A 112539-nucleotide genomic window follows, 5' to 3' on the forward strand; every position below is an offset into this window, starting at 1 on the left:
TGACGTGCACCCGCTCGACCGTCATCTCCAGCCCGCGCAGGTTGGAGTCCGGCCCGCCCAGTTCGTGGATCGCCACGATCCGGCCCTCGAGGTTGATCGGGCTCTCCAGGACCGCATCCACGTCGACCAGGTCACTCGGCGCGCGGGTGAGTCCGGCCGCACCGAACTTGTCTGGCTCGTACCGGTAGCCGCGGGCGCGTTTTGCCTCGGACATCTCGGTCGAGCCGGTGAGCAACGCGATCCGGTCGAGGGCGGCGACCATGGCCGGGTCGACCAGGTTGAGGACCGCCTCGGGCCGTTCGGTGAGGTTCTTGACCGTCTGGGAACTCGCACTCATCCCCAGCATCGCGGTGTACCCGAGCCACCACGCCGACGACATCGGACCGAGATTGGTGCTGCCGTCCGGGTTGCGGGAGCTGATCAGGACGACCGGTGTACCGAAGTACAGGACCTTGGGTTCAACAGTTCGCTTCACCTCGATGGAACGGTGCAGCGCCCGGACGTGTGAGGCTAGGGGTGACCTACTCGTAGGGATTGGCGGGGGCGGCGACCGGCTTGACCGATTCGACGGTGAGGGCGGCGACGTCACCGTCGGCGCGTTTGGTCGGCTCGGCCCATCGGCCGGTGACGGTGACCCACTGGTTCTTCGGTGGGGCGGCCTGACCGCGCGCCTCGACCATGAACGCCGTACCGTCGGCGACGCAGCAGTTCAGGCCGATCCGGGTCACGTACCAGGAGCCGTTCTTGGCCGGGGTGACGAAGCCGGTCAGCTGGAACGCCCGGCCCTTCATACTCTCCTTCTCCCAGACCGCCCAGACCGCGTAGTCCCGGACCGCCAGCGCCACCGGGGCATCACCCTGGGAGTTGCTGGCCAGCCAGGAGTTGCTCTTCGGGTCGACCGGTTTGGCCGCGACCGGCGACTGCCGTTGCGCCGCGTCCGCGCCGAGAGCGGGCGGGTCGACGACCAGCAGTGCGAAGATCGGGATCACCAGCAGCCAGGCCGCGCGCGGCAGGCCGTGGTGTCCGTGGCCGTCGTCGGCATGCTCCTTCTTGCGGGTGTCCGCGAGCACGTCGATCACCGCGAGCGCGATCAGGATCAGCCCGGCCGCGAGCAGCATCCACCGCATCCCGGGCTTCACGTACCGCAGATAGGTGTTCGAGATCGCCAGTTGCACCACCGCGGCCCCGACGAACACCACCACCAGACCGGCAACGTTGCGCCTCACAGCAACCACCATCCAACGAGGAGACTGGCCAGGATCGCGACCACGAAGGTGGCCGGTGCGAACCGTACGGCGAACTTGGGACCGAACGTGCCGGTCTGCAACGCGATCAGCTTCACGTCCACGACCGGCCCGACCACCATGAACGCGAGCCGCGCGGTCAGCGAGAACTGGGTCAGGCTGGCCGCGACGAACGCGTCCGCCTCGGAGCAGATCGCCAGCAGTACGGCGAGCAGCCCCAGGACGAGCACCGACAGCAGCAGGTTCCCGGCCACGTGGTCGAGCCAGCTGCGCGGTACGACGACATTGAGTGTGGCGGCCGCGGCCGCGCCGATGACCAGGAATCCACCGGCGTGCAGGAAATCGTGCAGCATCGAGGACCGGAAGACCTCGAACTTGCCGGTCCCGTCCGCGTGCCGGTTCTTCGGCATCCGCAGCCACGAGCCGCCCCGGCCGGTCAGCAGCCACAGCCAGCCGAGGATCATCGACACGCCCAGCGAGGTCACCGCGCGGGCGACCACCACCTTCGGCTGCCCCGGGAACGCGACCGCGGTGGACGCCAGCACCACCGGGTTGATCGCCGGCGCCGACAGCAGGAACGCGATCGCCGCGGCCGGTGTGACACCGCGGTTCATCAGCGCCGCCGACACCGGCACCGACGCACACTCGCAGCCGGGCAGTACGACGCCGGACGCGGACGCGACCGGGACCGCGAGCGCCGGGTGCTTGGGCAGTGCCTTCGCGAAGAACGAGGGTGGGATGAACGCGGTGAGTGCGGCCGACAGCAGTACGCCGAGGACCAGGAACGGCAGCGCCTGGACCGTGACCCCGACGAACATCGTCGCCCAGGTCCGGATGCCGTCGTCGGTGAACGCCCCGGCGAAGATCCGCCGCCCGAACAACGCCAGCCCGACGAGCAGGATCAGCGTCGCGGTGAACACGATCGAGGAGCCGGTGGACTCCTTCTCCGGCTCCTGCGGGGGCTCCGACGGGACGGGCGGCGCGAGGGTGGATTCTCCCGCCGTTCCGGCGGATCCCGTCTCCTCGGCGGCGTCGGCTGGCGTACTCATGGGCGGCATACTGACACAGCGGAACGCATCCGAACGAGGACTGAGCGCACGCGTCAAGGGAAATCCGCCGCCGTTCCGGCAAATACTGATGCCCTTCGCGCGACATGGCAGGGTGGAGTGCATGGATGCCGACGTGGTGCGCGCAGTCAACGACCTCACCGCCCGCTGGGCCCACAGCCTGCCCGAGGGCAACACCGTCGTGTCCGGGCTGGGCCTCTGGCCGCTGCTCGCGATCCTCGCGACGGCCGCCGACGAACCGGGCCGTTCGGAGCTCGCATCGGCCGCCGGAGTGGACGCCCCGGCGGGCTCCCGGTCGGCGCGGGAACTGATCGCGGCGATCGAGGGTTCGGCCGATCTGCACGCGGCGCTCGGCGTCTGGGTGCATGAGCAGCTCAAGCTGGCCGAGTCGTTCGACAGTGTGATCCCGGCGCCGCTCGTCGGCAAGCTCACCGGCAACTCACCGGTGGACAAGCCGAAACTCGACGCCTGGGCCGCTCAGCACACCAACGACCTGATCCGGGAGATGCCGATCGAGGTCACCCCGGACCTGATGCTGGTCCTCGCGTCGGCGTTGTCCCTGCGGACGACGTGGGTCAGCCCGTTCAAGGAGATGGTCCGGCGCTTCTACGACGGCCCGTGGTCCGGCGGCTCCTGGCACTGGCTCGAGCGCGTCGACGGTGACTTGGACGCAGTACGGCGGTACGACGAGCTGACGGTGGTCACCGTGACTGGTGACGCGGATGTCGACGTACTGCTCGGCGTCGGAGACCCCGAGGCGTCACAGGCCGACGTACTGACTGCTCTTCTGCACGCAGAGGGCGAGGGCATTCCGGGGAGTCGGCTGATCGAGCAGGGCCAACCCGGGACCGAGGTGGCGCCGGGGGTGAGGGTGGGGCAGACCACGGCGCCGAGGCCGGAGCTGAAGCTGTCGCTGCCGTCGTTCAACGTCGAAGCCGAACACGACCTGATGGAGTCGCGTGAGCTGTTCGGCCTGAGCACGGTGTCGTCGGATCCCCGCGGGCACGGTCACTTCGGCGCGATCAGCCCGATGCCGCTCGCGGTCGGGCAGGCGAAACAGAAGGTGCTGGCGCGGTTCTTCGCGACCGGGTTCGAGGCGGCCGCACTGACCGCCGTGGGAATCATGCGTACGTCGATGCCGACCCGGCAGGCCAAACGGCTCGAGGTGACGCTCGACCGGCCGTTCGGGTTCGTCGCCGTACTGCGGGAATCCCGGTTGCCGATCGTGGCCGGCTGGGTCGCGACGCCTACCGAACCGGGAGACTGAACAGCCGGTTCAGCAGCGCGGACGCCTCGTCGACCGCATCCCGGTCGCCGGTGAGGAGCAGGTCGAAGAGCAGTCCGCGGGACGCGGCGAGACCGAGCCGCGCGTACGCCGGTGCCGCCTCGGGATCGATGCCGGCCCGGATGCAGAGTTCGATCACCGGTGGAAGCCAGACGTTGACCAGGTCCGCCTTGAGGGCCGCGGTGTGCGGCCGGTCCTGCATCGCGTGCGCGGACAACTCGAAGAACAGCGGCCCGTAGATCAGCGTCGCCTCGGTGACCCGCCGCCAGAACAGGTCGGCCTGTTCCTCGAGCGGCAGATCGGTGTGCATCACCTCGGCGAGCAGGTCGCGCTGCTGCTGCTCGACCGTACGGACGACCTCGGCGAGCAGGCCCTCACGGGAGCCGAAGTGGTAGATCAGCATCCGGTGGCTGGTGCCGATCGAGGTCGCGATACTGCGCAGACTCGCGTCGCCGATGCCGTTCTTCGCGAAGTGCTCGACGGCATCGGCGAGCAGTTTGTCACGGCTCACAGACCTGCTTCAGTTTCTCGGTCTCGGTGGCGATGTAGCGGCGGGTCAGGCCGGCGTACAGGCGGCCGAACAGCCAGCCGAGCGGGCCTTCCTGGATGATCGTGGCCGTCGCCACCGTGCCTTCCGGCGTACTCACCACGCGGTGACCGCCGGTCGTCTTGAGGCCGGGAGCCTTAGACACCCACTCGAAGTACTCGCCTTCCTTCAGCTCCGTCACCTCCCAGACCGCGACCGGGAGCTTCGGCTGCCGGATCCGCGCCCGGGCGCCGACGTGGATCGGGCCCTCGTCGAGCCGCTCCACCGACTCGACCGTCGGCGTCCACTCGGGCCACCGCTCGACGTCGCTGAAGACCTGCCACACCCGCTCGGGCGGGGCCTGGATGGTGACGGAATGATCGAACCTCATGTACCAAATGGTACATCAGGTCTTCGGTACAGGTTTCCCGGCCGTCCGCTGGGCCGGTCGCAACGCCAGGTAGGGTCTGGGACCATGGCTGAGCAGAACGTCCCGCAGAACGTGGAGAACGAGCAGGACCCGGGTGCGAACACCCAGATGTTCCGCGCCTTCGTCAACGAGGGCCAGGCCGAGGCGTCCACCGAACCGAAGCTCAACGGCCGGGCCCTGGCCCTGGTCGGCGCCGGCGTCGTGCTGATCGCCGTCATCGCCGCGATCCTCGTCTTCTGACCGGCCGCGGCAACTGAGGTGACCGAGGTGCAATTCGAGGTCGTCCGGGTCTTCGCCGACCCAGCCGGCCGCTTCGGCAACCCGCTGGGCATCGTCGACGGCGCCCTCGTCCCACCCGCCGACCGTCAGTGCGTGGCCGCCCGCCTCGGCTACAGCGAGACCGTGTACGTCGACGACGCCGAGGCCGGCCTGGTCCGGATCTACTCCGCCGCCGGCGAGATGACCTTCGCCGGCCACCCCACGGTCGGGGTCGCCTGGTGGCTGCACTCCCGAGGCATCGACACCCCGGTCCTGCGGGTCCCCGCCGGTGAAATCCCCGTCACCCGCGACGGCGACCTGACCAGCGTCCGCGCCGACACCACCTGGGGCAGCACCTGGGACTGGCACCAACTCGACTCCCCGGAAGCGGTCGTGGCCGCCGACCCCACGGCGTACTCAGCCGGTCGCACCTTCATCTGGTCCTGGATCGACGAGCCCGCCGGCACGCTCCGCGCCCGAGCGTTCGCCCCCGCCATGAACGTCCCCGAAGACGTGGCCACCGGCTCCGCCGTCACCCAACTCACGGCTCAGCTCACCCGAGACCTCCTGGTCGTCCAAGGCGCCGGCTCCCACCTCCACACCACCTGGCACCCCCCGACCCACGCCACCGTCGGCGGCCGCGTCCTCCCGGCCGCCTCTCGCTCCATCACCGTTTGACAGCACAGCCGCGCGAGAAAATCCAGAGCCTCGGCCAAGATCTGTCACTTGCTGCAATTTCGTTGACCCGCCAGGTGACGGCCCGTCACACTTAGTCCGCCTTCCGCATCGCTGGGTGGCGCACCTCGGGGGTGCTCACAGTTCGTCTGTTGTCACTTCAGGGGTGGGGTATGTCTTCCAACAGGTGGTCCCTGCGCGCGCTCGTCCGCCAGGTCAGTGTTCTGTCAATCATCGCCTCGGGGCTCGTCGCGGTCCCCACGTCCGGCCTCGCGCAGCCGGCGACGCCGCCCACGCGCGCCAAGACCGTGGCCGAGGCGACCCGGCTGGCCGCGCAGTACAACACCTCCGTTGAGGTGGAGGAGAAGACCACCGAGTACTCGCGCACCCTCGCGACGCCGACCGGCACCTTGAAGGCGGAGCTCTCGAATCAGCCGGTGCGGGTCAAGAAGGATTCCGGGTGGGTGTCGATCGACACCACGCTGGCCGCTCGGGCGGACGGCATGATCGCGCCGAAGGCGTCTACCACCGATGTCGCCTTCTCGGGCGGAGGCGACGGTGTGCTGGCGCGGTTCACCCGGGACGACAGTGTCTTCGAGCTGAAGTCGCCCTGGCCGCTCGCCGCGCCAGCGATCTCCGGTCCCAGGGCGACGTACGGCGATGTGCTGCCCGGAACGGACCTGGTGGTCGAGGTCACCAAGGAAGGCTTCAGCTACAACTTGGTCGTCAAGACTCGCCAGGCGGCCATGAACCCTGCGCTGCGCAAGCTGACCTTCCCGGTGACGACACGGAACCTCGACCTGCGGACTACCCAGCCGGGGCGTCCGGCGTACGTCGACGGCACGGGACGCCAGGTGCTCACGGTGGGCGAGGCGCTGATGTGGGACTCGGCCGGCGCGAGCAGCAAGGCGAAGGCGAACGCCGCTGCTGCTGTCGACGAAGGCCCGTCCGGTCAGGCGAAGCGCGCCCTGATGCAGTTCGGTGGTGACGCGAGCGGTCTGACCGTCACGCCGGATCAGCGGATGCTCAAAGACGCGGCCACTGTCTTCCCGGTCGTGATCGACCCGACGATGGTCGGCTACGGGCCTAAGACCGGGTGGACCGCGGCCTGGGAGCTGTACCCGACCACGTCGTTCTGGAAGACCACGCACAGCCTCGGTGTCGGCTACGAGGGCTTCGAGCAGAACAAGATCGTCCGCTCGTTCTTCATGTTCGACACCAGAGCGTTCACCAGCAAGAAGATCATCGCCGCCTCACTGCGGACCTACGAGATCCACTCCGCGAGCTGTTCGGCCCGTCAGGTGACTTTGTCCCGCACCATGCCGATCTCGTCCGCCACGACGTGGAGCAACCAACCGGCGTGGCAGGCCGACGTCGCGACGTACCTCGGCGCGAACGGCTACAGCTCGTCCTGCCCGGCCGCGTCCGTTGAGTTCAACGTGACGAGCTCGATGCAGTACACGTCCACTGCCAACGGCAGTTCGACGACATTCCGGCTGCGGGCGACGAACGAGGCCGACGAGATCGCCTGGAAGCAGTTCGACAGCACGGGCATCCTGACGATCGAGTACGTCGCCTACCCGTTGCCGGCGTACGAGCTCGGCGCCGCGACCGCGACGGACCTGCCGAGCCCGTGCGCACCGTCCAGCAACCCGACCATCGTGGCGTCGCTGCGGCCGCAGGTGTCGGCCAAGGGGCGCGTCGGCGCGGGTGACACGAGTGCGCGCATCGTAGTCCAGTTCCAGATCATCAGTCAGTCGCAGCAGGTCTGGGAGTTCCAAGGCGCGACCGTGTCTCCCGGCGTATTGGTCAAGCTGACGGCACCCGCGAACCTGGCCAGCGGGCTGCTCTATACCTATCGGGCGCGAACGCTCTACGCGATCCCCGGCGGCACGCTGGTCTCGGCGTGGTCGGGAACCTGCTACTTCAAGGTGGATACGACACCTCCACCCGCGCCGACCATCACCGCCAGCTACAACGGGACCCCGCTCTCGGACTGCCTGACCAGCTCGACCCCCGACGTCTGCCCCGAGTCAGTGCCGTTCGGTGCCAAAGTGACCTACACGATCTCGTCCACCAGCACCGATGTCGTTGCCCTCAGCTACGGGTTCAACGGCCAGATGACCAGAGTCAACGGCCGCTCGATCACCGTCTCGTTGGTCACACCGGGGCAGACCCTGATGACACTGGGCGCGGTCAGCCACGACGCCGCCGCGCACACCAGTACGACGAAGTACTTCCGGATCAACGTCGGTCCAGGGCTGCCACCTGTGGCGGCGTGGAACTTCGACGAAGGCGGTGGTACGACGGCCGCCGACTCCTCCGGGAAGAACCATCCACTGACGGTGACCGGAGCGGCGTTCGACGACGCCGGCCGGGTCGGCGGCTCGCTGACCTTCGACGGTGACAACGCCAACGGCAACCGGGCGACCGTGTCCGGTGCCGCGACCGTCGTCGACACCTCGCAGAACTTCTCCATCTCGGCCTGGGTCCGCCCGACCGCCGTGAAGGACTCCGGGGTCGTCGCCATCACCGGAACTCAGGCGTACGGCGGTCTGCTGCGGTACGCCGCATCGGTGAACCGCTGGACCTTCATCCAGAACGTCAGCGACTCGAGTACCGCCGCCCAGGCCAGGGTGGATTCGCTGGCCCCGCCGGTCCTCAATGTCTGGACGCATCTGCTGGGTGTCTTCAACGCCACGGACAAGACGATCTCCCTGTACGTGAACGGCCGTCTGCAGGCGACGGCGAGCTTCACCTACACGCCGTGGAAGGCAACCGGCACGGGCGAGGTGGGCTCGTACCGGGTCGGGACGGGCATCGGCGTGCTCCCCGGCGCGGTCGACGACGTGAAGATCTACCCGCGGGTCCTGTCCGCCATCGAGGCGAACCAGGTGGCCGACCCGCGCACCGGTCCGTCCGGAAGTGACGAGCCGGTCGCCGCACTGGCCGCGCGGTATGCGTTCGACAGCGTCGCACCACGGCCCAGCGGCGTGTGGGCGACTGACGACTCCGTCTATGGTCAGGAGCTGGCAGTCACCGGTTTCGCGGGTTCGCCGGATCAGTCGTCGGCGATCGTCGAAGACCCGGAGCGCGGCAAGGTCCTGGCGGCCACCGGCTCGGCTTCGGAGTACCTCGCTGTCAACCGGCCGCTGGTCGACTCCACGGCATCCTTCTCGGTGACGATGTGGGTCAAGGTCCAGGATCCGGACAAGCGGCAGGTGTTCGTTCGGCAGCTCGGAGCCAAGAAGGACTCCTGGCGGATCGAGTACCGGCCGACGGGCAGGGACGACGAAGCCCTCTGGGTCTTCGGCAGAGCCCCTAGCGACACGGACTCCGCCGTGTACGTCGAGGCCACCCAGTCGACCAACAAGACCACCGCGGGGGAGTGGACGGCCTTGGCAGCGGAGTACAGCGCTGCCACTGACGAGATGACGTTGCTCGTCACTGATCGGTCCGGCGACGGAGGCACCGAGTCGTTCACGACTCCCATCCAGGGCAGCGCGGCGGTCGTCGCGCGGCCGCGCGAAACCGATACGACGTACGCCCCCTTCAACGGCTACCTGGACGACCTGCGGGTCTACGCAGGCGTCGTACCGCAACGCCAGCTGTGCATCGAATTCAGCGGCAACCCGACGGAGTGCTCCTGATGAACCGAAACCTGCGCACCCTACGCACCCGGGCACTCCCGGTCCTGCTCACCCTCTCCCTGACCGCAACCGTTGCGATCGTCGGGCCTACCGGCTCGGCGGAGGCCGATACGCCCGACCGGCCGAAGCCGGTCAAGACCAAGAGCGTCGAGGTCAAGGACGTTCCGCCGATCGCGCCGCCGGTCGAGTCCGCGGACTTGAAGAAGGCGGTCGCCGAGACCGCCGAGTTCGCCGGCCGGCCGGTGAACTGGCCGGCTCCTGGGCACCGAAGCGTCGTCGTCGATGCGGCGTCCGGGTCCAGCGAGCTCGTTGCCGCTCGCTCGGTGAAACGGGGTGGGACGGCAACGATCGACCTCGAGTTCCTCGACCAGGCGGCGAGCGCGCGGGCCGGTGTCAGCGGCGTACTGGTCAAGGCGAAGGCTGCGACGCGATCCGATGTCCAGCTGACGTTCGACTACTCCGGCTACGCGAATGCTTTTGGTGGTGACTGGGGTTCGCGTCTGGAGGTCGTCGCCCTGCCGGCTTGTATTCTCACAACGCCCAAGGTCCCGGCGTGCTCGACCAGTACGCCGTTGCCTACGAGCAACGACGCCGTGAAGAACACGGTCTCCGCGACGACGCCCGTCAGCGCACAGCAGTCGGTCTTCGCGATCACCGCCGGTTCGGACTCGAGCACGGGCGACTACGCGGCCACGACACTGTCCGCGGCATCGAGTTGGTCAGGTGGTGGGGCGAGTGGGGACTTCACCTGGTCCTATCCGCTCCGGATGCCGCCCGCGGCCGCTGGACCGGCGCCGACTTTGTCGTTCCAGTACTCCGCCCAGTCGGTGGACGGTCGTACGTCGGCCACGAACAACCAGGTCTCCTGGGTCGGTGAAGGCTTCGACCTGACGGAGTCCTTCATCGAGCGCAAGTACACCAGCTGTGACGAGGACGGCAACGTCGGCAAGTACGACCAGTGCTGGAAGTACGACAACGCGACGTTGACGCTGAACGGCCGGTCCAACGAGCTCATTCGGGCCTCCGGTGACACGATCGGCGCCAGTACTTGGAAGTTGAAGAACGACGACGGGTCGCGGGTCGAGAAGCTCATCGGCACCGATGACAACGGTGATGCGCGCAAGGAGTACTGGCGCGTCACGACCACCGACGGAACTCAGTACTACTTCGGCAAGCACAAGCTGAAGGCCGGCCTGACCGCCGTGACCAACTCGGTGTTCACCGCTCCGGTGTTCGGTGACGATGCAGCCGAGCCGTGCCACCAGTCGACGTTCGCCGCCTCCGGCTGCAACCTGGCCTGGCGCTGGAATCTCGACTACGTGGTCGACCTGCACGGCAACGCGATGTCGTACTGGTACACCAAGGAGACCAACAACTACGCGAAGAACGGCGTCGCCTCACCCGGTACGCCGTACGTCCGCGCCGGCTATCTCAACCGGATCGACTACGGGCTGCGCGACGCCGCACTCACCGACACGACGAAGGCCCCGCAGCAGGTCGTCTTCACCACGGCCGAGCGCTGCCTGGCGAACTGCTCGGTGCTGAGCGCAACGACCAAGGCCAACTGGCCGGATGTTCCGTTCGACCAGATCTGCGAGGGAACGACCGCCTGCACCAACAAGGTGTCGCCGACCTTCTTCACCCGCAAACGCCTGTACCAGATCCAGACCCAGGTGTGGAACGGAACGGCGTACCAGCCGGTCGACTTCTGGCAGACCAACCTGACGTTCCCATCGACCGGTGACGGCAGCGACGGCAAGCCGATGTGGCTCAACGGCATCTCGCACAGCGGCAAGGTCGGGACGGCGCTCAGCGTGCCCGACGTGACCTTCAAGCCGGTCGGCTTGGCGAACCGCGTCGACTCCGGGTCCGACGGCCTGAACGGACTGATTCGCTACCGGATCGGCGAGATCAATACCGAGACCGGCGCCAAGATCATGGTCAACTACGCCGGCAAGGAGTGCATGTCCGGGGAGCGGCCGGACAAGGACACCAATACCAAGCGTTGTTATCCGGTGAAGTGGAAGCCACCGCGCGAGGTCGAGCGGGAGGACTGGTTCCACAAGTACGTGCTGGACAACGTGGTGACATCGGACCAGACCGGCAACGGCGCGACGATGGTCACGCAGTACGTCTACTCCGGCGGTGGAGCCTGGCGCTACCAGGAATCGCCGATGTTGAAGGACGCCGACAAGACCTGGTCGGACTGGCGTGGGTACAGCCTGGTCACGACCTACACCGGCGACCCGAGCGACACCACCTCGCCGCGCAGCAGGTCGGTGACGAAGTACTTCCGCGGCATGGATGGCGACAAGCTCGAAGGGACGACCGCTCTCAGGAACGTCGACGTCATCGACACCACGGGCACGATCCGGGCCGATGCGAACGCGCTGTCGGGCAACCCGCGCGAACAGGTCACGTACCAGAACGCCACCTCGAACACCGAGGTCTCCGGCGTCATCACCGACTACATCGTCACCCAGAAGGCGTCGTACGCCGTCCCCGGCGGCACCCTCAAGTCCAACTTCGTCGGCGCCTCCGCCACCCAGAGCCGCGTCGCCCGCGACGGCGGTCGTCCGGACCTGATCAGCGCGACCGCCACCCAGTACGACCCGGACAACACGTTGCCGACCAAGGTCACCGACTACGGCGACTCCACCAAGACCGATGAAACCTGCACGATCACGAACTACCTCAAGAACACGGCAACCTGGCTGATCGCACTGCCGATCCGGAACGTCACCTCGATCGGCGCCTGCGATGCCGAGTCGGCCAACCCTCCGGAGAATCGCGTCCTCACCGACGTCCGGACGTTCTACGACGGGCAGGCGTACGGCGTTGCAACGCTGGGCGACGCGACGACGGTGCAGCGCCTGCACCACTACACCAACGGCCTGCCGGTTTATCAGACCACTGGGACGAAGGGGTACGACGCGCTCGGGCGCGTCACCTCATCCGGCGACGCCCTGGGCCGCGTCACCACCAGCACCTACACACCGGCGGCCACCGGTCCGCTGACGCAGCTGCTGGTCAAGCAGCCGACGGTCAACAACTTCAGCGGCACGCCGGTCAACTTCACCACGACGACGACGTACCGGCCCGAGTGGGGCGTCCCGGCGAAGACGACCGACCCGAACGGCAAGGTCACCGAGCTGGCGTACGACGCCCTCGGCCGGCTGACCGGAGTCTGGCTGCCGAGCCAGGCGCCGGCGTCGACGAAACTCGCCAACACCAAGTACACCTACACGATCTCGAACACGGCGCCGTCGACGATCCGAACCGATCAGCTGAACATCGAGGCGAACGGGTACATCACCTCGTACCAGCTGTTCGACTCGCTCCTGCGGAACCGCCAGAGCCAGGCGCCGGGCTCCGACACCGGCCGAGTGATCAGCGAGACCCGCTACGACTCCCGCGGTCTGGCGGTCTACTCGAACGCCGACGTCTGGAACTCCTCCGCTCCGTCAGCCACGCTCGTCGCGATCCCGAACGCCTCCGTGCCGAACCAGACCTTCAACGAGTACGACGGTGCCGGACGGAACGTGAAGTCGACCTTCATGAGCATGCTGCAGCCGAAGTGGTCGACGACCACGGTGTACGGCGGTGACACCACCACGGTCCTGCCGCCGACCGGCAGCCCGGCGACCGCGACGGTGACCGACGTCCACGGTCAGGTGATCGAGCGGCGGGAGTTCGAGGGCAACACCGCGACCGGTACGCCGGACGTCACGAGGTACACCTACGACCTGGCCGGCCGGATGACCCGGATGGACGGGGCCGGCGCCGCCTGGACGTACACGTACGACCTGCGCGGCCGCAAGATCGAGGGCACCGACCCCGATTCGGGGAAGACGACGTCGGCGTACGACGAGGCCGACCGGCTGGTGTCGACGACGGACTCGACCAATAACACGCTCGTGACGACGTACGACGCCCTGGACCGCAAGACCGGGCTGTACAAGACGAGCGTCGCGCCGGAGAACCTGCTCGCCGACTGGCGGTACGACAAGACCGGCCTGCTCGGGCAGGTGGCCGAGTCCGCGAGTTACACAGCCGGCAAGGCAGGACCGGCGTACCGGACGATGATCAACACCCGGAACGTGCTCTACAAGCCGACCCAGGTCACCCGTGTGATCCCGTCCGTCGAAGGCATCGAGATCGACGGCAGCTACTGGACCAACTACGGCTACAAGCCGGACGGCAAGACGCTGGAGATGACTTCGCTGTCCGGCGGCGGCGGGCTGGGTGCCGAGGACATCCACTTCGAGTACAACGCGATCGGTCTCCCGCTCAAGATGCACAGCGACCGGACGTATGTGAACGGCACCGAATACAACCCCTTCGGCGACGTCACGAAGCTGATGCTGGGCTCGGCGTTCGACATGGAGATCAACAACATCTACGAGGACGGCACCCGCCGTCTTGCCCGGACGACTGCAGGCAAGGCTCAGATCTTCGCCGACCACCTGTACACCTACGATCCGACCGGCAACGTGCTGAAGGACCACAATTTGGTCGACGGTGGCGACGCGCAGTGCTTCGAGTACGACGGTCAGCGCCGCCTGACCGAGGCGTGGACGCCGGCCAACGCCGACTGCACCCAGGCCCCGAGTGCGCTCGGTCTCGGCGGGGTGGCGCCGTACTGGCAGTCGTGGACATACACGCCGATCGGTCTGCGGAAGACGCAGGTCGACCACTCGACCGCCGGCGATGTCACCAGCACCTTCAACTACAACACCGACCAGCCGCACACGCTGGCCAACGTCACTCAAACCGGCGCCCCGACCAAGACCTATGACTACGACGCCCGGGGCAACACCACGGTCCGCCCCGGCCAGACCCTGAACTGGAACCCTCAAGGCAGACTGGAGAAGCTCTCCGGTCCCGCCGGAGACACCAGCTACGTGTACGACGCCGAGGGTGCGCTCCTCGTCCGTCGCAGCCCGACGCAGACCACCCTGTTCCTGGGTGAGCTGGAGCTGACCCTCGACAAGGCCACCCGCAAGGTCTTGGGCAAGCGGCAGTACGACTTCGCCGGTCAGGTCATCGGCGTCCGTTCTGCGAACGGCACCGCGATCTCGGACATGTCCTGGCTGGTCCCCGACTACCACGGCACCTCCCTGGTCGCGGTGGACGCCGACACCCTGACCGCCACCAAGCGCTACGCGAAGCCCTTCGGCGACCCGCGAGGTGCTCCACCGACCGCCTGGCCCGACAACCATGGGTTCCTGGGCAAACCCGAAGACAAGGACACCGGACTCACCACCCTCGGCGCCCGCGAGTACGACCCCACCATCGGCCGCTTCCTCAGCGTCGACCCTCTGCTGGACCCCACCGACCCCCAGCAGATGCTCGGCTACACCTACGCCAACGACAACCCTGTCTCCGGCTCCGACCCCAGCGGCCTGCTGAACTCGCACGACGGCGACGGAGGCGGCGGCTACACCGACGACGACGTCGACAAGCTGTACCCGGTTGCCGGCGCTGTCGACGACAACCCGAATCCCCACCGCGGCGACGACGGCGGCGGGACCAACAACGACGAAGGCGGCGGCCACAAGAAGAAAAAGAGCGGCATCGGCGGCTGGTTCAAGAAGCGTGTCAGCGACGTCAAGGACAAGGTCGACGAGGCCCACGACTGGGCCAAGGACCACGCCTCCGAAATCGGCAACGCGGTCGCGATCACCGTGGCCGTCGTCGGCGTAGCCGCCTTCTGCGGCGCCACCGCCGGCATCGGCTGCCTGATCGCCGCAGGCGCCGTCATGGGCGCCGCCGGCGCAAGCCTCGGCTACGGCACCCGAATAGCCCTCGACGACAAGGAGTCGTTCGACACCTCCACCTACGCCAAAGAAGTCGTCGGAGGCGCCGTCAGCGGCGCGGCAGGCAGCGCCCTCGGCATAGTCGCCGGTGCCGCCGCAGGTGCCGCGGCCTCGGGCGCCGGCAAGGCCCTCCTCGGCAAAACCGCCGGCGAAACCGCCGCCAAGACCCGCACCCTCTGGCGCGGCGACACCCGCCATCCCGACGTAATCTTCAAGTCCGGCTTCAAGGCAAAGGGAGGCAACACCAGCTACCGGGATTACTTGTACGGAAAAGGCGACGGGAACTGGGTGTCGACCTCGCGGTCCGCGGAGCGGGCCCGTCAGATGGTGCTCGGGGTGAACAAGAAGAAGCAACAGGGCTGGGTCTACGAGATCGCCGATCCGGGCAACGGCATCGACGCACGAACGGCCCTTCCGCGCCACCAGATCATCTTGCGATCGGAGAAGGAGATCAGCTTCGTCGGCGAGATCGCACCTGAGTTCATCAAGTCCGCTAGATTCACCGGTAAGTGGGGATGGCAAGGCCCCACGATCCAGAATCCGGGGTTCGCAGGACGATGAACGGCCAAATCGACTATCACGAGGTGGAACCTCTCACGGTCTGGCTCGACGGCAAGGAACAGCAGTGCTTTGTCGACGAGACCTCTACCACCGACTCACACTGGACGCTGGTCCTGACAGCGCCGGACGGCAGGACCTGGACCGGCTCCGGCCAAGGTCTCTGGACGGCGTTCGTCGACCTGCGCCGCCAAGTGGAGCCGCGCGGCTACAGACTCTGCTGCGCCGGCGCCCGCACCGACGCGTTCATGCGTCGTGGCAAATCCGAGGACGGCTACGTCGTCGACCTCTGGACCCGCCGGACCTTCTTCGGTATCAGACACCAGGCATCGTTGTTCGACTACGCCCCCGCCGGCAAGGTCACCACCGTCGATGAACAAATGGCCCGCTACGACCGCTGGATAGACACGCCCTGGTGGCGAGCCCTCCTTCCTGGTGACCCCGTCCGCTGATGTCACTTTGTGCAATTCGTGGACGCGGAGCGTGGTCGTTGGGCGGCGGGTCCCCCCGCTTCCCGGCCGCCTTTGGGGAGCACACCTCTCGGGTGTTGAGCAGTCACCCAGCTGACTGCTCAACTATCCGGGAGCTGTTGGTCGTCCAGGGCGCCGGATCGGGCTGCGTTTCCACAACCCTTCCGGACATCCGTTGACTGGTGTGGGGGAGCGGATGGAGCATGGGTGCTCGGCTAGTGGTGGGAGGGCTGATGTCGGAGGTTGTGCGGGCTGCGTTGGTGCAGACGTCGTGGACCGGGGACAAGGAGTCCATGATCAAGGCCCACGAGGAGTACGCGCGGCAGGCGGCCGCGCAGGGTGCGCGGGTGATCTGCTTCCAGGAGTTGTTCTACGGGCCGTACTTCTGCCAGTTGCAGGATGCGAAGTTCTACGAGTACGCCGAGTCCGTGCCGGGTCCGACGACCGAGCGGTTCGCCGCGCTGGCCGCTGAGCTCGGGATGGTGATGGTGCTGCCGGTGTACGAGCAGGAGCAGCCCGGCGTGCTGTACAACACGGCCGCCGTGATCGATGCTGACGGCAAGTACCTGGGCAAGTACCGGAAGAACCACATCCCGCAGGTGAAGGGGTTCTGGGAGAAGTTCTACTTCCGGCCGGGCAACCTCGGCTACCCGGTGTTCGACACCGCGGTCGGCCGGGTCGGGGTGTACATCTGCTACGACCGGCACTTCCCCGAGGGCTGGCGGGCGCTCGGCCTGGCCGGGGCCAGGATCGTGTTCAACCCGTCCGCGACGCACCGCGGCCTGTCGTCGTACCTGTGGAGGCTGGAGCAACCCGCCTCGGCGGTGGCGAACGAGTACTTCATCGGCGCGATCAACCGGGTCGGGATCGAGTCGGACTACGGCGACAACGACTTCTACGGTACGTCGTACTTCGTCGATCCCGAGGGCAAGTTCGTCGGCGACGTCGGGCACGACCACGATCCGGAACTGATCGTCCGGGACCTGGACCTCGGTCTGCTGGACACGGTCCGGGACCGCTGGCAGTTCTACCGTGACCGCCGCCCGGACGCGTACGGAGACCTGGTCAAGCCGTAAGGGGGCGCGCAGATGACGCTGCTGGTCAAGGGTGGAACCGTCGTCGGGCCGACCGGGACGCAGATCGCCGACGTCCTGGTCGAGGGCGAGAAGATCGTCGCGCTGCTGGACCCGTCGTTCAGCCCGGCGATCACACCCGACGAAGTGATCGATGCCTCCGGCAAGTACGTGATCCCGGGCGGGATCGACGCGCACACGCACATGGAGCTGCCGTTCGGCGGGACCGCGGCGAGTGACACGTTCGACACCGGGACCCGGGCCGCGGCCTGGGGCGGTACGACGACCATCATCGACTTCGCGGTCCAGCGCACCGGCGAGGTGGTCCAGGACGGGCTGGCCGCGTGGCACGCGAAGGCCGACGGCAACTGTCACATCGACTACGCGTTCCACATGATCCTGGGCGGGGTCGACGACGACTCGCTGAAGGCGATGGACCAGCTGGTCTCGGACGAGGGCGTGACGAGTTTCAAGCTGTTCATGGCCTATCCCGGTGTCTTCTACTCCGACGACGGCCAGATCCTGCGGGCGATGCAGACCGCGCGGGACAACGGCGCGATGATCATGATGCACGCGGAGAACGGCATCGCGATCGACGTGCTGGTGCAGCAGGCGCTCGCCCGCGGCGAGACCGACCCGATCTACCACGGCATCACCCGGCCGGCCGCGCTCGAGGCGGAGGCGACGAACCGGGCGATCGCGCTCGCCGAGGTCGCCCGGGACTGCCCGCTCTACATCGTCCACCTGTCCGCCAGCCAGGCGCTGGAGCACGTCGCCGAGGCTCGGGACGCCGGCCGGAACGTGTTCGCCGAGACCTGTCCGCAGTACCTGTACCTGACGCTGGAGGACCAGCTCGGCGCCCCTGGGTTCGAGGGGGCGAAGTGGGTCTGTTCGACACCGTTGCGGAGCAAGCACGAGTCGCACGCCAAGGACCTGTGGAAGGGTTTGCGGAGCAACGATCTGGCGATCGTGTCGACCGACCACTGCCCGTTCTGCATGAAGGATCAGAAGGAGCTCGGGCTCGGCGACTTCTCCAAGATCCCGAACGGGATCGGCGGTGTCGAGCACCGCGTCGACCTGATCTACCAAGGCGTGGTCGACGGGCAGCTGTCGCTCGAGCGCTGGGTGGAGACGATCGCGACCACGCCGGCCCGGATGTTCGGGCTGTACCCGCAGAAGGGGATCGTTGCCCCCGGCTCCGACGCGGACCTGGTCGTGTACGACCCGAAGGCGACGACTCGGATCAGCGTCGACATGCATCACATGAACATGGACTACTCGGCGTACGAAGGCTTTGAGATCAAGGGCGGCGTGCGTACGGTGATCTCGCGCGGCGAGGTGATCGTGGCTGACGGCAACTACCTTGGCCGGAAGGGCCGGGGCAAGTTCCTGCGGCGCGGCCTGTCGTCGTACCTGGTGTAGAGGGGGAAGACCGTGGACTTCGGAGTGGTGTTCCAGTGTGATCCGCCCGCGTCCACGGTCGTGGACCTGGCGCGGAAGTCGGAGGAGGCCGGCTTCGACTACGTCTGGACGTTCGACTCGCACCTGCTCTGGCAGGAGCCGTTCGTCATCTACAGCCAGATCCTGGCGGCCACCGAGCGGGTCATGGTCGGCCCGATGGTGACCAATCCGGGCACCCGGGACTGGACCGTGATCGCATCCCAGTTCGCGACGCTCAACGAGATGTTCGGGAACCGGACGATCTGCGGGATCGGCCGCGGCGACTCGGCGCTGCGCACGCTCGGCGCCAAGCCCGGCACCATCGACGAGCTGAAGCGGTGCGTCGAGGTGGTGCGGTCGCTGGCGCGCGGCGAGACGGTCGAGTACCGCGGTCAGCAGCTCCAGTTCGCCTGGGTCGAGAACGGCTGGCTCGACGTGTGGGTGGCGGCGTACGGGCCGAAGGCGCTGGCCGCGACCGGCCAGGTCGGCAACGGGTACATCCTGCAACTCGCCGACCCGGACATCGCCGAGTGGATGATCGCGACGGTACGGCGTTCCGCCGAGGAGGCCGGCCGGGATCCGGCGGCGATCAAGTTCTGCGTCGCGGCACCGGCGTACGTCGGGGACGACCTGGACCACCAGCGGGAGCAGACCCGGTGGTTCGGTGGGATGGTCGGCAATCACGTGGCCGACATCGTCGCCCGCTACGGCACCTCCGGGGCGGTCCCGAAGGCACTGACCGACTACATCGAGGGCCGGAAGGGGTACGACTACTCCGAGCACGGCCGGGCCGGCAACACCCACACCGCCTTCGTCCCGGACGAGGTGGTCGACCGCTTCTGCATCCTCGGCCCGGTCGACAACCACCTGTCCCGCCTGGCCGAGCTGAAGTCCCTCGGCGTCGACCAGTTCGCCGTCTACCTCCAACACGACGCAAAGGAAGACACCCTGACCGCCTACGGCAAAGACATCATCCCCGTCGCCCGCTGAGCCGGTCAGTCGGTCGGGGTCCAGTGGTAGGACTCGGGGAGGAGGTCGGTGGCGAGGACCGAGCCGACGCCGGCTGCGGTTGGCAGGATGACGCGGATGGTCGGGTGGTAGTCGACCAGGATCTGCCGGTCGCGGCCGCAGGGTGCGAAGACGCCGCGGCCTTCGTTACCGACAGCGACGATCGTGGTGAGTTCCCGGGCGCCTTCGGCCCGGGCCCGGCCGAGCGCGACCAGTTCGGCGCACGGGCCGCCGGTGAAGTGGTACAGGTTGATGCCGGCGTACATCCGCCCGTCCACGCCGCGCACCGCGGCGCCCATCGTGTACACCCCGTCGGGCCCGTCGGTGTTCTCGTCGACGGTACGGCGAGCCAACTCGATCAACTCGCGATCGTCGTCGGTCAGGGGCTGCACGGTGAGCATCCCCCCACCTTGCCATGCCGGGAAACTTCTGGGCGGAGCGGGAATGATCTGCAGACCGGTGTCGTTGTGACGGGCAGGTCGAAGTTTCAGTAGCTGTGGTTTACCCCCTGCCGCGGATCCGTCCGCGACCGGGTGCCTTATCTTCTTTGCAAGAGATGGTGTGGTGCCGCCGACGTGACGAACGGCCGGGCCGCCGCGACCGCGGACGGTCCCCCATCTCCGACAAAGGAGCAGCAACATGGCACAGGGAACTGTGAAGTGGTTCAACGCCGACAAGGGTTTCGGCTTCATCACCGTCGACGGCGGCGGCGCGGACGTGTTCGTCCACTATTCCGCCATCCAGTCCGGCGGCTTCCGTAGCCTCGAGGAGAACCAGCGGGTCGAGTTCGACATCACCCAGGGCCCGAAGGGGCAGCAGGCGGAGAACGTCAAGGTTCTCTGATTCCGGCGACGCCGTGGCCCCGCACCGATCGGTGCGGGGCCACGGTCGTTCCAGCCGTACCGGTCAGCCGGTGATGCGCTCGAGTTCGGCCTCCACGACCGCCTTGACCGCCTTGATCTCGGTGGCCGGGTCACTTCCGGTGCGGATGATCCGGTTGAGTGCGTCGGAGTACGCCGTACCGGACTTGGGCGACCACAGCAGCGGCGTCTGGGCGTGCCCGTGCTCGTTGACGAACCTCACCGCGTCGGCGGCCGGGCCGGCCTTCAGTTTCTCCGCCTCCGCGGCCAGGCTCTTGCGGGCCGGGATGTGGAAGCCGTACGACTGGGCGAAGTCGAGTTGCTTGTCGGTCTGGTCGACCCACAGCCACTTGACGAACTTCTTCGCCGCGTCGACGTTCTTCGACTTCGCGTTCACCATCGACCCGTACGCTCCGACCGGGACGCTCGGCTCGCCGGTGGTCGCGGTCAGCTTCGGCCAGGGCAGTACGCCGAAGTCGTCCGGGAACGCCTTCTCGATCGCCGGCAGCGTCCACAGGCCGGTGAACTGCATCGCGGTCAGCCCCTGGGTGAACGCGGACGGGTCGGACCAGTCGGTCGGTGCCCCGAGCAACAGGCTCTTCGAGCTGAACAGCTCCCGCAGCTTGCGTAGCGACTCCATCGCGGCCGGGTCGTCGAAGCCGAACCGGTTGTCGTCGGTGAGGTAGTCGAGCCCGGCCGACCACAGCGCCGGGCCTCCGAGGACGCCGACACCGCCGTCGTTCCCGACGAACAGGCCCTTCACCTTGTCGGTGGTCAGCTCCTTGGCGGCAGCGAGCAGGTCGTCGACGGTCTGCGGCGGCTGCACGCCGGCCGCGCTGAGCATGCTTTTGCGGTAGACCAGCAACTGCATGTCGGTGACCTGCGGGATCGCGTACAGCTTGCCCTGGTACGACACCCGGTTGATCAGCGACGGCGTGAAGTCGGCCTTGGTGGTGGCGTCGAGCAGGTCGGTCAGGTCGACCACCTGGCCGCCCTTGATCATGTCGATCGTCGGACCGTTGCTGTACTCGAACACATCCGGCCCGCTGTCGGTGAGCAGCGCAGCCGCGGTCTTCTTGTCGTAGTCACCCGGCGACCACTGCACGGTCACCGTGGCGTCCGGGTACTCCTTCGCGTACCGCTGGACCGCCTGCTGCGTGCCGGCCTCACCGTACTGGTGGTACCACTGGGACAACGCCGGCTTGTCCCCGGACGACCCGCCCGACGACTCCCGCCCGGTGTTCGACCCGCATCCGGCCACCGCCGTCGCCGCGAGTCCACCGCCCACCGCGAGGAACGTCCGCCGGCCGAACCCAGCACCCGCCATTTTCGCCGTACCTCCACAGAGTCCCGGCGCGGTCCCACAGCCCGCGCACCGACTCCCGACCCTACGACCGCGGAGGGGCGACCTCCGCGACGTGGTCGTGGCGCTGATCAGCTCTGGGCCGCGAGCACCTTCTCCATCGAGTCGAAGAAGCCGTTGTAGCCCATGATCGTGGCGTCGATCTGCTCCTGGGTGAAGTCGCCGGCGGGCTGGACCAACGTCATCTCGGTGCCGCCGGCCACTTCCGCGAAGGTGACCACGATCAGCTCGCCGGCCGGGTTCTCCGGGTCGTCGGTCATCGTGAAGGCCAGCCGCTCGGGCGGGTCGACCTCGGTGTACTCGCCGACCCAGTGGATCTGGTTGCCGTCCGGCAACTGCATCACGGCGCTCCAGGCGCCGCCGACGCGGACGTCCAGCGACAGCGTGTCGAGCGGTACGTCGACGGCGTCGGTGCCGAACCAGACGGAGAAGTGCTCCGGCTTCGTCCAGGCGTCGTACACCAGCTCGCGCGGCGCGCTGAAGGTACGGGTAACGGTCAGGGGCTCAGTCATCGTCGTTCTCCTTGGTCGTGGTGGCGCGGTCGTTATGCTGAAGCGTGTCGAGGTAGCTGCCGAGCGAGTCGAAGCTGCCGGCCCAGAACCGGGCATAGTCGCCGATCCACTCCGACGCCGCCGCCAGCGGCCGCGCGTCGAGGCGGGCCGGCCGGTACTGCGCGTCGCGCCCCCGGCTGACGAGCCCGGCGGCCTCGAGCACCCGCAGGTGCTTCGACACCGCCGCGAAGCTCATCTCGAACGGCTCTGCCAGCTGCCCGACCGTCGCCTCGCCCTCCGACAGCCGCGCAAGGATCGCGCGCCGGGTCGGATCGGCGAGTGCCGCGAAGGTGCGGCTGAGCTGGTCGGTCGGCATCTCCGCTCCTATTCAACCACATGGTTCTAAACCGTTAGGTTGAATATAGAGCATCGGAGCTCAGTGTCAAGTGAGCTTGCTCTGCCGTCAGGCGTCGGACAGCCGGGCGATGGTGGCGGAGGCGCGGCGGACGATCGGCACCGGGCCTTCGGGGAGGACGTCGCCGACGAAGCTGTAGTGGCGGAGGATCTCGGGCGGGATTCCGCCGGGGCGGTGCCGGCTGTGGTCGCGGACCCAGTCGATGATGTCGCCCCAGCCGGGCGCGGCGAGCGAGCCGCCGAAGTGCTGGACCGACAGCCCGGCGCAGAGGTTGCTGAAGGCAAGCCGGTGGGCGAGCGGCCAGCCGCGCAGGGTGCCGAGCACGAGGGACGCGAGGAACACGTCGCCCGCGCCGGTCGGGTCGTAGGAACGGACCGGCAGCGCCGGGACCTGTTCCTCCTCGCCGGTGGACGAGTCGATCGCGAGGACGCCGTCCGACCCGTTCGTCACCACTGCGAGCGGCACCCGCTCGGCGAGTTTGTGGAGCGCGGCCTTCGGCGTGTCGGTCCGGGTGTACGCCATCGCCTCGCTCGCGTTCGGCGTGAACGCGTGGAAACCCTCCAGTACGTCGAGTACGGCGGGGGACCACTGGTCGGTCGGGTCCCAGCCGACGTCGCCGAACAGCAGCGCCCCGGACCGCATCGCCTCGAATGTCCAGCCGGGAAGCTCCTCCTCGACCGGGACGATCGCGGAACGGGTCTTCAGGCCCGGGCCGACCAGTTTGCTCGGGTCGCCGGGCGCCTCGTGCGCGTGCGTCACCATCGCCCGGTCCCGGTCGAGCGACATCGACACGGTGACCGGGGAATGCCAGTGACCGATCCGGCGCGAGTGCGACAGATCCACGCCCTCCTGCTCGGCCAGGGTCCGCCAGCAGAAGTCGGCGTACACGTCGTCACCGAACACCGCGGCCAGTCCGGTCCGCAGGCCGAGCCGGCTGGCGGCGATGGCGAAGTTCGCCACACCGCCCGGGCACGATCCCATGCCCTCGGCGAAGATCTCCGTCCCGGTCGTCGGGGCGGACTCCAGTCCGGTCAGCACGATGTCGAGGAACACGGTCCCCTGCACGAACACGTCGTAACTGTCTGCGTCGTCCACGGTGACACTGCTCCTTGTCAGACTGGCTGCTCTGTCGGTGGCGGGTGGAATGCTTCCCTTCGTAACATCTTCGACCGGTCATCACCACGGAATTGGGAGGACGTGTATGCGCGCCGGGGTGTGTCCGTGATTCCCACCTGGATCTCGGTGGTCGGTGTCGTCGCGACCGTGCTCAGCCCGTTCCTCGCCCTCGGCGGCGTCGTGCTGGGGGCGTACCTGACCCGCAAGTCCGACCGCGAGCTGGATGTCTGGCGGCACCGCGAGGAAACGATGCGGATGGTCCGGTGGGCGGTCGAGCAGATTCTCGAGGGCACCGACTCCGGCACGGACGCCGGTGTCGTCACGCTCCGCTCACTGATGCGGTCGGAACTGTTACAGCCGGAGGACTACGACCTGGTCGCCGCGCTGACCGCGGCCGTCGCGATCGACCGCGTCGGCCCGGCCGCGTACGCTGATATCGCGGAAGCAGACACCGAAGTCGTCGAGGAAGACGGTGAGCATGGCTGAGAAGAAGACCGTCAAGGTCCCCCGCCAAGCCGTCGAGCTGGCACGGTTGCACGTCGAGGCCGCCCGCCGGGCCGGCCGCAAACCCGAGCCGCGTGTCGCCCGGATCGCCGACGCCCGCCCCGACAACGGCAACGGCACCGCCCCAGCTCCAGCCTGACCCCAGCGGCTCTTCGCGTACGTCGTACGCCCGTTTGAACTCGGCTACGGCGTACGCCGGGTATCGGACGCGCCTGTACGGTGCGGCACGCCTGGTCGGCGGCACGCCCGGGACCACCTAGACTGATCCGCGGCCGCTCCGGTGGCGTACGGTCTCCTGGTGGTTACCGCTGCGCCGCTCCCTGTTCCCGACCACGGCCGGATGATCCCGTGATCCGCTTCGAGAATGTGTCAAAGACGTACGAGGGCCAGTCCAAGGCCGCTCTGCTGAACGTCAACGTCGAGATCGAGAAAGGCGAGTTCGTCTTCCTGGTCGGCACCTCCGGGTCCGGCAAGTCGACGTTCCTTCGTCTGGTCCTGCGTGAACACCGGGCGTCCAAGGGTCACATCATGGTGGCCGGCAAGGACCTGAACCGGCTGGCCAGCTGGCGGATCCCGCAGATGCGGCGCCAGATCGGCACCGTCTTCCAGGACTTCCGGCTGCTGCCGAACAAGACGGTCGCCGAGAACGTGGCGTTCGCCCTGCAGGTGATCGGCAAGCCCCGCTCGCACATCCGCAAGACGGTTCCCGAGGTGCTGGAGCTGGTCGGCCTGGACGGAAAGCAGGACCGGCTGCCCGACGAGCTGTCCGGCGGTGAGCAGCAGCGGGTCGCGATCGCCCGGGCGTTCGTGAACCGGCCGATGATCCTGATCGCCGACGAGCCGACCGGAAACCTGGACCCGGGCACGTCGGTCGGCATCATGAAGCTGCTGGACCGGATCAACCGCACCGGGACCACGGTGGTGATGGCCACCCACGACGTGTCGATCGTCGACCAGATGCGCAAGCGCGTGATCGAGCTGGAGAACGGTCATGTCGTCCGCGACGAGTCGCGCGGCGTCTACGGCTACCAGCACTGAGACCAGGGACTACTGACTGATGCGCTTGAACTACATCCTCTCCGACCTCGGGATCGGCCTGAAGCGGAACCTGTCGATGACGATCGCGGTCGTCGTCACCATCTGGGTCTCGTTGTCGCTGTTCGGCAGCGCGCTGCTCGCCCGCGAGCAGGTCGAGCTGATGAAGGGCAACTGGTACGACAAGATCCAGATCTCGGTCTTCCTCTGCACCAAGGACTCCGGCGGCCGCGGCTGCTCCGGCGCCGAGGTGACCCAGGAGCAGAAGAACCGGATCCGCCAGGTGATCGAGTCGAACCCGGACACCGCCCCGGACGGCGTCTTCGGCGAGTCGAAGAAGGAAGCGTTCGAGCAGTTCAAGAAGCTGTACAAGGACTCGCCGATCGTCAGCACGGTCACCGAGGACCAGATGCAGGAGTCCTTCCGGGTCAAGCTGAAGGATCCACAGCGGTACCAGAACCTGGTCAGCGCGGTCAGCGGCCTCCCCGGAGTGGACACCGTCCAGGATCTGCGCCAGTACCTGGATCCGTTGTTCAAGGCACTCAACGGCTTGCAAGTCGGAGCGCTGGTCGCCGCGGGACTGCTGCTGGTGGCGGCGCTGATGCAGATCTCGAACACGATCCGATTGGCGGCGTACGCCCGCAGACGTGAGATAGGCATCATGCGGCTGGTCGGCGCGTCGAACTTCTATATCCAGCTGCCGTTCCTGCTCGAAGCGGTCCTGGCAGCACTCATCGGCGCGATCCTTGCCTGCGGCACCTTGTGGGTCGGGGTGTACTTCGTCGTCATGCAGCGGGCCCAGGAGACGTTCCGGGTCTGGCAGTGGGTCGGCGCCACCGAGACCTTCCGGGCCACCCTCATCATGGTCGTGGTCGGACTGGTGCTCGCCGTCGTCCCGACATTCCTGACAACGCGGAAATACCTCAAAGTCTGACCCGGGTGATCTATCGTGCGGTAACAGGAGTAACAGCAATCACTCCTGTACCGCACGACAACTTCACCCAGAGCAAGGGGTCGACCTGTGGTCCCGCACTTCCCCGGTGCGAACCCGCGTCAGCGGGGGAGCATCAAGCGAGACGACAGCACCGGCACCTCCGCCACGCCGCGCCCGCGATCACGCACGAGACCGCCGGGCCGGCAGACGGTCGTCGCCGCCTGCTGCCTTGTCCTGTCCCTGTCCGCCGGTGCCCTGGCGGTGGTCCCGTCCGCGAGTGCGGACCCACCGGATCCAGCGGCCAAGAAGAAGCAACTCGACGCGCAGATCGGCCAGTCCAAGGCCGAGCTCGCCGCCGCGGCCGATCAACTCGGCAAGTCCGTTGCCGCGTACACCGTCGCCGAGGCGAAGTACAAGGCCGTCCAGGCCCGGTACGCCGCAGCACAGGGCAAGCTCGCGGCGGCTAGGGCCGCCGATGCGGTTGCCGCGGGCAAGCTCCGCGCCGCCGAGGCCGCGTTGCGTACGGCGGTCGCCGACGTCGAGGCGGGCGAGAAGCTGATCGCCGAGAAGCGGGCCGTGGCCGGTCGCGCCGTCAGGTCGGCGTACCAGCAGCAGAACAGCCTGGTCGGGCTGTCGATCGCGCTGCGCGGCGCGTCGCCGGCGGACATCGCGACCGGCATGCAGGTCCAGCGCAACGTGTTCGGCATCCAGGGCAACGCGATCACCAGCCTGAACAACGCGCAGGCCCAGCTCGTCAGCAAGCGGGCCAAGGTCGCGGAGGCCGAGAAGGCCGCCGAGACGGCCCGGGCCGAGGCCGCCCGGACCGTGCGGCAGGTGACCGAGCTGACCAAGCAGGTCGCCGCCGACCGGGCCGAGGCCGCGGTGGTCGCGCAGGCGAAGCTGGTCGCCTACAAGGCCGCCGAGAAGGAGAAGGCTTCCGAGCAGGCGCAGTACAACGCGCTGCTCCGGGAGCGGAGCCGGGTCGAGCAGATCCTGATCGCGCGCGCCCGCGCCGAGAAGGCCGCGGCCGCCCGGCGGAAGGCGGCGCGGGAGAAGGCCGAGCGGGAGAAGGCCCGGAAGGAAGGCCGCCCGCCGCGGCCGGTGCCGGACGACCGGGAGGACAACGGCCGGCTGAGCTACCCCCTCAACACCTACATCACGTCGCCGTACGGGATGCGGTTCCACCCGGTCCTGCACTACTGGAAGCTGCACGACGGGACCGACTTCGGCGGCGCCTGCGGTACGCCGATCCGCGCGGCGGCCGGCGGCGTCGTCACCGACCGGTACTACAACGGCGGTTACGGGAACCGGCTGTTCATCTCGCACGGGGTGATCGACGGCTCCTCCATCACCACCGTCTACAACCACCTGTCCCGCTACAAGGCCAGGGTCGGCGAGCGGGTCAGCCGTGGCGAGATCATCGGGTACGTCGGCACCACCGGGTACTCCACCGGCTGCCACCTCCACTTCATGGTCTACCAGGACGGCCGGGTGGTTAATCCGATGAAGTGGTTGTGAGCGATCTGGGATACTGGCTGGATGGTGAAAGAGACCGGTCGGAAGCCGATCGCGCAGAACCGTAAGGCGCGGCACGACTACCACATCGAGGACGTGGTGGAGGCCGGACTCGTGCTGACCGGGACCGAGGTGAAGTCCCTGCGGCAGGGTCGGGCCTCCCTCGTCGACGCGTTCGCGGCGATCCGCGGCAACGAACTGTGGCTGCAGGGGATGCACATCCCCGAGTACAAGCACGGCACCTGGACCAACCACGAGCCGCGCCGCACCCGCAAGCTCCTCCTGCACAAGGACGAGATGCAGAAGCTGATCCGCGCCGTCGAGCAGCAGGGGGTCTCGCTGATCCCGCTGTCCCTCTACTTCAAGGACGGCTACGCCAAGGTCGAACTCGCCACCGGCCGGGGCAAGAAGGACTACGACAAGCGCCACGCCCTCGCCGAACGCCAGGCGAACCGCGAGGCCCAGCGAGCCCTCACGGACCGCACCCGCCGACGCTGAGCCCTGCCCTGTGGATAACTCCACGGGCGGGCCGGCGAAAACGGATACGCTCAAGCAGGAAGAACAGGGGGCGGGGCGGCGCCGAGGCACATGCCGTGTCGTACCGGAGTCGCGGCTGGGGTCCGGTCAGGGCGGGGCGGCCCCGCGGCACATGCCATGTCGTACCGGAGTCGGGGCTGGGGTCCGGTCAGGGGCGGGTCGGGGCTGCACCCGATGGGGTGAGCGGCTCGCGGCGCGCACAGTGGATGCATGTCCACTTCAGACCTGCTGGTGACGCCGGCCCAACGGGACCGCGCCGTCGAGATCCTGAAAGAAATGTACGCCGACGGCCGGCTGGACCACTTCGAGTTCGACACCCGGCTGGAGCTGGCTCTCAAGGCACGCACCCGGGCCGAGCTGAACAGCACGTTCGACGGCCTGGTCGCCCGCCCGGTCCCGACGTACGCACCGGCAGCCTTCACCCGGCCGACCCAGGTGCAGCGGTACAACGGCGACGGGCGCGGGATGGGAACGGTCGCCCACTGGCTCGGGTACCCGACCTTCTTCGTCGGCCCGGCGATCGTGGTCGCGACGGCCGGCCAGAAGAACCCGGCGGTGCGCAAGCACGCGGTCGAGGCGCTGAACTTCCAGCTGAGCGCGTTCGGGGCGTTCGCGCTGCTGGGGATCATGACCGGGGTGACCGAGGGGTTCACCGCGTTCCTCTTCCCGCTGCTCGGTCTCCTCTGGTTCGTCCTGACCGGCATCGGCGGCCTGGCCACCGCGGTCGGCTCGAACTTCCGCTACCCGTTCACTCTGCGCTTGATCAAGTAACTTTGGGTAGTTGGCCTCGGCCGCCGTACGGCGGTCTGCCGGCGGGAATCCTCGGGTTGAGCGGGTCCTTGTGGTCGACGTACTGCTCGAGCGGCGAGCCGCCGTACCGGATTCGTGGGCGGACACGGGAATCCCAGGTGCGGGTGGGTTGTTGTGCTTGATAGTGTGGATCTTCCACCGGCCCTTCGGGGATGGTGGGAGTTTGACAACTCAACAGGGGGTGAACGGTTTCGACTTTGGACGTTAGTTCCAAGGGAAGCGGGCCGAGGATCCAGGGTTATCTCGTTAACGATCTCTGGAAACCAATAACTGCCAACGCTAAGCGCAGTAGCTTCGCTCTCGCCGCCTGACGGCCTGAGCATCTAAAGAAGCGGTCAGCCCGGGGACGCTCCCGCCCCGGTTCCTGGCCTCAGCTAGGGAGCTTGCTGCACTAGCCCGGTCACGGGGCTGGTGTGGGACATTTACAGTGACTGAGCCTGTCAGCGACGTGTCTGTGAGAGCGCTGGGGCTGAGAAAAGCGACTAACAGACTGCGCCCGGAGAAGCCTTGAAGCAACGCTGAAGGACGCGGGTTCGATTCCCGCCACCTCCACCCCTCGAGAAGTGCCTGGTCAGAGCAATATCGACCAGGCACTTCGTCGTTTCACGACCCGCGTCGAACGCCTCCGCGCCTACGCCGCCACCTCACGACCACCGTGCGCTGTCACTCCGAGCAGCAGCCCGCCGCGGTCTCCGCACCCGTCCCAGAGCCCAGACGCCGCGCCGCGCCGCGCCGAATCCGCCGGGTCTTACTCCTGATTCCCTCATGGGGTACGACCCGAGCGGTCTGCACGTCAGCTGCTGCTGCCGAAGACAACCGGGGACGCCGCGGTCGCGGCGTCCCCGGTTGGGTGGGTCTTGCGTTTAGCTGGCGGTTGAAACCGCTGAGGTTACTCGCCGACCAGCTGGTCGTAGTGCGTGGTGAGCGAGACGTGGTTGACGCCGTTGAAGACGGCCGGGATCTTGCCGTATGACGTGATCGCGGTCGCGGTGCCGTTCGCCTTGCTCATCGCGTACTGGTAGCCGGCCTGGGTGTTGTGGTCGACAGCGACGACCAGGGAGCCGCCGCGGGTGCCGCAGCCCTGGACGACCAGGGACTCGTAGGCGGCCCAGCCGGTGCTGCGGATCAGCTTGACGACCGGCTTGGCGGTCGCGGTGACCGGGATCCGGATGGTGTAGAGCGCGCCGGCGTTGGTGGTCATCAGCAGCGTGTCGTAGGTCGCGGTCTCGCTGATGACGGTCATCGCCTTGAAGCCGCGGAACCCGGGGAAGTAGCCGAGCGACCGGAAGCCGCCGCTGACCTGGGCGTAGCGGTACAGGTTGCCGTTGGTGTTCAGGCCGTACAGGTACGCGTGCCGGGGCTGCGCGACGCTGTAGTTGGACGTGGCGATCGACTTGAAGCTGGTCCAGCCCGACCCGATCCGCTTGAAGGTCGGCACCGGCGGACGGTCCTCCGGGAGGTACGTCGTGTGCCGGTAGAGGTTGCCGGCCTGCAGGAACAGGCCGTAGAAGTAGAACTGGGTGGCGGTGGCATTGGTGGCCGCGTACCAGGTCGCGTTGGCGCGGGTGCCGACATACTTGAACGGCTCGTACACCTCCGCCCGCGGCGGCCTGGCCGCGGTGACGTCCGTCGACTCCAGGGTGGCCGCGGCCGTGGGCGACCCGACCGAGCTGATGCACGGCGATCCCACCGCAGTGGCGTTCATCGACTGTGGCTTGAGCGTGTCGGCGACCTTCGCCGACAAGGACGGCTTCGGGTCGGCCTGACCGGTGGCGACGGCCGGTGCGGACGCGGCGGTGGCGGCGAGCATGCCTACGCCCGCGATCGCGAGCGCGAGGCGCTGCAGTTTCATCAAGGGGTCCCCCTCCAGGGCACAAAGTGATCTCGGTCGACCCGAGACCGGCACACTCTAACGGTGATCACCGACATCTGGGTGACTTTTTCGCTCACCGCCGAAACGGAGTCGCCACACCGCTGCTGCCGCGCGCTGTCGGTGCGGTGAGTGGCGGTCCCAGCACGCTGCGCTGCCGCTGTACTTGTTGCCTACGACACCTTTCGACCAAAATCGAAAGATTTGACAGACGTCCCAACCCGCCCGCAACGCGCGCCCCGGCCCGGAACTTGTCCGACACGGCGCCGTACGTCGGCTTCTGTCGTTGGACGATCTCGTCCTCGAGAGAGGCGCTCGATGAAATCCCGTGCAGCAAGGGGCGGAGGACTTCGACGTTGCCCTCGGCAAACTCGGCGCGCCCTTCGACATCACCCTCGAGGAGGTCGCCGTCGAGACCTACCTCCCTGCGGACAGACGGACCGCCGAATCCTTCAGACGGTGAGCAGGATGCCGCTGCGGACTCACAGGTCGGGTTTCCGCGGCTGCGGGCGTTGGGGGCGGAAGGTGCGGCGGAGGTCGTCGGTCCACTCGGTGGGGAGTTCCCAGGGGATGAAGTGGCCGCCGCGGGGGTGGGCGGTGATGTTGACGTGGTTGTACCAGGGTGCGCGGTCGCTGGCGAGGAAGTGCTGGACGCGTTCCTCGGGAGTGCTGACGCCGGGCGGGTTCTCATAGCCGACGAAGGTGATGCCGGTCGGCGCCTCGATGACAGGCGTCCGGTCGTGTGACGGCGTCCACGGGTAGCGGTTGTTGTTGGCGTACGTCCGGATCGACGTGTCGATCGCATTACCCGCCCAGTAGATCGTGGCATGCGTGAGTACGTCGTCCTTGCTGAAGACGTCTCCGTCCGACCACTTCGACCACCGCTCGAGCAACCAGGCGAGCATTCCCGCCGGCGAATCGGCCAGGCCGAAGCCGAGGGTGCTCGGGTCGAGAACGTGCGTCGCGAGGTGGGAGGCGAACCGCCGGTCCAGTTCGATGATCCTGGCGTGCACGTCCGGCGGCAGGTCCGGTGGCAGCGGGTTGCCGCCGGAGAAATCCCAGGCCCGGTCGCCGTTGAAGAACGTCAGCTTCAGGCCCGAACCGATGTGGATCCCGTAGAGCTCGTCGGCGTACTTGTGCCCGAGTTGCCCGGCGACGAGCGCGCCGACGTCACAGCCGCCGACGGCGTACCGCTCGTACCCGAGAACGCCGGTCATCAACTCGTGCCAGACGTCGGCCATCTTCCAGAAGTTCATGTCCGGGTGGTTCACCAGCGGCGTGGAGAACCCGAACCCGGGCAGCGACGGCACGATCACGTCGAACGCGTCGGCCGGGTCACCGCCGTACGCCGCCGGATCGGCAAGCGGATCGATCACCTTCGACCAGTGCCAGAACGTCCACGGCCAGCCATGACTCAGGATCAACGGGATCGGATCCGGCCCGACACCGGCCTTGCGCATGAAATGCACGGGTACGCCGCCTACGTCGACCCGGTACTGCTCGTACTCGTTCATCGCCCGCTCGGCCGCGCGCCAGTCGTACCCGTCGGCCCAGTACTCCACGAGTTCCTGCAGGTCGGTACGACGTACGCCGTAGAAGCCGTCGTCGTTCCCCGCGTCGAGCGGCCACTTGGTTGCCCTCAGCCGGCGGCGCAGGTCGTCGAGCACCTCGTCGGGGACGTGGATCGGAGTCTGTTCCAGACTGTTCATAGTTGCCTCATGCCGTTTCTGTGGCGATCTCGGTCAGGCGGGTCAGGACGTGCATCGAGTTGGCCAGGACGGCGCGTTCGTCGTCGGTCAGCCGGTCCACCAGCTCGGTCAGCCTCGCGACGCGGTTCGCGTGCCGGGAACGGACGATCTCGCGGCCCTCGCGGGTGAGGGACAGCAGGATCGCGCGGCCGTCGCTCGGGTCCGGCCGGCGCTTGATCAGCCCGTCCTGCTCGAGTTTCGCGACCAGGCTGGTCAACGCGGGCTGCTTGAGTTGCTCGGTTTTGAGGAGATCGGTCAGCCGCATCGGGCCGCCGCGGTCCAGCGTGTGCAGCACCGACAGCGTCGAGAAGTTGAACCTCCGCACAGACGGCAACCGGATGAAGATCGTGTTGAAGTCCTCGATCACCGTCGTCAGTCGATCCACGTCCAGCGTCACGGCGCAACTATATCAATTTTCGATGTAACCCGGCACATGGGCGGTCGTATGTCGGTCGTCAGTTGCTGAGGGTGATGCGGGGGGAGGTGTGGCGTCGGGGGCGGTGTAGGTGGTGGCACCGGGCCGGGGTGGTTATTGCTGAGGGGATGCCGGGGAACCGTGTAGGGGGTGGTGCCGGGGGACCATGTGGGTGGTGGCGCCGGGCCGGGGTGGTTAGTTGCTGAGGGGATGCCGGGGAACCGTGTAGGGGGGTGGTGCCGGGGGCGGTGTAGGTGGTGGCGCCGGGCCGGGGTGGTTAGTTGCTGAGGGATGCCGGGAGACCGTTAGGGGGTGGTGCCGGGGGACCATGTGGGTGGTGGTGCCGGGCCGGGGCGGTCTGTTGGCTGAGGGTGATGCCGAGGGTGGTGCAGGTGTGGGTGCGGGGCCGGGGTGGTTAGTTGCTGAGGGCGATGCCGGGGACCGTGAAGGTGGTGGCTCCGGACTTCAGGGTGAGGGTCGCGGCGGTGAGGCCTTCGGGGAGGTGGCCCTTGAAGGTGATGGTGCCGCGCACGACGTCGCCCGGGCCGACCGAGCCGGGCCACTGACTGCGGAAGCCGTCGGCCGTCAAAGAGTTGCCGTCGGCACCGGTGAAGGCGCTGTCCTCGATCGAGAGGGACAGCGGCTGGTCGCCACGGTTGCTGGCGGCAACCTCGACCCTGGTGAAGTGGCTGGTGTACGTGACGTTCTCGACGGTGAGGGTCAGACCGGCGCCGGTCCTGGCGACGGGTTTGACCAAACGGTCCTCGCCTGACTCCTTGCCGGTGATGTAGCCGGCGGCATACTCGACCCCCGCGGTGAGCGCGAACCCGCCGACGCCGACGCCGACCAGTACGGCGACGATCGCAACGACGACCGGCACGTCGAGGCGGCCGCGGGCCGGCCGTTCCCCCGCGGAAACCGCGTCGAGGCGGCCGCGCGTGGGCCGTTCTTCCGCGGAGCCTGCGTGGACGCGGCCGCGGGCGGGCCGTTCTTCCGCGGAGACTGCGTCGAGGCGGCTGCCGGCGGGCCCTTCTTCCGGTGAGACGGCGTCGAGGAGGGCGACGACCATGGCCGCGATCAGCGCGATCGCCGGTGGAACCAGCCAACGCAGCGGCCCGCCGACACCGTCGGAGAGGAACGTCGCGACCAGATTGATGACCAGCCCGAGCCCGAGCACGCCGCCCCCCACAAGCAGCACCCGCCCAAGCCGCACCAACCCAACCGCATCCCCATCACCCGCACCGGCCCCCGCCAGCCCCCGCGCTCCCCGCTCAGACGCCCGCGATCCGCCTTCCGAGGCCCACGATCCGCCCTCCGGCGCCCGCCGCACCCGTCCCGCGACGCCCCCATCGGCCGAATCCACCTGCTGCGGCCCGCTCTCCGACGCCCGGGATCCGCCCTCCGACTCCCGCCGAACCCATCCGGCGGCACCCCCATCGGCCGAATCCACCTGCCGCGTCCCACGCTCCGAGGCCCGGTGGACCTGCCCCGATTCCCACGGTCTTTGCTCTGGATCCAGCAGTCCTCGCTCGGATTCCCACGGTCCCTGCCCCGGCTCCCACGGCCCATGCTCCGACTCGCGTCGTACCCGCTCTGCCGCGTGTCCGTCGGCAGCTTCCGGCTCCCACGGTCCTCGGTCCGGCTCCCACGGTGCCTGCTCCGGGTCGCGTCGTACTCGCTCTGCCGCGTGTCCGTCGGCAGCTTCCGCCTTCCACGGTCCTCGGTCCGGCTCCCACGGTGCCTGCCCCGGCTCGCGTCGTACCTGCTCTGCCGCGTGTCCGTTGGTCGAGTCGGGTTGCCACGGTGCCTGCTCCGGGTCGCGTCGTACTTGGTTTGCCGCGTCTCCGTCGGATGGGGTGGGCGCCGGCTCCGGTTCCTTCGGGCGGCGCTTCGACTTTCGTCGTACGCGGTCCGGCTTGCGGCGGGACTGCTCCGGTTGGTCGGTGGTTGGGGTGGGTGGTTGTTGCGGTTCGAAGGCGGAGTCCGGCCAGCCGGCTGACTCGGACCAGTTGGCCTGGCCGCCTTCCGGCTGCGTCAACGCGGGCCGATTCGTCTCCGACCACGGCGACCGCGCCGGCTCCGGATTGTCCGCCGACGGATAAGCAGCCCACGCCGCCCCCGCCGACTCACCCGCCGGGCGGTCGTCGTCCGACCCCACCCAACCAACCCGATCCCCATCAACCCAAGCGCCACGCCCGTCACCAGGCCCACCCGCGTCCGCCTGCCCGGCGCCGGGCTCACCCCGCCCGCCTTCCCGGAACGGGCTATCGCCCTGGAAGTCTCCCGCCCCTGCGTCACCCGCTCGCGGGTAGTCGGCGCCGGGCGCCCCTCGACCGCCTTCGCGGAATGGGCTGTCGCCCTGGAAGTCTTCTGCTCCTGTGGCTCGGCTACGGGCGTCCGGTTGGTCGGCGTCGCGCGTGCCACGGCCGCCTGGGCGGAATGGGCTGTCGCTTGGGACATCCCCGGTGCCACCAACCGACGAGACCTGAGCTCGCACGTCGGGCTCGCCGAACCCGGCCTGCATTGGCGTCCTGTGGCCGCCGATCTGGTCAGCCTGAGCCCGTGAGTCGACCGGCTCGTGCGAGCTGGCCGGAGAGTGCGCTCCTGGCGCTTCCCATGGGTCTGCGCTCTGCGGGCGGGCTTCGGGTGGCGTTCCGGGCGTACCGCCTGGTCCGAACTGGGCCGGGGGAGTAGGCGCCGGGCTCGGTGCCGCAGGTGTGGGTGACGGGCCGCCGGCCGCAAGACCTGCCGCGGCCACCGCATCCGCCGCTCGGGCCGCAGCACCAGCCTCACCCGCGGCTCTGGCTGCGGCACCAGCCTCACCCGCGGCTCTGGCTGCGGCACCAGTTCCGCCCGTGGGTCCGGCTGCGGCACCAGCCCCGCCCGTGGCTCCCGCCGCGGAACCGGGTCCGCCCGCGGCTCCGGCCGCACCTCCAGCTCCACCTGCGGCTGCGGCTGCGGCACCAGTTCCGCCCGGGGCTCCGGCTGCGGCACCAGCCCCGCCCGTGGCTCCCGCCGCGGAACCGGGCCCGCCCGCGGCTCCGGCCGCACCTCCAGCTCCACCCGCGGCTGCGGCTGCGGCACCAGGCCCACCCGGGGCTCCGGCTGCGGCGCTAGGCCCGCCCGCGGCGCGAGCTCCACCCGGGACGCCTGCGGTACCGCTGGCTGCCTGGGTGGCGGCTGTGGGATCGGGTGCGGCGGCTGAGGTGCGTTCGTGGAAGGTCAGGACTGAGCGGCCGATGTGGATGCGGTCGTTGTGGGTGAGGGGAGTGGGGGCGGTGAGGCGGCGGCCGTTGAGGGCGGTGCCGTTGCGGGACTCGTCGACCAGGGTCCACGTCGTACCCGTGCGGTTGAGCCGGGCGTGGATGCGGGAGATCTGGTCGTCCGACGGCAGCCTGATGTCGGCGTTGGAGCCGCGGCCGATGGTGATCGTGTCGCCGTCGGCAGGCAGCGTCCACCGCTGCGAACCGAGCGACAGCGCGAATTCGGTCTCCACTAACACCCCACCCGGCAGCCAACCCGTCTGCGCGATTCTGCCTGCCCGACCCGCACCTGGTCCAGAGCGCCCCGCTCCCATGAGTCTCGTCACATTTGATCAGACCGTGCGGCACCCCGTACGGCGACCTCCTGAGCGGACTTAGCCGCTGAGTTTCAGGGGCGCCGGGGGATTCCCACCACGGCTTCCAGTGCGCGTCGAGCGAGTCGCCCTCGACGTCGCCGTACAGGCGCCAGGTACGGCGAGCTCCGGAGTGGGCTCAGCCTCTGAGGTTCGGGGCGCTGGGTAGCGGGATTCCCACCACGGCTGCCCGCGGTCGTCGAGCGAGTCGCGGTCGGCGTCGCCGTACAGGCGCCACGTACGGCGACCTCGCGAGCGGGCTTAGCCGCTGAGGTTCAGGGGCGTCGGGTAGTGGGATTCCCACCAGGGCTTCCAGCGGGTGTGGAGCGAGTCGCGGTCGACGTCGACGTACGGGCGCCAGGTACGGCGACCTCGCGAGCGGGCTTAGCCGTCGAGGTTCAGGGGTGCCGTAGCGGGACTCCCGCGACGGCTTCCAGCGGGTGTCGAGCGAGTCGCGGTCGACGTCGCCGTACAGGCGCCACGTACGGCGACCTCCGGAGCGGGCTCAGCCGCTGAGGTTCAGGGGCGCTGGGTAGCGGGATTCCCACCAGGGCTCCCCGCGGGTGTCGAGCGAGTCGCGGACGACCTCGCCCTACAGGCACCCCGTACGGCGACCTCCCGAGAGGCTCAGCCGTCCAGGTTCAGGGGTGGCGGTAGTGGGATTCCCACGATGGCTTCCAGCGGGTGTCGAGCGAGTCGCGGTCCATCTCGCCGTACAGGCGCCACGTACGGCGACCTCGCGAGCGGGCTTAGCCGCTGAGGTTCAGGGCGTCGGGTAGTGGGATTCCCACCAGGGCTTCCAGCGGGTGTCGAGCGGGTCGCGGTCGACGTCGCCGTACGGGCGCCAGATACGGCGGCCTGCTGAGCGGGCTTAGCCGCTGAGGTTCAGGGGCGTCGGGTAGCGGGATTCCCACCAGGGCTTCCAGCGGGTGTCGAGCGAGTTGCGGTCGGCGTCGCCGTAGAGGGTGAGGATCGCCATCGACGCGCCTTCCGGCTTCTTGTCCGACGGCGGGACGTGGCTGAGGATGAGCAGCCCGTTGCCCCAGGCTTCGACGGTGAGACCGACCTGATGCTCGGACGTGAACCACACCTGCCCTTTGACCGGCTCACCGATCAGCTCCAGCGCGTACGGCGTGCCGGCAGGCTGCACCTGGATGCCCAGCTCCGCGATCGGCGACCGATCGCCGGTGCCCGAGTAGAACAGCGTTCGCCGCGGCTCGCCCGGGTGGTTCTCCACCGCGAACCGCAGTTGATGCAGGAAGGTGATCCAACCCTCGGTGACGTCGTCGTAGTACGCGTCCCACTCGGGGTTGTCGCCGTACGCCGCCCTGGTCAGCGTGATCCGGGTTCCGCCCTCGACCGGCTCGACGACGAACCGGTCGCCGTCCCCGAGGACGAGCGTCCCGCTCTCGGCGTCGGCATCGACCTGGGTGAAGTAGATCAGGTCGATCTCCTCGTCCAGCCCGCCCTCGGCGCCCTCGTACTCCCAGCCGTGCCAGTGCCGGATCTTCTCCTTGTCGCGCAGGGCGTCCCACACCGCCTCGACCGGCGCGGCCACGGTCACCACGATCCGCGGTCTGTCCTGACTCATGCCTTTCCTCCCCTGTCTTCGGTACGGCGTTCCGCGTCTTCGGTACGGCGGGACGCCGGGTGACCGCCCGCGATCAGCCGGTACGGACGGCCGCCGTCGGTGTCGAACTCCTCGACCGTCCGCCGGATCGCCTCGGTCAGCGCGTCGGTGAAGCGATGGACGTCGCCCGGCTCGGCGAACCGCACCTCCGCCTCGACCGTGAAGGTGAGCAGTCGCTTGCCCGCGGCATCGGCCTTGGCCTGCATCCGGGCCACGTCCCGAACGGTGCCGGCGGCAACTTCCACCAGGTGCTCGGCGGCGTACTGGTCCTGGATCGAGGCGAACGCGCTGCCCATCACCGCCGGGTCGACCACCAGGGTCGCCGCGGAGGCGCGCAGGATCCGCTCGGTGAACCCGCGTCGCTGCCGTTCCTCGACCAGCTCGACGAGTCCGGCCTTCTCCAGTTCGCGCAGGTGGTAGTTCACCCGCTGCCTGGGCAGCTCGAGCGCGGCCGCGAGCTGGGTAGCCGACGACGGCTCCCGGAGCAGGTCGAGCAACTGCCGCCGGATCGGCGACAACGCCAACCGGACCTTCTCGGGCTCCTCTACGTATCCCAGCACGCCACCAGACTCTACTTGACAGAAAAATTTGTCAATAGGCAGGATCGGCAGCAGAGGCGGGACGGCGCCGGGCAGGCTCGGCCCGTGCCGGCCGGTGCGATTGTGACGGGCCGGGCGACCGCCACCCCGGCGGACCCCAGTGGTGAAACCATGGGCGCCATGTCCGTCCGAGGGCCGCAGTTGCCGGTGGGAACCCAGGTGGTGATCCGCGTCGCCGCGCCCGACCACCACGGCGGTACGGCGCAACGCGGAGCGACCGGCCGGGTCGCCGGCGTGACCCCGGACGGCCGCTACACGGTCCGGCTCGGAGACGGCCGGGAGACGACGGCCCGGCGCGACCAGCTCAGCCTGCGTACGGCGTACCAGGACGAAGCGATCGAGTTGGACCAACCCGACGCCGACCGCCTCGTCCTCGAGCACACCATCTACGCCGCGGTGGTCGGGTCGAGGGCGTTCGGCCTCGACACCGACGCCTCGGACACCGATACGCGCGGCGTTTATGTCGCGCCGACCGAGTCCTTCTGGTCGCTGGCCAAGCCGCCGGCCCATGTTGACGGTCCGGAGCCGGAGTGGTTCTCGTGGGAGGTCGAGCGATTCTGCGAACTCGCGCTGAAGGCCAATCCGAACCTTCTCGAGGTGCTCCACTCGCCGCTCGTGGTCCGGCAGACCCCGCTCGGGGAGGAACTGGTCGGACTGCGCGAAGCCTTCCTCTCCCAGCTGGCCTACCAGACGTACTCCGGCTACGTCCTCAGCCAGTTCAAGAAGCTGGAGACGGACTTCCGGCGCGACGGCGCGCCGAAGTGGAAGCACGTCATGCACCTCATCCGGCTGTTGCTCGGGGCCCGCAGTCTGTTGCTGGAGGCAAAGCTCGTCGTTGACGTCGGCCCCCATCGGGACCGGCTGCTCGCGGTCAAGCGGGGTGAGCTGGCGTGGGACGAGGTGGAGCGCTGGCGGCTCGGTCTGCACGAGGAGCTCGACATCGCCTTGCAGAGAACGGTTCTCCCGGCGACACCGGATGTCGCCCGGGTGGACGCGTGGCTCAGGTCGGTTCGGAAGAGGAGCATCGGTGATGCGTGACATGCGGCAGCTCGACTACGCCGAGCTGCGCGACATCATGGGTGAGCAGCCGTACCGCTTGCTCTTCGCAACAGTCTCGGGCGCCCACCTGTACGGCTTCCCGTCGCGCGACTCCGACGTGGATCTGCGCGGTGTGCACGTCCTTCCCGCGGCCGAGGTGGTCGGCCTGCGGACCGGACCGGAGACGCTCGACCGGACGTGGTTCGAGAACGACGCCGAGGTTGATCTGGTCACCCACGATTTGGCCAAGTTCGTCCGGCTGATGCTCCGCCGGAACGGCTACGTGCTGGAGCAGGTGCTCTCGCCGCTTGTTGTCGTCAGTACGCCGGAGCACGAAGAGCTGGTCGCGTTGGCCGCGGACTGCGTCACCAGGTGGCACGCCCACCACTACCGCGGCTTCGCGAACACACAGTGGGACTTCTTCGTGAAGAACCAGCAGTTGAAGCCGCTGCTCTACACGTTACGGGTCCTGCTCACCGGCATCCACCTGATGCGCACGGGCGTGGTCCAGGCGGATCTGCGTGAGCTCGTCCAGGAGCATGCCGAGGCGCCGGCCTACCTGCCAGAGCTGATGGCGGCGAAGGCCGAGGCCGAGCATGGGGCGCTGGTCGGACCGTCGGGGGAGCGGATCGCCGAGGACGTCGACCGGCTGCGCGCCGCTCTCGACGAGGCGGAGGCGGTCACCGACCTTCCCGAGCGGCCGGTCGCCGAGCCGGCGCTGAACGACCTTCTGATCCGGGTCCGCCTCGACGGCTGAGCCCCGGAGAGCGGTTGCAGGGGTGCTGTGCCGGACGCTGCCCACGCTTAGGCTACTTACTTAACTTCGTGAAGCATTGACAACTGGCCTGACGAGGTAAATAGTTCCGTCCTGAAATCAATCAGAAAGCAGAGTGAATCAACAGTGTCGAACATCGAGGTGCTGCAGCTCCGGGCCGCCGGGGTCAGTCTGGTGCTGGACTGCTCTGGTCCCGCCCTTCCGTCCGTCCTGCACTGGGGCCAGGACCTGGGCGAGCTGACCGGGAAAGCTCTGCTGGAACTGAGGCGTGGTGCCGGCGCGGTCCAGGCCGGCAACGGTCTCGACGACAACCAGCCGGTCGCGATCGTGCCGGAGTACGCGACCGGCTGGTTCGGGCTGCCGGGCCTGAGCGGCCACCGTGACGGCAGGGACTTCTCCGCGAGCTTCCGGTTGAGCAGCGTCGCCCAGACCGGCAACACCGTGCAGGTCGACGCCGAGGACAGCTACGCGGCTCTGAAGCTCCGCCTCGTCATCGAGCTGACCGACACCGGCCTGGTCCGGGCCAAGGCGGACCTGACCAACACCGGCGAGACGCCGTACACGGTGGACGGCTTGGTGCTCGCGCTGCCGGTCCCGACCGAGGCGACCGAGTTGCTCGACATGACCGGACGGCACATCGGTGAGCGGCACCCGCAGCGGCACGCGTTCACGCAGGGCGCGCACATCCGCGACAACCGCCGCGGCCGCACCGGCGCCGACGCCACTCTGCTGCTGATCGCCGGCACGCCGGGCTTCGGCTTCGGCACCGGCGAGGTCTGGGGCGTGCACACCGCCTGGAGCGGCAACCACCGGTCGTACGCCGAGCGCGGGATGAGCGGGTACGGCGTCATCGGCGGCGGCGAACTCCTCCTGCCCGGCGAGGGTCGCCTCGAGTCCGAGGGCGCCTACAGCACGCCGTGGATCTACGGCTCGTACGGCGTCGGCCTCGACCAGCTGTCGGCCCGTTTCCACGAGTACCTCCGGGCCCGGGACAACCACCCGAAGACCGAGCGTCCCGTCGTACTGAACACCTGGGAAGCGGTGTACTTCGACCTCGACCTGGACAAGCTGAAGGCGCTCGCGGACGCGGCCGCCGAGGTCGGGGCCGAGCGGTTCGTGCTGGACGACGGCTGGTTCCGCGGCCGGCGTGACGATCACGCGGGGCTCGGCGACTGGTACGTCGACGAGGGCATCTGGCCGAAGGGCCTGCACCCGCTGGTCGACCACGTGAAGGGCCTCGGCCTGCAGTTCGGGCTCTGGGTGGAGCCGGAGATGGTGAACCCGGACTCCGACCTGGCCCGGGAGCACCCCGACTGGATCCTTGCCGCCGGCAACCGGATGCCGCCGACCGCGCGGCATCAGCAGGGCCTCAACCTCGGCGTCCCGGCGGCGTACGACTACATCCTCGAGCGGCTCGACGCGCTGCTGAACGAGTACGACATCTCGTACCTGAAGTGGGACCACAACCGGGACTTCGTCGACGGCGGCAACCAGCTGACCGGGACGGCGGGCATCCACGCGCAGACGCTGGCCGTGTACCGGCTGATCGACGAGCTCAAGCGGCGGCACCCCGGCCTGGAGATCGAGTCCTGCTCGTCCGGCGGCGCCCGGGTCGACCTGGGCATCCTGGAGCGCACGGACCGGGTCTGGGGCAGCGACAGCAACGACGCATTGGAGCGGCAGAAGATTCAGCGCTACACCCAGCTGCTGCTGCCGCCGGAACTCATCGGCAGCCACGTCGGCCCGCCGCGGGCGCACACCACCGGCCGCACCCAGACGTTGTCGTTCCGCGCGATCACCGCGCTGTTCGGCCACTTCGGCATCGAGTGGGACATCGCCTCGGCCTCGCCTGAGGAGCGCAAGGAACTGGCCGGCTGGGTCGCCCTGCACAAGGAGCTGCGGCCGCTGCTGCACACCGGCCGGGTGGTCCGCGCCGACCGCGGCCCGGACGACTTCCTGCTGCACGGCGTGGTCGCGCAGGACGGTTCGCGCGCCGTGTACGCGGCTGTCCAGCTCACCCAGTCGATCACCTCGGCCGTCGGCCGGGTCCGGCTGGCCGGTCTCGACCCGGCCCGCACCTACCGGGTGAACAAGACGGCGACACCCGCTCCGGAGTCGCGTGCCGCGTCCTGGTGGACCGATGGTGGTCCGGTGGAGTTGAACGGTGCGACCCTCGCCGCGGTCGGGGTGCAGATCCCCGTGCAGTGGCCCGAGAGCGCGATGTTGCTGGATGTGATCGCGATCGACTAGCCCGAGTCGATCGCCGACAGACAAGGAGATCCCCCGTGACCGCGACCACCAACGCACCACCCGACACCAGACGAGATCGCGGGGACGTGGCTTCGCCGCCGGCCAGGCGGCGAAGCCTCGGGGACCTGAAGGTGGCGATGATCTTCCTGGCCCCGGCCACCCTCGGCTTCGTGGTGTTCTACATCTGGCCGACCCTGCGCGGTGCCTACCTGAGCTTCACCGAGTACAGCCTGCTGTCCGCGCCCGACTTCAACGGCCTGGCCAACTACGAGCGGATGGTGCAGGACAGCTTCTTCTGGAACGCGCTGGTGGTCACGGTCGAGTACGTCGTGATCAACATCGGCGTGCAGACGATCCTGGCGGTCGGCATCGCGATGCTGATGTACCGGCTGACCCAGTCGATCACGGTCCGGGCGGTGGTGCTGCTGCCGTACCTGGTCGCGAACGTCGTCGTGGCGCTGGTCTGGTACTGGATGCTCGACTTCCAGGTCGGCATCGTGAACCAGGGGCTCACCTTCCTGGGGATCGACCCGGTCGCCTTCTTCGGCGAGTCCCAGTGGGCGATCCCGACCATCGCCGGGATCAACGTCTGGCGGCACATGGGCTACACCGCGCTGCTGGTGTTCGCCGGGCTGCAGATGATCCCGAGGTACGTGTACGAGGCCGCCGAGGTGGACGGCTCCACCGAGTGGAAGACGTTCTGGCGGATCACGCTGCCGCTGCTGCGGCCCGTTCTGGTGATGGTCCTGGTGGTCACCATGATCGGGTCGTTCCAGATCTTCGACACCGTCGCGGTCACCACCCAGGGCGGGCCGATCAACGCCTCCCGGGTGATCTACTTCTACATCTACGAGCGGGCGTTCACCCGGTTCGACTTCGGCTACGCGTCCGCGATGGCGATGGTGCTGTTCGCCATCCTCGCGCTGGTCTCGCTGCTGCAGCTGCGGCTGCTCCGGGCCAAGGAGAGTGATCTGGCATGACCGGGCGAATCAACGTCGGCCGCACCATCGCGTGGGCGTGCCTGATCGTGCTGATGCTGGTCACCCTGTTCCCGTTCTACTGGATGCTGCGTACGGCGCTGGCCGACAACACCCAGTTGGCCGGCCACCCGAACTCGTTGCTCCCGGTGGAGACCACGCTCGGCGCGTTCAAGCGGGTGCTCGGGCTGTCCACGATCGAGGAGGCCCAGGCCCAGGGCGGTTCCGGTGCCTCGGTGAACTTCTGGCTGTACCTGCGCAACTCGCTGGTCGTGGCAACGGTCACGACGGTGTGCCAGGTGTTCTTCAGCGCGATGGCGGCGTACGCGTTCGCCCGGCTGCGCTGGCCCGGCCGGGACAAGGTGTTCGCGCTGTTCCTGGCCGCGCTGATGGTGCCGCCGATCTTCACCACCCTGCCGAACTTCGTGCTGATCAAGAACCTCGGGCTGCTGAACAGCTTCGCCGGCATCATCCTGCCCGGGGCGTTCATGACGCCGTTCGCGATCTTCTTCCTGCGCCAGTTCTTCCTCGGCATCAACCGGGAACTCGAGGAGGCGGCGATGATCGACGGTGCCGGGCACCGGAAGATCTTCTTCGGCCTGATCATCCCGATGAGCGCCGCACCGATCACCACGCTGGCGATCCTGACCTACATCAACTCCTGGAACGACTACTTCTGGCCGTTGCTGGTCGGCCAGCAGGAGAACGTCCGGGTGCTGACCGTCGCCCTCGGTGTGTTCCGCTCGCAGACCCCGCAGGGCGGACCGGACTGGGCCGGGCTGATGGCGGCCACCCTGGTCGCGGCACTGCCGATGATCATCCTGTTCGTCGCCTTCGCCAAGAAGATCACCAACTCCATCGGTTTCTCCGGGATCAAGTGAGGTGCCCCCGATGACGATGACGAGACGCACCCTGCTCAAGGCAGGCCTGGCCGGACTCGCGGCCTCCGCGGTGGCCGGCTGCAACAACGGCGCGGCCTCCCGCGCCGACGGCGAGGTCATCTACTGGCTGTGGGACTCCGCCCAGCTGCCGATGTACACCGAGTGCGCCAAGGTGTTCCACGAGCAGAACCCGCAGTACAGCGTGAAGATCGAGCAGTACGGCTGGAACGACTACTGGAACAAGCTGGTCACCGGATTCATCTCCGACACCGCGCCGGACGTGTTCACCTCGCACTCGGCGAAGTACCCGCTGTTCGCGGACAAGGGACAGGTGCTGGCGATCGACGAGTACGTCGCCAAGGACAACGTCGACCTGAGCATCTACCAGAAGGGCCTGGCCGACCGCTGGATCGGTGCCGACGGCAAGCGGTACGGCCTGCCGAAGGACTGGGACACCGAGGTGTACTTCTACAACAGCGCCCTCACCGAGGCGGCCGGGATCAGCACCGAGCAGATGAACTCGATGACCTGGAACCCGCGCGACGGCGGCACGTTCGAGCAGATCGTCCGCCGGCTGACGGTCGACGCGAAGGGCCGGCGCGGCGACCAGCCCGGCTTCGACAAGGACAACGTGAAGGTCTACGGCCTCGGGTACGGCGACGCCGGTGGAGCCGACGGGCAGACCAGCTGGAGCTGGTACGCCGCGATCAACGGCTGGAAGTACTCCGAGGGTGAACCGTGGGGGACGAAGTTCTTCTACGGTGATCCGAAGTTCACCGAGACCATCGCCTGGTGGCGCGGCCTCATCACCAAGGGGTACATGCCGACGTACGCACAGGCGAAGTCCGGTGTCGACGTCACCACCAGCTTCGGTGCGGGCAAGTACGGGATCACCCCGAACGGCTCCTGGATGCTCGGCACGTACGCCGGGCTGAAGCAGGTGAAGACCAAGCTGGCCCGGCTGCCGATCGGCCCGATCGGGAAGCGGATGTCGATGATGAACGGGCTCGCGGACACGATCTGGGCGGGCACCACCCGCCGGGAGGCGTCCTGGGCCTGGGTGAAGTTCCTCGGCTCGAAGACCGCGCAGGACATCGTCGCCAAGGCGGGCGTGGTGTTCCCGGCGGTGACCGCGAGCATGCCGGCCGCGAAGGCGGCGTTCGCGGCCGACGGCTGGGACGTCACGCCGTTCCTGGAACCGGTCGAGGCGGGTGACGTCTTCCCGTACCCGGCCAACCCGAACGCGGCGGACGTGTCCGCGGTGATGGTGCCGGCGATGGACGCGGTGATGTCGTTCGAGGCCGAACCGACTTCGCTGGCGGAGGCCAACGACGAGGTGAACAAGATTCTCTCGGCGAACGCCTGAGGGTTTCCCCGGGGTCCGTCTACGCCCGGGGGAGTACGTCGTACTGCGTCCGAGGGCGCAGCGTGCTCCTCCGGGGGTAGGTGAGGTGTCGCCGCCGAGGCGACGCGGTGAGAGTGCTTCGAACGACAACCTTGGTGCAGCCGTAGGAACCGCGAGCACCGAGGAGTGTCAGTCATGAACGAGGAGAGGCCGGGCGGACCCATCCGCATCGGCGACAAGGAACGCGAGGACGCGGTCAAGCGTCTGGGCGAGCACTACGAAGCCGGCCGGCTCACCGCCGAGGAGCACACCGAGCGGATCGGCCGCGCACTGGAGGCGAAGACCGACGCCGACCTGGCCGCGCTGTTCTCCGACCTTCCGGGCGGACACCAAGCCGGCGCCGAGACCGATGAGGCCTGGGGCGGTCCGTGGGGCTGGACCAAGCCGCCGTGGACCGCGCCGGAGAGCGCGGCGCGAAGCGGTGGCGGTCCGGGCGGTGGGCGGGGACCGGCGGGATCCGGGCGGCCGGAGTGGACCACGCGGGGCCCGTTGGGGAACATCCCGTTCCCGCTGCTGGTCGCACTGGCTGCGATCGCGCTGATCGCGTCGATCGGCTGCGTGGTGGGCGGCGGTCACCCGCCGATCCTGCCGCTGCTGCTGATCGCGGCCGCGGTGGCCGTCACGCGGAAGCGCCGGCAGGAGCGTCGGGCATGAGAACTGTGTACCGGGTCCTCAGCCTCGCGATCGCGATCGCGGTCGCCCTCCAGGTCGCGTCGATCGCGCTCGCCGGGTTCACCGTGTCGAAGGACGCCAACGACGGAGCCGCGATCGGCGCCGACTACAGCAACTTCGGCCAGAGCTACCACAGCATCGCCGGTACGGCGATCGCGCTGGTCGCGCTGCTCCTGCTGATCGTGTCGTTCCTGACCGACGTTCCGCGCGGGCGCGCGCTGGCCGGCATCGTCGCCGGTCTGGTCGTCGTGCAGATCGTCCTCGCGGTGGTGTCGTTCGGCATCCCGGCATTGGGCGTCCTGCACGGCCTCAACGGCCTCGCCATCGCCGCGGTCGCCGGAACAGCGGCCCGGCGCTCGACCGAAGTACCGGCACAGTCGACGGCCGATGTCTGACCAGAGGAAACGGCTGCGCGGGCGGCTGATCGCTCTGGGGGTGACCCTGGCGGTGCTGGCACCGCTGGGGTACCTCTGGGCGACCAGCCTGGTGCCCGGCGACTACTCGGCCGCCGACATGGGGTACGCCGACTACGGCGGCGGACCCGCGTCCAGCGGGCACGACCACCATCACGGCGGGACGAGCGTCGCCGATCTCACCGGCCCGAAGACCGGCACGCCGGATGTCGACGTCACGCTGACCGCGCGGAAGACGAACTACCAACTCGCCAGCGGCGAGACGGTCGACGGCTACACGGTCAACGGGACGTCACCGGGTCCGCTCATCCGGGCGAAGGTCGGCGACCTGGTCCAGGTGACGCTGGTGAACGAGAACGTCCCGGACGGCGCCACCCTGCACTGGCACGGGATCGACGTACCGAACGCGGAGGACGGTGTCGCCGGCGTGACGCAGGACGCCGTACCGATCGGCGGAAGGCACGTCTACCGCTTCACGGCCGACCAGGCGGGGACGTACTGGTACCACTCGCATCAGGTGTCGAGTGAGGAGGTCAGGGGCGGCCTGTTCGGGACCATCGTGATCGGGCCCGAGCAGCCCGGTGAGGTCATCGCCGCGATCCACACGTACGACGGGAAGCGGACGATCAACGGCCGGACTGGCACCCAGCAGGTGGACTTGGCCGCCGGTACGACGGCTCGCGTGCGGGTGATCAACACGGACAACGCGATCCTGCGGGTCGGACTGATCGGTACGCCGTACAAGGTGGTCGCGGTCGACGGGCGGGACGTGCACGGGCCGACTCCGGTGACCGCGGCGTTCCCGTTGGCGGCCGGGGCGCGGGCGGATCTCGAGGCCGTGGTGCCTGCTTCCGGCCTGCGACTGGTGGCCGGTTCGGCGGCGTTGTCGCTGGGGATCGGACCGGGGACCGCTCCCACCGGTGAGCTGCCGGGGGAGACGGTGGACATGCTGACTTACGGGACGGCGGCTCCACTGGGGCTCGACCCGGCCAAGGCGGACCGGAGCTTCGAGTACCGGATCGGCCGGCGGCCGGGGTTCCTCGACGGCATGCCGGGGCTGTGGTGGACGATCAACGGGCACAAGTTCCCCGACGTACCGATGTACATGGTGGCCGAGGGGGACGTCGTACGGATGACGATCACGAACACCAGCGGCCAGGCGCACCCGATGCACCTGCACGGTCATCACGCGGTCGTGCTGTCCCGCAACGGCGTCGCCGCGACCGGGTCACCGTGGTGGGTCGACACACTCGAGGTCGGCAACGACGAGAGCTACGAGATCGCCTTCCTGGCCGACAACCCCGGCCTGTGGATGGACCACTGCCACAACCTGCCCCACGCCTCCGAAGGCCTGATGACCCACCTCATGTACGAGGGCATCACCACCCCCTACGTCATCGGCGGCCCCTCCCACAACGAGCCGGAGTAGCCGTCAGGACGCCTGCTCGTCGAGGCGGGTGGTGCGGGTCAGGTGGAGGGCCGCGATGCGGGCGCAGGCTGCGTCGATCGCGGCTCGTTGGGAGTCGTACGAACCGCACCAGAACGGGTTGTCGGGTTGCGGGTCGAGTTCGTCGTCGACGTCGGCGTACCACTCGTTCGCCGTACGGAAGATCCGTGCGTGCAGATGCACCTCAGTGCCCAGCTCGTTCACCGTGCCACTCCCGGAGTGAGACCGTGTGTCTCCAGGATGGAACGCCGTCCCCGCGGATCCGGCGAACGACACGCGGGGGATCAGGTGACCAGGACGGTGATCCGCTGGGCGGTGTTGTTGGCGAAGCCGCCGCGGTTCCACTCCGCCTCGATCGGTTGCTCGCGGCCGCCGGCGTCGATGGCGCGGACGGTGAGCACGTGCTCGCCCGGCGTCGCCTCCCAGTCATGGCTGAAGGCCCGCCAGGCGAGCTCGTCGTTGCCCGGGGCATCCAGTTTGGCGGTCTGCCAGCTGACCCCGGCGTCCACGCTGATCTCGACCCGGTCGATCGGCGCCCAGCCCGACCAGGCCCGGCCCTGCAGCGTAACGGTGCCGGCGGCAACGAAACGGTGGCGGCTCATGAAGTCGGGGAAGCCGGGCGGGATCAGCAGCGCCCGGGGCTGGATCCGGGTGACCGGCTCGCCGGGCTCGCCGGCCTCCCTGCGGATCCGGTACGCGACGGCGTTCTGATACCCGTCGAACTCGTGGTCGATCAACTCGATCGAGCGCAACCACTTCACACTCGCCATCCCGTACCACCCGGGTACGACGAGGCGCAGCGGATACCCGTGTTGCGGCGGCAGCGGCGCACCGTTCATCTCCCAGGCGACGATCGCGCCCGACTCGATCGCCTCGGTCACCGACAACCCGCGCTGGTAGTCCTGCTCGACCCCGCGCTCCACCCCGTGGTCCGCCCCGGTGAACACCACGTCCACGGCGTGCTCGCGAATCCCGGCCGCGCGCAGCAGGTCGGACAGCAGCACACCGGTCCACTCCGCCGTACCGACTGCTTCGCTGAGCCACGGCTGGCTGATCGGCCGCGGCTGCAACGCGGCCCGTCCGTTGCCCGCGCACTCCAGTGTCACCCGGACGGTACGACGTCCCATCGCCCGCAACTCGGTCAGCCCGAAGGTCAACGGTTGCTCGACGCATCCGTCGATCGTGAGCGACCAGGTGGCCGCGTTCGTCGCGGGGATGTCGTAGTGCACCAAGACGTAGTGCAGCCCGGGCGGCGTCACGTCGTACCGCAGCGCTTCCAGTGGCATACCGTGATTGCGTGCCGCCAGTTGCAACTCGTCGGTGGTGATCCCCTCACCGGTGTCCGCCAACCGCCCCCGCACGCTGAACTGCTCGATCGACATCGTGATCCCTCCCCTCGTCCCACCCTATGCCGGGCGGAAGGTTCAGAGCCAGCCGTTGTCGACCGCGATGCGGGCGGCTTCGGCCCGGGTCCGGGCACCGGTCTTGCCGATGGCTGCCGAAAGGTGGTTGCGCACGGTCCCTTCGGAGAGGTGGAGTTCCCTCGCGATGTCGGCGACGGTGCCGCCTCCTCGGGCCGCCCGCAGTACGTCGGATTCCCGGCCGGTGAGCGGGCTCGTCCCCGCGACCAGGGTCTCGGCGGCGAGTGACGGGTCGACCACGCGCAGACCCTGGTGCACCCGCCGTACGGCGTCCGCCAACTGCGCCGCGGGCGTGTCCTTCACGACGAACCCGGCCGCACCCGCCTCCATCGCCCGCCGCAGGTACCCGGGCCGGCCGAAGGTGGTGACCATCAGGATCCGCACCCCGGGTACGGCGTTCCGTAGCGCCGCGGCCGCCTCGATCCCGTCCAGCCCGGGCATCTCGACGTCCAGCAGAGCGACGTCGGGCTTGGCGGTCTGAGCGGCCGCGACCACCTCGTCACCGCGACCGACCTCGGAGACCACCTCGAGATCGGGCTCCAGATCCAGCAACGCGGCCAGCGCGCCGCGCACGAGCGCCTGATCGTCGGCAATCAGCAGTCGGATGGTCACTGGCCCACCTTGACAGCCAGGCTGAATCCGCCGCCCGGCGCCTGGCCGACCTGGACACTCGCACCGGCCTGGTTCGCACGCTCCCGCAATCCGATCAATCCGTGACCGGATGCACCGTCGCCCGGCCTCGGTCCCTTCCCGTCGTCGATCACCTCGATCTGGGTCGCGCTGATCCGGATCGTGCAGCGTTTCGCACCCGAATGCCGTACGACGTTCGTCACGCCTTCTCGCACCACCCAGGCGAACAGCTCACGGTTCTCCTCCGGCACCTCGTCGACCGTGGTCGGCAGGTCAGCCTTGATCTCCGCTGCCCTCAATGCCGCCCGAGCGGAGACCAGCTCACCCGCGAGGCTCAGTTCGCGGTACCCCGCCACAGCGGCCCGTACGTCGGCCAGTGCCGCGCGGGCCAGGCTCTCCACCTCGGCCACCTCCGCACTCGCCCGTTCGGGGTTGGCCGCGATCAGCCGGCCGGCCAGCTCCGCCTTGACCGTGATGACGGTCAGGGAGTGCCCGAGGATGTCGTGAAGGTCCCGCGCGAACCGGTTCCGTTCCTCCTGGACGGCCAGTTCGGCCATGTCCTCACGAGTCTTCGCGAGCTCGATACTGCGCTGGATCGACCGCCGGATCCCGAACACGGCCAGCGCGCCGAGGAAGATCGCGAATCCGTAGCTGTTGTCCGTGGTCCACCCCGGCACGATCCGCATCGACAGCTCGACGCCCACGAGCAGGACCAGGACGACGGCCACACCGGCTCGCACGTCCAGCGCCATCATCGACACCGCCGCGATGTACACGAAGCAGGTCAGCGCCGTCTGGCCCGCGGCCGGGACGAGTGCCAGGGCGAGAACCAGCATCACGCCCAGGTAACCGAGCCGCTGCCACGTCGCCAGCCCGCCGGCGAGCCCGGTCCGGCGTACCCAACCGAAGAAGCCGAGATACGAGAACGCGAACAGGCCCAGCGCGACGAGACCGAACACCCTGGTGGCGCCCCGCTGGTCCAGCACTGCGTTGAAGGGGCTGGACAGGTAGAACAGCCAGACCGCGGCCGCCAGCCAGCCCCAACGACCCGGCCCGCCGTTTCCACGCTGGCCGATGGCATCCAGCAGCGTCGGAGACCTCGTCACGTCGGCCACGCTAGTGCACGCACCTCAGGCGCGGGCGGTGTCAGCCCGGAACCGCCGCAGGCCGGCGATCCCGAGTACGACGGTCCACCCGAGCACCACCAGCAGCGCGTGGGTGTTCAGGCCACTCTCGGTCAGTGCACTGCGAGAGGTCAGGCCGGTCCAGTACGCCGGCGTCAACTGGGCGATGTGTTTCATCAGCGACGGCATCTGGTCGACCGGCAGCCACAGTCCGCCGAAGGCTGCGATCAGCAGGGTCGCGAGTCCCGTGATCGGCTGGACGCTGTCCGGCTTGGCGACGTACCCGATGACAATGCCCAGCGCGGCGAACGGCAGGGCGCCCAGCCACGACACGAGTGCGACCGAGACCCACTGACCGGCGCTCAGGTGCACGTGTCCGAAGATCAGCCCGGAGGCGAACACCACGATCAGCGGCGGCAGCGCCAGCAGCAGCGACAGGATCACCTTCGTGGTGACGTACGCCTGGGGTTTCAGCGGAGTGAGTCGCAGCGTGCGGTTCCAGCCGCCGTCGCGTTCGGCCGCGATCACGCCGCCGCTGCTCATCGCCGCGGACATCGAGCCGAACATCGCCATACTCACCATCACGTACGCGACCGCGGAGATGCCGCCCTCGCCGGCGTCCTGCGGCAGCGTCACCCCGAAGATGACGAACAACACCAACGGCATCAGGATCGAGAAGATCAGCACCCGGCGGTTCCGCAGAGTGCGGCGGAGGTCGAAGAGCAGGTAATCGCGGTTCATGCCAGGGTCTCCTGTTCCGCACCGATCGCGAGGACTGCGTCCTCCAGGTCGGCCGAGGTCACCTCGATGTCGTGGGCCCGCGTGCTGGCGAGCAGGTACCGCAGGGTGTCGTCGGAGTCCGCGCACTGCAGCAGCACCACGTCGCCGCGCGTCTCGACCTTGCGTACTCCGGGCAGCGACGCGAGTGTCGGCAAGTCGGCACCCGGGACGGTCGCGCGGATCGTGCGGCCGGAAACGCTCGCCTTGATCTGCGCAGCGGTGCCGTCGGCAACGATCTTGCCGTTGCGCATCAGCACGATGCGATCGGCGTACGCGTCCGCCTCCTCCAGATAGTGGGTGGCGAACAGGACCGTCCGGCCGCGCGCGGTCTCGGCGCGCATCGACGCCCAGAAGTCCCGGCGGGACTCCACGTCCATGCCGGTGGTCGGCTCGTCCAGGACGATCAGGTCGGGCTGCGGGATGATCGCCATCGCGAACCGCACCCGCTGCTTCTGCCCACCGGACAGCCCTTTCATCGTCCGGCCCGCCAGATCGGCGATGCCGGACCGGTCGAGCGCCTCGCCGACCGGCATCGGGTCCTTGTGCAGGCCCGCCACCAGGTTCACGAGTTCGCCGACCTTGGCGTCCTCGATGATGCCGCCGCTCTGCAGCATCACCCCGACCCGGCCCTGTGCTATCGCGTCGACCGGCGTACCGCCGTACACCTGGACCGTGCCCTGGTCCGGCAGGACCAGACCGAGCAGCATCTCGAGCGTGGTCGACTTGCCGGCCCCGTTCGGACCCAGCAACGCCACCACCTCGCCGGTCGGGATGCTCAGATCCACCCCGGCGACCGCCTGCACCGCCCCGTACTTCTTGGTCACACCACTCAGGCTGACCGCAGTCTGTGTCGTCATACCGAAGAGGTTCGCCCGGTACGGCGCCGGCGCCCTGGATCGAGCGTCACGACGTACCCATGACATCCGTCAGCCGGATTCCCGGAGTGGCTCAGGGTTGCGCGCCGGGTGCGGTGGGAACGGCGAGGGTATGGGTGCGTTGCGGGTGATGACGTGGAACGTGTGGTGGCGGTTCGGCCCGGTGTGGGTGGCGCGGCACGAGCTGATCGTGCAGACACTCCGCGCTGTGGACGCCGATGTCGTTGCGTTGCAGGAGGTTTGGGGGACCAGGGCAACGAATCAGGTGTCGGCGCTCGGCGCGGAGCTGGGGCTGCACGCGGCGTACGCCGGTCCCTCGTACCCGCCGGCGACGGATGTGGCCCGGGATCCGCGGGACGCCGGGGTCGAGGTGGGCATCGGCTTGCTCAGCCGGTGGGAGATCACCGGGTGGCGGGCGGTGCGGATGCCCGCCCGGCATCGGGTCTTCGATCCGGTGGCCGTCGTGGCGACGGTTGCGCATCCTGCCGCGCCGTTGCATGTGGTGGTGGGGTGTCTCGAGTACGACCCGGCGTACAACGACGATCGGCTGGCGCAGGCCACGTTACTGGCCGAACTTGCGACGGATCCGGCGCTGGACGGTCCACTGCCGGTTGTCGTCGCGGGTGATCTGAACGCGCCGCCGGGCAGCCCGTTGCTGCGGCCGCTGTCCGACGTACTGACCGATGCGTGGGTTGCGGGGGACGGTGATCCGGCCGTGGTGACCGCACCGCCCCAGGCCGGCCCGGAGTTGCTGGGCCGGCGGATCGATCACGTGTACTTCCGTCCCGGGATGTTCAACCGCCCGGTCACAGTCACCGAGACCTCGACGGCGGGCGACCCCGTCAACGGCATCCCACCGTCGGACCACCGCGCCGTCATCTGCTCACTCCAGTTCTGACGCTGCCGGGAGGCGGCTAGGAACTGCGCAGGGTGTGGAGGCCTTGCCAGAGGAGGTCCTGGAGGGTTCTGGCGACTTTCTGGGGGGTGGGTGGCGTGGGCGTACGGCTGCGCCAGATGGCGAGGCGTTCGGTGGCGCCGGAGATGCTCTGGGCGATGATCTGGACTTCGTCCTCGTCGACGGTGCGGCCGGGCGGCAGGTTCATCCGGACCATCGCGGCGATCAGTTCGACGAACGCGGCGCGGACCTCCTCGGTCGCGGCGGCGGCCGGGCCGGCGGCTGGTCCCGCGGCAAGCATGCCCTCGTCGATCAGCACCGACCACGCCTGCGGGTGGTCGTCGAGGAACTCGAACCACGCGACGAACCCGGCGTACAGCGCGTCCTCGGCATCCGGCGCCGCCATCACCGCGTCGGACACGGTGTCGAGCAGTTGTGTCCGAAGCCGCGCGAGACAGGCGAGAAACAGCCCGTCCTTGGAGCCGTAGTACTGGTAGATCAGCGGCTTGGACACGCCCACTTCGGCCGCCACGTCGTCCATCGACGTCCCCTGATATCCCCGCTCCCCGAAGATCCGCTCGGCCGCCTCCAGAATTTCCCGCTCCCGCGCTGCCCGATCCCGGCGCCGCCGAACCGGCCCGTCGGCACCCGCCCGCAGGCCGGGTGCCGCCTGCTCGGCCTGTGTCCGGTGCGTGGGGGAGGTCACTTGCGCAGTCTAACTGACTCCGAGTAACTTACTGCGAGTAAGTTCTTCTCGGACAGGGTGGAGGACACCGATGGGGAGCACTCACCACCGGATCGTCGTGGTCGGGACCGGGTTCGCCGGGATCGGGATGGCGGTCCGGCTCAAACAGGCCGGGTACGACGACTTCGTCGTACTGGAGCGGGCTCAGGAGGTCGGTGGGACGTGGCGGGACAACACGTACCCGGGCTGCCGGTGTGACGTGCCCTCGCACCTGTACTCGTTCTCCTTCGCGCCGAACCCCGAGTGGTCGTCGACGTTCTCCCCGCAGCCCGAGATCGAGGACTACCTCCGCAACGTCACCGACCGGTTCGGCATCCGCCCGCACATCCGGTTCGGCCACGCCGTCGAGTCGGCGCACTGGGAGGACGGTCAATGGCGGATCCGGACCAGCCAGGGTGACTTCACTGCCCAGGTGCTGCTGTCCGGGATGGGCCCGCTCGCCGAGCCGTCGTACCCGAACCTGCCCGGGATCGAGTCGTTCGAGGGCGAGGTCTTCCACTCCGCGCAGTGGAACCACGACCTCGACCTGAGCGGCCGCAAGGTCGCCGTCATCGGGACCGGCGCGTCGGCGATCCAGTTCGTGCCGGCGATCCAGCCGGAGGTCGAGGAACTGCACCTGTTCCAGCGCACCCCGCCGTGGGTGATGCCGCGGCCGGACCGGAAGATCACCGAGGTGGAGAAGGCGGTCTACCGCCGGTTCCCGCTGGTCCAGAAGGCGGTCCGGGCCGGGATCTACTGGGGCCGCGAGTCGATGGTGCTCGGTTTCGCCAAGCTGCCGGCGATCATGAAGCAGGCGCAGAAGGTGGCCGAGAAGCACCTCGAGCGGCAGATCCGCGACCCGCTGCTGCGGGCGAAGCTGACGCCGGACTTCACCCTCGGCTGTAAGCGCGTGCTGATCTCCGACGACTACTACCCGGCGATCGCCCAGCCCAACGTCGAGGTGGTCACCGAGCGGATCGCCGAGGTGACCCCGACCGGGATCGTCACCGACGACGGTGTGAAGCACGAGGTCGACACGATCATCTACGGCACCGGGTTCCGGGTGACCGACCTGCCGGTGATGGACATGGTCCACGGCCGCAACGGCGTGTCGCTGCGCGAGGCCTGGTCGAACGGGATGGAGGCCCACCTCGGTACGGCGATTTCGGGGTTCCCGAACTTCTTCCTGCTGATCGGCCCGAACACCGGGCTCGGGCACAGTTCGATGGTGTTCATGATCGAGTCCCAGATCGCCTACATCCTGGACGCCCTGAGGACGATGGACGCGGAAGGGCTGCGGGAGGTCGAGGTCCGGCCGGAGGTGCAGCGCGCGTTCGTGGACGGCGTCCGGTCGTCGATGCGGAACACGGTCTGGACCCGCGGCGGCTGCACGAGTTGGTACCTCGACTCCGAGGGTCGCAACACCACGCTCTGGCCGTCCTTCACTTTCCGGTTCCGGCAGCTGACCAGGCGTTTCGACCGCTCGGAGTATCGAACTCTCGCTATGTGACATCATGCGTGTTACATTCGATCGGTCAGATACCCGACCCGGGTTCTCCGGTACGCCGGATCCGGGTCGCCCCTGCTGATCGGAGGCGGTGCCGTGGTGGAGCTGCTGATTCCACTGCACGGGATCGGTGGCCGCGGCGACCTGCCGGTGCCGCTGTGGCTGGCGATCTACTCCGCCGGCGCCGCCGTGGCCGTCTCGTTCTTCGCGCTGGCCGCGTTCTGGTCGCGGCCGCGGTTCGAGGCCGCCGGCGGAAAGCCACTCGACACGCTCACGCGGATCGTCGACCATCGGGTGGCCCGCTCGTTGACCAAAGTCGCCGGGCTCGCGGCGCTCGCGTTGATGCTCGGCGCCGCCTGGTTCGGCAGCAGCTCGCCGGCGCTCAACCCGGCACCGACCTGGCTGTACGTGTGGATCTGGGTCGGCATCATCCCGCTCTCACTCGTCTGCGGCCCAATCTGGCGACTCGCCAACCCGTTCCGCACGATCGCGGGGGTGGCACGGCGTACGTCGTACCGGAAACTGCCCGACGGGATCGCCTACTGGCCCGCGGTCGCCGGGCTGGCCGTCTTCCTCTGGCTCGAGCTCGCGTACCCGGACGGCTCCGATCCGCTCGCCGTCGCGGTCTTCGTCACCGGTTACGCGATCGCGAATGTTGCCGCAGGCATCGTCTACGGCCCGGCCTGGTTCCGGATCGGTGACACTTTCGAGGTGTACGCCGAGGTGCTGGCGCGGCTGAGTCCACTCGGCCGCGGGCCTGACGGCCGGCTGGTCCTGCGGAACCCGCTGGCCGGCCTGGCGACGATGCCCCAGCAGCCCGGCATCGTCGGCCTGCTGTGTTTGTTGCTCGGGTCAACGGCTTTCGACGGCATCTCGCGCTGGTCGGCGTGGACGCAGTTGACCGGTGAGCTGAGCCGGACGCAGCTCATCGTCGTCCACAGCCTCGGGTTGATCACAGCGGTGGCGATCGTCTCCGTGCTGTTCGTGCTCGCGGCCCGGACGACCGGCGCGGCGCGCGTACGGCCCGGTGCGGTCGGGCGGGCCGGATTGCCCGGCGCGTTCGTGCACTCGCTCGTGCCGATTGCGATCGGGTACGCCGTCGCGCACTACTTCTCGTTCGCGATGTTCCAGGGCCAGCAGGGGGTGTTGCTCGCGACCGATCCGTTCGGCCGCGGGTGGGATCTGCTCGGGACCAGCGGAACGCGGATCGACTACGCGTTCCTCGGCACCGGGGTGATCGCGGGGGTCCAGATCGGCGCGATCGTGCTCGGACACGTACTTGGGGTCGTGTCCGCGCACGATCGTGCTGCCGGCCTGTTCCGGCGCCGCCAGTTGCGGCGGGCGCAGTACCCGATGCTGGCCGCGATGGTCGCGTTCACCGCCGGCGGGATCGCGTTGGTGACGGCCTCGTGATCGCGCTGCACATGGGTGGGATTCCGGAGACCGCGATGGTCCTCGGCCCGATCGTGCTGATCGTGGCCTTTGTCCGCATCGCGCGTCGCCACGAGGCGACGCTCCCCGACGACGAGTACGACGACTGGGACGCCGACCTCGGCGATCTCCCGGCCCGCGACCCGAAACCCGGACAACGCGCCGAGATCTGACCGGGCCGTACGACGACCCGGCGCGGAACCGGATGATCCGGTTCGACACCTCGCGCAGCGGAACGATCAGTACGGCGACTGCACTCAAGCGGAAGCAGGTCGCGCTGAAGGGCACTCGCGGGCTGAAGATCCTCGGCACGTCGACCGTGACGATGAAGTCGACCAGTGGCCAGGGCCGGCTGACGGTCAGCACCATCGTGTACACCTACCGCAGTGGCAACACCACCCGCTGGGTCGCCACCCGGTACGTCGGCATGTGGGACCAGAAGACCGCCCACGTCGAGATCACCGTCGGCGGCACCACCAAGGACCGCAAACACCTGAGCGCCGTCCTCAACCGCGCCACCCACTCCATCTACCTGGCCGGCTGACACACTGCCGTGCGGTTTCTCGGGGACCGGCTGGGCGGAATCAGAACGGCAGCGGCCGGCCTGACGGAGTCCGAAGGTCGAGCGTCTTCGTAGTACGGCGCATACGCGGTGGTCTGCGGCGAAGCTGGATCTGTCGGCTCATCGTTCCGGTCCTGCCTGTGGGAGTCGGGCTGGGTTTCCTGGCTCCAACATCCCAACTCCGGCGCCCGAGCACATGCGGAGAATTACCGATCCGCTACCTACGCACCCCTTAGTTGGCACTGAGGTCGGGTCCTTGCGTTCTCGGGGTAGGGCAGGATGCCGGGGTGGACGAGTTGCTGAGGGCGTGGGGGATTCGGGGGGACGGGATCCGGCCGGTGGGGGAGGGGACCAACAACACGAGTTACTTCGTGGGGGACGAGTTCGTACTGCGGATTCACCGGAACACGACCGCGTCCGACTACGAACACGCGGTCCTGCGGTCGCTCCACGGACTGTCGTTCGGGGTGCCGGTGCCGCTGGTTGCCGAGGACGGCTCAACGGTGGTGCGGGCAGAGGTCGGGGGAGAGCTGGTCACGGCGAGTTTGAGTCGCCGCATCCGGGGTGAGCATCCGCGGCGGGGAGACCTCGAGGCGGCCGCGGCGTGCGGGGAGGCGCTGGCGGAGCTGGATGCGGCGCTCGCTCGACTCGAGGGGCGGGCGTTGCCGCCGCGGAACCCGTGGGACGGCGACCTGACCACGGTGCATCCGCGCGTCACCGCTCTCGACGGTCTGCTCGAGACTCTCACCGATCACCGTGAGGAGGTTGCGCGGATCTTCTCCGCCGTACAGCCGCCCCGCGACCTGCCGCGGAGCATCATCCACGCCGACATCGGGCCGACGAACGTGTTGATGGACGGCGACCGCGTCACCGGCATTCTCGACTTCGAGGCCGCAGGTCCCGGTTATCGCGCGATGGATCTCGCCATCGGCCTGTGGTCCTTCGGCCGCACCGACACGCAAGCAGCCGCCGTGTTCCGGCGCGGCTACCTGGCCCGCCTCGACCTGACCGACGCCGAGCTGAACGCCGTACCAGACTTGCAGCTGTTGCGTGAAGCAACAAGCCTGGTGCACTGGTACGGACGCCACCTCGAAGGCCTCACCACCCCCGCCGACATCACCGCCCGAGCGACTCGCCTCCTGAACCTCGCGCACGAACTAGGGTGACAGCTCCCGGACACGCAATAGACCGTTTGTTCGGTGGAGTGCGGGGGCACTGGGCTGTCATGAGAGGCAAAGGTTTCTCGTTGCTCGGTGCTGTGCTGCTCGGGATCGTGCTCCTGGTGCTGCCGGTGAGTGCGTCCGCGGCTCAGCCTCTCGCGGATCCGACGCCGAGCCCGACACTCGGCTCGACCGAGTCGCCGAACCCGAACCCGCCCGGCGCCCAGGACTCCGACCCGGACGACTACACCGGCGCACCGTGGGTTGTGATCGGCGTGGCGGTCGTCGTCGTACTCGTCGCCGGCGGAACCCTGCTCGTCATGCGCAGCCGCCGCGGCACCCCGGTCGAGTAAGCAGCGACGCCAAGGCCGCTCGGCGCTTGGGTAGAGACGTGCTATCGGAGCTGTGTCGGCGTTCCGGCGTACGTCCACCACCCATGAAAGCCCGGATGGGACGATCGTGGGTATGTCGTACGACGTGCAGGTCTTCGGTCGACGGCGGATCGAGGTGCTGTCCGGGCTCGTTGCCGGGAGCGCGGGACTGGAGTTCGGCAGCGACGGTCACGTACGCCGCCGGGGTTCGTACTCCTTCACCGTTGACGGACCGCTCGAGGTCGAGGCCGAGGACATACCCGAGGACGTGACCGCCCATGTTCTCGAGCCGCGGTGGCTGTGGACGATCCTTGTCGAGGGCAGCTCGGAGGCGGAGATCCCGCATGCGGTGAAATTTGCCAAGCGCCTGGCCAAGGCTGCCGAGGGCGCCGCGCTGGATCTGCAGACCGGCGAGCTCCTGGCGAAGGTCGGCAGCCGGATCACCACCCCGCCGCCGAAGGACACCCGGATCGGCCTGTTCGAACTGCACTGGTACGCCTTTGCCGAGGGGGTGCCCACCGACCCGGTCGACGACTGGATCGAGCTGTGCAGGCGGTACCTCCCCGAAGCCCTGCCGCGGCGGTACGGCGAGTTCGAGCCGCTCCAGCACCGCCTCGACCGGGACAGGCCGGAGCTCCTCCGCGAGCTGGTTCTAACGGAGGCGCATCCGTCTTTCGTCGGGACCAAACCGTGCCTCGACGGTGGTTTCTTCAGGAACGAAGACATCCTCACCGTGCGTCTCTCGATGCACGAGGCGGTGGCACGGGACCTCGCCTGGCAGGCTGCCGTCCGGAAGTTGTTCGTCGCGTACGCTGTACGTCGGGCCGCGTTCCTGGCAACCGGCGAGATCGTCGGCCGGGTGCTGTGGGACGGTCGGTCGATCTCGTACGACGGCCGCGAGGAGAACACCTTCAGCCTGAGCCGGAGTCGCGAGCGGTGGGTCGGGTTGACCCCGTACCCGGTCTGGTGGAGCTGGTACGGCGAGATTTACCGGCCGCTCGTGGAACCCCATCTCGACTCCACTGAGGTCACCGCTCACCCCACCGGCCTGTTCCACCAGGCCGGTCCCGAACCGCGTCGGCGCAAGCGGCTGGCGGACCCGTTACCCGCCGGCCTGCGCGCTGTCGGGCACGGCCGCTACAAGCTCACGCACGCCCACACGAAACCCGCGCCACTAGCCGGTGGAGGGGAGGGTTTTGGGGTTGAGGCCTAGTTCTTCGTAGGCGACGGCTTCTATTTCGCGGGCCATGGCTTCGCGGAAGGCGGCGACGAGGGCCTGGCCGGCGAGGGGGATGATGTTTTCCAGGGTGCGCTGGATCTCCGGCCAGCCTTCGGCGGGGAGGCCGGCGTCGGCGAACTCCCGCCAGACGGTGGTGCGGAAGAGTTCGACGTACGTCTTGGCGACCGCGTCGGCCTGGGCGAAGAGTTTGGGGAGCATCTCTAAGATCGCCTGCATCGGGACGCCGAGTTTGATCACCTCGAGGCCGGTGCGGAGCAGGTCGGGGTTGGGGATCCGCAGCAGGCCGTCGTCCTGGCGTTCGGCGATACCGAGCTCGACCAGCTTGTCGATCACCGCCGGGTCGTGCGGGACGCCGGCCCGCGCGGCGAGCTGGTACTCGTCCAGTACCTCGGGCTCGGACTGGGTCCACGGGTTCACCAGCGTCTCGAACACACCGAGCGCCAGCGCGCCGTCCGGGAGTTCGCTCATCATCCGCTCGACCGCGGCCAGCGTGTAGCCCCGGCCGAGCAACTCGCGGACCAGCGTCAGCCGCGCCACGTGGTCGGCGCCGTAGTACCCGGTCCGGCCGACCAGGCGGGGCGGCGGGATCAGTCCGCGTCCGGCGTACGCCCGCACGTTGCGGACCGTCATACCCACCTTGGCGGCGAGCTGGTCGACGGTGAGCTCTTCGTCCTGTGCGTCCACCCTTGACAGTCTTCCAGACTCCACGTTACATAAATGATGTAACATCAGTCATGGCGCATGCGTGATGTCCCGATAAAGGAGCAGCCGATGGCGGTCCCGCTGGCAACCACCGGTACGGCGACGTTCGACCAGATCGCCATCGTCACCGGACTCGTCTCACTCCTGTACGTCGCACTCGCCGTACTCCTGTGGCGGGAACGCACCGGCCGGGTCACGCTGGTAGGACGGCTTGCGGACACCATCGGGAGACTGGACGGAGTCCCCCGATGGGCTGCGCTGACGCCGTACCTGCACGCGCTCTCGCTGCTCGCCTGCGCCTTCGGCGTCTGGTGGGACATCGCGGTGCACATCGCCCGCGGCCGCGACACCGGCCCGTTCGGGACGCCGGCGCACTACCCGATCTTCTTCGGCATCCTCGGGGTGATCGTGTCCGGCGTGCTGCCGATCGCGCTGGCGCGCAAACCGCTGCCGGCCCGGACGCTCAAGCTGACGAAGGGCTGGCGGATCCCGTGCAGCGCGGCCCTGGTGACCCTCTGCGGGACCTTCGCGCTGGTCGGCTTCCCGATGGACGACGTGTGGCACCGGATGTTCGGCGAGGACGTCACGCTGTGGGGCCCGACCCACCTGCTGATGATCGCCGGCGTCGTCCTGTCGATCTTCGCCCGCCTGCTCGCGCTGGCCGAGGTCGAGCAACTGATCGGCCTGAACAAGCGCCGCATGGTCCAGGAACTCGTTGCCGTCGGCGCCCTGCTGATCGCCTGGGACCTGTTCAGCACCGAGTTCAACTACGGCGTCCCGCAGTTCCCGCTGATTCTGCAGCCGATCCTGATCGCGTTCGGGGCCGCGCTGGCCTTCACGGTCCTGCGGGCCAGGCGCGGCCCGGGTACGGCGTTCGGCGCGCTGGCCGTCTACCTGGTCATCCGCGGCGCGATCGCCTGGGCGGTGGACCAGCCGCTGGGCGGGATCCTCGGTCACTTCCCGCTGCTGATCGTCGAGGCGGTCCTGGTCGAGGCGGTGGCGTTTGCCCTCGGCAACAAGAACCGGTTCCGCCTCGGGATCGTCGCCGGGGCCCTGATCGGCACCGTCGGCGTGGTCGCCGAGTACGCCTGGAGTCACGTCTGGATGCCGATCCCGTGGCCGTCGTCGATGCTTCCTTCGGCCCTCGGGTACGGCGTGCTGACCGGCATCGGAGCCGGGATGGTCGGTGCCTGGCTCGCCACCCGGTTGGCCGAGGTGGCCGGTGAGGAACGGGCGACGGGGATCCGCCATGCGCGCCCGCCGGCCGTCCGTCGTACCCACCAACTCGGTGCCATCGGATTGGCCGTCGTTCTCGGGACGCTGTTCTTCTGCGTGCCGCGGTCGGCCGACCCGGGTGTGTCCGCGACGGTGTCGTTGGAGCGGGTGGCCACGGGGGCCGAGCCAACGGCGTACGTGACGGTCGCACTGCAGCCGGCCGATGCGGCCGAGGGTGCCCGGTGGTTCGAGGCGATGGCGTGGCAGGGCGGCGGGTTCGTCACCCACGGGATGGTGAAGGTTGCCGACGGCACCTACCGCTCGGCCGACCCGTTGCCGATGTACGGCAAGTGGAAGTCGATGATCCGGCTGCACCAGGGCCAGCGCGACCTGGTCTCGATGTGGGTCTACGCGCCGGAGGACCGGGAGATCGCGAAGCCGGCCATCCAGGTGTCGGACGGGCAGACGGCCGAGTTCATCGACGAGCAGCAGGTACTGCGGCGCGAGGAACGGACCGACGTGCCGCGATGGATGTGGAACGGCGGCTACGCTCTGCTCGGTGTCGTCGGGCTGCTGGAGATCGCCGCGATCGCCTGGCTGGTCGGGCGCGGCGCCCGCGGCGGGCGGTTGCGCGCCGCCCATCTGGAGGCCGGCGAGCGGGAACGGGAGACTGCGTGACGATCCAGGCGGAACGGTCCGAGGTACGGACGACCGACGGTGTCAAGCTGAACGTCGAGACGACCGGGCCGGAGGACGCGCCGGTGACGGTGCTGCTCGTCCACGGCTGGACCTGCTCGACCGGTTCCTGGCACCACCAGGTCGAAGGATTGCCGCGGATCCTCGGGCCGGACGCCGTACGCATCGTCACCTACGACCACCGCGGTCACGGCCGGTCGGACCCGGCGCCGGCCGGATCGATGCGGATCGAGCAGTTGGCGGACGACCTGGTCACCGTGCTCGACACGGTGGCCGGTGACGGCCCGATCGTGTACGCCGGTCATTCGATGGGCGGGATGACGCTGATGGCGCTCGCGGACGAGCGGCCGGACCTGTTCGGTCCGCGGATCGCGGCCGCGGCCCTGATCAGTACGACGTCCGGCCAGGCGGGATCCGGCGCCTTCGGCATTCCCCAGCGCTTCGACGCCGCGGCGGCCGTCGTGGCGCCGCGGGCGATGAGCCTGGTTGGAGCGCGTATCGAGCGCAAGGCGCAGCGCCGTGCGCTCGAGGAGGCACGCCGGGTCGCCCGGGCCCGGAGGGCGCTCGAGGTGGCGTCGGCACGGCTGCAACGTCCCGCGCTGCGCCGGCTGGTGTTCGGCAAGAAGGTGGATCCGGCCGAGGTCGATCTGTTCCTTGCCGACCTCGCGGTGGTCCCAGGTCCGTCGTACAGCGGATTCTTCGAGTCGATCCTGCAGCACGACCGCGGGCACGCGCTGAAGGTGCTCGACCAGCTCCCGATCGAGATCATGCACGGCACCCGCGACCGTCTGCTGCCCCCTCGCCACGCCAACCGGATGGCAGCCGAACTGCCGAGCGCCCGGCTCTGGATGTATCCGGGCGCCGGCCACATGCTCATGCAGGAACGCCCGCGAGACGTCTCCCACCGCCTCGCGTCGCTGGCGCGTAGGGTCCGCGCTACTTGAGCTGACCCCGGATCGCGCCGGCCGGGAAGGCGGCGTTGTGGACGTTGACGTAGTAGTTCCTCGGGTTGGCGCTGATCGCGGCGGCCAGTTCGGCGGAGATGGTCCGGCAGCCGGACGTCTCGGGCCCAGGGACTCCGTCGACGTTGAGGTCGATGACGATGTTGCCGGCGACCGCGACGTGGCGAGCGCCGACGTGGACGTGGGCGGCCGTCGGTGTGTCGATGTCCTGCCAGCTGAGGGTCCAGCAGAACGTCGTACCGTCGATGGTGTACGTGAAGAACCCGTGGCCGTCCGGGTCGGCGGCCTGCGTCTCCTGGCCGCCGCTCAGCGGGATCGCGGGTGCCGCGGACGCGGTCGGCAGGCCGAACGCAGCGGCCGCGAGAACGGTGGCTGCTGCGGCGATGCTGGTACGTACTGACATGGTTCCCCTCCTGGTCTGAGGCCCCTTGGCGGTCTCGGGGTTCTTCCTCATTCCCCTACACGTCCGGAGGCCCTGATCGGTTCAATCGACGGGGCGCTCGATGAGAAGCGGGTCACGGCCCGATCCTCGGGACTCGCCTAGGGTGGCGGGATGCAGAATCTGCTGTCGGACGTGGTCGTCGTCGATCTGACCCGGGCGTTGGCCGGGCCGCATGCCGCGATGATGCTGGGGGATCTCGGGGCGCGTGTGATCAAGGTGGAGTCGCCCGGGGGCGGCGACGACAGCCGCGGCTGGGGACCGCCGTTCGTCGAGGGCGAGTCGACGTACTACCTGTCGGCGAACCGGAACAAGGAGTCGGTCACCGCCGATCTCAAGTCCGCCGACGGCAAGGAGTTCCTGACCAGGCTGGTACGGCGGGCCGACGTGTTGATCGAGAACTTCCGGCCCGGCGTGCTCGACCGGCTCGGGTTCTCCACGGACCGGCTGCACGAGCTCAACCCGGGTCTGGTCGTCCTCTCCATCACCGGGTTCGGGCACGACGGGCCGGACGGCGGGCGGGCCGGGTACGACCAGATCGCCCAGGGCGAGGGCGGTCTGATGAGCATCACCGGCGCGGTCGAGCCGACCAAGGTCGGCGTACCGATCGCGGACCTGCTGGCCGGGATGTACGGCGCCTACGGTGCGCTGGCCGCGTTGCACGAGCGTTCGATCACCGGCAAGGGGCGCGTCGTCCGGACCAGCCTGCTGGCCTCGGTGGTCGGCGTCCACGCGTTCCACGGGACGAAGTGGACGGTCGCGGGTCAGTTGCCCGAGCGCGTCGGCAACCACCATGCCCAGATCGCGCCGTACGGGTTGTTCCGGACCAAGGACGACATCGTCCAGGTCGCCGTCGGGAGTGAAGGCCAGTGGCGGACGTTCGCGCCGGTCGTCGGCCTGGACCCGGGGGACGAGCGCTTCGCGGTCAACTCGGCGAGAGTGGCCCATCGCGACGAGCTGACCGCCGCGATCGAGGCCGCGTTCGCGGCAGAGCCCGCCGATGTCTGGCTGGAAAGGCTTGCGGACAAGGGGATTCCGGCCGGGAAGGTCCGCGACTTCCAGCAGGTGTACGAGTGGGAGCAGACGTTGTCGCAGGGATTGCTGATCGACGTCGAGCACCCGACGCTGGGCACGATCCAGCTGCCCGGTCCGCCGCTGCGGTTCGACGATCTGCCGTACGCCGGTGCCCGCGAGACCAACCTTCCGCCGCCCCGGCTCGGCGAGCACAACGAGTCGGTCAGAGCCTGGCTGGAGTCGGACTAGACGATGCACGGACGACGAGTTCCGGCCGGATCAGCGTCTTCCGCGGCCGTTCGGAGCCGTTGCTCCGGAGTCGTTGGAGGAGCAGGTCGACGGCCGTCGTACCGACCTCCGCTGCCGGCAGCCGGACGGTGGTGAGGGGCGTTTGCAGGTAGGCCGCGTAGGGGTGGTCGCCGTACCCGGTGATCGCCACGTCATCGGGAACGGCGAGACCGCGCTCGGCGAGCAGCCGCAGCAGGCCGAGTGCGAAGTAGTCGTTCCCGGTCACGATGGCATCCGGATGACCGTCGCTCAGCAGGGTCTGGGCGAAGCGGTAGGCCTCTTCCGGCTGCCACGGCAACGCGAGCGAGTCGTAGCGTTTCGTCGGTACGGCGCGGATCGCGTCGTCCGGGACCGGCAGGCCCGCGTCGGACATCGCGCGCCGGAAGCCCGCCACCCGGTCGGCGGTCGTGGTGATCGGCAGGTCCTCCTCCAGCACGAGCAGACGGCGGGCGCCGCCGCCGATCAGGTGACTGGTCGCCTCGTAGCTGCCGCGTTCGTTGTCGACACCGACCATGTCGCAGTCGAGCTCGGGCACGTCACGGTTGACGAAGACCAGCGGGATTCCGGTGTCGCGGACCCGGCGCCAGTGGTCCCACTCGGCTTGCACCGGTACGACCACGGCGCCGTCGACCGCGGACCGCAGCAACGCCTCGGTGGCGCGCTGCTCGTTCTCCGCGCTCTCGTCGGTGACGAGCAGCAGCAGCGAGTACCCCTGGGCGCGGACCCGGAGTTCGATGCTGCTGATCAGCTGCGCGTAGAACGGGTTGGAGGGGTTCGTGATGACCAGGCCCAGCGTCATCGCGGAGCCGAGCACCAAGGACCGGGCCAGCGTGTTCGGCACGTAGCCGATGCGGGCCGCCTCGGCCTGCACCGCCGCGCGCGTCTTCGCGCTCACGCTGTCCTTGTCGCCGAGCGCCCGCGAGACGGTGTTCACCGACAGCCCGAGAGCTGTCGCGATGTCCCGCAACGTCGGGCGCCGCGCCTCTGTCATCAGTAACCCCTTGGCTAAGCCTTCACGGCAAGGTGGATCCGCACCTGGACGGAGCCCTCGACACTAGCGCGCAGCCGGAGCCAATGGCCGAATCCGCTGACCGGCCAGCTGATCAGCTTGCCGGGCTCGACCACGTGCTCGGTGCCGTCGAGGTCGCACCAGGTGATGCCGTCCGGCGAGACCTGGGTGACATAGGTCGCCGTACCGTCGCCGCCGACGTGCTGGACGAACCAGCGGGCCTCACCGGCCCAGGCGACCTCGTACGGTTCGGTGGCGAAGCGGGTGTCGAAGGAGGTGTCGCGTTCCAGCACCGCCGTCATGGACTGTCGCATGGGCCCTACCAATCAACCGAGATGAGGACGGAGTCGAGGAAGAGGAAGTTCCGGACCTGGGAGTGGGTGCGGACGGAGAAGTAGAAGTTCAGCAGGTTCTCCAGCGTCTCGTAGCGCTCCTCGTACGGCGGAACCGGGACGTCGCGCATGTCCATCACCCGGTCGTTGACCTGCAGCTCCACGTTGCGGCGCTGGTCGGTGTCGATCAGCCAGCGCAGGTAGTGCCAGTTCACTTTGGTCGGGACCTCGTTGTAGCAGAGCTCCTGCGGCTCGCCGAACGGCTTCCAGTCCTCCGGGTTCGGCGCGGTGAAGTCGGCGGCGTACTCGAGCTTCACCTTGCCCTCGAAGTGCTCACGCGGCGTCGGCTCGGGGACCGTCGGAGCCATCCACTGCCGGGTGAAACGGTTGTCCATGTCGGTGTTCTGGTACCGCGCGACCGTGTGGTACCGCAGGCCGCCGTCACCGCACAGGTCGGTGGCGACGGTGAACGCGCCGAACTGCGCCTCCGACGGGTGGGTGTTGCCGTCCCACTGCACGTCGCCGAAGCTGTCCAGCTCCGGACCGCCGCCGAGTGTCGCCTCGGACTTGAACGCGAAGTACGTCTCCAGTTGCACCAGGCCGCGGCCGCTCATGGTGAGCCGGCGGATCGCCACCGCGGTGTGGCCCTTGTACGGCCGGGTGGCGAGCTTGAGCGCATAGGTCCCGCTGAGGGCACCGTGGGTGCCGATGTCGAAGAAGTTGCAGGCCGACAGCTGTGGCGGCCGGAAGTCGCGCATGTGGTCGTCGACCGTGCTGAGGTCGCCGCGGCCGTTGTAGTTGCCGAGCAACTCGCACCAGCCGTGCGTCCCGCTGTCGAACTCGTCGAACGCCAGGATGCGCGGCAGCGGCGAGAACTTGGACAGACGCGGATCGGCGGCCAGCAGCGCGGCGCGCACATCGGATGTCGTCACGCATGCCTCCAAAGGCGGATCAGGTGGATTGTCTGTGACGTTAACGTTCACGGGAATCGACCGTCAATCGGCTGTTCCGCCTACAGCAACGCCGATCTATTGACACTTAACTAACACGTTTCTACGGTGCATTAACGCTACCGTTAACGTTCACGGTAGCTTGCTCTCCTGTTTCCGCCTGAAACGAGGTCACCAGACATGCAGTCGCTGAGCCGTGCCCTCACCGTGCTGGCCGAGCTGAACCGCGAGGACCGGCCGTACGGGGTGACCGAGCTGGCCGTCACCGTCGGCCTGCACAAGAGCACCGTGCATCGCATCCTCGCCACCTTCTGTGCGCACGGCCTGGCCGACCGGGTCGACGACCACCGCTACACCGCCACCGACGGGCTGGCAGCGCTACGCCGTACGGCGCAACGCCGAGCCGGGCCGGAGCGGACGCTGGCCGACCTCGGTGACCGGCTCGGCCGGATGGTCGTGCTCGCCAAGCCGCTGCCCAAGACCGCCGGAACCGTCCTGCAGATCGCCGCGGTGGCCGGCGCGGCGCCGACGGCCGGTCCGGCCGCCGCCGGACCCGTCGAGCCGGGTCACGCCGTCTCGCTGCGCCGCAGCGCTCTCGGCCGCGCGTACCTGTCCGCTCTTCCCGCTCACCAGGTCACCGGCCCACCCGACCTGCTCGACACGTTGCAGAGGGTCCGGGCGAGCGGCTTCGCGCACAACTCGCGGCCGGTCGCGTCGCTGCCGCGGATGGTCGCGGTTCCGGTGCGGGCGAGTGACGGGACCTGCGCCGGGGCGCTGGGAGCGGAGCTGATCCAGGCCGGTTCGATCGAGGAGGTACGGCGCGTGGTGTCGGTACTGCGGAGCGGCGTCTGATGGGGGCGTACGTCGTCCGGCGGCTGTTCTTCTCGCTGTTCGTGTTGTGGGGCGCCGTCACGATCATCTTCGTCGTGCTGCGGCTGGTCCCCGGCGATCCGGCGTACATCATGCTCGGGCCCGACGCGGACCAGGCCCAGGTCGACGCACTCCGCGCGCAACTCGGGCTCGACCAGTCGCTGATCAAGCAGTACGCGACGTACCTGGCGAACGTCGTCAATCTGGACTTCGGGCAGTCGTTCCGGCTGAACGCGGACTCGATGAGCCTTGTCCTGCAACGCGTTCCGGCCACGATCCAACTGGCCTCGACCGCGTTGCTGCTGTCGCTGGTGATCGGTCTTCCGCTCGGGGTGATCGCGGCGTTGCGGGCGAACAGCTGGGTGGACCGGACCATCTCCGTGTTCTCGCTGATGGGCCAGTCGACACCGTCGTTCTGGCTCGGGATCGTGCTGATCCTGGTGTTCGCGCGCGGTCTGCAGGTCCTGCCGAGCGCCGGCTCGGGGACCTGGTCGCATCTGGTGCTGCCGACGATCACGCTCGCGTTGCCGTTCCTGGCGATTCTCGTCCGGCTGACCCGCAGCGGCCTGCTCGAGGTGGTGCACGAGGGGTACGTGCAGACGGCCCGGGCGAAGGGGCTGGGCGAGGGGATCGTGATCCTCGTCCACGCGCTGCGGAACGCGCTGATCCCGATCGTCACCGTGGTCGGCCTGCAGTTCGGCGCGCTGCTCGGCGGCACCGTGATCGTCGAGACCGTGTTCGCCTGGCCGGGCGTCGGCCGGCTGCTGATCGACTCGATCGGCCGCCGCGACTACGGCGTCGTCCAGGCGTCGATCTTGCTGGTGGCAACCATTTTCGTGGTGATCAACCTGCTCGTGGACCTGCTCTACGGCTTCCTGGACCCGCGGGTCCGTCTGGCTGGTGACTGACATGACGACAACCGAGATGGACGTGTCGCTGGCCGCGCCGGTGACCCGCACCCGGCGTACGCGGGCCGGTTCGGCCCGGATCAGGTTCGGTTTCGCCGTCATCGCCGTGTACGTCGTGGCCGCGATCGCCGGACCCTGGCTGGTCCGGTACAACCCGGTCGACACCCGGACCGCGGACCGGCTCAAGCCGCCGTTAAGCCGGCTGTCCGACGGCTCGTTCGCGATCTTCGGCACCGACCAGGTCGGCCAGGACCTGCTCGCCCAGATGTTGCAGGGAGCGAGGATCTCGATCGCGGTCGGCCTGGCGACACTGGTGCTGGCCGGAAGCATCGGGGTGACGATCGGGCTGGCGGCCGGCTACTTCGGCGGCTGGCTGGACGGCGTCCTGATGCGGCTCGCCGACATCCAGCTGGCGTTCCCCTCGATCCTGCTGGCGATCTTCATCGCCGCACTGCTCGGTCCCTCGGTGGTGAACGTGGTGATCGTGCTGGCGGTGTCGAACTGGGTCACCTTCGCCCGGGTCGCACGCGGTCAGGCGCTGGCAACGCGGCGCCGCGAGTTCGTCGACGCGTCGCGAACGCTCGGGGCCGGGACCTGGCGACTGATCTCGCGGTGCGTGTTGCCGGCGTGCATCGCACCGGTGCTGGTGGTGGCGACGGTCGAGATCGGGCACGTCATCCTGGCCGAGGCCTCGCTGAGCTTTCTCGGTCTGGGGACGCCGGCCAGTACGCCGAGCTGGGGCGTGACGATCGCGAACGGGCGCAACTACCTCGCCGACGCCTGGTGGATCTCGACCATCCCCGGGATCGCACTCGCCTTCCTGGTGGTCTCACTCGGCGTCCTCGGCGACGCGCTGCGCGACCGCTACGACCCGCGGCTGAGGAGTCTGTGAATGAGTGCCCCAGAGAGTGTCCAAGAGAGTGCCCAAGAGAGTGCGGTGCTGAGTGTCCGGGACCTGCGCGTCGAGTTCGCCACGTCCGCCGGGACGGTGACGGCGGTCGACGGAGCCTCCTTCGACGTCGCGCCGGGTGAGACCGTCGCGCTGCTGGGCGAGTCGGGCAGCGGGAAGAGCGTCACCGCCCAGGCCGTGATGGGCATCGTGCCCAAGCCGGCCGGCCGGATCACCGGTGGAAGCATCTTGTACGACGGTCGCGACCTGCTGGCACCCGGTACGGCGAAGGGCCTCCGCGGCCGCGAGGTCGCCATGGTGTTCCAGGACCCGCTGAGCTCGTTGAACCCGGTGTTCCGGGTCGGGGCCCAGATCGGCGAGATGTTCCGGCGGCATCGGGGCGCGTCGCGGAAGCAGGCCCGGGCCGCCGCGCTGGACCTGATGAAGCGGGTCGGGATTCCGGCCGCCTCGAAGCGGCTGGACGACTACCCGCACCAGTTCTCCGGCGGGATGCGACAGCGGGTGATGATCGCGATGGCCCTGGCGCTGTCGCCGCGACTGCTGATCGCGGACGAGCCGACGACGGCGCTCGACGTCACCGTGCAGGCGCAGATCATGGACCTGCTCGCCCGGCTGCAGGCCGAGGAAGGCATGTCGCTGGTGCTGATCACCCACGACCTCGGTGTGGTCGCGGACGTCGCCGACCGCGTCGTCCTGATGTACGACGGACGGGTCGTCGAGACCGGGCCGATCCGCGAGGTCTACGAGCACAGCGGCCACCCGTACACCGCGGGGCTGATGGGATCGGTCCCGGTGATCGACGGTCCGCGGGAACGACTGACACCGATCCAAGGCGCTCCACCGGATCTGCTCGACCTCCCGTCCGGGTGCTCGTTCCGTCCTCGCTGCCGGTATGCCGACGCGGTGTGCGCCGAACAGGAGCCGGCGTTGCTGGCCCTGTCCGGTCGTCCCGGCAACCATCGCTCGGCCTGTCACCACGCGGAAGGAGTCCTGACAGATGCCCACTGAGACACCACTCCTGTCCGTCCGCGATCTCCACACGTCCTTCCCGATGCGGTCGAATGTGCTGCGGCGTACGGTCGGGCACATCCAGGCGGTGGCCGGGGTCTCCTTCGACATTCCGGCCGGTGGCACCCTCGGGTTGGTGGGGGAGTCCGGGTCGGGGAAGTCGACCGTGGCGCGGACCGTCATCGGGCTGGAGAAGGCGCGGTCCGGCAGCATCCGGTTCGACGGCGAGGAACTGACCTCGTTGCCCCGGGCATCAATGCGGCGGGTGCGCCGGCAGTTGCAGATGATCTTCCAGGACCCGTACGCCTCGCTGAACCCGCGCGCGACCGTCGAGCAGATCATCAGCGAGGCGTGGGAGATCCACCCGGACGTCGTGCCGCGCAACCGCTTCCGCGTGGAGGTACGTGAACTGCTCGAACGGGTCGGGCTGAACCCGGACCACGCCCAGCGGTACCCGCACCAGTTCTCCGGCGGGCAGCGGCAGCGGATCGGGATCGCCCGGGCGCTCGCCCTGCGGCCGAAGCTGGTGATCTGCGACGAGGCGGTGTCGGCGCTCGACGTGTCCGTGCAGGCACAGGTGCTCAACCTGCTGGCCGATCTTCGCCGTGATCTCGGGCTGGCGTACTTGTTCATCGCGCACGACCTGTCCGTCGTCCGCCACATCTCCGACCAGGTCGCGGTGATGTACCTCGGCCGGGTGGTGGAGACGGCCACCCAGGACGAGTTGTTCACCCGGCCGTTGCACCCGTACACGCAGGCGTTGCTGTCCGCCGTACCGGATCCGAAACCGTGGGACAAGCCGGCGCGTGAGCCGATCATCATCGGCGGCGATGTGCCGTCGCCGGCGGATCCGCCGTCCGGTTGCCGCTTCCGCACCCGGTGCTGGAAGGCCGAGGACATCTGCGCAAGCGAGGAGCCGGCCCTGGAGACACGGCTGGACCTGCATCCGGCGGCCTGTCACTTCGCGGCCGAGCTGGCGGGAGCGGGCCGATGACAGAGCTGGTTCTGCTCCGGCACGGCGAGTCCCTGTGGAACGCCGAGGACCGGTACCAAGGTCAGCAGGGCACAGGCCTGAGCCCGCTCGGCCACCACCAGGCGAAACTGGCGGCCGAGTACCTGCTCGGCACCGGTCCGTTCGATCAGATCGTCGCGAGCGATCTTCAACGGGTCAGCGAGACGCTCCAGCCGTACCTCGACGGTGCCGGACGCTCCGACGTCCGCATCGACCCACGGTGGCGGGAGATCGACGTCGGCACCTGGGGCGGCCGGACCTTCGCCGAGGTCTACGCCGAGGAGCCGGAGGTCGTCGAGGCTTTCGCGCGGGGCGAGGACGTCGCGCGCGGTGGCGGCGAGACCTTCGCGCAGTTGAGAGAACGCGTGTGGGACGCGATCCGCGACATCGCCGGGTCCGGGCCGGGCCGGGTCTTGGTCGTGACGCACGGCGGGCCGATCCGGGTCGCGACCGCGTCGACGCTACGCCTGCCGCCCGGTGGCGAGGTGCTGCTCGATCCACCCGTGAACTGTTCGCTGACCACGGTGCAGGTCGACGACCTGCTCGCGGTGACGACGCTGACGGCGTACAACGTCCCGACTTCCGGGACCGCACCGGCCGAGGAGCAACCGGCATGACATTTGCCTTGAGCAACTTCAGTTTCGTGGCGATGACGTACAACCTGTGGGCCGAGTTCCACCTCGATCAGCGGCGGGACGCGCTGACCGCGCTGTTCACGACGCGCCCGCCGGACCTGCTCGCCGTCCAGGAACTCCGGCCGAGCACGCGCAAGCTGCTGGACGACGTACTGCCGGACCACGATCGGGTCGACGGTACGGCGGGCTGGGAGACGCAGAGCAACCTGTGGTGGCGGCGAGACCTGTTCGCGCCGGTCGAGTCCGGTGCCGAGGACGTCGGCATCCTCTCGCCCGACGCACGGCTGTTCTGGGTCCGTCTCCGCTCGGCCGGCGGACACGAACTCGTCTTCAGTACGGCGCACCTGACCTGGCCCGGGCACCCGGACGAGCGGGCCGATCTCGGCAACCGCCGGGTCGGTCAGGCCCGCGCGATCGCGCAAGCCCTGGACCGGCTGGCCGGCGACGGCGCCTGCCTGTTCACCGTCGACATCAACGACATCGGCCCACCGCAGTGGGAGCTCGGGAACGCCGGGTTCCTGGACAGTTTCACCGCACTCGGCCGGCACTCACCGGTGACCCACCCGGTGGTGCCGACGGCGGCGACCGGTCCGATCGGGACCCGGCTGTCACCGCTCGCCTCACCACCGAAGGCGATCGACTGGATCTTCGCCCGCGGTCCGCTCGCCGCGCGCACCAGCGAGGTCGTCGACTTCTTCCACGACGGCCGGGCTCCCTCCGACCATCACCCGGTCGTCGCCACCTACACGTTCCTGTGAGCCCTGCCCTGCAAAGGAGAAACCCTGTGTTGAGGAAGCGAATCGTCGGGGCGCTGGCCGTCCTGACCACGGTGGCGGCCGGGCTGAGCGCCTGTTCGCCGGCGAGTGAGCCGGGCAGCGGCGAGCAGGTCCTGCGCTACGCGCCGGCGATGTTCCCGGTGTCGCTGGACACCCACAAGTTCGCCGGTGAGGAGGCCGTGCAGACCGCGATCCAGCAGATCATGGAGCCGCTGGTCCGAATCGAGGACGGCAAGATCGTCCCGGTGCTCGCCACCTCCTGGGAGAACCCGGACCCGAACACCTGGGTCTTCACGTTGCGCACGGGGGTGAAGTTCTCCGACGGTACGCCGTTCACCGCGAAGGACGTGGTGGCGTCGTACGAACGGCACAAGAAACTCGACGGGCCGCTCGTGCCGCTCTACGCGACCGTGACGTCGTTCGCCGCGACCGACGACCAGACCGTGACGGTGAAGACGAGCAAACCGCTCGGCACGCTGCTCAGCTCACTGACGCTGCTGTTCATCGGGCCGGCCGGCAAGGTCGACGCGGACGGATTCTTCAGCAAGCCGATCGGGACGGGGTCCTTCCAGGTCACGTCGTTCCAGCCGGACGAGAAGCTCGAGCTCGCGGCCAATCCGTCGTACTGGGACGGGGCTCCGCAGCTCAGCAAGCTGGAGTTCGTCAACATCCCGGAGGTCGCCGGCCGGATCACCGCGCTGCAGAACGGCGAGGTCGACGTGCTCACGCAGATCCCGCCGGACCAGGTCGGCTCGGTCAAGGACAGTGAGGGGATCGGCTACTCGACCACGCCGAGCTGGACGTACTACTTCAACTGGTTCAACTCGAACCGGAAGCCGTACACCGACAAGCGGGTCCGGCAGGCGATGTGGCACGCGCTGAACCTCGAAGGCACCGTGAAGGACCTGTTCGGCGACCTCGCCACGGTGGCGCAGGCGCCGCTCGCGCAGGGCGTGATCGGTGCGCCGAAGCTGACGCCGTACAACCACGACCCGGCGAAGGCGAAGCAGTTGCTGGCCGAGGCGGGATACCCGAACGGGTTCACCACGTCGATGCAGTGGCCGCTGGAAGGCGGTCCGAACATCCGGGCGCTGGCGCAGGCGATGATCTCGGACTGGGCCAAGATCGGGGTCACCGTGAAGCCGCTGGAGAAGGAACGCGCCCAGTGGCTGGAGGACTTCGGCAAGCTCAACTGGGACATGAACCTGCAGACCAACGTCACCGGCACCGGCGACGCCGACTACACCCTCGCCCGGCTGTACGTCTGCACGGCCAAGCGCAACGGCTACTGCAACCCGGCGCTGGACAAGCTCCTGCTCGACGCCCGCTCGTCGGTCGACCAGTCGCAGCGCCCGAAGCTCTACCAGGAGGCGGGCCAGATCATCTGGTCCGACGCGGTCGGCATCTTCCCCGCCGACCTCGCCTCCAACTCCGCCGTCCGCTCCCGAGTCCACAACTTCACCATGCCCCCCAGCAGCCGCCCCCTCTTCACCAAGGTCACCGTCTCCGACAGCTGAAAATCGGGTCCGAGGGGCAGCTGTTCGATCTCAGTCGAATGGCTGCCCCTCGCGCATGTCCGGCAGGAAGCTGGGTCACGGTTCGGTCGGTTGGGTTGGTGAGGGGTTGACGGGTTGGTGGGGGGCGGTCTAGCGTCCGGGAAATCGATTACTCGGGTGGCGGAGGTGTTATGGCCGAGGACGCCGGCCTGGTCCGGATGTCCGGGATCGGGAAGCGGTACGGCGGCGTGCAGGCGTGCCGCGACGTCGACTTCACCCTCGGCACGGGTGAGGTGCACGCGCTGCTGGGGGAGAACGGCGCCGGCAAGAGCACGCTGATGAAGATCCTGTCCGGTGACGTCACCGACTACGACGGCACGATCGAGATCAACGGCGTACCGGTCCACTTCGGCGGTCCCACCGACGCGCAGGCGGCCGGTATCGCGATGATCCACCAGGAACTCGACCTGGTCCCCGGCCTGTCCGTCGCCGACAACATCTTCCTCGGCCGCGAACTCCGGACCAGGTTCAGGACCGTCGACCGCCGGCGGATGGAACGCGCGGCCCGCGCCCTGCTCGAGCGCAGCGGGGTCGCCCTCGACCCGCGCCGGCCGGTCGGTGAACTGAGGGTCGGCGAACAGCAACTCGTCACGATCGCAAAGGCGATCTCGCTCGACGCCCGGGTGCTGATCATGGACGAGCCGACCTCCGCGCTCACCACGTCCGAGGTCGAGCGCCTCTTCGAGGTGATCCGCGAACTGCGCCGCTCGGGCGTCGGCATCGTCTACATCTCGCACCGGATGGAGGAGATCGCCAAGGTCGCCGACCGCGCGACCGTTCTCCGCAACGGCCAGGTCGTCACCAGCTTCGACCCGCGCTCACTCAGTACGGCGGAAGTCGTCGAGGCGATGGTCGGCCGCCCGGTCCAGACCATGTTCACCACTCCCGACGCCGCCACCGGCGACGAACTCCTCCGGGTCGAGAACCTGGCCCTGAAGGCACGCCGCCCGCGACCCGGCCGCCGCGACCCCGAAGGCATCTCGCTGACCGTCCGGTCCGGCGAGATCGTCGGCCTGGCCGGCCTGCTCGGCTCCGGCCGCACCGAGCTCCTCGAGACCCTGTACGGCGTGGCGCCCGCGGGTACCCAGACCGGCCGGATCCTCCTGCAGGGCAAGGAGATCCACCCGCGCCGGCCCCGGCAGGCGCTCGCCCAGGGAATCGGGTTCGTGCCCGAGGACCGTCGCGCGTCGGGCCTGGTCCTGTTCCACTCGATCCTGGCCAACACGGTCGTCTCCAGCCTCCCGTCGTACGGGCGTCTGGGGGTGATCGCGCGGCGGATGGAGCGGGCCGCGTCGGTGCGGATGGCCGACCGGTTGCGGCTGAGGTTCGGGCGGTTGCAGGACGAGGTCGGCACGTTGTCGGGCGGCAACCAGCAGAAGGTCGTGTTCGGCCGGATGCTGCTGACCGAGCCGAAGCTGCTGCTGCTCGACGAGCCCACCCGCGGCGTCGACATCGGCGCCAAGGCCGAGATCTACCGGCTGCTCGGCGAACTGGCCGGGCAGGGCCTCGGCGTCCTGCTCGCATCGTCGGAGCTACCGGAATTGATCGGCGTCTGCGATCGGGTCGTCGTACTGCGGGACGGGCGCGACGTGGCGTCGTTCAGTACGGCGGACTCCGGCGAAGGAGACCTGCTCGCCGCCGCGATGGGACAAGGTGCCGTGTTCGAGGAAGTCGGAGGATCGCAGTGACCGACCTACAGGACAAGCCCGCCGCCGCGATGCCGGTGGAGAGGTCCGCGGGCGGCGTGGTCGCCACGCTGTTCCGGTTCCAGAGTGTGTTCGGGCTGCTCGCGGTGTTCGTCGCGGCGATCATCTTCTCGCCGCGCAAGGACGGCGAGATCCTGTTCCTCAGCGCGGACAACCTGGCCAACGTGGTCCGGGCGGTGTCCGAGATCGGCATCATCGCGGTCGGGATGACGTTCGTGATCCTGATCGGCGGGATCGACCTGTCGGTCGGTGCGGTCCTCGGTCTCGCCGCGGTCGGGTCCGCCGTACTGATGGTCGAGAACGACTGGGGTTTCCTGCCGTCCGTCCTGCTGGTGCTCCTGATCGGTCTCGTCTTCGGCGCGCTGCAAGGTGTCGCGACCGCGATGATCGGGATCCAGTCCTTCATCGTGACGCTGGCGGGACTCCAGATAGCCCGTGGCCTGGCCCGGATCTGGTCCGGCGGGCAGGGCGTCGCGATCGCGTACGGCGACGGGCCGAACGAGGCACCGGAGTCGTTCGCGATCCTCGGCGAACGCACCTTCGGCGGGCTGGTCCCGATCCCGGTGCTGATCTTCGCCGTGGTCGCGATCGCGGCGGTCGTGTTCCTGCGGGTCAGCGCGTTCTCCCGGCACCTGTACGCCGTCGGCGGCAACGAGAAGGCGGCGCGGCTGTCCGGCGTACCCGTGGTGCGGGTGAAGATCGCGGTCTTCGCCATCTGCGGGCTGCTCGCCTCCCTGGCCGGCGTGGTGCATGCGGTTCAGCTGAACCAGGGCAGCCCGAACGACGGCATCGGGTACGAACTCGACGCGATCGCCGCGGTGGTGATCGGCGGGACCAGCCTGGCCGGCGGCCGCGGCTCGGTCGCCGGAACGGTCGCGGGTGCGCTGCTGCTCGGCGTACTGAACAACATCCTTGCCCTGAACAACATCGACTCCAACATCCAGCTGCTGATCAAGGGACTCGTGATCGTTGCCGCCGCCGCGCTGCAGCGACTCCGTCCCGCCTCGTGAGGAAGGTTCCCATGCGCTCTCTCAAGCTCTCCCTGGCCACCGCGGCCGTCGCCGCGCTGGTGCTCGCCGGTTGCGGGACGACCAGCGAACGCACCTCGGACACCCCGGCCGCCGGCGCGTCCAAGTCCTGCAAGGGGGCCGACGGCAAGTACACGATCGGGATGAGCCAGGCCAACGTGGCCGAGCCGTACCGGCAGCGGATGGACGACGACATCCGGGCCGCGGCCAAGGAGGTGCCGCAGTTCGAGGTGAAGTTCGCCGACGCGGCCCAGGACAACGCCAAGCAGGTCGCCGACGTGGAGAACTACATCACCCAGCAGATCGACCTGCTGATCATCAGCCCGAACGAGGCCAAACCGTTGACCGCGGTGGTGAAGAAGGCCTACGACCAGGGCATCCCGGTGATCGTGCTGGACCGCAAGGTCGAGGGTGACGCGTACACCGGGTTCATCGGCGGCGACAACGTGCAGATCGGCTCCGAGGCGGGCAAGTACGTCGCGGAGAAGCTGCTGCCGCAGGGCGGCAACGTCGTGGAGCTGAAGGGTCTCGCGGGTGCCACGCCGCAGGCCGAGCGGCACCAGGGCTTCGTCGACGCGATCAAGGCGAACCCGAAGATCAAGATCGTCGCCGACGCCAGCGGCGACTGGCTGCGGGAGAAGGGCCAGGCACAGATGGACGCGCTGCTCAAGGCCAACCCGAAGATCGACGTGGTCTACGCGCACAACGACCCGATGGCGGAGGGTGCGTACCTGGCGGCCAAGGCGGTCGGCCGGGAGAAGGAGATGAAGTTCATCGGCATCGACGCGCTGCCGATCCCGTCCGGCGGGATCAAAGCGGTCGAGCAGGGCCGGCTGAGCGCCACCTTCACCTACCCGACCAACGGCAAGGAAGCCATCGCCGCCGCCAAGAAGATCCTCATCGACTGCGGCACCATCGAGAAGTCCCAGATCCTCCCCACCCGCCTCATCGACGCCTCCAACGCCGCCCAAATCTACGCCCAAGAAAACCCGAACGGCTGAGCTCAGCGGTCGAGGTAGAACGTGCCCTCCCACCCGGGCTGCTCAGTCCCGGTGGGAGCTGGCTCGTTCGAGGAGGCGGGCGCCTAGGGTTGTGGTGGTGGGTGGGCGGGTGCTGTCGGCGATCCGGGCGAGGAGGAGTCGCGCGGCGACCGTGCCGATTTCGTACGCCGGTTGGGCGACGACCGACAGGGGTGGATCGACCAGCTCGGCCCAGGGGGCGTCGTCGAAGGCGACCAGGCCGACCTCACGACCCGCGCGGATCTTCTTCTCCTGCAGGGCCTGCAGGACACCCACCGCCATCGCGCTGTTCGCGACCAGCAGCGCGTCGGGTGGCTCCGGCTGGGACAACAGATCCAGCGCGGCTCTCCGCGCACCGGCTGCCTTGTACTCGGAACGCCGTACCAGCTTGGTATTGCTGCGGCGCTTGGCCGCCTTGAGCGCGTCGCGGTAGCCGGCCAGGCGGTCGTCGGCGGTGCGGACGCCGGCCGGGCCGGTCAGGCAGCCGATCCGTTCGTAGCCTTGGGCAATCAAATGCTCGGTGGCCTGCCGGGCGGCGAGCCGGGTGTCGACCAGGACGAGGTCACTGTCCTGTCCCGGGAGCGGGCGGTCGACCGCGACGTACGCCGTACCCCGGCCGGCCAGTTTCGCCACGCTGGTCGTCGTACCGCTGGGCGACAGGATCACGCCGGCGACCCGCTCCTGGATGGCGATGTCGATGTAGCGGTTCTCCTTCTCCGCGCTCTCGTCGGAGTTGCACAGCACGACCGAGTAGCCGACCTCGTGGGCGACGTCCTCGACGCCGCGGGCGATCGCGGTGAAGAACGGGTTCTCCACGTCGGAGATGATCAGGGCGACCACGGCCGCCTCCTGGCGGCGCAGGTTCCGGGCCGGGCCGTTCGGCTGGTAGCCGAGTTCCTCGGCGGCCTTGCGGACCCGGGCGACCAGGTCGCGGTCCACCGTGGCCTTCCCGTTCAGCGCGCGCGAGACGGTCGCCGTCGACACACCGGCCCGAGTCGCCACGTCACTGATCGTCGCCACCGCTCCTCCTTCGCCGACGCCACAGTAACCGCCTGAGTAATGGATTACCCAGCTTTCGTCCGTGCACTTTACGAACACAATCTTCGGGGTTTACCAGTGGCGTGAGAGGATCACCCGCGTGACTGCTTTGCCGAGTGTTTCGTACTCCATCACCGTTCGCCTCGAGGTGCCCGCGGGCGGCTCGACAGTGAGCAAGCTGACGACCGCGGTCGAGCAGGCCGGCGGTCTGGTCACCGCGCTCGACGTGACCGCGTCCGGTCACGAGCGACTGCGGATCGACGTCACCTGCGCCGCCGCCGACACCGAGCACGCCGGCCGGCTGGTCGAGGCGATGCGCTCGGTCCCCGGGGTCGAGATCGCCCGCGTCTCGGACCGGACGTTCTTGATGCACCTCGGCGGCAAGATCGCGATGGAGGCCAAGCACCCGATCCGCAACCGTGACGACCTGTCGATGATCTACACGCCGGGTGTCGCCCGGGTCTGCCTGGCGATCGCGAACAACCCCGACGACGCCCGCCGGCTGACCATCAAGCGCAACAGCGTCGCGGTCGTCACCGACGGGTCCGCCGTACTCGGCCTGGGCAACATCGGCCCGAAGGCCGCGCTGCCGGTGATGGAGGGCAAGGCGGCGCTGTTCAAGCGGTTCGCCGGGATCGACGCGTGGCCGCTGTGCCTGGACACCCAGGACCCGGACGAGATCGTCCAGATCGTGAAGGCGATCGCGCCCGGTTTCGCCGGCATCAACCTGGAGGACATCTCCGCGCCGCGGTGTTTCGAGATCGAGGCGAAGCTGCGCGAGGAGCTCGACATCCCGGTCTTCCACGACGACCAGCACGGTACGGCGGTCGTCGTCCTGGGCGCGCTGTACAACGCGCTGCGCGTGGTCGGCAAGGACATCAGCAACGTGCGGGTGGTGCTGTCCGGCGCGGGTGCGGCCGGTACGGCGATCCTCAAGCTGCTGCTCGCGGCCGGAGTCAAGGACACCTGCGTCGCCGACATCGGTGGCGTGATCCACCCGGACCGCGACGGACTGTCGCCCGAGCTGCGCTGGATCGCGGAGAACACCAACGCGGCGAAGTACAGCGGCGACCTGAAGGGCGCGCTGGCCGGGGCGGACGTGTTCATCGGGGTGTCGGCGCCGAACATCCTGACCGGCGCGGACATCGCCACCATGAACGAGGACGCGATCGTGTTCGCGCTGGCCAACCCGGTGCCCGAGGTCGACCCCGCGGAGGCGGGTGAGCACGCGGCGGTGGTGGCCACCGGCCGCAGCGACTTCCCGAACCAGATCAACAACGTGCTGGTCTTCCCGGGCGTGTTCCGCGGTCTGCTCGACGCGCAGTCGTCGAAGGTGTCGATCGAGATGGAGCTGGCCGCGGCGAAGGCGCTGGCCGGCGTCGTCACCGACGACGAGCTGAACGCGGCCTACATCGTGCCGAGCGTCTTCCACCCCGAGGTGCATACGATGGTGGCGCACGCGGTCCGCGACGCTGCGGGTGGCAAGGCCCCGGCGCACGAGACCTACCCGGACGACTCCCCGGCGTGACAGTAACGGTGGCGGGGGCGACCGGGTCGGGCCTGAAGGTATGGCTGTGGCGGATCGGGTTCGTCGCGGCCTGCCTGCTGCAGTTGTACGGCGTCTATTCGCCGAGGCAGGCGGGCCCGGACGTCGGCCTGCCGCTGGCCGACAAGGTCGCCCACCTGTTCCTGTTCGGCTCGGTCGCGTTCCTCGGGCTGAAGGCCGCCGTACCCGCGCGGTGGTTGCTGGTGGCACTGGTCGGCAACGCGATGGTCAGTGAGCTGGTCCAGCATTTCGTGCTGCCGCAGCGCAGTGGGGACCTGTTCGACTCCGTCGCCGATCTGCTCGGCGTCGCCGTCGGAGCCTGGCTGGGCTACCGCGCGGTCCGTGGTACAAACAGTGCCCGGCACGACATGATGGGGTCATGACGGCCTCGACCCTGACCGGTTCGCTGCTGGTCGCGACACCGCTGCTCGACGAGCCGCCCTTCCGCCGCTCGGTCATCCTGCTGCTGGACCACGACGAGGACGGCGCCCTCGGGGTGGTGGTGAACCGCGCGGCCGATCTCGCCGTCGACCGGGTGCTGCCGAACTGGTCGGACACCGTGAACGAACCCGGCGTGCTCTTCATGGGCGGCCCGGTCGGCACCGACAGTGCCCTCGCGGTCGCCGAGGTGATCGAGTCGGCCGACCCGCCGGGCTGGCGGGAGTGCTTCGGCCGGATCGGCCTGATCGACCTCGACGTACCGCCGGCCCTGCTGGAGGGTGCGATCCAGCGGATGCGCATCTTCGCCGGGTATGCCGGCTGGTCCGGTGGACAACTCGAGGGCGAGATCACCAAGGGCGCCTGGTACGTCGTCGAGTCCGAACCCGACGACGTGTTCAGCCTGCACCCGGACACGCTCTGGCGCCGGGTGCTCCGGCGCCAGAACGACCAGATGGCCTACCTGGCGACGTACCCGGACGATCCCACCCAGAACTGAGCGGACCTACTCGTCGCCGCCCTCGTCGTCACCCGGGTTCAGCGACTCCCAGATCTCCTTGCACTCCGGGCAGACCGGGAACCGCTGCGGATCCCGGCTCGGCACCCACACCTTGCCGCACAGCGCGACCACCGGCGTGCCCATCACCATCGCCTCGGTCAGCTTGTCCTTCGGCACGTAGTGCGAGAACCGCTCGTGGTCGCCGTCGTCCAGCGAAGGCTTGGTCCGCTCGTCGACAACTGTCTCGGCCCCAGGGGTCAGCTGAGTACTCATGCCCCCGAGTGTAGGCCGACACACCAGCGCGACGGCAGGTTTTCCACAGCGGGCGAACTCTCCGAGAGCTTCCGGGGCAGATCACGGCACTTTCTAGGTGTGAGCAACCTGAGGAGGCACTATGAGTCTCGTGAAACCCATTCCTGCGCAGCCGCCGGCGAGCTGGCGACCGGATGCCCCGCTGACCCGGGACGACCTCGACCGGATGCCCGATGACGGACGCCGGTATGAGCTCGTCGACGGGGTTCTCATCGTGAGCCCGGCGCCTAGACCGAGGCACCAACGCGCGCTGGCAAACCTCTACTACGAGCTCAGGCTCGCCTGTCCGGCTGATCTGGAAGTCCTGTTCGCACCGCTGGACGTGGTTCTGGCGTCGGACACGGTGATGCAGCCGGACCTGTTGGTGGCCCGGCGGCAGGACTTCACCGAGACCGAGCTGCCGGTGGCGCCGCTGCTCGCCGTCGAGGTGTTGTCGCCGAGCACGCGCCGGTTCGACCTGATGCTGAAGTTCTCGCGGTTCGAGGCGGCCGGCTGTGCGTCCTACTGGGTGGTGGATCCCGACACGCCGAGTCTGATCGCCTGGGAATTGCGCGACGGGGCATACACGCAGGTCGCGAAGGCCGTCGGCGATCAGGAAGCCCGGTTGACGAGCCCGTACGAGGTGTCGGTGGTGCCGGCGAGTCTGCTCTCGTAACGGATCTCGGGTAACGTTCCTGCACGGCCCACAGTCGACCATCGGGGGAGTAAGCCGTTCGTGGACTCGCACGTGCCAGCTGCACCAGCCGTGCTTCCTCCGGCCTACCCGGACCGCGCCGCATGGGGTACCGCGAGCAAGCTGCGGGCCTGGCAGGCGGAGGCACTCAAGCTCTATCTCGACAAACAGCCGAAGGACTTTCTCGCGGTGGCGACACCGGGAGCCGGCAAGACCACCTTCGCGCTCACCGTGGCCGCCGAACTGCTGCACCGGCGGCAGATCGAGCGAGTCACCGTGGTGACGCCGACCGAGCACCTCAAGGTCCAGTGGGCCGAGGCGGCCGACCGGGCCGGGATCGCAATCGACCCGGCGTTCGCCGGCCGGCGCGGGAAGACCAACAAGGACTTCCAGGGTGTCGCGGTCACCTACGCCGGCGTCGCGGTGAACCCGCTGGCCTTCCGGGTCCGGACCGAGCGGTTCAAGACCCTGGTCATCCTGGACGAGGTGCACCACGGCGGTGACGCGCTCAGCTGGGGTGACGGGGTCCGGGAGGCGTTCGAGCCCGCGACGCGCCGGCTCTGCCTGACCGGTACGCCGTTCCGCAGTGACGACAACCCGATCCCGTTCGTCACCTACGAGGAAGGCCCGGACGGGGTCGCCCGGAGCAAGGCGGACTACACCTACGGGTACGGTCACGCTCTGCGCGATCACGTCGTACGCCCGGTGATCTTCATGTCGTACTCCGGTGAGATGCGCTGGCGGACCAAGGCCGGTGACGAGGTGGCGGCGCGGCTGGGTGAGCCGCTGACCAAGGACCTCACCGCCCAGGCGCTGCGGACGGCGCTCGACCCGGCCGGCGAGTGGATGCCCGCCGTGCTGGCGGCCGCGGACAAACGGCTGACCGAGGTACGGCGGCACATGCCGGACGCCGGCGCACTCGTCATCTCCGGCGACCAGAACACGGCCCGCGCGTACGCCAAGACGCTGCGCGAGATCACCGGCGAGGCGCCGACGGTCGTGCTGTCCGACGAGAAGTCGGCGAGCAGGAAGATCGCGAAGTTCTCCGCGAGCGACTCGCGGTGGATGGTCGCGGTCCGGATGGTGAGTGAGGGCGTGGACGTGCCGCGGCTCGCCGTCGGTGTGTACGCGACGCCGACGTCGACGCCGCTGTTCTTCGCGCAGGCGGTCGGGCGGTTCGTGCGGGCCCGGAAGCGGGGCGAGACGGCGTCGGTGTTCCTGCCGTCGGTGACCCGGCTGCTGAGCTACGCCGCCGAGATGGAGGTCGAGCGCGACCACGTCCTCGGCCGGAAGAGCTCGGGCAACGACGGCGACATCTTCGCGCTCGAGGACGACTTGATCGCACAGGCGAACCGGACCGAGGGCGCCAGCGACGAACTGGAGGCGAAGTTCGAGGCGCTCGGGTCGGACGCCAGCTTCGACCGGGTCGTGTTCGACGGCGGTGACTACGGCACCGGCGGCGAGATGGCGTCCGACGAGGAGCTGGACTTCCTCGGGCTGCCCGGTCTGCTGGAGCCTGACCAGGTGCGGGAGCTGCTCCGCAAGCGGCAGGCGAAGTCGATCGCGGCGCAGAAGCGGTCCCAGCGGACGGCCTCGTCCGACCGGGAGGACCCGACGCCGACCGAGCTGGCGACCCATGAGCAGGTCGCGCTGCTGAGGCGCGAGCTGAACGGCCTGGTCGCCGCCTGGCACCACCGCACCGGACAGCCGCACGGCGTCATCCACAACGACCTGCGCCGCAAGCTCGGCGGCCCGGCGGCCGCGCACGCGTCGTCGACCCAGCTCAAGGAACGCATCGAGCTCCTCCGCGACTGGGCCACCCAACGCCGCGCCTAGCCCCGAGCTCAGCACCCCGTCCCGTGGTTGTTGTGGGGCGGGGTGTTTCCGTGCGTGGCGAGGTGTTGACGTTGTGTCTTGACGGAGTGGTGCTTGTCAGCCGGGGGCCATTGTCTGGGTGCCGATGACGTTGAGGAGGCGGAGTGCGTCGTCGGAGGGCGAGCCGGGCTCGGCGGTGTAGAGGATGACGCGCTGGTCGCGTTCCGGGATGACGAGCGCCTCGCAGACAACGTCGATCCGCCCGACCTCGGGGTGGAAGATGGTCTGGCACATGCTCAGCTGGCGGCTGACCTCGTGCCGTGCCCAGATCTCCGCGAACTCCGGGCTCCCGTCCAAGAGTTCCTGGACCAGGAGAGCGATCGCCGGGTCGTCCGGGTACTTCACGGTCGCGGCCCGAAGATCCGCCGCGGCCTCGGCGGCGAAGTCCCGGGTCGCGATCTCGCCGAACCGATCGACCTGCCGGTCACCCTGCAGGAACCGCAGCCGAAGCAGGTTGCGCTCCTTCACCGGCAGCGCGGAGAAGTCCGTGAGCAGTGCGGCCGCCAGTGGGTTCCAGGCGAGTACGTCGTACTTCGCGTCGAGCACCAGACCGGGGACGTCGAGCCGGGACAGCATCCGCAGTACGCCGGCCCGGACGTCACGCGGCGGACCCGGCGGCGGCCCGGGCTGCTCACCGGCGAGGCGGAACAGGTGGTCGCGCTCGTCGTCGTTCAGCCGCAGCGCCCGGGCGAGGCCGGTGAGCACCGGGCGGGAGGGGCGTGGGCCGCGACCCTGCTCGAGCCGGGTGTAGTAGTCGGTCGACATGACGGCCAGGCTCGCGACCTCCTCGCGGCGCAGCCCGGGCGTCCGCCGCCGGATGCCGGCGGGCAGGCCGACGTCGGCAGGCTTCAACGCCTCCCGCCGCAGCCGCAAGAACTCCGCGAGCAGTCCCCGATCCATGGACCCAGGATTCCAGCCGCCACCAACCTCAACCAGGGACTGCCGATCCCAGGCTCGGCTCACTCTGCCTGGGTACGGCGAACGGCGACAGCCTGGACCGCATGAACACGAACAAGATCGCGCTCGTCACGGGCGCCAACAAAGGCATCGGCAGGGAGATCGCACGGCATCTCGGCGAGGCCGGATTCACCGTGCTGGCCGGGTCCCGAGACCTCGCCCGCGGCGAGCTCGCGGCGAAGGAGCTGGTTGCCGAGGGCCACGACGTGGTGGCGGTCCAACTGGAGGTCACCGACGAGACGTCCGTACGGGCGGCGGCCGGCCGGATCGAGGCGGAGTACGGGCGGCTCGACGTCCTGGTGAACAACGCGGCGATCATCCCCGACGGCGACGACGCGGTCTCCCGGGTCGCGGGCGACGTACTGCGGCAGGCGTTCGAGACCAACGTGATCGGGCTGGTCGGCGTGACGCAGGCGATGCTGCCGTTGCTGCGGAAGGCGGAACAGGCGCGGATCGTCAACCTGTCGACGTCGCTGGCCTCGTTCGAACTGGTCGGGAATCCGGAGTCGGAGTTGTCCACGATGCTGCTCTTGGGCTACAACGCGTCGAAGGCGGCCGTGAACATGGTGACCGTCATGCTGGCCAACGAACTGCGCGGCACCGGGATTCTGGTGAACGGGGCCGACCCCGGCAACTGCGCGACCGACATGGGCGGCTGGGACGCGCCACGGACACCACAACAGGGTGCGGCAGTTGCGGTGCGGATGGCGACGCTGGGCGCCGACGGGCCGACGGGGGAGGTGTACGCCGAGGAGGGCCGGCTGCCCTGGTGAGCGTCAGACGAGGGCGCCGGCCCAGGCCAGGGCCTGCTTGAGCAGTTGCCCGCGCCCGCCTTCGAGGTCGGCCAGCAGGCTCGGCTCGAGCGCCTCCTTCGGGGTCAGCCAGGTGAGTTCGAGGGCGTCCTGGCGCGGGTTGCACTCACCGGTCACCGGGACGACGTAGACCAGGGCGACCGCGTGCTGCCGCGGGTCGTGCAGCGGCGTGACACCGGGGAGCGGGAAGTACTCGGCGACCGTGAACGGCGCCGGGCTGAGCGGCAGCCGGGGGAACGCGGCCGGGCCGAGGTCCTTCTCGATGTTCCGCAGCAGCGCGTCGCGGATCGACTCGCCGTGCAGGACACGCCCCGACACCAGGGTGCGGGTGATCTGCCCGGTCGCGGCCGACCCGCGCAGCAGGACCCCGACCTGCTCGATCTGCCCGGCGGCGTCGACCCGGGCCGGGACGGCCTCGACGTACAGGATCGGCACCCGCGAGCGGGTCTCCTCGAGCGCGAACTCGGAGAGCCAGCCGGGGTTCGGGTCAGGGGTGCGAAGGGAACTCATGGTGACAATCTTTGCCCACGGTCCCCACCTCCCGCCGGGGGAGTCTCACGCCCGCGCGTCGCGGCCGGTTCGCGGACGACGCGCCGGGGCGCCGTACCGCTGCTACGGGCGGAAGGCGGCGCGGTACCGGGACGGGCTGAGGCCGAAGCAGGCACGGAAGCGGCGGCTGGCGTGACTGGGGTCGTGCCAGCCGACCATCGCGCCGATCGTCGCCACCGGCAGGTCGGTCTCGATCAGCAGGCCGGCGGCTCGCTCGGCGCGGAGCCGGTTCAGGTACGCCATCGGCGAGACCCCGGCCGTCCGCCCGAACAGCCGGACCAGGTACCCGGGCGCGAGGTTCACCGCGGCGGCCAGCCGGGTCAGCGTCCACGGCTCGTCGACACTTGCCTCCAGCAACCGCATCGCGTGCTGCACGGCCGGATGGGCCAGATTCGGCGGGTACGGCGCCTCGTCGCCGGGGATCAGCGCTCCCGACAGCAGTCCGAAGATGTCCGCACCCAGGTAGGCGTTGCGGACCACGAGACCGTCGCACTCGGTGTACCCGTGCCACTGGCCGGGTCGGAGGACGACGACCGAGTCGCGCCGCAGCGGCGTCTCGCCGGCCGCCGACACGTGGACGCCGGTCCCGTCGAGGACGACGGCGATCTCGAAGAACGCGTGACTGTGCGGCGCGACGTCGTACCCCAGTTCGATCCGCTCACCGGCGACGGGCAGGCGCTGGTCGGGGAAGACCTCGCTGCTCAGGATCTTGTGCACGCCTGCCTCCGGGAGGTCAAGATCGGTCAAGGATCGGTCAATCGCTGCCTGTCCGCCGCCGGTCCGGCACGCGAGGCTGGAAACACCAACCCGGCAACGGATTCCCGAGGAGCGGCCCGATGACCACGACCGACGATACGACAGCCTTCGCGCTCGACGAAGCGATCATTTCGGCCTACCGGCGCGACGGCGTGGTCCGGATCCGGAACATCATCAGCGCCGACGAGGCGGCCCGGTTCCGGGACGCGGCCGCCGCGGTGAGCGGAATCGCCGAGGACAACGCCACCGGCTCGGCGATCTTCAACCAGTACGTCAACATCTGGCGACAGGACGACGTACTCCGCGAACTCACCCTGGACACCCGGCTCGCCGCCGCGGCGACCGCGCTGGCCGGGGTACCGCTGCGGCTGTGGCACGACCAGTTGCTGATCAAACCTCCGCACAACGGCGCCGCGACCGAGTTCCACCAGGACGCGCCGTACTGGCCGCACGGTGGTTCGCGGCACTCGCTGTCCGCGTGGGTGGCGCTGGTCGACGTACCGGTGGAGCGCGGGTGCATGACGTTCATCCCGGGCTCGCACGACCATCGGGACCTGCGCCGGCAGGACCTGTCCGACCGGGACGACATATTCCGGGCGGCGCCGGACCTGCGCTGGGAGGAGCGGAAGACGATCCCGCTGCGGGCCGGTGACTGCACCTTCCACAACGCGTACCTGGCCCACTCCGCGACGCCGAACCTGACCGACGACCCGCGGATCGCGCACGTGGCGATCTACATCGACGCCGACACGACGTACACCGGCGCGCCGCACGTCGTCACCGACGGGCTCGGGCTGACCGTCGGCGAACCGCTCGAGCATGAACTGTTCCCTCGGGTCTGAGTATCTTCACGCCATGACATAAGTTGCAGGAGTGCGTCTGCTCACCGATGTCCGCCCGCTGCGGGAATCACCGGATTTCCGCCGCCTGTGGCTCGGGTCGACGGTGTCGCAGCTCGGCCAGCAGATGACCGCGGTGACCGTCGCGATCCAGGTGTACGCACTGACGCACTCCACCTTCGCGGTCGGCCTGGTCGGGCTGTGCTCACTGGTTCCGCTGATCGTCTTCGGGTTGTACGGCGGCGCGATGGCCGACGCGATCGACCGCCGTACGCTCGCGCTCGTCTCGTCGACCGGGCTGTGGCTGCTGTCGATGGTCCTGGTGGTGCAGTCCCAGCTGGAGTGGAACCAGGTGTGGGTGCTGTACGCCGTGGTGGCCTGCCAGTCGGCGTGCTTCGCGGTGAACAACCCGGCCCGGTCGGCGATCATCCCGCGGCTGATCCGGCCCGAGCTGCTGCCGGCCGCGAACACGCTCAGCCAGGCCGCGTTCAACCTGGGCTTCACCGCCGGGCCGCTGCTCGGTGCGGCGGTGATCGCGTGGCACGGGTTCGCGGCGGCGTACCTGATCGACGTACTGACCTTCACCGCGGCGCTCTACGCGCTGTTCCGGTTGCCGGCGGTGCCGCCGACCGGGGAGGTCCGGCGGGCGGGACTGCGGTCGGTGCTCGAAGGGTTCACGTTCCTGCGGACCGCGCCGGCGCTGCTGGCGACGTTCCTGGCGGACATCCTGGCGATGGTGTTCGCTCAGCCGCGGGCGCTGTTCCCCGCGGTGGCGGGCGCGTTCTTCGGCGGCGGCGTACGGACGGTCGGCCTGCTGCAGGCGGCTCCGGCGATCGGGGCGCTGCTCGGGGTCGTCTTCTCCGGCTGGGTGAGCCGGATCCGACGCCAAGGCGTGGCGATCGCCGTCGCGATCACCGTGTATGCGGCGGCGGTCGGCCTGTTCGGGTTGTCCCGGACGATCTGGCTCGGGGTCGCGTTGCTGGCGTTGTCCGGTGCGGCCGACATGGTCAGCTCGGCGTACCGGAACACGGTGCTGCAGTCGGCCGCGCCGGACGCGATGCGTGGACGGCTCCAGGGCGTCTTCATCGTCGTCGTGGCCGGCGGGCCGCGGCTGGGTGACTTCGTCGCGGGTACGGCGGCCTCGCTCACCACCCCGACGATCGCGCTCCTCGGCGGGGCGACCGCGTGCATCGTCGGGCTGTTGTTGCTGCTCGCCCGCAACCGGCCGTTCCGGGTCTACGATTCGCGCACTCGCGCGCTGAGCTGATCAGCCCCCGGTCACCAGCTTCTTCAGTACGGTCGGCCAGGAGTCCACGTCCGGGTTGATCCGCTGCACCGGCTTGTCGTCGACGGTCACCACCGGCCGGTCGCCGAGCGGCTTCTTCAACTTGAACGCCGTCAGTGACACGTTGTCCTCCTTCGGGCACGGCTGGTTGGCGTCGATGAGTACGACGACCTTGTCGTCCTCCTCGGTGATCCGCAGATCGAGGTTGCAGCTCAGCCCCGTCCCGACCAGCAGGTCGGCCTCGTCGTACTTCGGTGCGTTCTGGATCCAGCGCAGGTACGTCGGCTTCTTCTTGTGCACCACCTGGTACGCCTCGACCGGTTGCTGCCGGTCCTCGTTCACGGCGCCGCGGCCGTCGCCGAAGAAGCTGCCGTAGATCATGTTGATGCACGGGTCCTCGGCCGGCTTGCCGTCGATCGCACCCCACGCCTTGGCCGCCTGGTAGCAGGCGTTCGCCTCCCGGTTCAGCGAGATGTTGAACCCGAGCAGCCCGATCGCGCCGACGATCAGGGCGCCGGCGAGCATCCGCCGCGACCTGACCTGCTCCGGTCCGAGCACACCGGCCGGCCGGGCGGGCTCCTCCGCTTGGTCGAAGTACTCCTGGCTGTGCTGTTCCTGCTCTGCTTGCTGTGCCTGCTCGGCCTGCTGTGCGTGCTCGGCCTGCTGGGCCTGCTGGCCGGGGCTCCAGGTCTGGGTCCGGGCCTGGATGCGGGCCTGGATCTGGGCTCGCGCCTGGGCCGGTTCGTCGTCCTCGGGGAACTGCCGGAACAGGTTCAGCACGGTGCTGGTCCACTGCGGATTGATCAACGTCGGGATCGCGTAGAGCAGGATCAGACCGATGATCACGGCGATGGCGGGGAGGAGCGCCCAGTAATTTCGCACGGCAGCAAGATACGGGGCCATCGGGCCGTGCCCGAAAAACGGATACGCTTCGGAGGTGCCCGCAGAGACGTCCCAGACCCTCGACCGGGGACTCACCGTCCTCGAGTTGCTGGCGGACGCCCCGGACGGCCTCTCGATCACGGAGCTGGCCGCCGCGCTGGGGGTCAGCCGGACCGTGGTCTACCGGTTGGTGAACACGCTGGAGCTGCACCGGCTGGTCCGGCGCGACAGCGAGGGCCGGGCCCGGCTCGGTCTCGCCGTACTGCACTACAGCCGCCGCGTTCAGCCCACGCTGCGTGACGCTGCGTTGCCGGTACTGCGGTCGCTCGCCGAGGACACCGGTGCCACCGCCCATCTGACGGTCGCCGACGGTGACGAGGCTCTGGCGATCGCGGTGATCGAGCCGAGCTGGACCGACTTTCACGTGTCCTACCGGATGGGATCCCGGCACGCGCTCGACCAGGGCGCCGCCGGGAAGGCGATCCTGGCCGGCCGCCGCAAACCCGACCCCGCCGGACGCCCGTTCGTCGTCACCTCGGGGGAGTTGCAGGCCGGCGCCCAGGGCGTCTCCTCCCCGGTCCTCGGCGTACCAGGCGTCGAAGCCTCCATCGGCGTCGTCGTCCTCGGCAAACTCGACCGCGACTTCGTAGGCCCCCGAGTAGCCCGCGCAGCCGTAGAAGTAGCCAAACGCCTCGCCTGACCCACACCACCCGGGCGCCGCCGCTCGGCTCGCCACCCGGTGGGGGCTCCGTCCGTTTCGCGCCCGGCGGGCGCGCGGAGCGCGGTCCGGGCGTTACTTCTTGGTGGCTGCTTCGACGAGGGGCAGGACCCGGTGCTGGATCTGCTCTGCCAGGGCTATGACGGTGGAGGCTCGTTGGATGCCTTGGACTGCGACTACCTGGTCTATGACGCGTTGCAGGTCGGCGTTGGAGCGGGCGACGATGCGGCACCAGAGGTCCTCGGCGCCGGTGATGGTGTGGACCTCGAGGACCTCCGGGATGCGCGCCAGGGCCTCGGCGACCGCGGTGTGACCTGAGCCCTGCTCGATCTGCAGAGTCGCGAACGCCGTCACCGGATAACCGATCGCGGCGGTGTCGATGTCCGGCCCCCACCCACGCACCACACCGTCGCGCTGCAACCGGTCCAGCCGCGCCTGCACCGTCCCCCGCGCGACCCCCAGCCGCCGCGACGCCTCCAGTACGCCGACCCGCGGCTCGGCCGCGAACAACGCGAGAATCCGGGCGTCCAGCGCATCCACCGCCATACCGACCTCCCGGAGTGGTCACCCTGACCACATAGTCCAGCAACAACGGCACGATACTGCACAACTTGCCCACTGAAACAAGGATGTGTTGCGCAACCTGTCTCCCTGGACCAGGCTCGGCGCCAGGAACCACGACCGGGAGGACACCGATGACCAGCACCGACCTCACCCCCGCAGAGCTCGACGCCGATCTCGACCTCGACCAGTTGAAGCAGCTCGTCGGCCTGGTGCCGTACGACGAGAGCACCGACCCGTTCCCGGTGACCGCGATGGACGCCGTGGTGTTCGTCGTCGGCAACGCCACCCAGACCGCGAAGTACTACCAGCTCGCCTTCGGGATGGACCTGGTCGCGTACTCCGGCCCCGAGACGGGCAACAAGGACCACAAGGCATTCGTGCTGAAGGCCGGTTCCGCCCGCTTCGTGATCACCGGCGGGGTCAGCCCGAAGAGCCCGCTGCTCGACCACCACCGCAGGCACGGTGACGGTGTCGCCGACATCGCCCTCGAGGTCCCGGACGTGGACAAGTGCATCGAGCACGCCCGCCGGCAGGGCGCCGTCGTACTCGAGGAGCCGAACGACGTCTCCGACGAGCACGGCACGATCCGCCGGGCCGCGATCGCGGCGTACGGCGACACGCGGCACACGCTGATCGACCGGAGCAAGTACGACGGCCCGTACCTGCCCGGGTTCGTCCCGGCGACCACCCAGGTGACCCGGCCGGAGGGGCACCCGAAGCGGCTGTTCCAGGCCGTCGACCACGTGGTCGGCAACGTCGAGCTCGGGAAGATGGACGAGTGGGTCGCGTTCTACAACCGGGTGATGGGCTTCGTGAACATGGCCGAGTTCATCGGCGACGACATCGCCACCGACTATTCGGCGCTGATGAGCAAGGTGGTGGCCAACGGCAATCACCGGGTCAAGTTCCCGCTGAACGAGCCGGCCATCGCGAAGAAGAAGTCGCAGATCGACGAGTTCCTGGAGTTCTACGACGGGGCCGGCGCGCAGCACATCGCGCTGGCGACCAACGACATCCTGCGCACCGTCGACATCATGCGGGCCAACGGCGTCGAGTTCCTCAGCACGCCGGACTCGTACTACGACGACCCGGAACTGCGGGCCCGGATCGGTGAGGTGCGGGTGCCGATCGAGGAGCTGAAGGCGCGCGGGATCCTGGTCGACCGGGACGAGGACGGCTACCTGCTGCAGATCTTCACCAAGCCGATCGGCGACCGTCCGACGGTGTTCTACGAGCTGATCGAGCGGCACGGTTCGCTCGGCTTCGGCAAGGGCAACTTCAAGGCGCTGTTCGAGGCGATCGAGCGCGAACAAGAGCGCCGCGGCAACCTCTGACCCTCCGCCGCGGGCACCGCTGCCCCGGCGCGTCGCAGACGGATAACCCCTGCCGTTGTCCCTTCTCCCCTCCTTCCACGGGGGTAGAACGGGCAACAGCAGGGGAGAACCGTTGGAACGTCCGGAGCGGGGAGCGGGCGCCGGAGCGGGGAGCGGGCGCCGGAGCGGGGGGCGGCCAGCGGTGGTGCGGTTGCCGCGGGCATCGGTTAAGCGGTTACCCGCAGCGGACAACCTTGCCGGTAGCAACTGGATACGGCGTGTCGCCGTCCGATTACCGTAATGACTGTCGGGGCAGGGGCTGTTCGCGTAATGTGCCCGGTGAGTGTGCGTCGGGGCGTACATTCAGGAAGGGTTTCGTCATGAAGACACTGGGCATTCTGCTCAGCACCGCGGGCCTGGCCGGGGTGGGCGCGATCGCCCTCTCAACGACGCCGGCCCAGGCGGCCGAAGCCGCCGCCTGCTCGGGTGCGAAGTCCATCGCGTCGGCACCGATGCTGCGCGACAACCAACCTCCCAGCTGGGGCACCGTCCGCCTGGTCAGGGACAACTGTTACCAGTACTGGGCCGAGGTCACCATGGCCTCGCCGATGCCGGCCAACGCGAAGGCGAACGCCTACCTGGTCCAGTACGGCGGTGCCAACAGCGGCCGCGTGCTCAGCTGTGACAGCAGCGGCGGCAACGGCGCGGTGATCAAGGGCCAGCGGAGTTGCCGGACACCGAAGGTGAAGGCGACCGCGGGCAGCATCACCTTCGCCGCGATCGGACGGGAGTTCCACAACTACGGCGGCGGCTACGAGGAGATCTCGGAGAACTCCACCTCGCGCACCCGCTGACAACCCGTCCCGATCCGGACACCCGGGGCCTGCGCATTACTGCTCGGTCGGCACTAGGCTCGGCCGTATGAGTGACGTTGTCGAGCAGTTGCGGCAAGCGTTGCCACGTGAGGCGCTGGTGACGGATCCGGACCGGATGGAGAGTTTCCGGTACGACCGGGCGATGTTCTGCCCGGCCGGGGTGCCGCTCGCCGTCGTACTGGCGCGGGAGACCGCGCACGTGCAGGCCGCGGTGCGGATCGCGGCCGAGGCGGGCGTGCCCGTCGTACCGCAGGGTGCCCGGTCCGGGCTGTCCGGTGCGGCGAACGCGATCGAGGGCTGCATCGTGATCTCGCTGGAGAAGATGGACCGGATCCTGGAGATCGAGCCGGTCGACCGGTACGTCGTCACCCAGCCGGGCGTGTTCAACGCGGTGCTGTCCCGCGCCGTCGAGGAGCAGGGGCTGTTCTACCCGCCGGACCCGTCCAGCTGGGAGTTCTGCTCGATCGGCGGCAACCTGTCCACGAACTCGGGCGGTCTGTGCTGCGTGAAGTACGGCGTGACGACGGACTACGTCCTGGGGCTCGAAGTGGTCCTGGCCGACGGCCGGGTGATGCGGACCGGTCGCCGTACCGTCAAGGGCGTGGCCGGCTACGACCTGACCAAGTTGCTGGTCGGCAGCGAGGGCACGCTCGGCATCATCACCGAGGCGACGCTGGCGTTGCGTCCGCTGGCCGCCCGGCCGCGGACGATGGCGGCGTTGTTCGACTCCGGGGTGGCGGCCGGCCGGGCGATCACCGAGATCATCCGCAGCGGCGTGTCGCTGAGCCTGCTGGAGATCATGGACCGGACCACGATCAAGGCCGTGAACGCGTACAAGCGGATGGACCTGCCGACCGAGGCGGCCGCGATGCTGCTGGCCCAGTCGGACGCCGGCGGCGAGGCCGGCGCGGCCGATGTCGCGACGGTGGCGAAGCTGTGCCGCGACCACGGCGCGATCGAGTGCATCGAGGCGGACGACCCGGCCGAGGGCGAACTGTTGCTCGAGGCCCGGCGGGCGGCGCTGATCGCGCTGGACCAGCTCGGTACGACGATGATCGACGACGTCTGCGTGCCACGGTCCCGGCTGGCCGAGTTCATCGGCCGGATCGAGCAGTTGGCGACCGAGCTCGACATCACCGTCGGAGTGCTCGGGCACGCCGGTGACGGCAACATGCACCCGACGGTGGTCTTCGATCCGGCCGATGCCGACCAGGCCGCGCGGGCGCAGCAGGCGTTCGACCGGATCATGGAGGTGGGTCTCGAGCTCGGCGGCACGATCACCGGTGAGCACGGCGTCGGCGTGCTCAAGCGGACCTGGCTGGCCGAGGAGATCGGCCCGGTCGCGATCGACGTCCATCGCGCGATCAAGGCGGCGCTGGACCCGAAGAACATCCTGAATCCGGGCAAGGTGGTTGCCGGGTAAGCGACCAGCCGGGCAGGCCGGCGGCCGTTCGGCCGCTGTGACCCAACCGCAACGGAACTGCCGAGGCCATTCGACGTCCATGGCCGCCGAATGTGACGTCCGGCCAGCACTATGGAAGATAGTTGTCGGAATCTCCCGGGGGATCGATGAGGCAGGGTAGGAGGCGCCCTATGCGCATGCGGCGGATCGGGCGCGCCTCCCCGGTTGCGCGCCGCACCCTGCCGGCCTTCCTCACCTTGATCGCCGTGGTCGGTCTGGCAGCCTGTGCGAACGGCGGCGGCCTGCGGGTCGAGGGCACCGACCCGGCGCCGAGCGCGGCGACCCCGGGCGGCACGCCGTCGGTGATGGGCACTCAAGGGGTCGTGCCGGAGCCGCGGCGGACACCTGCCGAGGCCGTCGATCTGGCCGAAGTACGGCTCAAACTGCTTGCCGACCGCAACCTGCCGGACATCTCGCGCCGGGTTCTGGTGAATTGCACCGTGATTTCGCGTTGCCTGAGCAGGGGTAAGTCCGTTGATGTTATGCACAACGGAACACCTCAGCAGATCGTGCTGATCCATACGCTCGAAAAGTTCGTCTTCGGCTTCTTCCTGATCGCGGTCGAACCGGCCGGTCCGCGGCCGGTTTGGAGTTTGAAGGTCGAACAGCCGACGATCAACGCCAGCCCGCAGGGCGACCTGGTGGTCGAGTCGAAGATCTACGCGCTCGACGACAAGGTCTGCTGCCCCTCGGGCCGGCGGGTCGAGGTCTACCGTTGGAACGGCCGGCAGATGATCAAGGTGAGCTCGCAGGACCAAAAGGGAGACTGAACTCGGTGGTACCCGAAGAACCGGCCGCACGCATCCTCATGGTCGAGGACGACGCGGTGATCCGTGAGGCAACCCAATTGACCCTCGAGCGGCACGGCTACGACGTCACCACGGCCGAGGACGGCCTGGAGGCGATCGAGCGTTTCGAGAAGATCCAGCCGGACGTCGTGATGCTCGACATCATGCTGCCCGGGCTGGACGGCATCTCGGTGTGCCGCCGGATCCGCGAGTCCAGCACCGTCCCGATCGTGATGGTGTCCGCCCGGGGTGACGCGCTGGACGTCGTACTCGGGCTGGAGGCGGGCGCGGACGACTACGTCACCAAACCCTTCGACACCCAGGTCCTGGTGGCCCGGCTGCGCGCGGTGATGCGGCGCGCGGTCGCCGATCCGGAGCGCCCGGCGCCCGCGGCCGGGTCCGGTGTGGAATCGTTCGGCGACCTGGAACTGGACCGGGAGGCGTTGGAGGTACGGCGGAGTGGCGAAACCGTCCAGCTCACGCCGACCGAGCTCAAGCTGCTGATCGAGTTCGCCAACAACCCTGGTGTCGTGCTCAGCCGGTCCACGCTGCTGCAGCGGGTCTGGGACTACGAGTGGGGCGGCGACGGCCGGCTCGTCGACGTCCACCTGCAGCGGTTGCGGACCAAGATCGGCGCGGACCGGATCGAAACGGTCCGCGGGTTCGGGTACAAGCTCCGGGCCTGACGTGGGGCTGCGCGGCAAGCTCGGTCTCATCCTGCTGCTCGTCTCCTCGCTCGCGATCCTGGTCCTCTGCGTCGCGGTCTACACCCAGGCGCAGCAGGCCCGGCTGGACCGGACGCGGACGTTCGCGGACGAACGGATCCAGCTGGCCGCGTCCGCCTACGACCGCGACGGCGTGCCCGTGTTCGGTTCCAAGGTGGACGACCCGGACCTGCCGCCGCAGTTGCGCGACGCGGTGCTGGAGGGCAAGCGGGCGACGTTCAAGACCGGCTCGCCGAACGCGAAGATGTGGGCCGCGGCCGGGGTCAAGGACGGCAAGATCCTGTCGATCGTGCAGGACTACGACACCAACGACGACTCGATGAACGCGCTCCGGCAGGCGCTCGTCCTGGGCGGGATCGGTACGGTCGCGCTGGTCGCGCTGGTCAGCGTGATCCTGGCCGGCAGCCTCTCCAAACGGATCGTCGCGGTGGCCGGTACGGCGCGCCGGATCGCGGCCGGTGACCTGAACGCGTCGGCGGTCGAGGCGGTCGGCAGGGGCAAGGACGAAGTGCAGGCCCTCGCGACCGCGCTCGACACGATGGCCAGTTCGCTGCGCGGGCAGTTGGAGGCCGAGCGCCGGTTCACCGCCGACGTCGCCCATGACCTCCGGACGCCGGTGACCGGGCTGACCACCGCGGCCGAGTTGCTGCCGCCGGGCCGGCCGAGTGAACTGGTCCGCGACCGGGCCAAGGTACTGCGGCGACTGGTGGAGGATCTGCTCGAGATCGCCCGGTTCGACTCCGGCGTGGAACAGGCGGACCTCGAGCTGGTCGGGCTGGGTGCGTTCGTCGGCTCGGCGGTCGGCCGGCTGCGGATGCAGCAAGCGCTCGCCCCGGACAGCGTCGTCGTCCACCAGGTCGGGCCGGACGTGACGGTGTCGACCGACTCGCGCCGGATCGAGCGGATCCTGGCCAACCTGATCGTCAACGGGCTGCGGCACGGCAAGCCGCCGGTCGAGGTCACGGTGTCCGGCCGGACCGTCGAGGTGGTTGACCACGGCAACGGGTATCCGGAGGAGTTGATTGCCGAGGGCCCGCGCCGGTTCCGGTCCGGGGTGGCCGAGCGGGGGGTCGGGCACGGCCTCGGCCTGACCATCGCGGCCGGTCACGCCAAGGTGCTCGGCGCCGAACTGACCTTCGGCGAAGCCCCCGGAGGCGGCGCCCTCGCCCGCCTCACCCTCCCCTCAGAACCGGGGACGGACTCGTAACACCCTTGTGCCCTTGTCGGGGGAGGCGCCGGGCTCCGGGGGCCTTGAACAGGACATGACCGGTTCAAGGCCCCCGTTCGGTGTGCCTGGTCCCGCTATCTGGTGCCGTAGACGTTGAGTTCGGCGGCGGAGCCGAAGACCGCGCCGTTGAGGGAACTGGTGCCGACGAACTTCACGTAGCGGCCCGGTGCGGCGGTGAAGTTCACCCGCTGGGTCGCGGTCGAGTTCGGGAACTGACCGGTTGCCACCGGCGTACCCCAGGTCCGTCCGTCGGCGCTGACGTAGATCTCGTAGCCCTTGAACATCCCGTTCGTCCCGCTCTGCCGCGGCAGGTAGCTGAAACCGTCCACCTGGTACGTCGATCCGAGGTCGAGCGTGACGTGGTGCGGGAATCCGGCCGGCGGCGAGACCTGGGACCAGGCGGAATGCCACAGCGTGCTGGGGTTTCCGTCCAGCGCCGAGGTCGCGGCACCACCCGTGGCGACGTCCTCGCTGCTCACGTCGGCCACCGTGATCCGGGACTGCGGGACGATACCGGGCGGCAGTACGGTCGCCTCCGCGGTGATCGTTGCCCGGCCACCCGTTGCCGTCAGCACGTACTTGCCCTCCGGTGTCCCAGCCGGCGGCGTCACGTCCCACTTCGTCGTCACACTGCCGCCCGGAGCTACCGTTGCGTGGGTGGCCGGAGTGGCGGCCGTGATCGTCCACCCGTCCGGACCGTCGAGCGTCATCGTGATGTTGTCAGCGGCAACGACATCGTTGTTGGTGAAGGTGGTGACGAGTGTGTTCGCCTCACCGGAGACCAGGCCGTTCACGCCGGAGACGGCGACCGACGTACAGTCAGCGGGCTCGGACGACGGACCGAGGTCGATGACGGCGAAGTCGTCCAGGATGAAATCGGCCTGGTCGCCACCGCCGGACAGCTTGCGCAGACCGACCCAGTAGTCGCCACCGCAGCCGGCCACGAATTCCCGGCTGAACGTCGCCTTGGTCCGCTGCTCGCCGATCGGCGTCGACTTGACCTCGACGGACTCGGGCCGGTCGACGCCCTGCACCCAGGCGTACTGTCCGGCGCGGCCACTCGCGTAGTCGAAGCTGACCTTGTACTTGTGACCGGGCCGGAAGTTCACCGTCCACGGTGCGGTGCGGTAGACGAGGCCGGCGTTCTCCTCGTGCGACTTCAGTGACCACTCACCGTCGAGCACGTCGTCGACCAGTTTCCCGTTCCAGCCGGCCTGCGTGTACGGCGCGTGCTTGCGAGCCAGACTGGTTCGCGGATCGGTGACGCCACCGGCGTCGCCCTTCACGAACGGCCCCCAGCCCTGGTCGACGTTCTCGAAGTCCTCGACCAGGCCGGCTCCGGGTCGCTTCGTCTCGACCACCCGGACGTCGTCGATCCGCACCTTCGCGGCTCCCGCCACGGCCCCGATGGTCAAGGCAGCGCTGGTGCCTTTGGCCTCGAACACGACCCGGACCCGCTGGTAGTACGCGTCGTGCTTGTCGTCCGCGGCGACCAGGTTCTGCGCGGTCGAGCGGGTGACTGCATTGCTCACACCGTCGACGGACACCGTGGTCTTGCGGGACTTGCCCGGCTCGACCTCGATCCACGCGGAGGCGCTGTAGGTGCGACCCGCCGTCAGACCGGTGATCCGCTGACGAAGGGCGGACTGCTGGTGGCCGAGCGACGCGACGTGCTGGCCGTTCTCCAGCCTGTCGATCCTCGCCGAACCGCTGACGTTCCAGGCGTCCAGGTTGCCGGCGTTGAAACCGGGATCCTTCAGATGCGTGCCCTCACCCCAGTTGGCGGGCTGCTGAGCCGGCGCCGCGTCGGGGTAGAGCACGTACGGCTGACCGGCCGTCGCGTCGAGGCTGATGGCGCCGTTGCGGACGGGGGCCGTCCCGATCTTCACCCGCCCGGTGTCGGTCAGCTTGTAGACGGCGAACTTCGAGACGCGGCTGAACGCGGACGGGACCTGCCACGTGGTCCGGCCGCCGGCGGGGTTGTAGTGGTAGAGCTTCTTGTGGTCGTCCCACGGCAGCAGGTACTTGTCGCCGTCGAGCACCTTCGCGCTGCCGGCGTACATGGTTCGCTTGCCGTTCTCGACCGTGCCGCGGACACCGCCGGTGAAGGTGATGTCGTTGCTGTTCCAGTCGGTGATCTTCTCCTGCTGGAGGAACTTGGCCGGGAGGTTTTTCTGCCAGATGTTGGCGTAGAACGCGTTCCAGTCCGTCTCACCGGTCCAGCCCTCGAAGTCGACCAGGCTGGTCTGGCCGAGGATCGGGTCGTTGTTCCAGACGTCCTTCTCGTGGTTGCGGACGAACCGGATGATCGTGGAGTTCAGGCCCTTGTTGGTCGCGCCCCCGTAGTCCAGGTCGTTGGCCCAGTGCGACCACAGCGACGTACGCTCGTGCCGGTCGGACCACTCGGTCGCGATCTCCCAGCCCTGGTCGGCGAGCTGCCGGGTCAGGCCGTCGGCGAGCCAGCCGGACTGGTAGTAGACGTCGATGTAGAGCTGCCGCAGGTTCGCGTCGGTCTCGTCCCGCAGCTGCCGGAACCGCTTGATGATGTTGCCCGAGGCAAGGTCAGGGCGCTGCTTGATGTAATAGCTCTGGTTCAGCCAGTTCCAGCCCTTGGCGTTCTTGTCGACCAGGTCCTCGCTGAAGGCGTTCGCTTCCGGGTACGACTCGGTCGCGTTGACGTGTACGCCGAACGCCGCGTTCCACGCCTTGCCCTTCGTCAGCAACGTGTTGAGGTCCGCCAGTCCGCCGGCGCGGGTGTTGTAGTTGCCGCCGTAGTCCGGGTGAGCCGAGTCGTGGCCCTCGGCGCCGTACCCCTTCAGCAGCGCCATCTGGCCGAGGCCGTCGGTGGCCAGCGAGATCCGCTTCACGTCGTCCAGCGTGCGCAGGAACGGGTGCGTGGCCTGGCTGGCGAAGTTGAACGGGATGTGCGTGACGACGCGGTCCTTGACCTGGTCGCCGCCCTTCGGCTCGGTCATGATCGACCGGAACGCGATCGCGCCGTCCTGCCAGTCGACCGTCTTGTCCTGGTTCGCGTCGGGGGTGACCACGACCTTCGCCCAGGGGAGGGGTTCGGTGTACGGCGAGGTGTCGGCCCGGAACGTCCACTGGCCGCTCCACACCCCGACCCGGGTCGTGCCGTCGGCGGCCTTGCGGGCGCGATGCCAGAACCGGGCGCCGTCGTCGACGGACTGGCCGGACGGCTTGTCGTAGACCGAGTTCGACTCGATCCCGGCCGCGAGCCCGCTGGTGTTCACGAACGCGTACGCCGCTCCCGTCGCCGAGGACTCGGCCGGCGTCGCGGCGGTGACCGGCGTGATCTGGTCCGCCGTACGCGTCGAGTTCGGGTCCAGCGTGGTGAACGCGGTCGTCGCGCCGGCGTCGGGGCTGGCGACGGACACCAGGTCGTGGTCCGGGATGTCGATCGTGTGCACTCGGGACGTCTCGGAGTCGCGCACCGCGTCCACTCGGAACGTCGTCACGCGGCCGGTGAGGCTCAGGCTTGCATCCAGTTCCACGTCGGGCAGCGCGTCGAACGCCAGCTTGTACGACGCTGTGCTGCCGGTGACCGTGACCGGCGCGGCCAGGTGTGCGGTGCGCGCCACACCGTTGATCGTGATGGTCGAGATGGTGTCCGGTTGGCCCCCGAGTGCCTGTCCGGATGCGTTGTCCCGGTACTGGATCACCCGCGGGAAATCGGCTCCGACGGTGACCGTCAAGTCGTTCGACCGCAGTGTCAGCTCCTCGGCGGCGTGCGCGCCCACCGGCACGCTCAACACCCCGGCAGCCAGCGCTACAGACAGCACCCCATGCCTCACTGAACGTTTCATGCGGAGAAAGTTCGCACGCAACCGCTAGCAGGTCAAGAGAAACGAACACTTATGAACAGGATTGCGCTGGTCTGATCGTTCCAACGACCTCGCCAAGACCCAGCCGGGTGCCGTTCTCGGTGGTTGCCCAGGCGGTGATGGTGACTTTGTCGTTGTCCTCGAGGAAGGTGTGTTCTTGGCCGTTGACGATGAGGGGGTCGCGGGCGTTCCAGGTGAGTTCTATGAGGGAGCCGCGTTGGTGCTTGTCGGGGCCGGAGATGGTGCCGGAGGCGTAGAGGTCGCCGGTGCGGACGGAGGCGCCGTTGACGGTCAGGTGGGCGAGCATCTGGGCCGGTGACCAGTAGGTGTCCTTGTACTGCGGCATGCTGATCCGGTGCCCGTTGAGCACCACCTCGAAGGTGATGTCGTAGTTCTGCAGGTTCCCGCCGGCCAGGTACGGCAGGACCGGCGGATCCTGAGGTGGCAGGGGTACGGCGGCCGTCGCCAGCGCATCCAGTGACACCACCCACGGAGAGATCGAGGTCGCGAACGACTTGCCGAGGAACGGGCCTAGCGGGACGTACTCCCAGGCCTGCAGGTCCCGTGCGGACCAGTCGTTCACCAGCACCACGCCGTACACGTGGTCCTCGAAGGCGTCGACCGGGATCGGCGTGCCCAGCTGTGACGGCGTCCCGACGACGTACCCGAGCTCGACCTCGATGTCGAGGCGCTGCGACGGCCCGAACGTCGGGGCGGCGGCGTCCGGAGCCTTCCGCTGACCGGACGGCCGGACGATGTCGGTGCCGCTGACAACGATCGTGCCCGCCCGGCCGTGATAGCCGACCGGGAGGTGTTTCCAGTTCGGCAGCAGCGGTTCGGAGTCGGGGCGGAACAGCCGGCCGAGGTTGGTCGCGTGGTGCTCGGAGGCGTAGAAGTCGACGTAGTCGCCGACCTCGAACGGGAGCTGCATCGTGACCGCGGACCGCGGAATCAGGTGTGGCTCGACCACGTCGCGGTCGTTCTCGTTGCGGACCAGGTCGAGCAGCCACTCCCGGGTCGCCCGCCAGGCCGGGCGGCCGAGCGCGAGGAAGTCGTTCAGCGACGGCCGCGCGAACAGTTGCGAACCGTCCAGCATCTGCGCGGAGGCGACCGGGGCGAGATCGATGATCTGGTCACCGATGGCGGCGCCCACCCGCGGCTCCTCGCCGTTGAGCCGGAACACCCCGAGCGGCAGGTTGTCCGGCCCGAACGGGGAGTCGGCGGGAAGGTCGATCCAGGTCGCGGCGCTGCTCACTCGGCCCCCAGCAATTTCAGCGTGGTCAGGTCGTGGCGGGGTTCCTCGATGCTGCACGAGCCGAACGAGGTGAACCACCGGCGGGTGGACGCGGCCTGTTCGTCGGACAGTTCGCTCGCACGCGCCGCGAGCCGCTCGGCGTCCCGCTCGGCCAGTACGGCGGCCAGTTCGTCCTGCGACCCGCCGTCGAGCGACGCTCGGGTGGCCAGCAGCACGTTGAGGAACCCGTGGTGCTCGAAACCGGTATCGGCCGCGGTATGGCGGACGGCGTTGTGCAGACCGGCCGTGCACTTGAAGGCCACTTCGCGGTCCAGGCAGGCGGTGATGAACGCCGCGACCTGGGCCTCCGACGGGAACGACGAGGCGTCCAGGCCGCCGGTCCGCAGCTTGGCGGCGTACCCGGCGTCGGCGATGACGTCGAGCGCGCGCTCCCAGGCACCGTCCAGACCGACCTCGACGAACGCGTTCTCCTCGTCGAGGCAGTCGTCACAGGCACGCACGACCCGGAGCGCGTTGCGGGGCAGGTCGTCCTCGCTCCGCAGCCGGACCTCGACGGCCTTCACCTCGATGTCCTTGGACCGGTCGCCGTACCGGACCGCCGGCTCGATTCCGCCGGCGCCGCCGGTGATGACGACCGCGACCTCGAGCCGGCCGGGGCCGGTCCGGGCCGCCTCGGCGGCGACCTTCATCAGGTCCTCGTCGGTGCACACGAACGGTCCGACCAGGTCGGCGTACGCGGAGTCGCGGTGCGCCCGGTGCGCGGCGACCGCCTCGGCCAGGGGCAGTTCCCCGGGTGGGAACATCGAGGCGTCGTCGACCAGGTGCCGGAACAGGGCAGGGACGGTTGACATGGGTCCGAGCCTAACGGATGCTTTCGGTAAGCGGACACATGCGTTCGATTACCGTACACTGCAGTGAAGTGGAGCAGGAGCAATGGCGTTCTACCGGCAGGTCGGGCAGGTTCCACCGAAGCGGCACACCCAGTTCCGGAAACCGGACGGCGGGCTCTACTACGAGGAGCTGATGGGGGAGGAGGGATTCTCGTCGGATTCGTCGCTGCTGTACCACGCCGGCGTACCCTCCGCGATCGTCGACTCGCAGGTGTGGGAGCTTCCGGACCTGGCCACCGTCCCGAACCACCCGCTCACCCCGCGGCACCTGAAGCTGCACGATCTCTTCACCGACACGTCGAAGAGCAATGCCGTCGAGGACCGCCGGCTGGTGCTGGGCAACGGCGACGTCAGGATCTCGTACGTCGTCGCCGAACAGCCCTCGCCGTACTACCGCAACGCCATCGGTGACGAGTGTGTGTACGTCGAGAAGGGCTCGGCCACCGTGGAGACGGTGTTCGGCGTCCTGAACGCGGTCGAGGGCGACTACGTGATCATCCCCCGGGCGACGACCCACCGCTGGTTGCCCGGCGCGGACGGGGTGCACGCCTACTGCATCGAGGCGAACTCGCACATCGCGCCGCCGAAGCGGTACCTGTCCCGGTACGGCCAGTTCCTGGAGCACTCGCCGTACTGCGAACGGGATCTGCACGCCGCGACCGAGCCGCTGGTTGTGGAGGGCAATGACGTGGAGGTGCTGGTGAAGCACCGCGGCAACGGGCCGGGCGGGATCGTCGGGTCGCGGATGGTGTACGCCACGCACCCGTTCGACGTGGTCGGCTGGGACGGGTGTCTGTACCCGTACACGTTCAACGTCAGCGACTTCGAGCCGATCACCGGGCGGATCCACCAGCCGCCGCCGGTGCACCAGGTGTTCGAGGGGCACAACTTCGTCGTCTGCAACTTCGTGCCGCGCAAGGTGGACTACCACCCGCTGTCGGTCCCGGTGCCGTACTACCACTCGAACGTCGACTCCGACGAGGTGATGTTCTACTGCGGCGGCGACTACGAGGCGCGCAAGGGTTCCGGGATCGGCCTCGGTTCGATCTCGCTGCACCCTGGCGGCTACGCGCACGGTCCGCAGCCGTCCGCCATCGAGGCCTCTCTCGGTGCCGAACGATTCGAGGAGCTGGCCGTGATGGTCGACACCTTCCGCCCGCTCGAACTCGGTGAAGGCGGCCTGGCGGTCGACGACGGCGTCTACGCCTGGACCTGGGCCGGTCGCCGCCGCGACTGACGCCGGTATGCGATTCTTGGCCGGTGAGTGAGGACGGGACGTTTGTCGTGGGCATCGACCGGGCGGCTGTCCTGCAGCGGCGGGAAACCGTCCGGAAGCTGCAGCGGCGCGGCGCCTGGGTGACGCTCACGCTCGGCCTGCTCGGGATCGTTGCCGCGGTCTCAGCGCTGATCGCGTTCCGTGGCGCGGGCCTGTGGCCGTTCGCGGTGCTGCTGATCGCGGCCATGCTTCCGCTTGTGGTCAGCACCGCGCTGGCGCTCCGGCTCGACTCCGAACGGCAGCGCTGGTACGACGCCAACGACCTGCAACCGGTCGCCATGCGGATGACTCCGAAGGCACTCGAGCTGGCGTGCGAGGGCGCCGCGTACCCGGTCGTGCTGCCGTGGCAGACGGTGAAGGGCTTCCGTCAGGCGAAGCTGTTCGGTCAGTACACGCTCGAGCTCGAGCTGGCCCCAGGCGTGGGCGCGACGACTGCCGGCGTACGCGGCCTGGACCAGCCGGCGGTCCGCTCCGTCGTGAAACCGAACCCACTGCTCCGCCCGACCGGGCTCTTCCTGGTCAAGGCCCTCGACCAACCCATCCACGTCATCGACCAAGCCCTGAAGCACTTCTCCGGAGGCCGCGCGGGCGTCGCCGCCTAACAGGGCAGGGCGCGCTAGGTGTACCCCCGGCGGGACAGCTTGGCGAGGGCGCCATCGAGGGACAGGTGAGGCGGAAGCATGAGTGGTGGGATGGTCCGGCTGACCGTGATGGGCACCACCGACCTGCACGGCAACGTCGTCAACTGGAACTACTTCAAGAACGCCGAGTACGACGACGCCGCGCACAACGACATCGGGCTGGCGAAGATCTCCACCCTGGTCACCGCCGTCCGGGAGCGGATCGCCGCGGACCCGCGCGCGCCGCGACCGCTGCTGCTGGACGCCGGCGACACCATCCAGGGCACCCCGCTGGCGTACTACTTCGCAAAGATCGAACCGATCACCGGCGGCCGCCTCCACCCGATGGCCGCGGCGATGAACCAGCTCGGGTACGACGCGGCCGCCCTGGGCAACCACGAATTCAACTACGGTCTCGACGTCCTGCGCGAGTTCCAACGGCAACTCGGCTTCCCACTGCTGGGGGCGAACGCCCAGGACTGGACGACCGGACAGCCGGTGTTCCCGCCGTACGTCCTGAAACGGGTGCACGTGCCGGGAGAGAAGCCGATCACCGTCGGCATCCTCGGCCTGACCAACCCCGGGATCGCGATCTGGGACAAGGCGGTGGTCGAGAACAAGGTCAGGTTCGGCGGCGTCGTCGAGCAGGCGGCGGTCTGGGTGCCGCGGGTCCGCCAGGCCGGCGCCGAGGTGGTGATCGTGTGCGTGCACTCGGGCATGGACCTGTCCTCGTCGTACGGCGACGCACTGCCGGTGCCCGAGAACGCCTCGGCACTGATGGTCGAGACCGTCCCCGGGATCGACGCCGTCCTGGTCGGCCACGCGCATCAGGAGATCCCCGAGCGGCTGGTGGCGAACAAGCAGACCGGCGAGCAGGCCGTGCTGACCGAGCCGCTCAAGTGGGGGATGCGGCTGTCGCTGATCGAGCTCGACCTGCGCAGGGAACGCGGCCGGTGGCAGGTCGTCGGCCGGCATGCCCAGGTGCTGAACGCGAACACCGTCGAGGCCGACCCGGAGGTGGTCGCCGTCCTGCGGCGCGACCACGACACGGTGATCGAGTACGTGAACTCCAGGATCGGCACCTGCACGCAGGCGATGTCGGCCGCGACCGCGCCGTGGGAGGACACCGCCGCGCTGGACTTCGTCAACTTCGTCCAGGCCGACGCGGTCGCCAAGGCCTTGGCCGGTACGCCACAGGCCTCGCTGCCGGTGCTGGCGATCGCCGCGCCGTTCAACCGGGCAGCCGCGATCCCGGCGGGTGAGGTGTCGATCCGCGATGTCGCCGGGCTCTACGTCTTCGACAACACGCTGCTCGCGGTGACGATGACGGGCGCCCAGCTCCGCGAGTACCTGGAGTTCTCGGCGCAGTACTTCCAGCAGGTCAGCGGGACCGGCCCGTTCACCCCCGACCAGGTCACCAACGCGCCGACGCCGACCGCGCCGAACGGGACGCCGGACTACAACTACGACATCGTCGGCGGACTGACCGAGCCGCTCACCTACACGATCGACATCGCCAAGCCGGCCGGCTCCCGCATCACCGACCTCGTGTACGGCGGGACGGCGGTCGGCGCGGACCAGCAGTTCGTTGTCGCCGTCAACAACTATCGCCAGTCCGGCGGCGGCAACTTCCCGCACGTCCCAACCGCACCGGTCGTCTACAACCGCCAGGTCGAGATCCGGCAGCTGATGATCGACTACGTCACCACCACCGGCACCATCGACCCGTCAGCCTTCCACACCGGCCACTGGTCCCTGACCTCCGGCGGCGCCCCGATCGTCGTCACCTGACTTCGGACAGCCGTGGCTCCCCACGCGGCGCTACGCGCTCAGGTGGATGCCGGCGGCGCGGAGTTCGGCCAGGGCCTGTTGGGTGGTTGCGGGGGCGACGCCGGCGGTCAGTTCGGTGAGGACCGTCGTACCGAAGCCGGCCTGCTTGGCGTCGAGGGCGGTGGCGCGGACGCAGTAGTCGGTGGCGATGCCGCACACGTCGACGTCGGTGACGCCCTTGTCGCGCAGCCAGTCGGCGAGTCCGCGGCCGTCCTCGTGGGCCTTCCCCTCGAAGCCCGAGTAGGCGGCCGCGTACTCACCCTTGTCGAAGATCGCGTCGAAGGGCTGCGGGTCCAGGTTCGGGTGGAAGCTGACGCCGTCGGTGCCGGCGACGCAGTGCCGCGGCCAGGAGGTGACGTAGTCGGGGTTGCTGGAGAAGTGGTCGCCCGGGTCGATGTGGTGGTCCCGGGTGGCCACGACGTACTCGTACCGCTTGTCCCCCGGGTCGGCCTCGTGCCACTTGTGCAGCAGTTCGCCGATCCGGAACGCGACGTCCGCTCCACCGCTGACGGCCAGGCTTCCGCCCTCGCAGAAGTCGTTCTGCACGTCGACCACAATCAGTGCCCGGACCATCGTGACGCTCCTTCTCCAGGTGTCCCTGTGTCCACGGTACAAGCGTGACCCCTCAGGTACGCCGAGCGCACGCCGCGGGTGCGCTTTCGACTCGGGCTGAGCTGACAGTTATCGTGTGGTGGCACAATGTCACCGGGTTGGCGCAGTTCGGGGGAAGTTGATGAAGAAGGCTCTTCTGGCGGTGGTCACGGCCGCTGCCGTGGTCGCCGCGGCGCTGGTCCCGTCCGGACGGCCGGTCGAGGCGGCGACGTCCGGGTTCGGCTCGGCGGTGTCCGCGGTCAAGCAGGTCACGTGGCAGACCAACGCCAGCGTGAACGCGCTCGCGGTCGCCGGCGACACCGTGTTCGCCGGTGGCCTGTTCACCAGGATCCGGCAGCCCGGCAAGCCGCTCGGGCAAGGCGACGCGGCCCGGACCTACCTCGCGGCGTTCCACCGCGGCACCGGTGCGCCGACGCGGTTCGCGCCGAAGCTCAACGGCGCGGTGTGGACCATCGCCACCAGCCCGGACGGCAAGCGGGTCGTGGTCGGTGGTGACTTCACCACCGTGAACGGCGTACCCCGGAAGCGGATCGCCATGTTCGACGTTGCCACCGGCAAACTCGTGGACGGGTGGGATCCGGCGGTCAACTACCGGGTGGCGGCGCTGGCGATCTCCGGCAACAGCGTCTACCTGGGCGGCTCCTTCGGCCGGGTGGACAACGTCCGCCGCGGGGGGCTCGCCGCGGTCACCCTGAGTACGGGCACCCTGCTGCCGTGGGACCCGGACGCGGACGACGACGTCCACGCGATCGATCTGTCCGACGACGGCAGCCGCGTTTTCGTCGGCGGCGCCTTCGAGACCCTGCAGGGCGAGCCGCACCACGCGCTGGCGATGGTGAACACCACCACCGGAGCCACCTACCCGATGCCGGCCGCCGCGTTCATTCCCGAGCGGACGCCCGAGTGCGACAGCCGGGTCAAGGACATCGACACGCTCGGCGGCAAGGTCTTCGTCGCGAATGCGGGCAGCGGGAGCGGCTGCTACGACGGAGTGCTCGCCGCCGATGTGAAGACCGGCAAGTTGCTGTGGCAGAGCCGGTGCCTGGGTGCGACCGAGGCGGTCAAGGCGATCGGCAACTGGGTCTACAAGGGTTCGCACGCACACGACTGCAGCCAGGACGGTGGCTTCCCGGAGAAGTCGGGTATGCACCACCTGCTGGTGTACAGCGCGATCACCGGCAAGCTCGGCCCCTGGTTCCCGAACACCACTGCCGGTGGCGAGACCCTGGTCGGTCCGCTGGCGTTCGCGTCCGGTGGCAACGACCTGTGGGTCGGCGGCGACTTCACCCGCGTGAACGGCGTACCTCAGCAGGGCCTCACCCGGTTCACCAACGCGCCGGGTGGGGCTCAGCCGGCCGTGCCCGCGGCGCCGAAGGTGTCCAGCACCCGGGTCCACCGGGCCACCGTCAGCTTCACCACGGTCGTCGACGCGGACAACATCGCGCTGACGTACGTGCTGTACCGGGGGAAGACGAAGGTGGGCACCTGGAAGCGTTCCACCTA

Annotated in this window: 108 protein-coding genes, 1 other RNA gene and 1 pseudogene (2 of these 110 cut by a window edge); 70 read left to right on the top strand and 40 right to left on the bottom strand. The window is 68.9% G+C overall.

The features are described from left to right. The 3 genes in view from ACYVOK_RS16675 to ACYVOK_RS16685 are tightly spaced (at most 46 nt apart) and all read right to left on the bottom strand, a layout consistent with a single transcriptional unit that may run on beyond the window. Positions 1-475 carry the 5' portion of a flavin reductase family protein gene (locus tag ACYVOK_RS16675; protein WP_460663339.1) on the bottom strand. The gene continues 161 nt to the left of window position 1, outside the view, so only the first 475 of its 636 coding nucleotides appear in the window; the start codon lies at positions 473-475; its stop codon lies off the left edge, out of view. A 46-nt stretch (positions 476-521) separates the two neighbouring features. Next, the gene (locus tag ACYVOK_RS16680) at positions 522-1226 is read right to left on the bottom strand and encodes a TIGR03943 family putative permease subunit (protein WP_460663340.1); all 705 of its coding nucleotides are present in this window, start codon (positions 1224-1226) and stop codon (positions 522-524) included. Next, complete coding sequence (locus tag ACYVOK_RS16685) at positions 1223-2293, bottom strand: permease (RefSeq protein WP_460663341.1); 1071 nt, start codon at positions 2291-2293, stop codon at positions 1223-1225. The genes ACYVOK_RS16680 and ACYVOK_RS16685 overlap by 4 nt, the downstream gene beginning before the upstream one ends. Before the next feature lie 121 nt (positions 2294-2414). Here ACYVOK_RS16685 and ACYVOK_RS16690 point away from each other — a divergent pair, with 121 nt between their 5' ends. Then, the gene (locus tag ACYVOK_RS16690; protein ID WP_460663342.1) at positions 2415-3578 is read left to right on the top strand and encodes a serpin family protein; all 1164 of its coding nucleotides are present in this window, start codon (positions 2415-2417) and stop codon (positions 3576-3578) included. Here ACYVOK_RS16690 and ACYVOK_RS16695 read toward each other — a convergent pair. Beyond that, on the bottom strand, positions 3559-4107 hold the full coding sequence (locus ACYVOK_RS16695) for a TetR/AcrR family transcriptional regulator (protein ID WP_460663343.1): 549 nt from the start codon (positions 4105-4107) through the stop codon (positions 3559-3561). The two genes, ACYVOK_RS16690 and ACYVOK_RS16695, sit on opposite strands and share 20 nt — an antisense overlap. Next, on the bottom strand, positions 4097-4513 hold the full coding sequence (locus ACYVOK_RS16700) for an SRPBCC family protein (RefSeq protein ID WP_460663344.1): 417 nt from the start codon (positions 4511-4513) through the stop codon (positions 4097-4099). Before ACYVOK_RS16700 ends, ACYVOK_RS16695 begins: the two co-directional genes overlap by 11 nt. A gap of 84 nt (positions 4514-4597) precedes the next feature. On the opposite strand from ACYVOK_RS16700, the gene ACYVOK_RS16705 reads away from it, so the two are divergent. From ACYVOK_RS16705 to ACYVOK_RS16740, 8 genes are all read left to right on the top strand, one after another. Continuing rightward, positions 4598-4792 carry a hypothetical protein gene (locus ACYVOK_RS16705; RefSeq protein WP_460663345.1) on the top strand — a complete coding sequence of 65 codons (195 nt, stop codon included), beginning with the start codon at positions 4598-4600 and terminating at the stop codon, positions 4790-4792. A 27-nt stretch (positions 4793-4819) separates the two neighbouring features. Next, a complete protein-coding gene (locus ACYVOK_RS16710) occupies positions 4820-5488 on the top strand; it encodes a PhzF family phenazine biosynthesis protein (RefSeq protein WP_460663346.1) in 669 nt (222 codons plus the stop codon). 170 nt (positions 5489-5658) lie between these two features. Then, positions 5659-9135 (top strand): LamG-like jellyroll fold domain-containing protein, encoded by a 3477-nt coding sequence (locus ACYVOK_RS16715; protein WP_460663347.1) that lies wholly within the window; start codon positions 5659-5661, stop codon positions 9133-9135. Further along, positions 9135-15515: a scabin-related ADP-ribosyltransferase gene (locus ACYVOK_RS16720; protein WP_460663348.1), complete on the top strand. Its 6381-nt coding sequence runs from the start codon at positions 9135-9137 to the stop codon at positions 15513-15515. The genes ACYVOK_RS16715 and ACYVOK_RS16720 overlap by 1 nt, the downstream gene beginning before the upstream one ends. Further along, positions 15512-15964, top strand: coding sequence for a hypothetical protein (locus tag ACYVOK_RS16725; protein WP_460663349.1), 453 nt, complete (start codon positions 15512-15514; stop codon positions 15962-15964). The genes ACYVOK_RS16720 and ACYVOK_RS16725 overlap by 4 nt, the downstream gene beginning before the upstream one ends. A 251-nt stretch (positions 15965-16215) precedes the next feature. Further along, positions 16216-17058, top strand: coding sequence for a nitrilase-related carbon-nitrogen hydrolase (locus ACYVOK_RS16730; protein WP_460663350.1), 843 nt, complete (start codon positions 16216-16218; stop codon positions 17056-17058). 12 nt (positions 17059-17070) lie between these two features. Then, on the top strand, positions 17071-18477 hold the full coding sequence (gene hydA / locus ACYVOK_RS16735; protein WP_460663351.1) for a dihydropyrimidinase: 1407 nt from the start codon (positions 17071-17073) through the stop codon (positions 18475-18477). A 12-nt stretch (positions 18478-18489) separates the two neighbouring features. Beyond that, complete coding sequence (locus ACYVOK_RS16740) at positions 18490-19485, top strand: TIGR03842 family LLM class F420-dependent oxidoreductase (RefSeq protein WP_460663352.1); 996 nt, start codon at positions 18490-18492, stop codon at positions 19483-19485. A 5-nt stretch (positions 19486-19490) separates the two neighbouring features. Here ACYVOK_RS16740 and ACYVOK_RS16745 read toward each other — a convergent pair whose 3' ends face one another. After that, entirely contained in the window at positions 19491-19904 is a 414-nt protein-coding gene (locus ACYVOK_RS16745) for a cytidine deaminase family protein (RefSeq protein WP_460663353.1), read from the bottom strand. A 238-nt stretch (positions 19905-20142) separates the two neighbouring features. Between ACYVOK_RS16745 and ACYVOK_RS16750 the strand changes: the two genes are divergently transcribed. Continuing rightward, positions 20143-20346, top strand: a complete 204-nt coding sequence (locus tag ACYVOK_RS16750) for a cold-shock protein (protein WP_460663354.1) — start codon at positions 20143-20145, stop codon at positions 20344-20346. 63 nt (positions 20347-20409) lie between these two features. On the opposite strand, the gene ACYVOK_RS16755 is transcribed toward ACYVOK_RS16750, so the two are convergent. The 4 genes from ACYVOK_RS16755 to ACYVOK_RS16770 form a co-directional block, all read right to left on the bottom strand. Then, positions 20410-21690 (bottom strand): ABC transporter substrate-binding protein, encoded by a 1281-nt coding sequence (locus ACYVOK_RS16755; protein WP_460663355.1) that lies wholly within the window; start codon positions 21688-21690, stop codon positions 20410-20412. A 107-nt stretch (positions 21691-21797) separates the two neighbouring features. Beyond that, the gene (locus ACYVOK_RS16760) at positions 21798-22238 is read right to left on the bottom strand and encodes an SRPBCC family protein (protein ID WP_460663356.1); all 441 of its coding nucleotides are present in this window, start codon (positions 22236-22238) and stop codon (positions 21798-21800) included. After that, entirely contained in the window at positions 22231-22593 is a 363-nt protein-coding gene (locus ACYVOK_RS16765; RefSeq protein ID WP_460663357.1) for an ArsR/SmtB family transcription factor, read from the bottom strand. The genes ACYVOK_RS16760 and ACYVOK_RS16765 overlap by 8 nt, the downstream gene beginning before the upstream one ends. Before the next feature lie 87 nt (positions 22594-22680). Next, positions 22681-23727 carry a carbohydrate kinase family protein gene (locus ACYVOK_RS16770; RefSeq protein ID WP_460663358.1) on the bottom strand — a complete coding sequence of 349 codons (1047 nt, stop codon included), beginning with the start codon at positions 23725-23727 and terminating at the stop codon, positions 22681-22683. A 126-nt stretch (positions 23728-23853) separates the two neighbouring features. Between ACYVOK_RS16770 and ACYVOK_RS16775 the strand changes: the two genes are divergently transcribed. The 8 genes from ACYVOK_RS16775 to ssrA all read left to right on the top strand — a co-directional run bounded on the left by ACYVOK_RS16775 (position 23854) and on the right by ssrA (position 29638). Next, a complete protein-coding gene (locus ACYVOK_RS16775) occupies positions 23854-24234 on the top strand; it encodes a hypothetical protein (RefSeq protein WP_460663359.1) in 381 nt (126 codons plus the stop codon). Next, positions 24227-24391 (top strand): hypothetical protein, encoded by a 165-nt coding sequence (locus ACYVOK_RS16780; RefSeq protein ID WP_460663360.1) that lies wholly within the window; start codon positions 24227-24229, stop codon positions 24389-24391. The genes ACYVOK_RS16775 and ACYVOK_RS16780 overlap by 8 nt, the downstream gene beginning before the upstream one ends. A 209-nt stretch (positions 24392-24600) precedes the next feature. Then, positions 24601-25290, top strand: a complete 690-nt coding sequence (ftsE, locus tag ACYVOK_RS16785; protein WP_460663361.1) for a cell division ATP-binding protein FtsE — start codon at positions 24601-24603, stop codon at positions 25288-25290. Between the two features lie 19 nt (positions 25291-25309). Then, positions 25310-26221: a permease-like cell division protein FtsX gene (gene ftsX / locus ACYVOK_RS16790; protein WP_460663362.1), complete on the top strand. Its 912-nt coding sequence runs from the start codon at positions 25310-25312 to the stop codon at positions 26219-26221. A gap of 87 nt (positions 26222-26308) precedes the next feature. Then, positions 26309-27739 carry a peptidoglycan DD-metalloendopeptidase family protein gene (locus ACYVOK_RS16795; protein ID WP_460663363.1) on the top strand — a complete coding sequence of 477 codons (1431 nt, stop codon included), beginning with the start codon at positions 26309-26311 and terminating at the stop codon, positions 27737-27739. Positions 27740-27760: 21 nt separating this feature from the next. Beyond that, positions 27761-28234 (top strand): SsrA-binding protein SmpB, encoded by a 474-nt coding sequence (gene smpB, locus ACYVOK_RS16800; protein ID WP_460663364.1) that lies wholly within the window; start codon positions 27761-27763, stop codon positions 28232-28234. 249 nt (positions 28235-28483) lie between these two features. Beyond that, on the top strand, positions 28484-29044 hold the full coding sequence (locus tag ACYVOK_RS16805; protein ID WP_460663365.1) for a DUF4870 domain-containing protein: 561 nt from the start codon (positions 28484-28486) through the stop codon (positions 29042-29044). A 216-nt stretch (positions 29045-29260) separates the two neighbouring features. After that, positions 29261-29638: a transfer-messenger RNA gene (gene ssrA / locus ACYVOK_RS16810) on the top strand. Positions 29639-29972: 334 nt separating this feature from the next. Here ssrA and ACYVOK_RS16815 read toward each other — a convergent pair. Further along, positions 29973-30935 (bottom strand): hypothetical protein, encoded by a 963-nt coding sequence (locus ACYVOK_RS16815; protein WP_460663366.1) that lies wholly within the window; start codon positions 30933-30935, stop codon positions 29973-29975. A gap of 346 nt (positions 30936-31281) precedes the next feature. Here ACYVOK_RS16815 and ACYVOK_RS16820 point away from each other — a divergent pair, with 346 nt between their 5' ends. Next, positions 31282-31416, top strand: coding sequence for a hypothetical protein (locus tag ACYVOK_RS16820; RefSeq protein WP_460663367.1), 135 nt, complete (start codon positions 31282-31284; stop codon positions 31414-31416). A 19-nt stretch (positions 31417-31435) separates the two neighbouring features. Here the strand turns inward: ACYVOK_RS16820 and ACYVOK_RS16825 are convergent, their stop codons facing one another. From ACYVOK_RS16825 to ACYVOK_RS16835, 3 genes are all read right to left on the bottom strand, one after another. After that, positions 31436-32662, bottom strand: coding sequence for an epoxide hydrolase family protein (locus tag ACYVOK_RS16825; RefSeq protein ID WP_460663368.1), 1227 nt, complete (start codon positions 32660-32662; stop codon positions 31436-31438). A gap of 7 nt (positions 32663-32669) precedes the next feature. Next, positions 32670-33098, bottom strand: coding sequence for a MarR family transcriptional regulator (locus ACYVOK_RS16830; protein WP_460663369.1), 429 nt, complete (start codon positions 33096-33098; stop codon positions 32670-32672). Between the two features lie 433 nt (positions 33099-33531). Then, positions 33532-34314 (bottom strand): hypothetical protein, encoded by a 783-nt coding sequence (locus ACYVOK_RS16835; protein ID WP_460663717.1) that lies wholly within the window; start codon positions 34312-34314, stop codon positions 33532-33534. 1508 nt (positions 34315-35822) lie between these two features. On the opposite strand from ACYVOK_RS16835, the gene ACYVOK_RS16840 reads away from it, so the two are divergent. Next, on the top strand, positions 35823-36233 hold the full coding sequence (locus ACYVOK_RS16840) for a hypothetical protein (protein WP_460663718.1): 411 nt from the start codon (positions 35823-35825) through the stop codon (positions 36231-36233). Positions 36234-36339: 106 nt separating this feature from the next. On the opposite strand, the pseudogene ACYVOK_RS16845 reads toward ACYVOK_RS16840, so the two are convergent. The 3 genes and pseudogenes from ACYVOK_RS16845 to ACYVOK_RS16855 all read right to left on the bottom strand — a co-directional run. Beyond that, a pseudogene (locus tag ACYVOK_RS16845) lies at positions 36340-36693 on the bottom strand (FHA domain-containing protein); the annotation flags it as partial. A 910-nt stretch (positions 36694-37603) separates the two neighbouring features. Continuing rightward, a complete protein-coding gene (locus tag ACYVOK_RS16850) occupies positions 37604-38323 on the bottom strand; it encodes an SRPBCC family protein (protein WP_460663370.1) in 720 nt (239 codons plus the stop codon). Continuing rightward, the gene (locus ACYVOK_RS16855; protein WP_460663371.1) at positions 38320-38922 is read right to left on the bottom strand and encodes a helix-turn-helix domain-containing protein; all 603 of its coding nucleotides are present in this window, start codon (positions 38920-38922) and stop codon (positions 38320-38322) included. Before ACYVOK_RS16855 ends, ACYVOK_RS16850 begins: the two co-directional genes overlap by 4 nt. A 159-nt stretch (positions 38923-39081) precedes the next feature. On the opposite strand from ACYVOK_RS16855, the gene ACYVOK_RS16860 reads away from it, so the two are divergent. The 9 genes from ACYVOK_RS16860 to ACYVOK_RS16900 all read left to right on the top strand — a co-directional run bounded on the left by ACYVOK_RS16860 (position 39082) and on the right by ACYVOK_RS16900 (position 48801). Next, on the top strand, positions 39082-39999 hold the full coding sequence (locus ACYVOK_RS16860) for a nucleotidyltransferase domain-containing protein (RefSeq protein ID WP_460663372.1): 918 nt from the start codon (positions 39082-39084) through the stop codon (positions 39997-39999). After that, complete coding sequence (locus ACYVOK_RS16865; protein WP_460663373.1) at positions 39992-40756, top strand: nucleotidyltransferase domain-containing protein; 765 nt, start codon at positions 39992-39994, stop codon at positions 40754-40756. Before ACYVOK_RS16860 ends, ACYVOK_RS16865 begins: the two co-directional genes overlap by 8 nt. A gap of 144 nt (positions 40757-40900) precedes the next feature. Next, positions 40901-43024 carry an alpha-galactosidase gene (locus ACYVOK_RS16870; RefSeq protein WP_460663374.1) on the top strand — a complete coding sequence of 708 codons (2124 nt, stop codon included), beginning with the start codon at positions 40901-40903 and terminating at the stop codon, positions 43022-43024. A gap of 35 nt (positions 43025-43059) precedes the next feature. Continuing rightward, the gene (locus ACYVOK_RS16875; RefSeq protein WP_460663375.1) at positions 43060-44004 is read left to right on the top strand and encodes a carbohydrate ABC transporter permease; all 945 of its coding nucleotides are present in this window, start codon (positions 43060-43062) and stop codon (positions 44002-44004) included. Next, positions 44001-44882 (top strand): carbohydrate ABC transporter permease, encoded by an 882-nt coding sequence (locus ACYVOK_RS16880; protein WP_460663376.1) that lies wholly within the window; start codon positions 44001-44003, stop codon positions 44880-44882. Before ACYVOK_RS16875 ends, ACYVOK_RS16880 begins: the two co-directional genes overlap by 4 nt. A 10-nt stretch (positions 44883-44892) precedes the next feature. After that, positions 44893-46248 (top strand): ABC transporter substrate-binding protein, encoded by a 1356-nt coding sequence (locus ACYVOK_RS16885; protein ID WP_460663377.1) that lies wholly within the window; start codon positions 44893-44895, stop codon positions 46246-46248. A gap of 174 nt (positions 46249-46422) precedes the next feature. Continuing rightward, entirely contained in the window at positions 46423-46941 is a 519-nt protein-coding gene (locus tag ACYVOK_RS16890; protein WP_460663378.1) for a DUF1707 SHOCT-like domain-containing protein, read from the top strand. After that, entirely contained in the window at positions 46938-47354 is a 417-nt protein-coding gene (locus ACYVOK_RS16895; protein WP_460663379.1) for a hypothetical protein, read from the top strand. The genes ACYVOK_RS16890 and ACYVOK_RS16895 overlap by 4 nt, the downstream gene beginning before the upstream one ends. Further along, a complete protein-coding gene (locus ACYVOK_RS16900) occupies positions 47347-48801 on the top strand; it encodes a multicopper oxidase family protein (RefSeq protein WP_460663380.1) in 1455 nt (484 codons plus the stop codon). The genes ACYVOK_RS16895 and ACYVOK_RS16900 overlap by 8 nt, the downstream gene beginning before the upstream one ends. Positions 48802-48804: 3 nt before the next feature. Here ACYVOK_RS16900 and ACYVOK_RS16905 read toward each other — a convergent pair whose 3' ends face one another. From ACYVOK_RS16905 to ACYVOK_RS16930, 6 genes are all read right to left on the bottom strand, one after another. Beyond that, complete coding sequence (locus ACYVOK_RS16905) at positions 48805-49023, bottom strand: hypothetical protein (RefSeq protein WP_460663381.1); 219 nt, start codon at positions 49021-49023, stop codon at positions 48805-48807. Between the two features lie 80 nt (positions 49024-49103). Beyond that, positions 49104-50201 carry a sulfite oxidase gene (locus ACYVOK_RS16910; RefSeq protein ID WP_460663382.1) on the bottom strand — a complete coding sequence of 366 codons (1098 nt, stop codon included), beginning with the start codon at positions 50199-50201 and terminating at the stop codon, positions 49104-49106. Between the two features lie 42 nt (positions 50202-50243). After that, complete coding sequence (locus ACYVOK_RS16915; RefSeq protein WP_460663383.1) at positions 50244-50852, bottom strand: response regulator; 609 nt, start codon at positions 50850-50852, stop codon at positions 50244-50246. Continuing rightward, positions 50849-51976, bottom strand: coding sequence for a sensor histidine kinase (locus tag ACYVOK_RS16920; RefSeq protein ID WP_460663384.1), 1128 nt, complete (start codon positions 51974-51976; stop codon positions 50849-50851). The genes ACYVOK_RS16915 and ACYVOK_RS16920 overlap by 4 nt, the downstream gene beginning before the upstream one ends. A 24-nt stretch (positions 51977-52000) precedes the next feature. Continuing rightward, positions 52001-52735, bottom strand: coding sequence for an ABC transporter permease (locus ACYVOK_RS16925; RefSeq protein ID WP_460663385.1), 735 nt, complete (start codon positions 52733-52735; stop codon positions 52001-52003). Continuing rightward, a complete protein-coding gene (locus tag ACYVOK_RS16930; RefSeq protein ID WP_460663386.1) occupies positions 52732-53631 on the bottom strand; it encodes an ABC transporter ATP-binding protein in 900 nt (299 codons plus the stop codon). The genes ACYVOK_RS16925 and ACYVOK_RS16930 overlap by 4 nt, the downstream gene beginning before the upstream one ends. Positions 53632-53779: 148 nt before the next feature. Here ACYVOK_RS16930 and ACYVOK_RS16935 point away from each other — a divergent pair, with 148 nt between their 5' ends. Continuing rightward, a complete protein-coding gene (locus ACYVOK_RS16935; protein ID WP_460663387.1) occupies positions 53780-54547 on the top strand; it encodes an endonuclease/exonuclease/phosphatase family protein in 768 nt (255 codons plus the stop codon). A gap of 16 nt (positions 54548-54563) precedes the next feature. Here the strand turns inward: ACYVOK_RS16935 and ACYVOK_RS16940 are convergent, their stop codons facing one another. Beyond that, on the bottom strand, positions 54564-55250 hold the full coding sequence (locus ACYVOK_RS16940; protein ID WP_460663388.1) for a TetR/AcrR family transcriptional regulator: 687 nt from the start codon (positions 55248-55250) through the stop codon (positions 54564-54566). Positions 55251-55320: 70 nt separating this feature from the next. On the opposite strand from ACYVOK_RS16940, the gene ACYVOK_RS16945 reads away from it, so the two are divergent. From ACYVOK_RS16945 to ACYVOK_RS16975, 7 genes are all read left to right on the top strand, one after another. Next, positions 55321-56778, top strand: coding sequence for a flavin-containing monooxygenase (locus ACYVOK_RS16945; protein ID WP_460663389.1), 1458 nt, complete (start codon positions 55321-55323; stop codon positions 56776-56778). 93 nt (positions 56779-56871) lie between these two features. Then, positions 56872-58188, top strand: a complete 1317-nt coding sequence (locus ACYVOK_RS16950) for a hypothetical protein (RefSeq protein WP_460663390.1) — start codon at positions 56872-56874, stop codon at positions 58186-58188. Next, positions 58185-58379 (top strand): hypothetical protein, encoded by a 195-nt coding sequence (locus ACYVOK_RS16955; RefSeq protein WP_460663391.1) that lies wholly within the window; start codon positions 58185-58187, stop codon positions 58377-58379. The genes ACYVOK_RS16950 and ACYVOK_RS16955 overlap by 4 nt, the downstream gene beginning before the upstream one ends. Before the next feature lie 32 nt (positions 58380-58411). Next, the gene (locus tag ACYVOK_RS16960) at positions 58412-58750 is read left to right on the top strand and encodes a hypothetical protein (protein WP_460663392.1); all 339 of its coding nucleotides are present in this window, start codon (positions 58412-58414) and stop codon (positions 58748-58750) included. Positions 58751-59055: 305 nt separating this feature from the next. After that, positions 59056-59934: a phosphotransferase enzyme family protein gene (locus ACYVOK_RS16965; RefSeq protein ID WP_460663393.1), complete on the top strand. Its 879-nt coding sequence runs from the start codon at positions 59056-59058 to the stop codon at positions 59932-59934. 59 nt (positions 59935-59993) lie between these two features. Further along, positions 59994-60281 (top strand): hypothetical protein, encoded by a 288-nt coding sequence (locus ACYVOK_RS16970; protein WP_460663394.1) that lies wholly within the window; start codon positions 59994-59996, stop codon positions 60279-60281. Positions 60282-60393: 112 nt separating this feature from the next. Then, positions 60394-61512, top strand: coding sequence for a hypothetical protein (locus tag ACYVOK_RS16975; RefSeq protein WP_460663395.1), 1119 nt, complete (start codon positions 60394-60396; stop codon positions 61510-61512). Here the strand turns inward: ACYVOK_RS16975 and ACYVOK_RS16980 are convergent. Further along, positions 61474-62223 (bottom strand): MerR family transcriptional regulator, encoded by a 750-nt coding sequence (locus tag ACYVOK_RS16980; protein ID WP_460663396.1) that lies wholly within the window; start codon positions 62221-62223, stop codon positions 61474-61476. The genes ACYVOK_RS16975 and ACYVOK_RS16980 overlap by 39 nt on opposite strands. Before the next feature lie 87 nt (positions 62224-62310). Here ACYVOK_RS16980 and ACYVOK_RS16985 point away from each other — a divergent pair, with 87 nt between their 5' ends. Then, positions 62311-64134, top strand: coding sequence for a hypothetical protein (locus tag ACYVOK_RS16985; protein ID WP_460663397.1), 1824 nt, complete (start codon positions 62311-62313; stop codon positions 64132-64134). Beyond that, complete coding sequence (locus ACYVOK_RS16990; RefSeq protein ID WP_460663398.1) at positions 64131-65096, top strand: alpha/beta fold hydrolase; 966 nt, start codon at positions 64131-64133, stop codon at positions 65094-65096. The genes ACYVOK_RS16985 and ACYVOK_RS16990 overlap by 4 nt, the downstream gene beginning before the upstream one ends. On the opposite strand, the gene ACYVOK_RS16995 is transcribed toward ACYVOK_RS16990, so the two are convergent. After that, entirely contained in the window at positions 65089-65517 is a 429-nt protein-coding gene (locus ACYVOK_RS16995; protein ID WP_460663399.1) for a CHRD domain-containing protein, read from the bottom strand. The genes ACYVOK_RS16990 and ACYVOK_RS16995 overlap by 8 nt on opposite strands. 150 nt (positions 65518-65667) lie before the next feature. Here ACYVOK_RS16995 and ACYVOK_RS17000 point away from each other — a divergent pair, with 150 nt between their 5' ends. Beyond that, the gene (locus ACYVOK_RS17000; protein WP_460663400.1) at positions 65668-66816 is read left to right on the top strand and encodes a CaiB/BaiF CoA transferase family protein; all 1149 of its coding nucleotides are present in this window, start codon (positions 65668-65670) and stop codon (positions 66814-66816) included. Here the strand turns inward: ACYVOK_RS17000 and ACYVOK_RS17005 are convergent. The 3 genes from ACYVOK_RS17005 to ACYVOK_RS17015 are packed head-to-tail and all read right to left on the bottom strand — an operon-like array spanning position 66791 to position 69128. Next, positions 66791-67846, bottom strand: a complete 1056-nt coding sequence (locus ACYVOK_RS17005; protein ID WP_460663401.1) for a LacI family DNA-binding transcriptional regulator — start codon at positions 67844-67846, stop codon at positions 66791-66793. The genes ACYVOK_RS17000 and ACYVOK_RS17005 overlap by 26 nt on opposite strands. Positions 67847-67860: 14 nt before the next feature. Continuing rightward, on the bottom strand, positions 67861-68178 hold the full coding sequence (locus ACYVOK_RS17010) for a hypothetical protein (RefSeq protein ID WP_460663402.1): 318 nt from the start codon (positions 68176-68178) through the stop codon (positions 67861-67863). Positions 68179-68183: 5 nt separating this feature from the next. Continuing rightward, the gene (locus ACYVOK_RS17015; RefSeq protein ID WP_460663403.1) at positions 68184-69128 is read right to left on the bottom strand and encodes a DUF6772 family protein; all 945 of its coding nucleotides are present in this window, start codon (positions 69126-69128) and stop codon (positions 68184-68186) included. Positions 69129-69326: 198 nt separating this feature from the next. Here ACYVOK_RS17015 and ACYVOK_RS17020 point away from each other — a divergent pair, with 198 nt between their 5' ends. The 11 genes from ACYVOK_RS17020 to ACYVOK_RS17070 all read left to right on the top strand — a co-directional run bounded on the left by ACYVOK_RS17020 (position 69327) and on the right by ACYVOK_RS17070 (position 80556). Next, on the top strand, positions 69327-69998 hold the full coding sequence (locus tag ACYVOK_RS17020; protein ID WP_460663404.1) for a helix-turn-helix domain-containing protein: 672 nt from the start codon (positions 69327-69329) through the stop codon (positions 69996-69998). After that, on the top strand, positions 69998-70924 hold the full coding sequence (gene nikB / locus ACYVOK_RS17025) for a nickel ABC transporter permease (protein ID WP_460663405.1): 927 nt from the start codon (positions 69998-70000) through the stop codon (positions 70922-70924). Before ACYVOK_RS17020 ends, nikB begins: the two co-directional genes overlap by 1 nt. Before the next feature lies 1 nt (position 70925). Further along, complete coding sequence (locus ACYVOK_RS17030) at positions 70926-71816, top strand: ABC transporter permease (RefSeq protein WP_460663406.1); 891 nt, start codon at positions 70926-70928, stop codon at positions 71814-71816. Further along, complete coding sequence (locus ACYVOK_RS17035) at positions 71817-72842, top strand: ABC transporter ATP-binding protein (RefSeq protein WP_460663407.1); 1026 nt, start codon at positions 71817-71819, stop codon at positions 72840-72842. It abuts the gene before it with no gap. Next, positions 72832-73836, top strand: a complete 1005-nt coding sequence (locus ACYVOK_RS17040) for an ABC transporter ATP-binding protein (RefSeq protein WP_460663408.1) — start codon at positions 72832-72834, stop codon at positions 73834-73836. Before ACYVOK_RS17035 ends, ACYVOK_RS17040 begins: the two co-directional genes overlap by 11 nt. After that, on the top strand, positions 73833-74471 hold the full coding sequence (locus ACYVOK_RS17045; RefSeq protein WP_460663409.1) for a histidine phosphatase family protein: 639 nt from the start codon (positions 73833-73835) through the stop codon (positions 74469-74471). The genes ACYVOK_RS17040 and ACYVOK_RS17045 overlap by 4 nt, the downstream gene beginning before the upstream one ends. Further along, the gene (locus ACYVOK_RS17050) at positions 74468-75247 is read left to right on the top strand and encodes an endonuclease/exonuclease/phosphatase family protein (RefSeq protein ID WP_460663410.1); all 780 of its coding nucleotides are present in this window, start codon (positions 74468-74470) and stop codon (positions 75245-75247) included. The genes ACYVOK_RS17045 and ACYVOK_RS17050 overlap by 4 nt, the downstream gene beginning before the upstream one ends. Before the next feature lie 26 nt (positions 75248-75273). After that, complete coding sequence (locus ACYVOK_RS17055; protein ID WP_460663411.1) at positions 75274-76782, top strand: ABC transporter substrate-binding protein; 1509 nt, start codon at positions 75274-75276, stop codon at positions 76780-76782. A gap of 170 nt (positions 76783-76952) precedes the next feature. Further along, positions 76953-78509 (top strand): sugar ABC transporter ATP-binding protein, encoded by a 1557-nt coding sequence (locus ACYVOK_RS17060; protein WP_460663412.1) that lies wholly within the window; start codon positions 76953-76955, stop codon positions 78507-78509. Further along, positions 78506-79537, top strand: a complete 1032-nt coding sequence (locus ACYVOK_RS17065) for an ABC transporter permease (protein ID WP_460663413.1) — start codon at positions 78506-78508, stop codon at positions 79535-79537. The genes ACYVOK_RS17060 and ACYVOK_RS17065 overlap by 4 nt, the downstream gene beginning before the upstream one ends. An 11-nt stretch (positions 79538-79548) precedes the next feature. After that, on the top strand, positions 79549-80556 hold the full coding sequence (locus tag ACYVOK_RS17070) for a substrate-binding domain-containing protein (protein WP_460663414.1): 1008 nt from the start codon (positions 79549-79551) through the stop codon (positions 80554-80556). Positions 80557-80598: 42 nt separating this feature from the next. Here ACYVOK_RS17070 and ACYVOK_RS17075 read toward each other — a convergent pair whose 3' ends face one another. Beyond that, positions 80599-81594: a LacI family DNA-binding transcriptional regulator gene (locus ACYVOK_RS17075; protein ID WP_460663415.1), complete on the bottom strand. Its 996-nt coding sequence runs from the start codon at positions 81592-81594 to the stop codon at positions 80599-80601. A gap of 118 nt (positions 81595-81712) precedes the next feature. On the opposite strand from ACYVOK_RS17075, the gene ACYVOK_RS17080 reads away from it, so the two are divergent. From ACYVOK_RS17080 to ACYVOK_RS17090, 3 genes are read left to right on the top strand one after another with little or no spacing between them, the layout of a single operon-like run. Beyond that, positions 81713-83140 carry a malic enzyme-like NAD(P)-binding protein gene (locus ACYVOK_RS17080; protein ID WP_460663416.1) on the top strand — a complete coding sequence of 476 codons (1428 nt, stop codon included), beginning with the start codon at positions 81713-81715 and terminating at the stop codon, positions 83138-83140. Further along, positions 83137-83541: a VanZ family protein gene (locus ACYVOK_RS17085; RefSeq protein WP_460663417.1), complete on the top strand. Its 405-nt coding sequence runs from the start codon at positions 83137-83139 to the stop codon at positions 83539-83541. The genes ACYVOK_RS17080 and ACYVOK_RS17085 overlap by 4 nt, the downstream gene beginning before the upstream one ends. Then, a complete protein-coding gene (locus ACYVOK_RS17090) occupies positions 83538-84095 on the top strand; it encodes a YqgE/AlgH family protein (RefSeq protein ID WP_460663418.1) in 558 nt (185 codons plus the stop codon). The genes ACYVOK_RS17085 and ACYVOK_RS17090 overlap by 4 nt, the downstream gene beginning before the upstream one ends. Positions 84096-84101: 6 nt before the next feature. Here ACYVOK_RS17090 and ACYVOK_RS17095 read toward each other — a convergent pair whose 3' ends face one another. Continuing rightward, positions 84102-84368, bottom strand: a complete 267-nt coding sequence (locus ACYVOK_RS17095) for a DUF3039 domain-containing protein (RefSeq protein ID WP_360472142.1) — start codon at positions 84366-84368, stop codon at positions 84102-84104. A gap of 121 nt (positions 84369-84489) precedes the next feature. Here ACYVOK_RS17095 and ACYVOK_RS17100 point away from each other — a divergent pair, with 121 nt between their 5' ends. Both ACYVOK_RS17100 and ACYVOK_RS17105 read left to right on the top strand, forming a co-directional pair. Continuing rightward, complete coding sequence (locus tag ACYVOK_RS17100; protein WP_460663419.1) at positions 84490-85062, top strand: Uma2 family endonuclease; 573 nt, start codon at positions 84490-84492, stop codon at positions 85060-85062. A gap of 72 nt (positions 85063-85134) precedes the next feature. Continuing rightward, a complete protein-coding gene (locus ACYVOK_RS17105) occupies positions 85135-86916 on the top strand; it encodes a DEAD/DEAH box helicase (RefSeq protein ID WP_460663420.1) in 1782 nt (593 codons plus the stop codon). Between the two features lie 96 nt (positions 86917-87012). On the opposite strand, the gene ACYVOK_RS17110 is transcribed toward ACYVOK_RS17105, so the two are convergent. Further along, positions 87013-87855 carry a helix-turn-helix transcriptional regulator gene (locus tag ACYVOK_RS17110; RefSeq protein WP_460663421.1) on the bottom strand — a complete coding sequence of 281 codons (843 nt, stop codon included), beginning with the start codon at positions 87853-87855 and terminating at the stop codon, positions 87013-87015. 101 nt (positions 87856-87956) lie between these two features. Here ACYVOK_RS17110 and ACYVOK_RS17115 point away from each other — a divergent pair, with 101 nt between their 5' ends. Continuing rightward, entirely contained in the window at positions 87957-88685 is a 729-nt protein-coding gene (locus ACYVOK_RS17115; protein ID WP_460663422.1) for an SDR family oxidoreductase, read from the top strand. Positions 88686-88688: 3 nt separating this feature from the next. On the opposite strand, the gene ACYVOK_RS17120 is transcribed toward ACYVOK_RS17115, so the two are convergent. Next, positions 88689-89234 carry an NUDIX hydrolase family protein gene (locus tag ACYVOK_RS17120; protein ID WP_460663423.1) on the bottom strand — a complete coding sequence of 182 codons (546 nt, stop codon included), beginning with the start codon at positions 89232-89234 and terminating at the stop codon, positions 88689-88691. A 102-nt stretch (positions 89235-89336) separates the two neighbouring features. Beyond that, positions 89337-90020 (bottom strand): helix-turn-helix transcriptional regulator, encoded by a 684-nt coding sequence (locus ACYVOK_RS17125; protein ID WP_460663424.1) that lies wholly within the window; start codon positions 90018-90020, stop codon positions 89337-89339. A gap of 89 nt (positions 90021-90109) precedes the next feature. Between ACYVOK_RS17125 and ACYVOK_RS17130 the strand changes: the two genes are divergently transcribed. Both ACYVOK_RS17130 and ACYVOK_RS17135 read left to right on the top strand, forming a co-directional pair. Further along, the gene (locus tag ACYVOK_RS17130; RefSeq protein ID WP_460663425.1) at positions 90110-90871 is read left to right on the top strand and encodes a phytanoyl-CoA dioxygenase family protein; all 762 of its coding nucleotides are present in this window, start codon (positions 90110-90112) and stop codon (positions 90869-90871) included. Positions 90872-90902: 31 nt separating this feature from the next. Then, positions 90903-92135, top strand: coding sequence for an MFS transporter (locus ACYVOK_RS17135; protein ID WP_460663426.1), 1233 nt, complete (start codon positions 90903-90905; stop codon positions 92133-92135). Here the strand turns inward: ACYVOK_RS17135 and ACYVOK_RS17140 are convergent, their stop codons facing one another. After that, complete coding sequence (locus ACYVOK_RS17140; protein ID WP_460663427.1) at positions 92136-93035, bottom strand: hypothetical protein; 900 nt, start codon at positions 93033-93035, stop codon at positions 92136-92138. Positions 93036-93090: 55 nt separating this feature from the next. On the opposite strand from ACYVOK_RS17140, the gene ACYVOK_RS17145 reads away from it, so the two are divergent. Further along, entirely contained in the window at positions 93091-93735 is a 645-nt protein-coding gene (locus ACYVOK_RS17145; RefSeq protein ID WP_132150562.1) for an IclR family transcriptional regulator, read from the top strand. Between the two features lie 93 nt (positions 93736-93828). On the opposite strand, the gene ACYVOK_RS17150 is transcribed toward ACYVOK_RS17145, so the two are convergent. Beyond that, entirely contained in the window at positions 93829-94299 is a 471-nt protein-coding gene (locus ACYVOK_RS17150; protein WP_460663428.1) for an Lrp/AsnC family transcriptional regulator, read from the bottom strand. A 149-nt stretch (positions 94300-94448) separates the two neighbouring features. Here ACYVOK_RS17150 and hppD point away from each other — a divergent pair, with 149 nt between their 5' ends. The 6 genes from hppD to ACYVOK_RS17180 all read left to right on the top strand — a co-directional run bounded on the left by hppD (position 94449) and on the right by ACYVOK_RS17180 (position 100687). Next, the gene (hppD, locus tag ACYVOK_RS17155) at positions 94449-95651 is read left to right on the top strand and encodes a 4-hydroxyphenylpyruvate dioxygenase (RefSeq protein ID WP_460663429.1); all 1203 of its coding nucleotides are present in this window, start codon (positions 94449-94451) and stop codon (positions 95649-95651) included. A 359-nt stretch (positions 95652-96010) separates the two neighbouring features. Then, positions 96011-96484, top strand: a complete 474-nt coding sequence (locus tag ACYVOK_RS17160) for a hypothetical protein (protein ID WP_460663430.1) — start codon at positions 96011-96013, stop codon at positions 96482-96484. 67 nt (positions 96485-96551) lie between these two features. Then, on the top strand, positions 96552-97928 hold the full coding sequence (locus tag ACYVOK_RS17165) for an FAD-binding oxidoreductase (protein ID WP_460663431.1): 1377 nt from the start codon (positions 96552-96554) through the stop codon (positions 97926-97928). Positions 97929-98098: 170 nt separating this feature from the next. Continuing rightward, complete coding sequence (locus ACYVOK_RS17170; RefSeq protein WP_460663432.1) at positions 98099-98737, top strand: hypothetical protein; 639 nt, start codon at positions 98099-98101, stop codon at positions 98735-98737. A gap of 5 nt (positions 98738-98742) precedes the next feature. Beyond that, on the top strand, positions 98743-99441 hold the full coding sequence (gene cseB, locus ACYVOK_RS17175; RefSeq protein WP_460663433.1) for a two-component system response regulator CseB: 699 nt from the start codon (positions 98743-98745) through the stop codon (positions 99439-99441). Between the two features lies 1 nt (position 99442). Next, positions 99443-100687, top strand: a complete 1245-nt coding sequence (locus tag ACYVOK_RS17180) for a HAMP domain-containing sensor histidine kinase (RefSeq protein WP_460663434.1) — start codon at positions 99443-99445, stop codon at positions 100685-100687. Positions 100688-100782: 95 nt separating this feature from the next. On the opposite strand, the gene ACYVOK_RS17185 is transcribed toward ACYVOK_RS17180, so the two are convergent. The 3 genes from ACYVOK_RS17185 to ACYVOK_RS17195 are packed head-to-tail and all read right to left on the bottom strand — an operon-like array spanning position 100783 to position 106659. Then, complete coding sequence (locus ACYVOK_RS17185; protein WP_460663435.1) at positions 100783-104535, bottom strand: endo-alpha-N-acetylgalactosaminidase family protein; 3753 nt, start codon at positions 104533-104535, stop codon at positions 100783-100785. 49 nt (positions 104536-104584) lie between these two features. After that, positions 104585-105808 (bottom strand): fumarylacetoacetase, encoded by a 1224-nt coding sequence (fahA, locus tag ACYVOK_RS17190; protein WP_460663436.1) that lies wholly within the window; start codon positions 105806-105808, stop codon positions 104585-104587. Further along, the gene (locus tag ACYVOK_RS17195; RefSeq protein ID WP_460663437.1) at positions 105805-106659 is read right to left on the bottom strand and encodes a hypothetical protein; all 855 of its coding nucleotides are present in this window, start codon (positions 106657-106659) and stop codon (positions 105805-105807) included. The genes fahA and ACYVOK_RS17195 overlap by 4 nt, the downstream gene beginning before the upstream one ends. A gap of 82 nt (positions 106660-106741) precedes the next feature. On the opposite strand from ACYVOK_RS17195, the gene ACYVOK_RS17200 reads away from it, so the two are divergent. The 3 genes from ACYVOK_RS17200 (at position 106742) to ACYVOK_RS17210 (ending at position 110385) form a co-directional block, all read left to right on the top strand. Further along, complete coding sequence (locus ACYVOK_RS17200) at positions 106742-107935, top strand: homogentisate 1,2-dioxygenase domain-containing protein (protein WP_460663438.1); 1194 nt, start codon at positions 106742-106744, stop codon at positions 107933-107935. Positions 107936-107958: 23 nt separating this feature from the next. Beyond that, entirely contained in the window at positions 107959-108576 is a 618-nt protein-coding gene (locus ACYVOK_RS17205; protein WP_460663439.1) for a hypothetical protein, read from the top strand. A gap of 78 nt (positions 108577-108654) precedes the next feature. Next, a complete protein-coding gene (locus ACYVOK_RS17210) occupies positions 108655-110385 on the top strand; it encodes a bifunctional metallophosphatase/5'-nucleotidase (protein ID WP_460663440.1) in 1731 nt (576 codons plus the stop codon). A 30-nt stretch (positions 110386-110415) separates the two neighbouring features. Here ACYVOK_RS17210 and ACYVOK_RS17215 read toward each other — a convergent pair whose 3' ends face one another. Then, positions 110416-110997 carry a nicotinamidase gene (locus ACYVOK_RS17215; RefSeq protein WP_460663441.1) on the bottom strand — a complete coding sequence of 194 codons (582 nt, stop codon included), beginning with the start codon at positions 110995-110997 and terminating at the stop codon, positions 110416-110418. 160 nt (positions 110998-111157) lie between these two features. Here ACYVOK_RS17215 and ACYVOK_RS17220 point away from each other — a divergent pair, with 160 nt between their 5' ends. Beyond that, positions 111158-112539: the 5' portion of a WD40 repeat domain-containing protein gene (locus tag ACYVOK_RS17220; protein WP_460663442.1), read on the top strand. 136 nt of this gene lie beyond the right edge of the window; 1382 of the gene's 1518 nt are visible here — the first part of the coding sequence; it begins with the start codon at positions 111158-111160; the stop codon falls past the right edge of the window.

Source organism: Kribbella swartbergensis (assembly GCF_054784135.1).

Excerpts from the sequence above, each read along its gene's own strand:
- ACYVOK_RS16685 (WP_460663341.1), bottom strand. The coding sequence starts at position 2,293 with ATGAGTACGCCAGCCGACGCCGCCGAGGAGACGGGATCCGCCGGAACG.
- ACYVOK_RS16690 (WP_460663342.1), top strand. The coding sequence starts at position 2,415 with ATGGATGCCGACGTGGTGCGCGCAGTCAACGACCTCACCGCCCGCTGG.
- ACYVOK_RS16700 (WP_460663344.1), bottom strand. The coding sequence starts at position 4,513 with ATGAGGTTCGATCATTCCGTCACCATCCAGGCCCCGCCCGAGCGGGTG.
- ACYVOK_RS16705 (WP_460663345.1), top strand. The coding sequence starts at position 4,598 with ATGGCTGAGCAGAACGTCCCGCAGAACGTGGAGAACGAGCAGGACCCG.
- ACYVOK_RS16715 (WP_460663347.1), top strand. The coding sequence starts at position 5,659 with ATGTCTTCCAACAGGTGGTCCCTGCGCGCGCTCGTCCGCCAGGTCAGT.
- ACYVOK_RS16720 (WP_460663348.1), top strand. The coding sequence starts at position 9,135 with ATGAACCGAAACCTGCGCACCCTACGCACCCGGGCACTCCCGGTCCTG.
- ACYVOK_RS16725 (WP_460663349.1), top strand. The coding sequence starts at position 15,512 with ATGAACGGCCAAATCGACTATCACGAGGTGGAACCTCTCACGGTCTGG.
- ACYVOK_RS16730 (WP_460663350.1), top strand. The coding sequence starts at position 16,216 with ATGTCGGAGGTTGTGCGGGCTGCGTTGGTGCAGACGTCGTGGACCGGG.
- hydA (WP_460663351.1), top strand. The coding sequence starts at position 17,071 with ATGACGCTGCTGGTCAAGGGTGGAACCGTCGTCGGGCCGACCGGGACG.
- ACYVOK_RS16745 (WP_460663353.1), bottom strand. The coding sequence starts at position 19,904 with ATGCTCACCGTGCAGCCCCTGACCGACGACGATCGCGAGTTGATCGAG.
- ACYVOK_RS16750 (WP_460663354.1), top strand. The coding sequence starts at position 20,143 with ATGGCACAGGGAACTGTGAAGTGGTTCAACGCCGACAAGGGTTTCGGC.
- ACYVOK_RS16755 (WP_460663355.1), bottom strand. The coding sequence starts at position 21,690 with ATGGCGGGTGCTGGGTTCGGCCGGCGGACGTTCCTCGCGGTGGGCGGT.
- ACYVOK_RS16760 (WP_460663356.1), bottom strand. The coding sequence starts at position 22,238 with ATGACTGAGCCCCTGACCGTTACCCGTACCTTCAGCGCGCCGCGCGAG.
- ACYVOK_RS16765 (WP_460663357.1), bottom strand. The coding sequence starts at position 22,593 with ATGCCGACCGACCAGCTCAGCCGCACCTTCGCGGCACTCGCCGATCCG.
- ACYVOK_RS16780 (WP_460663360.1), top strand. The coding sequence starts at position 24,227 with ATGGCTGAGAAGAAGACCGTCAAGGTCCCCCGCCAAGCCGTCGAGCTG.
- ftsX (WP_460663362.1), top strand. The coding sequence starts at position 25,310 with ATGCGCTTGAACTACATCCTCTCCGACCTCGGGATCGGCCTGAAGCGG.
- smpB (WP_460663364.1), top strand. The coding sequence starts at position 27,761 with ATGGTGAAAGAGACCGGTCGGAAGCCGATCGCGCAGAACCGTAAGGCG.
- ACYVOK_RS16805 (WP_460663365.1), top strand. The coding sequence starts at position 28,484 with ATGTCCACTTCAGACCTGCTGGTGACGCCGGCCCAACGGGACCGCGCC.
- ACYVOK_RS16815 (WP_460663366.1), bottom strand. The coding sequence starts at position 30,935 with ATGAAACTGCAGCGCCTCGCGCTCGCGATCGCGGGCGTAGGCATGCTC.
- ACYVOK_RS16825 (WP_460663368.1), bottom strand. The coding sequence starts at position 32,662 with ATGAACAGTCTGGAACAGACTCCGATCCACGTCCCCGACGAGGTGCTC.
- ACYVOK_RS16850 (WP_460663370.1), bottom strand. The coding sequence starts at position 38,323 with ATGAGTCAGGACAGACCGCGGATCGTGGTGACCGTGGCCGCGCCGGTC.
- ACYVOK_RS16860 (WP_460663372.1), top strand. The coding sequence starts at position 39,082 with ATGTCCGTCCGAGGGCCGCAGTTGCCGGTGGGAACCCAGGTGGTGATC.
- ACYVOK_RS16865 (WP_460663373.1), top strand. The coding sequence starts at position 39,992 with ATGCGTGACATGCGGCAGCTCGACTACGCCGAGCTGCGCGACATCATG.
- ACYVOK_RS16880 (WP_460663376.1), top strand. The coding sequence starts at position 44,001 with ATGACCGGGCGAATCAACGTCGGCCGCACCATCGCGTGGGCGTGCCTG.
- ACYVOK_RS16885 (WP_460663377.1), top strand. The coding sequence starts at position 44,893 with ATGACGATGACGAGACGCACCCTGCTCAAGGCAGGCCTGGCCGGACTC.
- ACYVOK_RS16890 (WP_460663378.1), top strand. The coding sequence starts at position 46,423 with ATGAACGAGGAGAGGCCGGGCGGACCCATCCGCATCGGCGACAAGGAA.
- ACYVOK_RS16895 (WP_460663379.1), top strand. The coding sequence starts at position 46,938 with ATGAGAACTGTGTACCGGGTCCTCAGCCTCGCGATCGCGATCGCGGTC.
- ACYVOK_RS16900 (WP_460663380.1), top strand. The coding sequence starts at position 47,347 with ATGTCTGACCAGAGGAAACGGCTGCGCGGGCGGCTGATCGCTCTGGGG.
- ACYVOK_RS16910 (WP_460663382.1), bottom strand. The coding sequence starts at position 50,201 with ATGTCGATCGAGCAGTTCAGCGTGCGGGGGCGGTTGGCGGACACCGGT.
- ACYVOK_RS16925 (WP_460663385.1), bottom strand. The coding sequence starts at position 52,735 with ATGAACCGCGATTACCTGCTCTTCGACCTCCGCCGCACTCTGCGGAAC.
- ACYVOK_RS16930 (WP_460663386.1), bottom strand. The coding sequence starts at position 53,631 with ATGACGACACAGACTGCGGTCAGCCTGAGTGGTGTGACCAAGAAGTAC.
- ACYVOK_RS16935 (WP_460663387.1), top strand. The coding sequence starts at position 53,780 with ATGACGTGGAACGTGTGGTGGCGGTTCGGCCCGGTGTGGGTGGCGCGG.
- ACYVOK_RS16945 (WP_460663389.1), top strand. The coding sequence starts at position 55,321 with ATGGGGAGCACTCACCACCGGATCGTCGTGGTCGGGACCGGGTTCGCC.
- ACYVOK_RS16960 (WP_460663392.1), top strand. The coding sequence starts at position 58,412 with ATGATCCGGTTCGACACCTCGCGCAGCGGAACGATCAGTACGGCGACT.
- ACYVOK_RS16970 (WP_460663394.1), top strand. The coding sequence starts at position 59,994 with ATGAGAGGCAAAGGTTTCTCGTTGCTCGGTGCTGTGCTGCTCGGGATC.
- ACYVOK_RS16975 (WP_460663395.1), top strand. The coding sequence starts at position 60,394 with ATGTCGTACGACGTGCAGGTCTTCGGTCGACGGCGGATCGAGGTGCTG.
- ACYVOK_RS16985 (WP_460663397.1), top strand. The coding sequence starts at position 62,311 with ATGGCGGTCCCGCTGGCAACCACCGGTACGGCGACGTTCGACCAGATC.
- ACYVOK_RS16995 (WP_460663399.1), bottom strand. The coding sequence starts at position 65,517 with ATGTCAGTACGTACCAGCATCGCCGCAGCAGCCACCGTTCTCGCGGCC.
- ACYVOK_RS17000 (WP_460663400.1), top strand. The coding sequence starts at position 65,668 with ATGCAGAATCTGCTGTCGGACGTGGTCGTCGTCGATCTGACCCGGGCG.
- ACYVOK_RS17005 (WP_460663401.1), bottom strand. The coding sequence starts at position 67,846 with ATGACAGAGGCGCGGCGCCCGACGTTGCGGGACATCGCGACAGCTCTC.
- ACYVOK_RS17010 (WP_460663402.1), bottom strand. The coding sequence starts at position 68,178 with ATGCGACAGTCCATGACGGCGGTGCTGGAACGCGACACCTCCTTCGAC.
- ACYVOK_RS17020 (WP_460663404.1), top strand. The coding sequence starts at position 69,327 with ATGCAGTCGCTGAGCCGTGCCCTCACCGTGCTGGCCGAGCTGAACCGC.
- nikB (WP_460663405.1), top strand. The coding sequence starts at position 69,998 with ATGGGGGCGTACGTCGTCCGGCGGCTGTTCTTCTCGCTGTTCGTGTTG.
- ACYVOK_RS17030 (WP_460663406.1), top strand. The coding sequence starts at position 70,926 with ATGACGACAACCGAGATGGACGTGTCGCTGGCCGCGCCGGTGACCCGC.
- ACYVOK_RS17035 (WP_460663407.1), top strand. The coding sequence starts at position 71,817 with ATGAGTGCCCCAGAGAGTGTCCAAGAGAGTGCCCAAGAGAGTGCGGTG.
- ACYVOK_RS17040 (WP_460663408.1), top strand. The coding sequence starts at position 72,832 with ATGCCCACTGAGACACCACTCCTGTCCGTCCGCGATCTCCACACGTCC.
- ACYVOK_RS17045 (WP_460663409.1), top strand. The coding sequence starts at position 73,833 with ATGACAGAGCTGGTTCTGCTCCGGCACGGCGAGTCCCTGTGGAACGCC.
- ACYVOK_RS17050 (WP_460663410.1), top strand. The coding sequence starts at position 74,468 with ATGACATTTGCCTTGAGCAACTTCAGTTTCGTGGCGATGACGTACAAC.
- ACYVOK_RS17060 (WP_460663412.1), top strand. The coding sequence starts at position 76,953 with ATGGCCGAGGACGCCGGCCTGGTCCGGATGTCCGGGATCGGGAAGCGG.
- ACYVOK_RS17070 (WP_460663414.1), top strand. The coding sequence starts at position 79,549 with ATGCGCTCTCTCAAGCTCTCCCTGGCCACCGCGGCCGTCGCCGCGCTG.
- ACYVOK_RS17090 (WP_460663418.1), top strand. The coding sequence starts at position 83,538 with ATGACGGCCTCGACCCTGACCGGTTCGCTGCTGGTCGCGACACCGCTG.
- ACYVOK_RS17095 (WP_360472142.1), bottom strand. The coding sequence starts at position 84,368 with ATGAGTACTCAGCTGACCCCTGGGGCCGAGACAGTTGTCGACGAGCGG.
- ACYVOK_RS17100 (WP_460663419.1), top strand. The coding sequence starts at position 84,490 with ATGAGTCTCGTGAAACCCATTCCTGCGCAGCCGCCGGCGAGCTGGCGA.
- ACYVOK_RS17110 (WP_460663421.1), bottom strand. The coding sequence starts at position 87,855 with ATGGATCGGGGACTGCTCGCGGAGTTCTTGCGGCTGCGGCGGGAGGCG.
- ACYVOK_RS17115 (WP_460663422.1), top strand. The coding sequence starts at position 87,957 with ATGAACACGAACAAGATCGCGCTCGTCACGGGCGCCAACAAAGGCATC.
- ACYVOK_RS17120 (WP_460663423.1), bottom strand. The coding sequence starts at position 89,234 with ATGAGTTCCCTTCGCACCCCTGACCCGAACCCCGGCTGGCTCTCCGAG.
- ACYVOK_RS17130 (WP_460663425.1), top strand. The coding sequence starts at position 90,110 with ATGACCACGACCGACGATACGACAGCCTTCGCGCTCGACGAAGCGATC.
- ACYVOK_RS17150 (WP_460663428.1), bottom strand. The coding sequence starts at position 94,299 with ATGGCGGTGGATGCGCTGGACGCCCGGATTCTCGCGTTGTTCGCGGCC.
- hppD (WP_460663429.1), top strand. The coding sequence starts at position 94,449 with ATGACCAGCACCGACCTCACCCCCGCAGAGCTCGACGCCGATCTCGAC.
- ACYVOK_RS17160 (WP_460663430.1), top strand. The coding sequence starts at position 96,011 with ATGAAGACACTGGGCATTCTGCTCAGCACCGCGGGCCTGGCCGGGGTG.
- ACYVOK_RS17165 (WP_460663431.1), top strand. The coding sequence starts at position 96,552 with ATGAGTGACGTTGTCGAGCAGTTGCGGCAAGCGTTGCCACGTGAGGCG.
- ACYVOK_RS17170 (WP_460663432.1), top strand. The coding sequence starts at position 98,099 with ATGCGCATGCGGCGGATCGGGCGCGCCTCCCCGGTTGCGCGCCGCACC.
- ACYVOK_RS17185 (WP_460663435.1), bottom strand. The coding sequence starts at position 104,535 with ATGAAACGTTCAGTGAGGCATGGGGTGCTGTCTGTAGCGCTGGCTGCC.
- ACYVOK_RS17195 (WP_460663437.1), bottom strand. The coding sequence starts at position 106,659 with ATGTCAACCGTCCCTGCCCTGTTCCGGCACCTGGTCGACGACGCCTCG.
- ACYVOK_RS17200 (WP_460663438.1), top strand. The coding sequence starts at position 106,742 with ATGGCGTTCTACCGGCAGGTCGGGCAGGTTCCACCGAAGCGGCACACC.
- ACYVOK_RS17210 (WP_460663440.1), top strand. The coding sequence starts at position 108,655 with ATGAGTGGTGGGATGGTCCGGCTGACCGTGATGGGCACCACCGACCTG.
- ACYVOK_RS17215 (WP_460663441.1), bottom strand. The coding sequence starts at position 110,997 with ATGGTCCGGGCACTGATTGTGGTCGACGTGCAGAACGACTTCTGCGAG.